This is a genomic window from Pectobacterium atrosepticum (assembly GCA_019056595.1).
GTDB lineage: Bacteria > Pseudomonadota > Gammaproteobacteria > Enterobacterales > Enterobacteriaceae > Pectobacterium > Pectobacterium atrosepticum.
The window spans coordinates 3,114,263-3,229,605 of sequence record CP036163.1; the positions used below are offsets into that span (position 1 = coordinate 3,114,263).

Sequence of the window (115,343 nt, forward strand, 5' to 3'; positions counted from 1 at the left end):
CGACGGCACTGACCACCGTGTATAATCCGCTTCAGGGCAATGCTCTAGTGGTGACTCGCTATACGTTCCAACAGGATAAGCTACGCGAGATACAGCGTAATCAGCTCGGGACGCAAAAAGAAGATATGCGTTTGCGCTTTGCAGAGGATGGAACCGTCAGCTTTATGCAGCGGCAGCTTGCTGAAAGACGTGAGTCAGTTTCCGATGATGATGTCGCGCTCTATCAGTTTGATGCTAAACGTATGCTGGAATTGAGTGATGTTCTGCGTGCAGGAAAGGTGATGCTGAAGCAAGGGAAATGGCTGGAAGGGCAGGTTCAGTCTTGTGACGGTACGGTAGTTCGCCCTGATTTTGACAGAGACTCGCGCGAATGGATTGCGCAGCAAAAATCGCATGCAACGCGTCCCCTAAACGTAGCATGGCTGGAAGCACCTGAAGGAACGCAGCTATTGCTGGTGGTGGAAGATGACGTCTGCCAGTGGCAGCCTAAATAGCCATTAAAAAACCCGGATTTCTCCGGGCTTCAGTATTTATCAGATAATCGTTATCGGACCATCGTTTATCAGGCTTGCTCGCGCTCAATGGCACGGTAGCCGATGTCTTTGCGACAGAAGACCCCTTGCCACTGAATACCTGCTGCTATTTCATAAGCGCGTTGTTGTGCTTCAACCACGGTATTACCCAATGCAGTGACGCACAGTACTCGCCCGCCGTTGGTGACAACATTAATACCATTCAGCTTGGTGCCAGCATGGAAGACTTTGCCATCTTCGGCATCCTGCTGCGGTAAACCAGAAATAACATCACCCGTATTGTAGTCATCTGGGTAACCGCCTGCGGCCAATACCACGCCCAGAGACGGACGTTCATCCCAGACCGAATCTTTCTGATCCAGCGTGCCGTCACAGCCTGCCAGACACAGTTCCACCAGATCGGAGCGCAGGCGCAGCATAATTGGCTGTGTTTCTGGATCGCCAAAGCGACAGTTGAACTCGATCACTTTTGGCTGGCCATCGGCAGAAATCATCAGACCGGCATACAGGAAACCAACGTAGGTATTTCCCTCGGCGGCCATGCCGTTCACGGTCGGCCAAATCACCTGATCCATCACTCGCTGGTGGATTTCATCGGTCACGACTGGCGCTGGCGAATAAGCGCCCATACCACCGGTATTCGGGCCAGTATCTTTATCCCCTACGCGCTTATGATCCTGGCTGGTCGCCATCGGCAGCACGTTCTTGCCGTCCACCATCACGATGAAGCTCGCCTCTTCGCCATCAAGGAACTCTTCCACCACGATACGGTGTCCAGCATCCCCGAATGCATTACCTGCCAGCATATCCTGAATGGCGTTTTCCGCTTCCTGCAACGTCATCGCGACAATCACGCCCTTACCAGCGGCCAATCCGTCCGCCTTGATGACGATAGGCGCACCTTTACTGTGTACATAAGTCAGAGCAGGTTCCACTTCGGTGAAATTCTGGTATTCCGCTGACGGGATGTTATGGCGTGCCAGAAAATCTTTAGTAAAGGCTTTCGAGCCTTCTAGCTGTGCTGCTGCTTGTGACGGGCCAAAGATTTTTAGACCTGCACTCTGAAACGCATCCACAACACCGATAACTAACGGTGTTTCTGGGCCAACGATGGTTAAATCGATGTGGTTTTCCTGAGCAAAGGCGACTAACGCTGGAACATCGGTTGCGGAGATATCGACGTTGGTCAGCGCTGGTTCAAGTGCGGTACCTGCGTTTCCTGGAGCAACATAAACCTGTTTCGCCAACGGTGATTGTGCCGCTTTCCAGGCCAGCGCGTGTTCGCGTCCGCCATTACCAATTACTAAAATGTTCATTTCGGTCAGCTCCAGAATTAATGGCGGAAATGGCGCATGTCGGTAAAGATCATCGCAATGCCGTGTTCGTTGGCGGCAGCAATAACTTCATCATCACGAATAGACCCGCCCGGTTGGATCACGCAGCTAATGCCAACGGCTGCGGCAGCATCAATACCATCACGGAATGGGAAGAATGCATCAGAGGCCATGGCGGAACCTTTAACTTCCAGCCCTTCATCGGCCGCTTTGATTCCGGCGATTTTCGCGGAGTAAACGCGGCTCATCTGACCGGCACCTATTCCGATGGTCATGTTGTCGCGTGCGTACACAATTGCATTGGATTTAACGAATTTAGCCACTTTCCAGCAGAAGAGCGCATCGCGTAATTCCTGTTCGCTCGGCTGGCGTTCGGTCACGACACGCAGTTGAGACGTATCGACCATGCCCAAATCGCGATCCTGTACCAGTAAACCGCCGTTGACACGTTTGAAGTCCAGAGCCGGAACGCGTTGCTGCCAGCTACCACTGGTCAGGACGCGTACGTTTTGTTTGGCAGCAGTAACCTTTAACGCGGCATCACTGGCGGATGGCGCAATAATGACTTCGACAAACTGACGGCTGATGATGGCCTGTGCCGTTTCTTCATCCAGTTCGCGGTTGAAAGCGATAATGCCGCCGAATGCGGATGTTGGGTCGGTTTTATAGGCGCGATCGTAGGCATCAAGAATTGAGCCGCCAATTGCTACGCCGCACGGATTCGCGTGTTTAACGATAACGCAGGCTGGTTCGGCAAATTCCTTCACACATTCCAGCGCAGCATCGGTATCGGCGATGTTGTTATAAGACAGCGCTTTGCCTTGTAGCTGTGTAGAGGTGGCGACAGAGGCTTCGTGAATATTCTCTTCTATATAGAAGGCAGCTTGTTGATGACTGTTCTCGCCGTAGCGCATGTCCTGCTTTTTGATGTAGTTCAGGTTCAGCGTGCGGGGGAAGTGGCCAGATGGTTTATCGGTATCACCGTGGTAAGGCGGAACCAGTGCGCCAAAGTAGTTGGCAATCATGCTGTCGTAAGCGGCAGTATGCTCGAAGGCTTTAATGGCTAAATCGAAACGGGTTTCGTAGGTCAATGAACCTTCGTTAGCGTCGATTTCATTAATGATAGTGGTGTAGTCGCTGCTCTTGACCACGATTGCCACATCTTTATGGTTTTTGGCGGCGGAGCGTACCATCGTCGGGCCGCCGATATCGATGTTCTCAACCGCATCTTCTAATGTGCAGTTCTCACGGGCGACGGTCTGAGCGAACGGATACAGATTCACAACGACGATATCAATCGGTTTGATGTCGTGCTGCGTCATGATCGCATCATCTTGATCGCGTCGTCCCAGAATGCCGCCGTGTACTTTCGGGTGCAGAGTCTTTACACGCCCATCCATCATTTCTGGGAAACCGGTGTAGTCAGAGACTTCCGTCACGGCTAAGCCAGCATCGGCCAGCAAACGGGCGGTTCCACCTGTTGAAAGGAGCTCGACACCACGATGGGACAGAGCTTGAGCAAATTCGACAATACCTGCTTTGTCAGAAACGCTGAGCAGAGCGCGGCGAATTGGACGGCGTTGTTGCATGATGATGTTATCCCCTGGATTTGGGTAGTCAGTAAAGAACGGTATGTGAATATCGTCTTTGTCAGAGTAATAATTGCGGAATAAAGAGAAATATTCAGTTAGCGTTCGCAAAAATACGACGATTTTGAACGGGGTGAATTGTAGCGAAAACGTTTGCGTGATGCTCGTCAATTTTTGAGTAGAATGCTTTCTGTGGATAAGTTTGTGCAAAAATAGGTATAAGGTGGGGTTTTGCTGTGGAATGCAGCAAACAGTCATTTTTCTTTAAAATACCTATTGTCAGCGGGCGAGAAGTCCCTATAATGCGCATCCACTGACACGGCAACAGCGACTTACGAAGTTGGTGTGACAGAAAAGATTCAACGAAGGCAGTCAGTAATGACTTGACTTCACAGCGGAAAAGCATAATATATGCGGCCCGCGCCACGGAAGACGTGGCACTGCTCTTTAACAATATAATCAGACAATCTGTGTGGGCACTCACAAGACCGTATCTTAAACGATATAAAAAGTCTTGAAGAGTGAACAACAGTAAAATTCATTACGAATGAACAGTTACTAATTCTTTGAGCATCGCTGACGAGTTCAGCAAATCAAACAAATCTTAAATTGAAGAGTTTGATCATGGCTCAGATTGAACGCTGGCGGCAGGCCTAACACATGCAAGTCGAGCGGTAGCACAGAAGAGCTTGCTCTTTGGGTGACGAGCGGCGGACGGGTGAGTAATGTCTGGGAAACTGCCTGATGGAGGGGGATAACTACTGGAAACGGTAGCTAATACCGCATAACGTCTTCGGACCAAAGAGGGGGACCTTGTCGTAGTCCGGATTGGAGTCTGCAACTCGACTCCATGAAGTCGGAATCGCTAGTAATCGTAGATCAGAATGCTACGGTGAATACGTTCCCGGGCCTTGTACACACCGCCCGTCACACCATGGGAGTGGGTTGCAAAAGAAGTAGGTAGCTTAACCTTCGGGAGGGCGCTTACCACTTTGTGATTCATGACTGGGGTGAAGTCGTAACAAGGTAACCGTAGGGGAACCTGCGGTTGGATCACCTCCTTACCAATAAAGATGTGTGTTAAGTGAAGTGCTCACACAGATTGTCTGATGAAAATAACGAGCAGAAATACCTTAATAGGCTTGTAGCTCAGGTGGTTAGAGCGCACCCCTGATAAGGGTGAGGTCGGTGGTTCAAGTCCACTCAGGCCTACCAACTCTTCCATGAGTGGTATCTAAGGTAACTGTAAGTAGAGATGGGGCTATAGCTCAGCTGGGAGAGCGCCTGCTTTGCACGCAGGAGGTCTGCGGTTCGATCCCGCATAGCTCCACCATTAAAAAAGACTTCAGAGCGTATTGGAAACAGTATGCTGCGAAGTATTTTGCTCTTTAACAATCTGGAACAAGCTGAAAATTGAAACATGACAGCTGAACATGCATGACTGCCTTCGGGCGGGTCGTGATGAATCAGCATGTCAATGAGTCTCTCAAATAATCGCAGCGCGAGGATGAATCGAAAGAAACATCTTCGGGTTGTGAGGTTAAGCGACTAAGCGTACACGGTGGATGCCTAGGCAGTCAGAGGCGATGAAGGGCGTGCTAATCTGCGATAAGCGTCGGTAAGCTGATATGAAGCGTTATACCCGACGATACCCGAATGGGGAAACCCAATGTGTTTCGACACATTATCATTACGTGAATACATAGCGTAATGAGGCGAACCGGGGGAACTGAAACATCTCAGTACCCCGAGGAAAAGAAATCAACCGAGATTCCCCTAGTAGCGGCGAGCGAACGGGGAGGAGCCCAGAACCTGAATCAGTTTGTGTGTTAGTGGAAGCGTCTGGAAAGTCGCACAGTAAAGGGTGATAGAAACAGGTTAATATTCCTGTACTCGGTGTTACTGCGAAGGGGGAACGGAGAAAGCTAGGTTATCCGGGCGACAGGTAAATCCGGGTCATCGTTAACACTGAGGCGTTATGACGAGTCACTACGGTGATGAAGTAACCGATGCTACGCGAACGCACCACTGGTGTTCGGGTTGTGATGCCAATTGCATTGCCCGGTAGCTAAGTGCGGAAGAGATAACCGCTGAAAGCATCTAAGCGGGAAACTTGCCTCGAGATGAGTCTTCCCTGGGCACTAGATGCCCCTGAAGGGCCGTTGAAGACTACGACGTAGATAGGCTGGGTGTGTAAGCGTAGCGATACGTTGAGCTAACCAGTACTAATGACCCGAGAGGCTTAACCTTACAACACCGAAGGTGTTTTGTGGGTGACTCATATAAAACGATATTCAGCTTGTTCAAAGATTGGTTCTGATGGTTATACGACACAAGAAAAGTGAAGTGTAACGGTTGGAATGAAACAGAATTTGCCTGGCGGCGATAGCGCGGTGGTCCCACCTGACCCCATGCCGAACTCAGAAGTGAAACGCCGTAGCGCCGATGGTAGTGTGGGGTCTCCCCATGTGAGAGTAGGGAACTGCCAGGCATCAAACATGTGGAAAGCCCCTGTCGAAAGACGGGGGCTTTTTGCTGTGGGGCATTTGGGGAGCTGGAATTTGTTTTCTTCCTTATGTCGTCAGGTATGTGATGAGCAGTGCGAACAGTAAGGACCATCATAATGGCGATGCAGGGGAAAGCCTGCGCAGGTACGCAGGCTTATTGTTCTGAATTAGTGCAGGATTTGTGAAAGAAATGACTGCGTGCGCTCTGAACGAGGACTAGAAAAGAAGATATCTGGTGGCGCTTGTTCTACGATCTCACCTTGATCCATAAAGATCACCCGGTCAGCGACGGTTTTCGCGAACCCCATTTCGTGCGTTACGCACAGCATCGTCATCCCATCTTGTGCCAGCCCCAGCATTGTATCTAGCACTTCTTTCACCATTTCAGGATCCAGTGCGGACGTTGGTTCGTCGAACAACATAATCTTGGGCTTCATGCACAGAGAACGCGCGATAGCTACGCGTTGCTGTTGGCCTCCAGATAGTTGTCCCGGGAATTTATGGGCATGTGCGGCGATGCGCACACGTTCCAGATAGTGCATGGCCAACTCTTCTGCTTCTTTTTTCGGTGTGTGACGTACCCAGGATGGTGCCAGCGTGCAGTTTTGTAATACGGTTAAGTGCGGGAAAAGATTGAAATGCTGAAACACCATGCCAACTTCAGTGCGAACTTTTTCGATGTTGCGCAAATCGTTATTCAACTCAATGCCGTCAACAACAATCCGTCCCTGCTGATGTTCTTCGAGATGATTAATACAGCGTATGGTGGTCGATTTACCCGATCCGGAAGGGCCACACAGCACAATGCGTTCCCCTTGCCTGACCTGCAAATTGATGTCTTTAAGCACATGAAATTGTCCGTACCACTTATTCACATTTTCTAAGGTAATCATGTGATCGGTTGATTGAGTTAATGCAGTCTGATTCATCGATGGCCTCAGTGTGAATTGTGTCCGGTGTTAAAACGATTTTCCAGATGTTGGCTATAGCGCGACATGCTGAAACAGAAAATCCAGTAGACCATTGCGGCAAAAACGTAACCTTCTGTCGACATACCCAGCCAAGTGGGGTCGACGGTTGCCTGCTGGATACTGCTGAAGAGATCGAAAAGGCCGATGATGATGACTAGGCTCGTGTCTTTAAAGAGAGAAATGATGGTGTTCACCAGACCTGGGATAACCATTTTCAGCGCTTGGGGAAGGATGACCAGCCCCTGCATACGCCAATAGCCTAAGCCCAGAGATTCAGCCGCTTCATACTGTCCTTTAGGAAGCGCCTGCAAGCCACCGCGAACCACCTCGGCGACATAAGCGGATTGGAATAAAATCACGCCAACTAATGCCCTTAGCAGTTTGTCGATAGTGGTGCCTTCCGTTAAAAACAGCGGCAGCATCACGGACGACATAAAAAGCACGGTGATTAACGGTACACCACGCCAGAATTCGATGAACACGACGGAAAGCATACGGACAATCGGTAGCGTGGAACGGCGGCCTAATGCGAGCAAGATGCCTAATGGTAGTGCGCCGGCGATACCTACAGCAGCGATAATCAGCGTTAACGTTAACCCGCCCCACTGATACGTTTCCACTCTACTGAGCCCGCCAAACCCACCGTAAAGTAGCCACCAGGCGATGAGTGGGTAAGCCACTGTCCAGACGGCAATGTAACGTCCGCGATAGGGAATGGTTTTCAGAAACATCGGTAGGATACTGAGCAGACCGATAGCGAGTGCAAAGTTGATGCGCCAGACTTCCGTTGCCGGATACAGCCCATACATGAAATGACCAAATCTGGCATGAATGAAGACCCAGCAGGCACCATCACGCGTACAGTCATTACGAGTGGTGCCAATCCAATTAGCCTGAAAGATTGCCCAGTTGAGCAGCGGCGGTATGGCAATCCACAATAGCCAGAGGCAAAACAGTGTTAACAGGCTATTGGCAATACTTGAGAAGAGATTACGTCGTGCCCACTGCATTGCTCTGAGCAGAGGCGGCTGACGGTTTTGCGTATACTGGTTCATCGTCATGGCGTCCTCTTAGCGTTCGACTAACGCAATTCTTCGGTTATACAGGTTCATCAGCAGCGAGATCAGCAGGCTGATAATGAGATAGACCGACATGGTAATGGCGATGGTTTCGATAGCTTGACCGGTCTGATTCAACACGGTTCCCGCGAATAGCGACACCATATCGGGATAGCCAATTGCCGCCGCCAATGATGAATTTTTCACGATGTTGAGATACTGGCTGGTCAGCGGTGGAATGATGACGCGTAATGCCTGTGGGAGGATGACTTTACGCAGCGTAACGGGATTAGGTAAGCCGAGAGAACGCGCTGCCTCATGTTGGCCGTGAGAAACCGATTGGATACCAGAGCGAATAATCTCGGCGATAAACGATGAGGTGTAGACTGAGAGCGCGACAGTCAATGCCGCTAGTTCAGGGATCAACACCATACCGCCACGGAAATTGAACCCTTTTAATTCCGGTACATTCCAGTGAAAAGCAGGGCCGAAAACCAGATGGCTGAGTGCGCACAGGATAAGCAACAAACCCAACGTCAGCGGCCAGGTTCTACGCACCTGACCGGTTAAAGCGTGATAGCGCTGATTACGCCGAAAGACGCTCCATGTCACTACTAGCGTGATCAGTAGAGAAAGAAAAAATGCAGCGGTGCCCGGCCCCATCTCAGGGGATGGCAGATAAAAGCCTCGGTTGCTGAGGAACGCGATATCAAACGCACTGATGGACTGACGCGGGCCCGGCAGATTTCGTAATACGGCAAAATACCAGAAAAAAATCTGCAATAACGGCGGAATATTACGGAATATCTCGATGTAAATGTTGGATATTTTCCGTAATAGCCAGTTGTCGGATAGCCGAGCAAGACCGATGGTAAAGCCGAGAATAGAAGCAAACACGATGCACAATGCTGAAACCAAAAGCGTGTTGAATAGCCCAACAAGAAAAACGCGGGCGTAGGTATCGCCTTGTTGATAGTCAATCAGGTGCTGGACGATGCCAAAGCCGGCGCTTTTATTCAGAAAATCGAAGCCAGAGGTAATGCCTCTTTGCGACAGATTGGTCACAGTGTTGTGCAACAGGTAGGCTGCGACAGACAATACAGCGATAACAACGACAATTTGATACAGCCAGGCGCGCACCGCTGGATTCGTCAGTGATAAATCACCTTTTACGGTTGGGCGTTGTAGCATGCTTGAACCTCGATACGGGGCGCAGCAATACACTGCGCCCAGGTTGTTCTGATAATTAACGTACCGCTGGCGCGTACTGAATCCCGCCTTTGTTCCACAGTTCGTTCAGGCCGCGCTTAATTTTCAGCTCGCTGCCCATACCGACATTACGTTCAAAGATTTCGCCGTAGTTACCGACCTGTTTGATGATTTTGAATGCCCAATCATTCGGTAATTTGAGATCTTTACCGTAGCTGCCTTCATGACCAAGCAGGTGAGACATATCTGGTGTAGTGGGTTTTGCTGCCAGTTGATCGACGTTTTTCGAGGTCACACCCATCTCTTCGGCATTCAGCATGGCGAATAGCGTCCAGCGTACGATAGAGAACCACTCTTCATCACCACGGCGTACAACCGGGCCCAGAGGTTCTTTGGAAATCACTTCTGGCAGAACGATGAATTCAGCAGGTTTGCTCAGCTTGATGCGCAGTGCATACAGCTGTGACTGGTCTGATGCCAGCGTATCGCAACGGCCCGACTCCAGCGCTTTGGCACTTTCATCAGAGCGGTCGAACGTGACAGGGGTGTACTGCATTTTATGGGTTTTGAAGTAGTCAGCGACGTTCAGTTCTGTATCGGTTCCGGCCTGAATACAAACGGTTGCGCCATCCAGCTCTTTTGCACTGGTTAAGCCCGCTTTGTTATGCGTCAGGAAACCAATACCGTCGTAGTAGGTTACGCCAGTAAAGAGCATACCCATTCCGCCGTCACGAGAGGAAGTCCAAGTGGTGTTGCGCGACAGTACGTCAACTTCGCCGGATTGCAGCGCAGTGAAGCGCTCTTTTGCCGTCAGCGGCGTGTATTTGACTTTATTGGCATCCCCGAATACGGCAGCGGCAAGACCGCGGCACACGTCAACGTCAATACCGGAGTATTTGCCACTGGCGTCTGCATAGGAAAAGCCGGGTAAGCCATCACTGATACCACATTGCACAAATCCTTTCTTCTGAATGGCGTCCAGCGTTGCACCAGCATGGGCTTGGTTGATGGCGGCAAAGAGTGACGCGCCAGCAACCAGAGTAGAAATCACTATTCTTTTCATAATCATCCTAGCGTCTAGAGTTATCTGCTGTTGTTGCAGTACACAGTTGTGTTGCGGCGCACAATAAGGTGCACCATACCTGTCTGTCGGTATGCCGACGTAAGCAGAGCAAAGCAAATAAAATGCCAGTTTTCTATTTGCTTGATAATGAAGACGAAATGGAATGGTTATTGATCTAAGTGGGTGCTTCTAATTAGGTATGCGCGCACCGTGACAAATGCAAAGCGGGCAGTGCGCCCTATTTTGGTGCGTAAAAATAGAAAGGGCGGGGCATCTTCAGCCTATTTGCGTATTTTCAGGCGTGGGATTACCTGCTAGGCAGGGGGGGAACGTGGTAACGTCATCAGCCCAGCGGATGGCGTGGGCTGAGGTAGAAACGTTAGTGTGTGATGTGGCGCTGATAATACTTTTCGAGCTTAGCCTGTAATTGGCTTAGCACCGTGCTGAACATCAGATAAATCAGCGCAGCCTCGACATACAGAATCAGAGGTTCATAGGTAACGGAAACGATCCGTTGAGCGGATAAAAACATCTCTGGTACGGTGATGACGGCGGCCAGCGACGTATCCTTGATTAAGGAAATAAACGTATTGGAGAGCGGCGGTAACGAAACGAAAACGGATTGGGGGAAGATGACCCAACGAATCGCCTGCCTGCCATTCATGCCGAGAGAATAGGCGGCACTCCATTGGCCTTTCGGGACAGATAAGATTGCCCCACGGACGATCTCAGAGCTGTAGGCCCCCACACTGACGGTGAAACCAATAAGTGCCGCCGGAAAGGCATCAAGAGTAATACCTGCGCTGGGCAGCCCATAAAAAATCAGGAAAAGCTGCACCAGCAACGGCGTTCCACGAATGACCCAAACGTAGAAATCACCCAGCCATTTCAGCGGCTTTGGGCCATAGAGGCGAACCAGCGCGATGAGAATGCCGAGAGCTAGGCCAAAGATGAAAGACAGGATAGCCAGAGGGACAGTAAATTTCAGTCCCGCAGACAGCAGACTCCAGAAAGAGTCTGCCATGAGTTGTAGCCAAGGCGGCATGAAAACGAGCTCCGATAACGATAGGCGCTAATCACAGCGCGCGCTGATAACAATGACATTGCTAACAACGCGCTCTGGTAACAGTGCGATTATTGAGAAACATCCTCCCCGAAGTATCGCACAGATATCGTTTTATAGGTGCCGTCAGCTTTGATTTCATCCAGAGCTTTATTCAATGCTTCCACCAGTGGAGCCTGATCTTTACGTACCAGAATAGCGGAAGGTTCACCGTCCTTTGAGGTCGCGGCAATCTTCACGTTGGCATCTGGCTTATGCTTTTTGAAATCCAGGAATGACAGATTATCGTTTAACGTAGCGTCGGCACGGCCGCTGAGGACCAGATCCAGCGACTGATTAAAGCCATCCGTTGGTACAATTTCCGCACCGTAGCTGGTGGCTTGCTTCGAATAATTACTGGTCAGGCTTTGGGCCGATTTTTTGCCTTTCAGATCGCTGAAATCCTTGATGGCGGCGTTATCACCACGGACAACCAGCACGGCTTTGGAGTCAATATAAGGCTTGGAGAAATCATACTTGACCTGACGTTCTTTGGTTACGCCAACCTGATTGATGACCGCATCGTAGCGCTTGGCATCAATACCGGCGATTAAACCGTCCCAACGTCCTTCAATGAACTGGGCTTTCACACCGAGTTTTTCTGCTACCGCGCGACCAACGTCCACATCGAAGCCAACCAGTTGCCCTGATTTATCATGATAGGTGTAAGGCGCGTAGGTGCCTTCTGTACCGAACTTGATAACCCCTGCGGACTTGATGGCGCTAAGGTCATCTGCATGAGCGAATACGCTGGTAGCAAGCAGGGCGCTGGTCAGTAAAGCAAAACGTATTTTTTTCATTATGAATTCCTGTGAGTGGTATGCAGCGATGTGCTTATAACTTTTGTTAATAATGAATCTACGCGACAACACATCTGTTTATAAATCACGTTGTGTGATGATTTATATCAGAAGTGAATATAGTGGCTTTGCGTCGTTTTGGCGATGTTGCTCACCTTACTGCGTGAACAGACTATCCGCCTCATTTGAGGTGTTTTGGGCATGTAAAATGGAGGGGAGGTTGTCCTCTATCCATACGGCCAGCCCCTCGACAAGTTTGCTGACTTCTCTGCCCATTGGCGTTAACGAGTAATCGACATGCGGCGGGATAACGGGGTGTGATACGCGCAAAACAAAACCGTCATGCTCCAGCGTTTGCAGTGTTTGCGCCAGCATCTTTTCGCTAACGCCGCCCACTGTTCGCCGTAGTTCACTGAATCGATAGGTGCGCTCACGTAGTGCCAACAGCACTAATACCCCCCAGCGGCTCGTCACATCGCGCAGAATTGTTCGTGATGGGCACGCTTTCGCCATAACGTCAGCGCAGGTAAAACATGGTGAGGATTCTGTCGTCATGCGTCTCTCCTGATTCAGTCATATCACACTAACTTTTTTGTGCGTACTTGTAAAAAAGTTAACTACACCGTAATTATCCCCAATGTTATTTCCTGACACCATCGATTCCCTACCACTAAATAGCAAGGTGATTTTTATGATAAAGACGCTGTTCCTGACGGCAACACTGGGATTAAGCCTAACGATCGGCTCCGTATACGCTCAAATACCGGCGTCCGTTTCCCGTAACCCTGAGGCGTTGTTTACCAGCCCAAATCCAGCACTAAACGCAAACAAGCAGGTGGTTTACCGTATCCTCCGCGAGTTGCTTGACGCAGGTCATTGGGAGAAAGCCGATGAGCTCCTGTCTGCTGAATACTTACAACATAATCCGAATGCACAGAGCGGCCGTGATGCGGTTGTTGATTACTTTACCAAGGTGCTCAAGGTTAAGCCTCAACCGCTCCCTGAACGGCTAAATATGAAAATCATTGCCGTGGTAGCGGAAAGCGATCTGGTTACGGTGCTTTATCCGCGCACCGTTCGTGACCCGAAAGTCGCAGGTGGTTCCTATACCACAACATGGTATGACACGTGGCGTATTAAAGACGGTAAAGCGGTAGAGCATTGGGATCCGGCGTTACTGGGGGAGGTACCCGATTTACGTTGAATGAAAAGGCGGTCTTACGCAGCTTTTCTGTCGTGGGTATCACGCAATCAATAATTAATAGGCATCGACGAAGAGGTATTCAGTATGGAACGTAGAAATTTTCTGAAGCTGGCTGCTGGAAGTGCCGCACTTGTGGCAACAGGGCGCGCGTTTGCTCAAACGGATAATGCGAATGGGGTTATTTCGGCTTTTCAACCTCTGACGGTGCAGGGATCGGTGTTGCCGACTCGTGGCAGGGTTACGGGTACGGCATTACCACTCAATGCCCCTGCAACGAAGGATATCCGTTATCGGACACCTTTCCGCTTCGGTATGGGGGGCACACAGATTGGCAATATTTTTGCCCCTATCAGTGATGAGCTAGCACACTCTACGCTACAAGCTGCGTGGGACGGCGGTGTTCGCTACTATGATACTTCACCTTTCTACGGTCACGGCCTTTCCGAACATCGGCTAGGGAGGTTCCTGCGTGACAAGCCGCGCGATCAATACCTTGTTTCTACAAAAGTGGGGCGTATTTTTCATCCCAGCAGAACGCCGTTGCCTGACTCGCTATGGGCGGACAAACTCAACTTTTCTTATGAGTATGATTATACCGCGGCAGGTGCCCGACGCTCTGTTGAGGACAGTCTGCAGCGGTTAGGATTGTCCAGTATTGATATCGTCTACATCCACGATCTCAGCCCGGATAATACAGAATTGCCTACGCCGTGGACGACATCATTTGAGATTGCGCGTAACGGTGCGATGGCTGAACTGGAACGGATGCGTTCGGAAGGTCTCATCAAAGCTTGGGGGTTCGGTATCAACCGCGCTGACGCTGCCGTGATGGCGACTGCGTTGGACAAGGGGCCAACACCGGATATTGTTTTACTTGCCTGCCAGTACAGTATTATCGACCATCAGGAAACACTGACAAAAACGTTTCCGGCTTTGGCGAAAAAAGGCATTACGGTGACGGTAGGTACGCCGCTTAACGACGGTTTTCTGGGGGGGAGAAATCGTTACCACTTTAGCAATGATCTTCCTCCCGGCGTAGTTGAGAAGCGGGCTCGTTTAGCCACTATCGCGGATCGACACGGTATTGACATTCGTACTGCGGCGCTTCAATTTGCTGCTGCACCGCCAATCGTATCGGCCATTATTCCTGGTGCTCGTGCTCCTGGGCAGGTCGAAGCCAATATCCAGTCGATGAAGGTGAGTATTCCAAAGGGCTTTTGGGACGAGCTTAGGGAGCAAAAACTGATTGCTGCCGATGCGCCGATACCCACCTGATACAGTAGGCATAAAACCTTATCGCTTACTGGCCCGCGTGAGGCGGCAGATGAACCGATTTACATCATGAAAACGGTGATAGTGAAATAAAAGCGTAAAGCGTAAAGCGTTTCCGGCTGGTTTTTTCATGGCGCCTTATACTTTATTCATTATCACGTTATTCCCGTTATTCGTATTGTCATCAAGCCTTTCCGCATTTTTACTTTCTATGCAGCGTGGTTGTCACAATAGAAGCCTACTCTTAAAGAGGACTATTGCTTCTGTCGTTATCCGTCAAGGAGACAACAATGAAGATCCGTATCGCCAGCTATAACGTTGAGAACCTATTTCATCGCACTGCGATTCTTAACCTCCCCGACTCCCAGCAGATCGATGCCTTATTGGAACAGGTCAGGCAACTTCAGCAACTTCTCGAACAGCCCCAATACGATGATGCCCTGAAGGATAAGGTATTCCGCCTTTCTATCGCACTCCGTCCTTATATTGATATCCGTACCGACGCGGGCACGTTGGGGAGATGGAGAAAGGAAGAGGCAGGTACGGGATTCAGGATCAATAAAAGCTGCCGTGGTCGTGGAGATTGGATTGGTGAAATCGTGTTCAAATCGCAGGAATTCAGCAGCCAGCAGCGTAAGAATACCGGCAAGATTATCACCCTGCTTAACGCCGACATCCTGTGCGCCGTTGAAGTCGAAAACATGGATGTATTACGGGATTTCAACAGTCAGGTACTCGGGAAAAAGAAATTTAGTCAGTTCGTTATGATCGACAGCCCGAATGACCCACGCGGCATTGATGTTGCCTGCTTGACGCGTTATCGGATCGTTCAGCTACGCACCCATATTTTTGATGCGGGAAAGCAGTTTGACCCCGTATTTAGCCGTGATTGCCTTGAAGTCACGCTGGATGCTGGCCTCAAACAGCCAATTTATATTCTGTGCAACCATTTCAAAAGCCAAAGCGGTCAAACAGAACAAGAACGACAGCGTGGGGCGCAGAAGCGCCGTGACCAATCCGAACGTGTCGCAGAGATTGTCCAACAGACTTACGATCTCAAGAAGGATTACGTGGTGATTCTCGGCGATTTGAACGAGGATTCGTCAAATCCTTGGCAGAGTTTGGCTCCGCTGTTTTCCCTGTCGGATTTACATCCGGTTATTGACCCAGAGCGCCCGGAAAAAGAGCGTTATACCTATTATTTCTCTGGCGGCAAGAAAGGCGCTCGGTTAAATCAGCTGGACTACATTTTCTTGTCTGCACCGTTGCATCAGGCGGTGGTGGAGTGGGGTGTTGAGCGTCGAGGCATTTATAACATCGACAAGATTGCCGCCAAAGAGGGCGCTGAACCCGTTACGCCGCTACCCGAAGTAACATCATGGGACACGGCTGCGTCCGACCATGCGGCGCTCTGGGTGGAAGTGGATATTACCTGATGGCCTCTTTACGGCTATGATGGCGTGAGAGAAGAAAGCAATCATAGCCGTATAAACAGAGGAAGATGATGAGCCATAAACAAGGATTGGAAAAGTACCCAGACGCGCTGCGCTGGGCGTTTGGCGACAGCTCCGAGCTGGCGGATGAGCTGCTGCAACTGGTGCGGGAAGGGCATAAAACGGCGAGCTGTGGCTCGTATCATGCGTTCAAAAGTGAACCCTCGCCGCAGGTCGGCGATTACAACATCATTCTGGACGGTGCAGGACAACCCTCCTGCGTGATTCGAACTCGCTCGTTAACGCTGGTGCGCTACTGCGACGTGACCGCTGAGATGGCAGCCAAAGAAGGCGAAGGAGACAAAAGCCTGGCTTTCTGGCAGCAAGCACATCAGGAGTTTTTCGAACGAGAAGGCTCGTTCGCCCCAGATATGCTGCTGGTGTTTGAAGAGTTTGAGCTGGTTGAGGTGCTTTGATTCTGGGTTAGCGACTGCTCAATCCGACGGTGTTTTGTAGCTGGAGCGGCTAAATGTGGCTGTTGGGTAGAGGCTGTGATGGCGGATGTCCTGTTTTCGGCTGAAATGGTATAGATGCATCCGGACTACCCGTGGCAAGCGACATATTAGGAGAGGTTCAGGCGTTTAGTGGGCTAGCCAGATAACAAATGAATGCCAACATTGTATCAATCAAACGAAGCGTCTTTATACGCTTCGTTGCAACGCTCAAACAGAGAAGCGCGCCTACTTAATAAACCGCCTAGGGTTATTTGAGTCGGTGTGCTTCCCGAATTACTGCATGACACTATTCTTCAGATAGTGAAGACTGTAAAGGAAGAAGGTAGTCAGAATCATAATCATCCATGAGGTCATTTCTGTAGGACGATAATAATCGTAATGCAAAACTGGTCTGTTCAAGGTTTGCTTCATCCATCGCAGCAAATACCGTGAGTTTTACCAGTTCATAAGACTGGTTCAGATCATACGATCTGGCTTCAGGATCATCAGCAATTTCAGGATCTATGTTCATCAGCAAAAAAATAGCTGCGGCCTGAAATGCGGTCCTTTTATTCGCATCATTAAAAGCATGAGCTTTAGCAATGGCTATTAGGTAAAGAGCCGCAAGTTTAAAAATATCATTGCATGACTCGTAGAAATGTAAATTCTCAACTCTTGAAAGCGCTCCACCCAATCTGTTTCTGTCAGGAGGGCCGCTACTGGCTAATGTATCTTGTTGAATTTCAATTACTTGATCCATATTGAGAAATTCAAACATTATTTATCTCCGAGTATTTTTATGACACCCGCATGCCGTTTTTGTGTTCTCGTTTTTGCTTCGACAAAACTTAATTTTTTGGGCTGCGATACTGTTTGTCTTTTTTCATAATGCTCAGAGCTGCTATCTCGGCGAATACTTCCACTTTTAGATACAAAGACAGTTCCGTGTGCACTGGGAGTTGAGAACACTGACACCTCTTCACCAGTCTTAACCCGGATACCTCCTCTGGGAGTCGAAGAATACACACCTGCGTTTGCCTCTGGGAAGCTGGCGCTCTGGTTCCCCTGCAATTTGAGATCGGGTTTACCTCGCTGAGTAACAATAAAATCTACACCATTACGAAGTTCATCAAGCACTTCGGTCAGATGTTCGCGCATGTAGGTATAGGTTATCGATTTCATAAAAATTCCGACGCTGCAAACTTGTACATGTACAGATTAGCAAAAGGGATGCTCTTGCGTAAGCGCGTGCCACCAAAAATGCAAATTCACTACATTAAAATGAACCTTCTCGGTAGGCAAATCTGCCCTATAGTTTGGAGTCACTCCATTGGGTTATTGCCGCTCTGTTCTATGAACGTCCGATATTGGCATGAGTTGGCTACCAGATTAAGCATTAACCAGTAAAGTTTACGCTACCCGCAAAATTAGTCAGTCTTTGGATTACTTGCGCTGGCGGCGTTTGATCTCGCCTTTCACTGCGGTGATGATGAATTGCGCTTTTATCTCACCAGCTTCAAGGCTACTTTCCATTTCAGCAACAACATCGTGCGGGAACCTCGCATTCAACTGCTGTAACTTTAGCCATTAAAAACGCTCGCAGACGCAATGCTCAAACTGTCCACGCTAAGGCTGTTGCAGCCTAAATAGAAGGCAAAGAAAAAGGCGCTTAACCAAAAGAGGTAAAGCGCCTTTTTTCAAATGCTTAACTGATTAGTATCAGTTCATGCCGTATTTTTTCAATTTCTTACGCAGAGTACCACGGTTGATGCCCATCATCAGGGCTGCGCGGGTTTGGTTACCGCGGGTGTATTGCATCACCATGTCCAACAGTGGCTGTTCAACTTCAGCCAGTACCAGCTCATACAGGTCACTTACATCCTGACCGTTCAATTGAGCAAAATAGTTCTTCAGTGCCTGTTTAACCGAGTCGCGCAGGGGTTTTTGGGTTACCTGAGCCTGAGAGTTTACAGTGGAAACGGTCAGTACGTCAGAATTCACGCGTTGTTCGAACATAGTTCTGTCAGCTCTTTTTCTGTTTACGCAAGATTTTCAAAATATGCCTTCAACGCCTCCAGCTGCTCGCTGGCATCCTCAATGGCGTTGAATGTGCGCCTAAACTGGTCGTTTGGGGCGTGCTCCTGGATATACCAGGATACGTGCTTACGAGCGATACGAAATCCCTTGCCTGGACCATAAAAGTCGTGCAATTCCCGTATGTGCTCGATCAACAAGCGCTTGACCTCTACCAAAGGCAGTGGTGCCAGCAACTCCCCTGTGTCCAGATAATGCTGGATTTCCCGAAAGATCCAGGGTCTTCCCTGAGCGGCTCGTCCTATCATCAGGGCGTCAGCCCCAGTGTAGTCAAGAACCGCTCTGGCTTTATGCGGGTCTGTAATGTCGCCATTCGCAATAATAGGAATGGAAACGGCCTGCTTAACTGCCCGAATGCTGTCGTATTCGGCGAAACCATTGAACAGGCACGCACGAGTGCGTCCGTGAATAGTTAACGCCTGGATGCCACAGTCTTCAGCCAATTTGGCAATTTCTACACAGTTGCGGTGCTCTGGTGCCCAACCGGTACGGATCTTCAGTGTTACCGGTACGTCTACCGCTTTCACTACCGTAGAGAGGATCTGTTTGACCAAATCCGGATACTGCAATAACGCAGATCCTGCCATCTTGCGGTTCACCTTCTTCGCTGGGCAGCCCATATTGATGTCGATGATCTGCGCGCCGGAATCAGCGTTGATTCTCGCTGCCGCCGCCATCTCATCGGGGTCACAACCGGCAATCTGCACGGCCCTGATACCCGGTTCATCACTATGTACCATTCGCAAACGCGACTTGTCTGAACGCCAGACTTCCGGATTGGAAGACAGCATTTCAGACACGGTCATTCCAGCGCCCATCGCATGACAGAGTGCTCTAAATGGGCGATCGCTAATACCAGCCATTGGGGCTGCTATCAAACGATTGGTTAGCTGAAATTGTCCAATGTGCATAGACAAAAATTGACCATACTGTGCCTGCAAGGGCGCGTATATTACGCATTTTTTACGTCAGATGAAAGGCCAAACTTTGACCAATTTACGGCTATCGATCAATGAAAATGCAGTTCGTAGAGGCATATGAAAATATTATTCATATTTAACAGTGTGTTATATTTTTGTGTTGGTTTTTTGCTCTGTAAAATATTCATCTTCTTACAGAATTTTATCTGTAAGCGTGGTCGTTTTTACTGAAGATACAACAGGCTAGCAATGCTTTATCAGTGAAATGCTTTGGTTAATGTGGCAAAAAAGGGCACCAATTTACCTGAGGCTGGTCGGCAAATGCTCTGACCAGCCTCACGGAGTGGCTTAATGTATGATGATTCGGCCATTAAGCGGTTGTATAGGGCGATTATTGGCGTGATGCATGACCGAGCTGAACTGGTTTATTTGTTCAGCAGAGGCGGTGACGGGATGATCCAGCACCAGCCAGCGAATGCCTTCTGAGCAAGGTGGCGTGGTCAGTGACCCACTGAATCGATAGTAGTTTAATGACGTCGGTAACAAGGCCTGAATCGCAATCGGCGTACGCACGTCCTCCGCCTGATCGACATGAGCCGGAATCTGCTGCCATGCAGTGGCTAGTTGTGGATTGGCTGCTCCCTCCTGAAACATCAGCGCAATAACGGTGAGCGCGCCATCCGCGTTTTTATAGACAAAGTGGCCTTCCAACGGAAATTGTTTACCATCAATTTCATTTTCACTCGGTGCGTGAAAGTGGAATTGCTGCAAGGCGAATGTCTCGTTATCCAGCAACAGCGTATTCCCCGAACTGACGTTAACCTGAACAGTATGCCCGTTGTTGATGATTTGCTGTGTTCCAGACTGGAAAGCCAACTGTAAGGGATCGTGCTGGGCGTTTAGTGCCTGCTGGATATTGACTGGAGATTGATTTTTCCCCGTTTCACACAGCGAGAAGTCCGGGGAGAGTTTTCCCCAGTGCGCCGGATCGCCGCTGCCTTCGTAGCCCCAGTGAACCGAGTCTGATGCCGATGCGGAAAAGCAGGCCGACAGCATAAGTGCGATAGAGAATTTACCTTTCATTTTTCATCCCTTAAAAATAATGATACGGCATCGTTGAGCGCCGGGCGCAGGTGATGCGCTCGATCACTTGCCGGCCAGCATAATACGCCAGCTTATCGGGACAAATCATGAGGTATAACAAGAAGGCGCTCGCCCACCGTTGCGTACACGGCGGGCGGAGCAGGAGGGATAACGTGATTAGGACGTGTGGCGTTGGCCGGTAATACGACACCATTCTTCGCGTTCAGCGACGGGATCGAGCGTGAATTTGTCTGCGTAGGCTTCTGCGACGCCATCGGCCTGCGTGGACAGTACGCCGGACAGGCCGAGGTGACCCCCAGCTTTTGGCAGATCGCTAATCAGCGGTGCCAGTTCGCGCAGTGGGCCAGCAAGGATGTTGGCGACGACGACATCGGCAGACAGGTCGGCAGGTTGGTCTTTCGGCAGGTAAAGCTCAAGACGCTCAGAAACGCCGTTGCGCTGCGCGTTGTCGCGGCTGGCCTGAATCGCCTGCGGATCGATATCAATCCCGATAGCGCGTGCTGCACCCAGTTTCAGGGCGGCAATCGCCAGAATGCCGGAGCCGCAGCCGAAATCGATGATGGTTTTCCCTTCGAGATCTAGCCCATCGAGCCATTGCAGGCACAGTGACGTCGTTGGGTGGGTACCGGTGCCGAACGCCAGGCCGGGATCGAGCATCACGTTGACGGCGCTCGGGTCAGGAATTTCACGCCAGCTTGGGCAAATCCACAGACGTTTACCGAACTGCATCGGATGGAAGTTATCCATCCACTCGCGTTCCCAGTCTTTGTCTTCCAACTGTTCGATCTTGTGCTTAAAACCCACGCCCAGCAGCGGCTCTTGTTCCAGCATGGCGATAACCGCGTTCATGTCGGTTTCGGCATCGTACAGCGCAATGGCGTCGGTATCGCCCCACAGACGAGTCTCGCCCGGCAGCGGTTCAAACACTGGAGTATCGTGCGTATCCTGAAACGTAACGGATACCGCACCGCTTTCTATCATGGTGTCACCCAGTTGTTCAGCAACCTTTCCTGAGGTGTTTATTTTCAGTTGAATCCACGGCATAGCAGTCTCTATTACATTTAAAGTGAAGATGAAGCGGCAACCGGCGCTGGTGGATTATGACCAAAACGGTTGCCAATCATAAACGCCATCAGGCTGAGTAACAGCGATGGCACAATAGGGTGGTATCCAGCCAACTGAAGATTGAAGCTAGCCAGTAAGGTATAGCAAATCGCGCCGGTGAACATGGCGCTAAGCGCACCCGCAGCATTCGCGCGTTCCCAATACAGGCCTAGCACTAGCGGCCATAGGAACACTGCTTCCAGCCCGCCAAACGCCAGCAGATTCAGCCAGATGATCATCTCCGGCGGCCGTAAGGAGGCCAGCAGCACCAGCAGCCCCAACAACAGGGTTGTCACGCTGGACAGGATCTTGATACGACGTTCGTTATGGATCTGCTCAGGGCGCACGCTGAGATAGAGATCCTTGATGATCGTGGCAGAGGCCTGAAGCAAATGCGCATTAATGTTGGACATGATAGCGGCCATTGGCGCGGCGAGAAAGATCCCTGCAGCCAGCGGTGGCAGCACGGTGACCATCAGCGCGGGTAAAACCTGATCGGGAATTGTCAGGTTTGGCATAACGGCGCGCCCCAGCGCACCAGCCAGATGCATGCCGAGCATCAGAATGCCGATGACGATTGTGCCGATGATAATTCCACGGTGTAACGCTTTGCTGTCTCGGTAAGAGATACAACGAACGGCGGTGTTCGGCAGGCCAATGACGCCGAAGCAGACCAGCACCCAGAATGAGGCCATAAACGGCATCGACAGAATGCCGCCGCTGCCCTGTGGTGATACCAGCATCGGGTCGATTTGTTGCAGCTTATCCACCGCGCTGTGCAAACCGCCTGCGGCATAAATCACGCCCACCAGCAGGATGACGGTACCGATTAACATCACGATGCCTTGCATCGCATCATTGAGCACGCTGGCACGGAAGCCGCCAAACGTGGTGTATAGCGCGATGGTGACGCCGAAAATCAGCAAACCGATGTCATAAGGAATGTTCGCGGCGGTTTCCAGCAGGCGTGCGCCGCCGATGAACTGCACGGCCATGGCACCGATAAACGCGATCAGCAGGCTGATGCTAGCGAACCACACCAGCAGCGGGCTTTTGTAGCGGGCGTACAGCATGTCATTCAGTGTGATAGCGTTGTAGCGGCGAGCTAAAATAGCGAACTTTTTCCCCAGAATGCCCAGCGACAGCAGCATAGTGGGAAGCTGAATCATCGAAAGCAACACCCAGCCCAGCCCGTATTTGTAAGCGGCACCTGGCCCGCCGATAAAAGAGCTAGCGCTAACGTAGGTGCCGATGAGCGTCATCGCCAGTACAAACCCGCCCATCGAGCGGCCACCGAGGAAATATTCATTAAGAAAGTTACCTGCCTGACGGCGACGGTACGCATAGACCGACAGCCCGAAGACCAGCAGCAGATAGCCAATCAGCGGCAATAAAATTTCAATTTGCATCGTCACTCTCCAATGAGAGATCGCGGAAAATAACGCGCACCATTAGCCAGCACAGCAGCGTAAACACGAGCGGTAGCAGCAGACAGGCCATCTCAAACCAGTGTGGAAGACCCGTTATCCCTTGTGTGTTGTCAGGCAAATAGGCGGCAAGCGCCCAAGCCACTAAATAAACCAGCGTCAGGCCAAAAGCCCAGCGGGCCTCTTTGTGTGCCTGAGGAAAGCGTGTATCCATGTTCTTCTCCACCGTAAATGGGAGCATAGGTATTGTTATGAGCGTCGTGATGACGAAAGCGGGAATTTTACGGCATGTGGGCCAATTGACTAGCCTGAATTCACAGAAAAAGAAAAAGGCCGGTTTTCACCGACCTTTAAGAGAGTCACGACTGAAATCGCGCAGCGTTTACTGCAAGCCGAGTTTCTTCTCCAGATAGTGGATGTTAGTGCCACCTCTCTGGAAGTTTTCGTCGCTCATGATCTTCATCTGAAGTTCGATGTTGGTTTTGATGCCATCGATGATCAGTTCAGCCAGCGCGTTCTTCATACGTGAAATCGCGATTTCGCGGGTTTCGCCGTAGGTGATCAGCTTGCCGATCATGGAATCGTAATACGGCGGTACGGTATAACCGGCGTAAATATGCGATTCCCAACGGACACCAAAGCCGCCCGGCGCGTGGAAACGCGTGATTTTACCCGGGCTTGGCAGGAACGAATTCGGATCTTCCGCGTTGATACGGCATTCCACCGCATGGCCGCGCACCTTGACGTCTTTCTGCTTGATGGACAGCGGCTGACCAGCAGCAATGCGTAACTGCTCTTTAATCAGATCCACGCCGGTAATCATCTCGGTTACCGGATGCTCCACCTGAATACGGGTGTTCATTTCAATGAAGTAGAACTCACCGTTTTCGTACAGGAATTCGAACGTACCCGCACCGCGATAGTTGATATCGATACAGGCTTTGGCGCAGCGCTCACCGATATTGCGACGCAGTTCGTCGGTAATGCCGGGTGCTGGCGCTTCTTCCACCACTTTCTGGTGGCGACGCTGCATAGAGCAGTCGCGCTCGGCCAGATAGACGGCGTTACCCTGACCGTCAGCCATAACCTGAATTTCCACGTGGCGCGGATTTTCCAGGTATTTTTCCATGTAGACCATGTCGTTGTTGAAAGCCGCTTTGGCTTCCGCACGGGTCATGTTGATGGATTGTTCCAGCTCTTTGTCGCTACGTACCACGCGCATACCACGACCACCGCCGCCGCCAGAGGCTTTGATGATGACCGGATAGCCGATACGTTTGCCAAAGGCGCGGTTTTTGTCCATGTCGCCGTCTAATGGGCCATCAGAACCCGGTACGCACGGCACACCCGCTTTTTTCATCGCGCTGATCGCAGAGACTTTATCGCCCATCAGGCGAATGGTATCTGCACGTGGGCCGATGAAGATAAAGCCGGAACGTTCAACTTGTTCGGCAAAATCTGCGTTTTCGGACAGGAAACCGTAGCCAGGGTGAATAGCTACAGCACCCGTGATTTCCGCTGCGGAAATAATCGCTGGGATATTCAGATAGCTTTTTGTTGACGGCGCCGGGCCAATACACACGGTTTCGTCCGCCAGCAATACGTGTTTCAAATCGCGATCCGCACTGGAGTGAACGGCGACGGTTTTGATGCCCAGTTCTTTACAGGCACGCAAAATACGCAGCGCGATTTCTCCGCGGTTAGCGATAACGATTTTATCTAGCATGATAAGCCTCGTTATTCGATGACAACCAGTGGCTCGTCAAATTCGACCGGCTGACCGTTTTCGACCAGGATGGCTTTAACCACGCCCGCTTTGTCGGCTTCGATCTGGTTCATCATTTTCATGGCTTCGACGATGCACAGGGTATCGCCGACGTTGACGCGCTGACCCACTTCCACGAAAGACTTAGCATCCGGGCTTGGGGTGCGATAGAAGGTTCCAACCATTGGAGAACGAACAATGTGTCCACTGATGGCAGCCGGTGCTGCAACTGCTTCCACTGGCGCTGGTGCAACGGCGGCTGCCAGAGCAGGCTGTGGCTGCATCATCGGCGTAGCGTAGGCCTGTTGCATCATCGGGTAGTTAACCGCTGCTGGGGCACGACTGATACGTACTGATTCTTCACCTTCAGAAATTTCCAGTTCGGCGATGCCGGACTCTTCAACCAGTTCGATCAGTTTTTTGATTTTACGAATATCCATGGATGTGGTTCCGTACTCTTTTGTTTAATTGGAAGTTGACAGGCGTTTTACCGCCGTCTGTAAAGCATACTGATAACCATCTGCCCCCAAGCCACATATCACGCCGACCGCAACATCAGAAAGATAAGAGTGGTGACGAAAAGGCTCACGTGCGTGCACGTTGGACAGATGAATTTCGATAAACGGAATTGCGACCGCCAGCAGGGCATCACGCAGCGCAACGCTGGTGTGGGTAAATGCCGCCGGGTTAATCAGAATGAAGTCTGTGTTTCCTCTGGCCTGATGGATGGTATCGATCAGGACATGTTCCGCATTGGATTGCAGATGGGAAAACTTCACGTTCAATGCCTGCGCCTGTGTTTCCAGCTCGCTGACAATGTCTGCTAATGTCGTGTTACCGTATTTGTCGGGCTCTCGGGTACCTAGCAGGTTCAGGTTTGGACCATTCAAGAGCAAAATGTGAAAATTTTCTGCCATTGTGCTGCTATCTCCCGCGATTGACCAAGATTGCAAAAACAGTGTCGCACAAAATAGCGCGAAGCTATTCGTTTGTCACCTTTCGTGACGCAAATTGTCCGGCCCGAGAAATTAAAGTCGTGCATTATAACCATATCGTGGCAATTCGCAGCTAAATACTGGTCTTATCTGCGGAGATATTCTTGCTCCGGGTGATGAGAAAGCGTCAATCTCACTGTGGCTAGGAACCGGTTTTTCCTGTGTTAACGCCGCGTTTAGCGCCACCATTGACGAAATTTCTTATAACGTAGCAACAGCAATATCAGCGCCGCGAGTGCATACAAAATAGGCTGCGGGGACAGCGTTTTAACTGACCAAAGATAGTGGATAGGCGTAAGGATGGCGACTAAATAGACGAAATTATGCAGTTTTTGCCATTGCGATCCCAACTTGCGCATCATTATCTGTGGCGAAGTCACCGCTAGCGCCAGCAAAATCAGCCAGCTTATGATACCCAGCGTTAAATACGGCCGGGATATCAGTTCTTTGCCCAGCAGCGCCAGATGATCCAAACCCAACTCCAGCAGTGCATAGCTCACCAGATGTAACGTCGCCCAGAAAAAGCACCACAGCCCGAGGAGGCGTCGGCATCGTATTAATAGCGGCTGCTTGCCGTAGCGCGCCAGTGGCGTAACCAACAGCGTCGCCAGCAGCAATTTCAGCGCCATTCGGCCGGTAAAATGCTGGATATCTTTGGCTGGGTCAGCGCTAAACCACCCTTGGTCGACTGACAATATCAGCCACAGCAGCGGCAGAAAACCAGCCAGGTGGAGTAGCACTTTTAGCCGATTAATGTGTTGTAACGTCAGTCTCATGCTGATGTGGATTCCTATCCTGACAGGATGCTATTGCTAGAAGTTGTCACGCAGATTCAGACCGCGATACAGCGAGGCGACCTGTTCTGCATAGCCGTTGAACAGCAGCGTAGGTTGACGCTCAACATTAAGCAGGCCCCCTGAGCCGATGACGCGCTCTGTTGCCTGCGACCAGCGGGGGTGATCCACATGCGGGTTAACGTTGGCATAGAAGCCATACTCGTCCGGTGCTGCCAGATTCCACGTGCAGGGCGGCCGCTCACGGGTGAGCCGGATATGTACGATGGATTTGATGTTCTTGAATCCGTATTTCCACGGTGTGACTAACCGGATGGGCGCACCGTTCTGCGGCGGCAGTGTCTTGCCATAAACACCGACAGCCAGCAGCGCCAAGGGGTTCATGGCTTCATCCATCCGTAGGCCTTCTACATAGGGATAGTCCAACCCGCCGCCCATAAAGCGATCTTTTTGTCCTGGCATTTGTTCTGGATCGTGAAGCGTCTGAAACGCCACGTAGCGCGCGTTGCTGGTGGGTTCGGCGAATTTAATCAGCTTGGCCAATTCAAACCCGACCCACGGAATCACCATCGACCATGCCTCGACGCAGCGAAAACGGTAGATTCGTTCTTCCAGCGGAAAGCGTTTTAGCAAATCGTCGATATCCAACGTGAGAGGTTTGGCGACATCACCGTCTATTTTGATAGTCCAGCCGTCGGTTTTTAATCCACCCGCATTGGCCGCCGGATCGGCTTTGTCCAACCCAAATTCATAGAAATTGTTATAGCCCGTGACCTTGTCTTCCGGCGTGAGCGGCAGATCGAGTTTCCAGTCGGTAGGTTGGCTAAACGTGAGCGGTTTACCCGGTGGGGCTTTGGGTTTATCGCTGCCTTTAAACCAGGCAAGCAGATCGGCCTGTGCGGAAAGCGGTAATGAGAGCGCCGCAGCGGAAATGCCCAGCGCTTTTAATACGCGCCGACGCTGATAAAAGAGGGATTCTGGGGTAACGTCGGCTTCAGTGGGCTTACGATGTTTGTGCATGTGAACTCCCGCCAGTCATTATTATTGTTGACGCAAGGTGGCGTTTTTAATGGTTACCGTTCACTTAGTTACATACTCTAAATAATTCGAGTTGCAGGAAGGCGGCAAGCGAGGGAATCCCGATGAGCTTACTTAAGTAAGTGATTCGGGTGAGTGAACGCAGCCAACGCACATGCAGCTTGAAGTATGACGAGTATAGATGAATTGCGGTAGAAACCGCGGTAGGAGAGATGAAATACTTTTTTGCAGGGTGTAACAGCCACCCGCAGGTACCCTATGTTACTGATAGTGCGCCGAGCGATGATAATGGATAGATCGTAAAGACGCTGTGAATACATCCTTGTATGCTCGAGCCGCGCAGATATGAATCTCATCCCTGAGATTCACCCTTTCAGGGCCGTCGCAAGCGACGTTCAAAGGCGTTCCTGACACCTTTGTCCCTGTCGCGGACGCTTTACTCTTCTATTCCATTATCATCGTTTTCGTTCTGTAAATTGGTGCATCAACGAAATACGTTAGCTGATTTTCACCAGCGTGCGGCCTGTGACTTTGTTGTCCAGCAGTGCAGCGGCGACGGCGGGCACGTCTTCCAACCCGATTTCCTGTGTCACCTGCTGGTAGAACGACTCAGGCAAAATGGCGGCCAGACGATCCCACGCTTGCTGACGGCGAGCCAGCGGTGCCATGACGGAATCTACGCCTTGCAGGCGAACATTACGTAAAATAAATGGCATCACGGTTGTTGGCAGCGCGATACCGCCCGCCAGACCGCACGCAGCAACTGTTGCGTTGTAATCCATCTGTGCCAGCAGCGTCGCCAGTACGTTGTCGCCGACGGTATCAACCGCGCCAGCCCAACGTTGTTTTTCCAACGGGCGAGGGCTCTCGGTGAATTCGCTGCGATCCAGCACCTGTTTGGCGCCCAGTTTTTTCAGATACTCGGTGTTGTCAGCACGGCCGCTGACGGCGGTAACCTGATAGCCTAGCTCTGCAAGCAGGGCGACTGCCGTGCTGCCGACTCCACCGCTGGCACCCGTCACAATAATGTCACCGCTTTCCGGAGTGATGCCACCGTCTTCCAGCGCCATCACGCACAGCATCGCAGTAAAGCCTGCCGTGCCAAGAATCATGGCGTTACGTGCGTCCAGCGAAGCGGGGAGCGGCACCAGCCAATCGCTCTTCACGCGCGCCTGTTGTGCCAGGCCGCCCCAATGGTTTTCACCCACGCCCCAACCGGTCAGGATGACGGGCTGACCGACAGTAAACCGATCGCTGTCACTGTGGCGCACGGTCCCGACAAAATCGATCCCTGGAACCATCGGGAAATTACGAATAATTTTGCCTTTGCCTGTAATGGCAAGCGCATCTTTATAATTAATACCAGACCAACTGATATCAACAGTCACATCCCCGGCGGGAAGCTGCTCTGCGTCAATCTCGCGAATCTGAGCGTGGGTCAGTCCGTCTGACTGTTCAAGAACTAAAGCCTGCATGGGCTATCTCCTGTAGCAGGATTAAAATGGGGAAGTCATTAACGACTATATACCCGTCATACTGCAAGTTGCATGTGTGTTGGCTGCGATACTCGGCACACTTGCGTGTGCCTCGCCCCGCTGGGGCCGCTGCAAGCAGCGTTCAAATCTGCCTTTGGCAGATTTGTCACTCACCCGAATCACTTACTTGTGTAAGCTCATCGGGATTCCCTCTCTTGCCGCCTTCCTGCAACTCGAATTATTTAGGGTATAGTTATTACAGATACTATTTGTTAATACAGTTACCTTCGCTAGTGTTGGTACTATGCGTTGTAGCTGACTTATGCGAACTGATAAAAAACAACAAACTCGCAGAAATGACAATTATTTGGAATAGGACGCAGGGATGGGATTTACGACCAGATTCTCGATACTCATAGTATTGCTGACGCTTCTCGCAATTTTTCTTATGTTTTTCAGTAGTATATTTAGCCTCTGTTATTATAGCCAGTTGCGGACCGAGCAACAGTTGCGTGAGGTCACGGCCAGTATCGATCAGGCATTATTAGTGCAATCGCCCGAAAACATCCAATATTGGCTACCGGGAATGATGAAAACGGCAGGCATTGTCGCGCTGGAGATTCAGGATAACGATTCGCCCCTCTACTCAATACAGCTGCCCGAGGCTGGCTGGGAACGCACGCACCTCTACCATGAGGTCGAATTCCCGCTGATGCACCATACGAATATGGAGATTGCCTTAAAATATGTCGATCCGCTGATTGGTTTACCGCGCTTCGTGGTGTCGACGCTGTCGGTGTTGCTGGCTGCTGGTCTGATGCTCCTGATGCTGTATTTCTCCATCCGCTGGTTACGCCATCAGGCAGCCGGACAGGAAGAGTTGGAAAAGCGCGCACAGCGTATTCTCAAAGGCGAGCGTGAATCGGTTATGCAGGGGTCGGTACGTGAATGGCCGGTCAATACCAGCGGGGCGCTCGATCAACTGTTGTCAGATTTAGTGGAAGCGCGGGAGGAGCGTGGGCGGGTTGATACCTTAATCCGTGCTTTCGCCGCGCAGGATGCCGAAACCGGGCTGAGCAATCGTCTGTTTTTTGATAACCAACTGACCACACAGTTGGAAGATGGTGAAGAGGTGGGGACGCACGGCATCGTCATGATGATCCGTGTGCCAGATTTTGAAACGTTGCAGGAAACGCACGGCTATAGCAATGTGCTTCAGGAGTATCGTTTTACGCTGGTAAACCTGCTGTCGACATTTGTCATGCGTTATCCCTCTGCGCTGCTGGCGCGTTATTTCAGCAGCGATTTCACTGTATTACTCCCTCACCGTACGCTAAAAGAAGCCAATGCGATTGCCACGCAACTGGTGAAAGCCATCGATATTCTTCCTGCCTGCCCGTTGATCGACCGGGAGGAGGTTCTTCACATTGGTATCTGTGCCTACCGTGGTGGGCAAAGCGCCGAGCAGGTGATGGAAAGTGTGGAAGATGCAACGCGCAATGCGGTATTGCAGGGCGGTAACAGCTGGTGCGTGTTTGACAGGCAAGTGCCAGACAAGAGTCGCGGCAGCGTAAAATGGCGAACTTTGTTGGAACAGACGTTGGCGCGCGGCGGCCCGCGACTGTATCAAAAGCCTGCGGTCACAAAAGAGGGCGTTGTGCATCATCGTGAAATGATGAGCCGGATTTATGACGGAGAACAGGAACTGCTCGCAGCCGAGTATATGCCTCTGGTGCAACAACTGGGACTAGCGACCAGTTATGATCGGCAGCTAGTTGCACGAATTGTTGATTTGTCAGCGAACTGGCCCGGAGAAACACTGGGTCTACCGGTAAGTGTAGACTCACTTTTGCAAAAACCTTTTTTGCGTTGGCTGAAAGAAATATTGCTGCAATGTCCTAAAACGCAGCGGCAGTGCATTTTATTTGAACTTGCAGAGGCAGATGTTTGTCAATATATCGGCCGTCTGCGTCCGGTTCTCAATTTGATCCTGGGATTAGGCTGTCGTCTGGCAGTTACGCAGGCGGGGTTGACGCTGGTCAGCACGACGTATATCAAGTCACTTCCCGTGGAGATCATCAAGCTTCATCCCGGGTTGGTGCGCAGCCTTGAACGTCGTCCAGAAAATCAGCTTTTTGTACAAAGCCTGACCGAGGCGTGTAAAGGAACGCAAACGCGGGTGTTTGCCGCGGGTGTGCGTACCAAAGAGGAGTGGCGGATGCTGTTGGGCAAGGGAGTTTATGGTGGGCAAGGCGATTTTTTTGCCACATCAGTCCTTGTAACAGATGAGCTGAAAAAATATTCACCGCAGCATCGTGTTTAGTATAAACGTCCTGTTCAAATTGACGTAGAATGAGGCGGTTGTTAAATCGGTTAGTGTGTGCTTACGTTAGCGCCAATCCGATTAAATGTTAGATTTTATGTCCTGTGTTAGCGCAATTCTGTCGGGTGGACAGTGGTAAGATGCCTTGCCGCCTGAGGAGAAGGCATTCTGTGCCTTCTCCCTGACGCCGACGTGCGCAACACAGACTTATTTTTCACCGAAGCAGAGCCTTTTCGTGCCTTGTCGCTGCTTCGTGTGGTTGGTAAAGTAGGCGGATTTATTTTTCGCCCCCAGCTTGCAGGATTATCCTTTAGTTATGTTTAAGAAATTTCGTGGCATGTTTTCCAACGACTTGTCCATCGACCTGGGTACCGCCAATACCCTGATTTATGTTAAAGGGCAGGGCATCATACTGAATGAACCCTCTGTGGTTGCGATCCGTCAGGATCGTGCCGGTTCCCAAAAAAGCGTTGCGGCGGTAGGTCATGACGCTAAGCAAATGCTGGGCAGAACGCCTGGGAATATTGTGGCGATTCGCCCGATGAAAGATGGTGTGATTGCAGATTTCCAGGTGACGGAAAAAATGCTGCAGCACTTCATCAAGCAAGTGCATAGCGACAGCTTTATGCGTCCTAGCCCGCGCGTGCTGGTGTGTGTTCCTGTAGGAGCCACGCAGGTTGAGCGTCGTGCCATTCGCGAATCTGCGCTAGGTGCAGGTGCCCGTGAAGTGTTCCTGATCGAAGAGCCAATGGCGGCAGCGATCGGTGCTGGCATGCCCGTATCCGAAGCAACCGGTTCTATGGTTGTGGATATCGGTGGTGGTACCACGGAAGTTGCGGTGATCTCGCTGAACGGCGTGGTGTACTCCTCTTCTGTACGTATTGGCGGTGACCGCTTCGACGAAGCGATCATTAACTACGTTCGTCGTAACTATGGTTCACTGATCGGTGAAGCGACGGCAGAACGTATCAAGCATGAAATCGGTTCTGCTTATCCGGGCGACGAAGTGCTTGAGATTGAAGTGCGCGGCCGTAACCTTGCTGAAGGTGTACCGCGTGGGTTCACACTGAACTCCAACGAAATTCTGGAAGCGCTGCAAGAGCCGTTGACGGGTATCGTCAGCGCGGTGATGGCAGCGTTGGAACAGTGCCCACCGGAACTGGCCTCCGATATTTCCGAGCGCGGTATGGTGTTAACTGGCGGCGGTGCGCTGCTGCGTAACCTGGATCGTTTGCTGATGGAAGAAACCGGTATTCCGGTTGTGGTAGCTGAAGATCCGCTGACCTGTGTTGCCCGTGGTGGTGGCAAGGCGCTGGAAATGATCGACATGCACGGTGGCGATTTGTTCAGCGAGGAGTAATCCTGTCTGGAAAAGGGGGGACCGGATGGATGAACGCCTGCGTTTTTCATCTCTCGTGGTTACCCCTTTTTTATTTGCCTGCTCAATGAAACTCACCCTACGGGGTGCTGCTTTGTGACGTTAAAAATCGCCAAAGGCGATTTGAGGTTGCTGTCGAGGAATACGCAAATTCTATGAAGCCGCTTTTTAGCAGGGGGCCTTCCCTGCAATTACGACTTTTTCTTGCTGTCGTTACCGCGATTGTCGTGATTGTTGCGGACAGTCGGCTCGGTTCGTTCGTCAAAATCAGAACGTACATGGATACCACTGTCAGCCCATTCTATTTTCTGGCGAATGGGCCCCGTCAGGCTCTGGACAATATGTCTGCATCACTGGCAACCCGTGAGCAATTAGGTCTTGAAAACACCGCACTGCGTCAGGAACTGTTGATGAAAAACAGTGACCTTTTGCTGCTGGGCCAGCTTAAGCAGGAAAATGCGCGGTTACGTGAACTACTGGGCTCGCCGCTGCGTCAGGATGAGCAGAAGATGGTGACACAGGTGATGTCCGCCGGAACTGACCCTTATAGCGATCAGGTTGTGATTGATAAAGGCCAGGCGAACGGCGTGTATGAAGGGCAGCCGGTCATCAGCGATAAAGGCGTGGTCGGTCAGGTTGTGGCGGTTGGCCAGTTTACCAGCCGAGTTTTGTTGATTTGTGATGTTTCCCACGCGTTGCCGATTCAGGTGCTACGCAATGATATCCGCGTGATTGCCGCCGGTAATGGCTGCACCGACGATCTGCAACTAGAGCACCTTCCTAACAATACAGACATCCGAGTGGGTGACGTGCTAGTCACATCGGGTCTCGGTGGACGTTTCCCCGAAGGGTATCCGGTCGGTGTAGTGTCATCGGTCAAAGCAGATACGCAGCGTGCCTATACGATTATTCAGGCACGCCCGACGGCAGGACTACAGCGCCTACGCTATCTATTGTTGCTGTGGGGCGTGGAAAATAACGCCAATACGTCGCTGCCGCCAGCGGAAGTGCATCGGGTTGCCAATGAGCGCCTGATGCAGATGATGCCGCAGGTGTTACCTTCACCTGACGAAATGGGGCCGCCGCTTCCACCTGATGTCGCTACGCCCGCCGTTGAGCCGCAGAGAGGCCGCCAATGAACCGTTATCGCAGGCATGGCAACTGGATTATCTGGCTTTCTTTTCTGATCGCCATGGTCTTACAGATTATGCCGTGGCCGGATGAAATCTACATGTTCCGCCCCTCCTGGCTGACGCTGTTTCTGATTTACTGGGTGATGGCCTTGCCACATCGAGTGAATGTCGGTACCGGATTTGTGTTGGGCCTGATTATGGACCTGATTCTTGGGTCTACACTGGGAGTACGGGCGCTGGCACTTAGCATTGTTGCTTATCTGGTCGCCTTTAAATTCCAGCTGTTCCGGAATATGGCGTTATGGCAGCAGGCATTAATCGTCATGCTCTTGTCGCTGCTGATGGATCTCACGGTGTTCTGGGCAGAATTTTTAGTTATTAATGTCTCTTTCCGGCCGGAAACATTCTGGAATAGCGTCGTTGATGGCGTACTCTGGCCGTGGTTGTTCCTGCTGATGCGTAAAATTCGTCGTCAGTTTACTGTGCAATAAGGTAATTCATGACCCAGCTTTATCTGGCCTCCGCTTCTCCCCGCCGTCGCGAACTGCTCACGCAGCTCGATATTCCTTTTTCTGTGCTGAATGTCGCGGTGGAAGAACAACGTTTACCAGAGGAAGCTGCGGAGGTTTACGTCCGGCGTCTGGCGCATGAAAAAGCGACCGCGGGTGTCGCGGCTGCACCGTCCGATTTACCGGTTCTGGGTGCGGATACCATCGTGGTGCTGAACGGTCAGGTATTGGAAAAACCGCAGGACGAAACTCATGCGGCAGAGATGCTGGGCCAGTTATCAGGAAAACAACATCAGGTGATGACCGCCGTCGCGCTGGCAGATAAAGACGATATATTGAGCTGTCTGGTAATAACCGATGTCGTCTTTCGCCCGCTTTCGCAGCAGGATATCGAACGGTATATCGCCAGCGGTGAACCGATGGATAAAGCGGGCGCTTACGGTATTCAGGGCAAAGGTGGATGCTTTGTCCGGTCACTTAACGGGAGCTATTACGCGGTCGTTGGGCTGCCTCTGGTAGAAACCGATGAGCTATTCAGTAATTTTGCTGCATTGCGGAGTGCAAGAGGAAAACATGACTGCTGAGTTACTGGTAAACGTTACACCGTCAGAAACGCGCGTTGCCTATATCGACGGCGGGATTCTGCAAGAAATTCACATTGAGCGTGATGCGAAACGCGGTATTGTCGGCAACATTTATAAAGGCCGCGTGAGCCGCGTCCTGCCGGGCATGCAGGCGGCGTTTGTGGATATCGGCTTAGATAAAGCCGCGTTCCTGCACGCATCCGATATTATGCCGCACACCGAATGCGTTGCCGGTGACGAACAAAAGAATTTTCACGTCCGTGATATCGCCGAGCTGGTGCGTCAGGGACAGGACCTTATGGTTCAGGTGGTCAAAGATCCGCTGGGAACCAAAGGCGCGCGTCTGACTACCGACATCACACTGCCGTCGCGCTATCTGGTGTTCATGCCTGGAGCATCGCACGTTGGTGTTTCACAGCGCATTGAGAGTGAAGTGGAACGCGATCGCTTAAAGAAAACGGTCGCTGACTATTGCGATGATGACGGTGGTTTTATCATTCGTACCGCAGCGGAAGGGATCGGTGAAGAAGAACTCTCGCAGGATGCGGCCTTCCTGAAGCGCCTGTGGGGCAAGGTGATGGAGCGCAAAAAGCGTAACCAGAGCAAATGTAAGCTCTACGGTGAAGTGGCGCTCGCACAGCGAATCTTACGTGATTTTGCCGGCGCTGCGCTGGATCGTATTCGGATTGACTCCCGCCTGACGTATGAAGCGCTGCTGGAATTTACCTCCGAATATATCCCAGAGATGACGCGCAAACTCGAACACTATGCGGGTAAGCAGCCGATTTTTGACCTGTTTGATGTGGAAAATGAGATCCAGCGTTCACTGGACAGAAAGGTTGAACTGAAGTCCGGTGGCTATTTGATCATCGATCAGACAGAAGCCATGACGACCGTTGACATCAACACGGGAGCATTTGTCGGCCACCGCAATCTGGATGAAACCATTTTCAATACCAATACGGAAGCGACGCAGGCTATTGCGCGACAGCTGCGTCTGCGTAACCTCGGTGGCATCATCATTATCGATTTCATCGATATGAATAACGAAGATCACCGTCGGCGGGTGCTGCATTCACTGGAGCAGGCGCTGAGTAAAGATCGAGTCAAAACCAGTATTAACGGCTTCTCTCAACTAGGATTAGTCGAGATGACGCGCAAACGCACGCGTGAGAGTATCGAACACGTGTTGTGTCATGAATGCCCGACATGTCATGGTCGTGGCACTGTGAAGACGGTAGAAAGCGTCTGCTATGAAATCATGCGTGAAATCGTGCGCGTCCACCACGCTTATGACACCGACCGTTTCCTAGTCTATGCCTCACCGGCTGTCGGGGAAGCGCTGAGAAGTGAAGAGTCGCACGCGTTAGCTGAGGTTGAAATTTTCGTCGGCAAGCAGGTCAAAGTACAAATCGAACCCCTGTATAGCCAGGAGCAGTTTGACGTCGTAATGATGTAAATTCGTGCGCTCGTCGTCGGCGACGAAAGAAGGAGAAATTAGTGAGGCGACTGCCCGGAATATTAGTCATCACGGGTGCCACTCTTGTCGTGATGGTTGCGCTGTTAGTCAGCGGCTTAAGACTGGTGCTGCCACAGCTCGATCATTTCCGGCCACAGTTGGTGGCCTGGGCGCAGTCTGCTGCCGGTGTTCCGTTAGAAATCGGCTCAATGACAGGGCGCTGGGAGTCCTTTGGCCCCACGCTGGAAATTGAAAAATTTCGCACGTCTCTGCCGGAATCTGACTGGCAGGTTGATCGCATTACGCTGGCGCTGGATGTGTGGCAGTCGCTGCTGCACGGGCGCTGGCAGTTTCGCGATCTTACATTTCATCAGTTAAAGCTTGATCTTAATAGCCAATTTACTGGGCAGCAGCAGGATAGCAAACTGATGGAGTCAGGAAAGGTCAGCGATCTTTTCCTGCGCCAGTTTGACCACTTTGATCTGCGTGATAGCCAGATTACCTTTCTTACCCCTTCCGGTTCCCGAGCGGAGCTGAGTATTCCTCAACTGACCTGGCTGAACTCCGACAAACGTCACCGCGCAGAAGGGTTGATCAGCCTGTCGAGTTTTAACGGCCAGCACGGTGTGGTGCAGATGCGCATGGATTTGCGCGATGAGCAGGGGTTGCTTGGCAACGGTACGTTCTACCTGCAAGCTGACAATATTGATATGAAGCCGTGGCTCAGCCGCTGGATGAAAAACAACACTGGGCTGGAAAGCGCAGATTTTAGTCTGGCGGCGTGGCTCAATGTCCGTGATGGTGGCATCCACAGTGGTGATGTACGCCTTAATCAGGGGACGGCAAGCTGGGGTGAGGGAAGTGACGCGCATCGCCTGAACGTGGATGATATGACGTTACATGTCAGCCGTCAGGAAAATGGCTGGCAGGTGGATGTTCCCACGTTGAATCTGGCAACGGATGGCGTCGCTTGGCCGAAAGGTCGGCTTTCCGCCCTGTGGTTGCCGAAAAATGAACACATGCTGGGGCCCGATCGGCAGGAAGAGCTGCGCATTCGAGCTAGTAATCTGGCGCTGGAGCGTGTGAGCACGCTGCTTCCTTTGTTGTCCGGCACAACGCCAGCCTTGAAAGCGCGCTGGGATGAGCTGCAACCGATGGGTACATTGAATTCCGTTGCCGTCGATATCCCTCTGCAACAGCCAGAGAGAAGCCGTTTTCATGCCAATTGGCAGGATGTGAGCTGGAAGCAGTGGAAATTGCTGCCGGGAGTCGATCACTTCTCCGGTTCTGCTCGCGGTAGCGTCGAGCGTGGTCAGGTCAGCGTAGCGTTAAAGCAGAGTACGCTGCCCTATGTGGATATGTTCCGCGCACCGCTGGAAATCAAGCAGGCCAGCGGTACGATAGACTGGCGTAATGATGCGCAAGGCCTGTCGCTCTGGAGCCATGGGCTGGATGTACAGGCGAAATCACTATGGGCTAACGGTGATTTCCGTTACGAACAGCCAGTAAAACAGGAACCGAAACTGGATATTCTGGCGGGGATCCGGCTGACCGATGCGGCGGATGCCTGGCGCTACTATCCTGAACTGTTTATGGGCACTGATTTGGTGGACTATCTGAGCGGTGCGCTGAAAGGTGGCCGCGTCGATAATGCGACGCTGATCTTTGCCGGTAATCCGCAGCATTTCCCGTATACCCACAACGAAGGCCAGTTTGAAGTCTGGGTGCCGGTTAAGGATGCCACCTTTGAGTTCCAGCCGGGCTGGCCTGCGCTAACGCCGCTGGATATCAATCTGGATTTTGCCAATAACGGTCTGTGGATGTTTGCGCCGCAAACCTGGCTGGGTAAGGTGGAAGGCAAAAATATTAGCGCGGTCATTCCTGATTATGAAAAAGAGATGCTGCTTATTGATGGCGAACTGGACGGTCCAGGGCCTGAAGTGGGCAACTATTTTCATCAGACACCGCTGAAATCCTCGCTGGGCACCGCGCTGGATGAGCTGAAAATTGGCGGGCCGGTGAAAGGCACGCTGCATCTGGATATTCCGCTCGTCGGTGACGATGTCCGCGCTAGCGGCGATATCGCGCTGAATAATAACAGCCTGTACATCAAACCGCTGGATACCACGATTAATAATCTCACGGGTAAGTTCCGCTATGAAAACGGTAATTTACGCAGTGAAACGCTACAGGCGAATTGGCTGAATCAGCCGATGGCGGTCAATTTTACGACGGAAGAGCAAGCGAAGGCTTTTCTGGTGAATGTGGGCTTGCAGGGAGACTGGCAGCCAGCGCTATTGCCCGGTTTACCGGCGTCGGCAAGCAAAGCGTTGTCCGGCGCGGCTAACTGGAAAAGTACGGTTGCTGTCAACCTGTCGCACTCGGGTAAAACAACCTACGATGTTGATGTACAAGCTGATTTAAATAAAGTAAGTAGTCACTTACCTAACCCGCTAAATAAGCCTGCTGGCGAGAACCTGCCGCTGGAAGTTAAAGCCAGCGGTGACCTGAATGGTTTTACTATGCAGGGTCGAGTGGGCAAAGATAACCGTTTCAATAGCCAATGGTTGCTGAAAGGCGACACCGTGATGCTGTCGCGAGCAAGCTGGCAGAATGCGGCAGCAACGGCACCGGCATTACCAGAAGATTCCGCTTTGGTGCTCGATCTCCCGCCGCTGGATGCAGAAAGTTGGCTGGGGCTTCTGCCATCGCTGCGAGCCTCGACGTCGTCGGAAGGGAAAAAAGCACATAGTTATCTTCGTTTTCCTGAAGCGATAACGCTGCGAACGCCTGAGCTACAACTGTTAGGACAGCAGTGGCACGATCTGGAAATTACGCGAAAAAATACGCTTGGCGGCAGCGAAGTACAGGCGAAAGGACGTGAAATTGACGGAAAGGTTGAGATACCCAATCGCGGCATGTGGCGCAGCGACATCAATTATCTCTACTACAATCCTCAGTGGAAAGGCAACGAAGCGACCAACCCGGTGGCGCTGGCGGAGAAAAAGTCGCCGCTGAATGACCCGAGTATCAGTTTTGAGGACTGGCCGTCGCTGGCGGTTAACTGTCGCCAGTGCTGGATTATCGGGCAGAATATGGGACGTATTCAGGGAACGATGTTGCCAGAAAAGGAAAAGTTAACGCTGACGGACGGTATCATTGATACAGGCAAGGCTCGTCTGACGGTAAACGGGTCCTGGCAGGAAAACGCAGAAGGCGTGCGGACTGCGCTAAAAGGCCGCCTGACGGGAGATAGTCTGGAACAGAATGCTAACTGGTTTGGTGTAGATTCACCGCTGAAGGCCGGTTCTTTCGATGTAGATTACGATCTGTATTGGCGCGGGACGCCTTGGGCACCGGATATTGCCAGCCTGAGTGGAATATTGCACACGCGCATTGGCAAAGGTGAAATTGCCGAAGTCGGTGCCGGTCAAGCGGGTCAATTACTGCGTTTATTGAGCTTCGATGCGCTGATGCGTAAGCTGCGGTTCGATTTTAGTGATACGTTTGGTCGTGGATTCTATTTCGACTCGATTAGCAGTACCGCATGGATTAAAGATGGCGTGCTGCATACTGATGATATGCTGATCGACGGGTTGGAGGCGGACATCGCGATGAAAGGCGATCTCGACCTCGCTAAGCGACAGGTCAATATGGAAGCGGTTATCGCCCCGGAAATTTCTGCGACAGTGGGCGTGGCGACTGCATTTGCCGTCAATCCGGTTGTGGGTGCCGCGGTGTTTGCTGCCAGTAAAGTACTGGCACCGCTATGGAACAAGATTTCGCTGATTCGCTACCAGATTTCCGGTAGCCTCGATCAGCCAAAGATTCAGGAAGTGCTGCGTGAGCCGAACAAGAAGAAAGGCGAATAATGCCGTTAGGGCAGCGCAGCGTACTCAGCCGATTATTTGATAAAGAGTGAAAAACTATGAGCCTTTCGTTTGTCAGTGAGCAGTTACTCACCGCCAACAAATTGAATCTTGACGATCTCGCCGCTGTGCTGGGGTCGCTTAATGAGCGTCGACTGGATTATGCCGACCTCTATTTCCAATCCAGCTACCATGAATCCTGGGTGCTGGAAGATCGCATCATCAAAGACGGTTCCTATAACATCGATCAAGGTGTTGGTATCCGTGCGATTGACGGTGAAAAAACCGGATTTGCGTATGCCGATCAGATCACGCTGAATGCATTGCACCAGAGTGCGCAGGCAGCACGCAGCATTGTGCGGGAACAGGGCACCGGTACGGTTCGCACGCTGGGTGAAGTATCGCATCGTGCGCTCTATCCAACGTTGAATCCACTCGATAGCCTGACGCGTGAAGATAAGATTGCGCTGTTGCAACGTGCTGATACGGTCGCACGTGCTGCCGATACGCGGGTGCAGGAAGTGTCAGCTAGCTTGACCGGCGTGTATGAGCTGGTGTTGGTGGCTGCGACGGACGGCACGCTAGCGGCAGATGTGCGTCCTCTGGTTCGTCTGTCGATCAGCGTGCTGGTCGAAGAGGAAGGTAAACGTGAGCGCGGCGGTAGCGGCGGCGGCACACGTGGCGGCTATGAGTATTTCTGGGAAGTGACGGACGGCGAACCTCGCGTTGATGCGTGGGCGAAAGAAGCGGTACGTATGGCACTGGTTAACCTGTCTGCTGTGGCTGCTCCCGCAGGGCCGATGCCTGTGGTGCTGGGCGCAGGCTGGCCGGGCGTGCTGCTGCATGAAGCGGTCGGTCACGGTCTGGAAGGTGATTTTAACCGTCGCGGTACGTCAGTGTTCAGCGGACAGATGGGCAAACTTGTCGCGTCAGAACTGTGTACGGTGGTGGATGACGGTACGCTGACCGGACGTCGTGGTTCTCTCTCTATGGATGACGAAGGTGTCCCGGGACAATACAATATCCTGATCGAAAACGGCATTCTGAAAGGGTATATGCAGGACAAGCTGAACGCTCGTCTGATGGGCGTAGCGCCGACCGGCAACGGTCGCCGCGAGTCTTATGCGCATCTGCCGATGCCGCGTATGACAAACACCTACATGTTGGCTGGGAAATCCACGCCGGAAGAGATTATCTCCAGCGTTGAATACGGTCTGTATGCGCCAAACTTTGGTGGCGGTCAGGTTGATATCACCTCTGGCAAGTTCGTCTTCTCGACATCCGAAGCGTACCTGATCGAAAAGGGTCGTATCACCACGCCAGTCAAAGGCGCGACGCTGATTGGTTCCGGCATTGAAGCGATGCAGCAGATCTCTATGGTCGGAAACGATCTGGCGCTGGATAAAGGCGTTGGCGTGTGTGGCAAAGAAGGCCAAAGCCTGCCAGTCGGCGTTGGTCAGCCTACGCTGAAGCTGGAAAGCCTGACCGTCGGCGGCACCGCATAATTCGTTCTGATACCCAGAGTCCCCTTTGAAACCGCGCTTTTATCAGCGCGGTTTTTTCTAGGGAGCTGTTATGTTGTGGATCGCAATGTAGCAGATCACAAAATCAGGACACGGCAGCAATAATCGATTTGAGCTGCTTGATGTGTATCTCATCCCTCTGTACCAAAACATCTTCCTTAATTTTGAGAACAATGCCTTTTAACAGGTCTGTTGTGCTGGAGATGTTTGTCGTGGTTTTTAGTACGTCAATGTCTGTCGCAACATGTCTGCCTTTAAGAGAAAGGCGCTTCTCGGATTTTCCTTTTGCCAAATCACTTTGTAGAAAACGCGGGATATCTTTTGCCGCTGCGTGGTCAGCCGCCAGAGTGTGAAGATAGTATTTCATCAGGGTGGGAATAAAATCGGGTTCCCCACCTAATTCGCAGCTTGCCAGATTTAGGATGTCTATCATGTGCGCGGGGACTCGACTTTCCAGTGCTTTACGCTGCACATCTAGTGCTTTCTTAATCATGGGGGTGGACTGATGAGGGATGATGGCAACATTCCCGCAGCGATCGCAAACGCCCACTAGAACCTGTCTCACCACGCCACTGTTATCACTGAATGGGACGTCTTTAAGTTGAAACGTCGCTGTTTCATATGATTGGCAGGTATTACAGAGCGTTGCCTGTGTATCGCCGACTTTGAAAATTTTCATGTCATCGCCTCAATGGTGGACGCTAATAAAGACACAATCCGGCTCGGTAAAGTACCACTTGATATACCACGGCACTCCTCGATAGCGGCAACGGATGATATGAACATCAACATGTGCTGCAAAATGATGGGGTGAAGAAGAGTAGGATGTCCCCGTTGATTTATAAATAATATCAATGAGTTATGTTATTGATATTTGTCCGATTGCCAGCAAATTCTTCGTGCTGATATTCCCTCTGGCTTCATGCAGCACATTACCTGACTGCAAACAGACGATAAGCTGCTTTTTGGCATTCTTGAACCCCATCCCCTCACCCGTATTGTACGAATTTATTCGTACGTTATCCATGTGATTTTACTCTCCTGAACGAAGAGAGAGGTATAACGCACAGATGCTGGGATGGGGATGCGTTTTATATGAAAGAGGAAAACGCTTCGCATTTTCTCTTTGCAAAACCTACTTTTTGTCCTCGCCATGATCCTGCCGATAGCTTTGATATGTAAGGGCGACGTTCTTGAAGTATTCCGTCATATAGTTAATGCAGACCTGTACTTTTAGCGGCAGGTTGTCTTTGCGGGTGTAAAGCGCGTAGACCGGGCGCGGATCGGAGTGGTAGCGGTTGAATAGAATCTCGATTTCGCCACGATTGATTTCGTCCACAATCCACATGAGCGGAATATACGCGATACCCGCTCCGATCTTGAGCCAGCGTACCAGCGTTTGCGGATCGTTGGTGACAAAGCGCCCCTGTGGTGTGACGCGGGTCGAAATGCCTTCCGGTGCAATCAGTTCGAATTCACTGTCGGGCCGCACGCTGTATTCCAGCCAGGAAAAATTCACCATATCTGCTGGCTTATCCGGCGTGCCGTGCTGCGCCAGATAGCTTTTCGCGGCACAGACCACCATCGGCATCGAGCCTAAACGTTTCGAAAACAGGGTGGAATCCTGTAGTGCACCGACGCGGATAACGATATCCAGTCCGTCGGCGATCAGGTCGGGAGCCGGAATGCCGGTGACCAGATTGACGGACAAACCAGGATATTCCTTCAGCATCGCGGCAGTCATGGTGGATAACACATTCTGCGCCATGGTAGACGAACTACCAATGCGTAGCGTGCCGATCGGCGTGTTGTTGAAGGCATAAAGCTGTTCGTGTACCTCATGAGCTTCATGTAGCATTCTACGGCAGCCGTGATAGTAAATTTTTCCCGCTTCCGTCAGACCAATACTGCGCGTACTGCGGTTCAGCAGCTTAATCTGTAGTTCATCTTCAAGCTTGGAGACGGTCTGGCTGACGGCGGATACGCTCATCTGCAACTGGCGTGCGGCGGCGGTAAAAGAACCACATTCCACCACGCGGGCAAACACCGACATACTCTTTAGTCTTTCCATTATTCACTCTGGCTTAAAAGTGATTTAGATCACACTATGTAGATAAGGTGATAATAAGCATCCATAATATAGCCTATCCGGTGATACCGAGTGGAACATTGTCCGCTCAAGGCTCCCCAATAATTATTTATCCAATATATAGCCTAAATAATTCGAGTTGCAGGACAAAAACGGCAAGGTGTTTTTGAACAGAGCTTGCGCTGACCCCGAAGGGGTGAGGCCATCAGGCCGAATAACGCGGCAAGCGAGGGACAAATTCGTCTGGAACGAATTTGACCAGCCAACGGCTGGCCTTCGGTGAGAGACAGGATGTCTCTCATTTCATCCCGATGAGCTTACACAGGTAAGTGATTCGGGTGAGTGAACGCAGCTAACGCACATGCAGCTTGAAGTATGACGGGTATAGAGTAATACGCTGATTCCCCATCGTTAGTCAGTCCCTGCTGACATCGCTACTCATCAGTTTAACGCTATCCAATCCGTTGGCCGTCAGCCTGCGGGATGAAGCGCTTTTGTCGATGCTGAACGTCAGCACTACGCTGCGTTATTGCACCACATAATTGACCATCCGGTAGCACACTTGCTCGCTACCGCTATCTACTAGAAAAAAGGAAAAGAGGATGAGTTCACTCCCGGTTATGGTGCTGTTCGGGCTGTCATTTCCCCCCGTATTTTTTGTCTTGATGGTGTCGCTGACCCTATTTTTTGTTGTGAACCGTCTGCTGCAACCGACGGGTATCTATGACTTCGTTTGGCATCCTGCGCTGTTTAACAGCGCGCTGTTCTGCTGCTTGTTCTATTTACTGTTCCGTTACGGTCTGTGAGGCGTCTGTGAAAAGTTTCTTTTTAACCTTGTTTAGGCAGCAGGCCGCGCTGACCAAAAAACTGAGTCGTGTGGTCATCACGCTGGTGATTGTGCTGTGTGCGATTGTGGCCATTTTTCGTGTCTGGGCGTTTTATACCGAATCGCCCTGGACGCGAGATGCCAAATTTACGGCGGATGTGGTGGCGATCGCGCCGGACGTCAGCGGGTTGCTGACCGACGTTCGTGTCACGGACAATCAGTTGGTGAACAAAGGCGATGTGCTGTTTGTCATCGACCAGCCGCGTTACCACCAGGCCGTGGCGCAGGCGGAAGCCGATGTTGCTTACTATCAGGCGCTGGTGACGGAAAAACGCCGGGAATCAGGACGTCGTGCGCGGCTGGGCGTCAGTGCGATGTCACAGGAAAATATCGATCAGTCCAACAATGCGCTAGAAACCGCAACGCACCAGCTTGCTAAAGCGCAGGCGGTAATGTCTCTGGCGAAATTGGAGTTGGATCGTACCGTGGTACGCGCGCCTGCTGACGGCTGGGTCACCAACCTGCATGTGCAAAGCGGCGAGTTCATTGAACGCGGTAATACGGCGGTCGCGCTGGTGAAGAAGGATTCGTTTTACCTGCTGGCGTACATGGAAGAGACCAAGCTCGAAGGCGTTCGCCGTGGCTATCGTGCGGAAATCACCCCGCTGGGTAGCGAAAAGATATTTTACGGCACCGTTGATAGCGTGGCGGCTGGGATAAATAACAGCAGCAACAGTGCGAATACTAAAGGCCTGGCTAACGTAGATTCTAATCTGGAGTGGGTGCGTTTAGCGCAGCGCGTGCCGGTAAAAATTCGCCTCGATCGGCAAATGGGCGACCTCTACCCAGCTGGCACGACGGCGACTGTGGTGGTTACTGGCGAGCAGGTCAACAATGACAAAAAGCCTTCGCCACTTATCCGCCTTCTTTATCGCCTGCGTGAGTTTGGCTAAGTGAGGCGATGATGAAAACCTCGTCATTAACAGGATCCTTGTTCTTTACAACACCGAAGTTTGCGCGCCTTCGCTTCGCTTTCAAACTGAGCTTTGCGATTGTGCTGTCCCTGTTTCTGGGTTTCCACCTACAGCTGGAAACCCCGCGCTGGTCGGTTCTCACCGCGGCGATTGTCGCTGCTGGCCCCGCATTTGCTGCAGGTGGCGAGCCGTTTTCCGGTGCAATTCGCCATCGTGGTATGTTACGTATTATTGGGACTTTTATTGGCTGTATTGGTGCACTTGTCATCATTATCGCTACCGTTCGTGCGCCTGTGGTAATGCTGATGCTGTGCTGTATTTGGGCCGGCCTCTGTACCTGGGTTTCCTCGCTGGTTAAAGTCGAAAACGCCTATATATTTGGGCTGGCGGGTTATACCGCGCTGATTATCATTGTCTCTACGCAGGGAACGCCGCTGCTGACGCCGCAGTTCGCTGTGGAGCGCTGTAGCGAGATTGTGCTGGGCATCGTCTGCGCCATTCTGGCGGATTTGCTGTTCTCACCACGATCGATCAAGCAGGATGTTGACCGTAGCATCGGTGAACTGCTGGTGGATCAGTATCGGTTACTGCAACTCAGCATGAGCGGGACGGAGAAAGAAGCGATAGATGCGGCATGGCATGCGTTGGTGCGCAAAACGACCGCGCTCAGCGGTATGCGCAGTAGCCTGATGCTGGAGTCCTCGCGCTGGCAGAACAGCAATCGCCGCTTAACGTCGTTGCATACGCAATCGCTCATGATGATCACTCAGGTGTGTGAAACTTACCTGATTTTGCAGGATGTTCCGACCCCTGTAAAAAGTAGCCTGAAGATGGTGTTGGATCAGCCTGTTGAGTCATTGCGGGATGTGCATTGCCGTGTGAAAGCATTGCGTCACCTGATCGCTGCTGACAGCCGTGACGTGCCGCCTACGTTGATCGATTGGGTTGGCGCGGCGACGCGCTATCTGCTGCTGGCGAAGGGTGTGCAGGCCAACGGACGCCTCAACACGATAGAAGCTGACGTGCTGAACAGTGATGTAGAAATTAAAGCGCCCTCGGCGGAAACTCATCACGCCATGATTAACGGTTTACGCACCGGTGTGGCGACGGCGCTAGGCTGCCTGTTCTGGCTCAGCACTGGCTGGACGTCTGGCAGCGTGTGTATGGTGATGATTGCGGTGGTGACGTCGCTTGCCATGCGTTTGCCAAATCCACAGATGATGGCGAAGGATTTTCTTTTTGGAACGATCTATGCGCTGCCACTGGGTGCGCTGATGTTCATGTTTATCATGCCGTCAACGCAGCAAAGTATGCTGCTGCTGTGTCTGAGTCTGGGGGGGATGGCTTTCTTTCTCGGGCTTGAAGTACAAAAGCGTCGGCTAGGCTCGCTGGGTGCATTGGCCAGTACGATCAATATCCTGGTGCTGGATAACCCGATGACATTCAACGTTAGCCAGTTTTTGGACAGCGCGATCGGCCAGATCATCGGCTGCTTTCTGGCGCTGATGGTGATCATGCTGATCCGGGATAACACCAAGGCGCATACGGGGAGAACGTTGTTGAATCGCTTTGTGTATGGTGCGGTTTCGGCACTGACCACCAACAGAGCGCGGCGCAAGGAAAATCACTTGCCTGCGCTGTATCAACAGCTTTTCCTGCTGCTGAACCGCTTTCCTGACGACATTGCCAAGTATCGCCTTGCCCTGTGGCTGATCATCATGCACCAACGTCTGAGAACGCTGGATATTCCGCAAAACGCTGCGCTGTCTGCTTTTCATCGCCAGATTCGTGCAACGGCGGAGCAGGTGATTTCAGCCCGACGCGATGCTACGCGCAGCCGCTATTTTGCGCAGCTGTTGGATGAACTTGAACGTTATCAGCAGATGCTGACAGAACAGCAGCTTCCCCCGAGCGTGACTGCGCCCGTGGGTCGATTGACTGGGATCCTGCGTGATTATCAGCATGCGCTGAGCAACTAATGTTAATGGACGAGACAGCGCGACCAGTCGAACGATTAATCCGAGAGTGGCGCAGGCCGTGTTCATCACTTCTATACTGAATTATCCATAGCTTCCCTCAGAACGTAAGGGAATATGACCATTTTCAGGAGGTAACACGATGTCAGGAAACCATTTACAGGATCATGAACTGTTTAAAACGGGCTACTTCGTTGCGGGGAAGTGGCAGCAGGGCGCAGCCACTTTCGAGGTGGTGAATCCGGCGACGGGTGAGTCTATTGCCCGTGTAGCGAAAGCGGGAAAGAAAGAGACGCAGGCGGCGATTGACGCTGCCCATGCCGCATTCCCCGCCTGGAAGCGTAAAACCGCGAAGGAACGTTCTGAAATTCTGTATCGCTGGTACGAGCTGATTCTGGAGAATAAACGCTATCTGGCGGAGTTGATGACCGCCGAGCAGGGCAAACCGGTGCAGGAAGCCGAAGGCGAAGTCGTTTATGCGGCGAATTTCATTCAGTGGTTTGCTGAGCAGGGAAAACGCGTCAACGGCGAAATTATTCCCCCCGCCAAGCCCGGTTCGAAGATTTATGCCACGCGTGAACCCGTTGGCGTCGTTGTTGCGATTACGCCGTGGAATTTCCCGCTGGCGATGTTGACGCGTAAGTTAGGACCGGCGCTGGCGGCGGGGTGTACCGGCGTGATAAAACCCGCGAACAACACGCCGCTGTCTGCATTTGCACTGTTGGCGCTGGCACAACAGGCGGGCGTACCGGATGGTGTACTCAACGGTGTCGCGGGCGATACGCAGGCGATTAGCGATACCGTCATGGCGAGCGATAAAGTACGCAAAATCTCCTTTACTGGCTCAACGGCAGTAGGGAAAACGCTGGTGCGCAACGCCGCCGACACCATGAAGAAAGTGTCGATGGAACTGGGTGGTAACGCGCCTTATATCGTGTTTGATGATGCGGATATTCAGGCCGCGGTGAAAGGCGCGATCGCTAACCGCTTTCGTAATGCAGGTCAGGTTTGCGTCAGCGCCAATCGGTTTTATATTCAGGACGGCGTCTATGATGAGTTTGTTTCCCTGCTTGCGGAAGAAGTGAAAAAGCTGAAGGTCGGCAACGGTATGGATGACGGTGTCGTGCTCGGCCCACTGATTGACGAGGCTGCTGTCGAGAAGGTGGAAAAACACGTCAATGATGCGGTGGAGAAAGGCGGCAAGGCGCTTGTTGGCGGTAAACGACACAAGCTGGGCCACAGCTTTTTTGAACCGACAGTGATTGTTGACGCTAACGAAGCGATGCTGCTTGCGCAGGAAGAAACCTTTGGCCCGGTTGCCCCGTGTTTTCGTTTCAAAACGGAAGAAGAGGTGATTCAACGCGCCAACAATACGCCGTTTGGTCTGGCGGCTTATTTCTACAGCCAGAATTTGCAGCGTGTGTTCCGCGTGGCAGAAGCGTTGGAGAGCGGCATGATTGGCATTAACGAATGTGCCGTTTCGACTGAGCTTGCGCCATTTGGCGGCGTGAAAGAATCGGGGCTAGGCCGCGAAGGCTCTGTACTGGGGCTAGACGAGTTTCTGGAAGTGAAAACCTGGCACGTGGGCGGGTTGTGATCTGAATGGATGTCGCGATCTGAATTGATCGTGAACGCAATGAGATACAGGTAATACACGGGATGAGTGAATTATTACTCCTCATCCCGTTATCGCCGTTAGTTTGTGGTTTCAGCCAGCTCACGCAGATATTGGAAGATCTGACGTGCGGCTTTCGGCGGTTTGTTAGCCGCTTTTTCTTTCTGCGCGTTGCGCACCAGAGAACGCAGCTGCTGACGGTCGGCATGTGAATACAGTGCCAGAATCTCTGGAATCACATCGTCTCCCTCGGTAATCAGGCGGTCGCGCAGTTGTTCCAGTTTGTGGAATAATGCCACCTGCTGATTATGACGGTTGTTCAGCTTATCCAGCGCGATTTGGATTGGTTCTGGATCGCGGGCGCGCAACAACTTACCAATCAGCTGTAGCTGACGGCGGCGGCCTTCTCTCGTGATCCGCTGCGCTAGCTCCACTGCCGCACGCAGATCGTCGTCCAGTGGGATCTTTTCCAGGGCATTTTTGCCCAGATCAACCAGTTCCGCACCGAGATCTTTCAGCGCTTCGGCATCGCGCTTTATTTCGCTTTTACTGACCCAGATAATTTCATCATCTTCGTCGTCTTCTTGATTATCCGGGACGTCATTCAGCCAGTCTTCGGGTTTTTGTTTCATGGTTGGCTCCTAAAAAGTGTCCAGGAGCAATTCTTAACGCTACGCGTAGCGGCTCCGGGATGGTGAACAGCGTGCCCACCAGAAAAAAGAGGCTGATACTAACAGGTTTGGGCTTTGTGCGAAATTGTCCGTAGATCCTGTTAGACTAGAAAGCATTATGCTACACCATTTTTATGCTCGTCATACTTCAAGTTGCCTATGCGTTGGCTACGCGAAGTATTTAAAGTATACCTCCCCTTTGTGCTTGTTGCGGGGATGATGATGGTGAGCTTTCTTCCACTCATTATGGCAGAACAATGACGATAACTACTCAGGTTGCAGAGCAGCGTAAAGCGCTGGAACTCGCGGTTGCTCAGGCGCTGGAACTGGCGAGTGCCGGTTCTGATGCGGCAGAAGTCGCGGTGTCAAAAACGACGGGGATTAGCGTCAGTACCCGTTATGGTGACGTTGAAAATGTCGAATTCAACAGCGATGGTGCCTTGGGCATCACGGTTTATCATCAACAGCGTAAAGGCAGTGCATCGTCTACCGATCTCAGCCCAGATGCGATAGCGCGTACCGTTCAGGCCGCGCTGGATATTGCGCGCTATACCTCTGTCGATCCTTTTGCTGGCCCGGCGGATCGCGATCTTCTGGCGTTTGACGCGCCGGATCTGGATCTGTTCCATCCAACCGAACTGGATGCGGATCGTGGCATTGAGTTAGCGGCTCGCGCAGAGCAGGCTGCATTACAGGCTGACAAGCGTATCACCAACACCGAAGGCGGCAGCTTTAACAGTCACTACGGCGTTAAGGTGTTCGGCAATAGCCACGGCCTGCTGAAAAGCTACTGCTCCAGCCGTCATTCCATGTCCAGCTGCGTGATTGCCGAAGTTAATGGCAATATGGAACGGGATTATGCTTACACCATCGGCCGTGCGCTGGAGGATTTGCGTAGCCCTGAATGGGTGGGCGAAGAGTGTGCGCGCCGGACGTTATCCCGGCTGTCACCGCGTAAACTGCCAACCATGCAGGCACCGGTGATGTTTTCTGCGGAAGTGGCAACGGGCCTGTTTGGTCATTTGGTTGGTGCCATCAGCGGCGGCAGCGTTTATCGTAAATCCACTTTCCTGCTGGATAAACTGGGCCAGCAGATTCTGCCAGAGTGGCTGACGATTGAGGAACATCCGCACCTGTTGAAAGGGCTGGCTTCTACGCCGTTCGATAGCGAAGGTGTGCGGACGCAGGCGCGTGACATTGTGAAGGCTGGCGTGTTGCAGACTTGGCTGATGACGAGTTATTCCGCGCGTAAACTGGGGATGCAGAGCACCGGCCACGCTGGTGGTATCCACAACTGGCGGATTGCCGGACAAGGTTTGGATTTCAACGGTATGTTGAAGCAGATGGGCAAAGGCCTGTTGGTGACCGAACTGATGGGACAAGGTGTTAGCGGTGTAACGGGGGATTATTCCCGTGGGGCATCCGGTTTCTGGGTCGAAAACGGCGAAATTCAGTATCCGGTCAGCGAGATTACGATCGCGGGTAACCTGAAAGACATGCTGCGTAATATTGTGACGGTGGGGAACGATATCGAAACCCGAAGCAATATCCAGTGTGGTTCCGTGTTGCTACCAGAGATGAAAATCGCAGGGGAATAAACCTGGCTTGCATGAGTAACCGTCGCCGTCGGCAGTGTCCGACGGCTGTTACTCTATAGCATTTCTCCGGCTTAGCGGTGGTACTCGCCTGCGGCTTCTGGCTGATAGAGTAGTTCTAGCACTTCAATTCGCGTTTCTTCACCGTTTGGCAGTTGCCAGGTGATAGCGCTTCCCACATGCATTCCCAATAGTGCTGCGCCCAGCGGAGCCATCACCGACAGCGGTTCTTTACTGTCCTTCACAGCGGCTGGATAAACCAGCGTGCGAATATGCTCTTCATTGGTATTCAGATCGCGGAAACGCACCCGACTATTCATGGTGACGACATGTGAGGGAATCGATGCTGAAGGCAGAATTTCTGCCCGATCCAGTTCGTCATTCAACGCCTGTGCGATATCGCTGTCCGCAAAGGCGGGCTGCTCCAATAACTTATCCAGACGTTCTGCATCCAATTCACTGATTGTCAGGTTAGGTTTCGTCATACTCCTCTCCAGTTGATGTTTTCAGATGATATAAAAATAACCCCCCGCGCCCAGAGGAGCAGGGGGTATAAGAAAATATGATATTAGGGATAGTAGGAGGTTCGGGGGGGAAAGTGAAGCGATCCTTGTCACGAAGGCCTGTTGATAGCCTGCTAAGGAAATGGCTAGTCTTCGTCGAACCCCGCTTCGAACAGCCCGATGACGGCAGCAAGCGCCTGTTCTTCGTCTTGGCCAGTGGCTTCTACTTCGATGAGTCGGCCTTTGGCCGAGTCCAGCATCAGCATGGCAATCACGCTACTGGCTTCCGCTTCGGTGCCGCTGTCATTGCGCAGTATCACTTCCGCATCAAAGCTCTGCACCAGCTCGAACAGCTTCATCGCTGGGCGAGCATGCATACCCAGCTTGTTTTTAATTTCAACCGTTTGCCGGACTGTCATTGGTTACCTTGTTGTACTGGTTTGCCGACTATCACGAAGGTTTCCGTTTTTCCAGCGTACGGTGGCGTGACTGTACGTTCTTACCGCGTGAGCGGAAGTAGTCTGCCAACTGCTCAGCGACGTACACTGAACGGTGTTTACCGCCAGTACAGCCAATGGCGACGGTCAGATAGCTACGGTTATTGGTTTCCAGCATCGGCAGCCACAGTTCTAGATAGCTGCGAGTCTGGTAGATGAAATTGTGAACTTCGGTATGTCGGTCGAGGAAGGACGCAACGGGCTTATCCAGACCAGTCATCGGGCGCAGTTTCGGATCCCAGTGCGGGTTTGGCAGGAAGCGCACGTCAAAGACGTAATCGGCATCGATAGGAATACCATGCTTGAAGCCGAACGATTCGAACACCATCGTGAGCTCGCGTTCTCGCTTGCCGAGCAGCCGTGTGCGCAGCATCTCGGCCAGTTCGTGCACGGACATCTCTGAGGTGTCAATAATCAGATCGGCGCGTGAACGCAGCGGTTCCAGCAGATCACTTTCTTCATCAATCGCGCTTTCCAGTGACAGGTTCTTACTGGACAGCGGGTGCAGGCGACGGGTATCGCTGTAGCGACGAATCAGCGTATTGCGATCGGCATCCAGAAACAGTAGTTGAGGCGAGAAACTTGGTGGCAGTTGCTCCATGGCATGCTCAAAGATTTCCGGCGATTCCGGCATATTGCGCACGTCAATGCTGACAGCCGCGGAAATGTTACGTGCCGCAAGCGTATTAGCCAGTTCTGGCAATAGCACCACTGGTAGATTATCTACGCAGTAGAACCCCATATCTTCTAATGCGCGCAGGGCGACAGATTTCCCTGAACCTGAGCGACCACTGACAATCATCAGCACCATCTGACGAGTCCCCTCTGGCAATGTGATGGCGAATTTTCATTGCCGCTATTTTATATAAAGTGATGTAGAGCTAAAAAAATGACGGCTTAGCGCAAGGATTGCAAGCATTCTCTGACTCTACAGCGAATTGCCCGTCATCGTGAGTATGGCGATTATCCGGTTTAATCCGCTTCCGTCATAATCTGGTACAGCTCTTCATCGCTTTGCGCCGCACGCAGGCGTCGGCAAACCGTTTTATCCGCCAGTCGCTTGGCAACAAGCGACAGGGTGTGCAAATGGGTTTTACATTGTTCCGCTGGAACCAGCAAGGCAAAAAGCAGATCAACGGCCTGATTATCAATGGCATCGAAAGCGATTGGTTGCTCTAACTGAATGAAAACACCGATGGCGCCCAGCGCATTATCGTCTTCCAGCTTACCGTGAGGAATTGCAATGCCGCCGCCGATTCCCGTACTGCCCATACGTTCCCGCGTGAGAATGGCATCAAAGATAATCTGCGAAGGAATATTAAGCTGCTTAGCGGCCAGCTCACTGATAATTTCCAGTGCCCGTTTCTTACTCTGGCAGTGGACGGTGCTTCTGGTGCACTCAGGACGTAATACAGTGCTGAGTTGCAATACGGAATCGTGGCTCATTTTATTTTCACTTAACGACGCTTTCACTTCTGGTGATCCCGACCCACCTGTTAGATGGGCCGAGTTTGTTCCTTTGCTAAACGGCAAAGGAGAAAATTAGTGCTGCTTGAGTTTATCTTTATGCTTATTGAGCTGTCTCGCCAGCTTATCAATCAATAAATCTATCGCGGCGTACATATCTTCCGCTTCAGAGGTTGCATGCAGCTCTCCACCATTAACATGGAGCGTAGCCTCGGCAATTTGCTGAACTTTTTCCACTCTCAATACCACATTGACCTGATTAATCCGGTCAAAATACTGCTCTAATTTGGCAAATTTGCCATTCACAAAATCACGCAGTGGTTCAGTGATCTCGATGTGGTGTCCGGTAATGTTGAGCTGCATAGTGTCTTCCTTCTCTGTTGAGATCAAATCAGTTGTTTACGCTGATTTGATGGTGGGATAGATAAAGACTCTCGGTATTTTGCAACGGTACGGCGCGCCACGATGATGCCCTGATCGGAGAGCAGTGCCGTAAGCTTGCTATCGCTTAGTGGCTTCACGGGGTTTTCCGCTGCAATAAGCTTCTTCACCAACGCGCGAATTGCCGTTGACGAGGCTTCTCCACCGCTATCGGTATTTACGTGGCTGGAGAAGAAATATTTTAGCTCAAAAATGCCGCGCGGACTGTGCAGGAACTTCTGTGTCGTCACGCGTGAAATAGTGGATTCATGCATATCCACCGCCTGCGCGATGTCTGCCAGTACCATGGGCTTCATGAATTCTTCACCCTGATCGAAGAAATCCTTCTGTTGCTCGACGATACAGCGGGTCACTTTCAGCAACGTGTCATTGCGGCTTTCTAGGCTCTTGATGAGCCAGCGCGCTTCTTGCAGGTTGCTGCGGATAAATTGCCCGTCGCTGTCGTTACGTACGCTGTTGCCCAGAGCAGCATATTGCTGGTTAATCTGCAATCGGGGAACGCTATCGGTATTCAGTTCAACGGCCCAGATTCCCTGAACTTTGCGCACCAGCACGTCAGGAATCACGTATTCGGATTCACCGGTGTTGATCGACTGCCCAGGACGTGGATCGAGCGATTGGATCAGCGCTAGCGCTTCTTTCAGCACCTCTTCTTTCAGACGGGTAACGCGGATCAGGCTGCGGAAATCATGGTTGGCTAATAGATCGAGATGATCGCTGACGATCAGGCGAGCTTCGGCCAGACGCGGTGTGCTGTCGTCAAATTGGGAAAGCTGTACCAGCAGACAATCACGCAGATCGCGGGCGGCGACGCCAACGGGATCGAAGCGTTGCACGCGTTTAAGTACGGCTTCGACTTCTTCCAGCGTCACGTCGTCGTCACCGATGCTGTCGAGGATGTCCCCCAGCGGCACGGTCAGGTAGCCTGTATTGTCTACCGCATCGACGATAGAAGTCGCAATGGCCGCGTCGGTGTCTGAAAATGGCGTCAGCTCAACCTGCCACATCAGGTAATCCTGAAGCGTTTGCGTGGTTTCGCCTTGATAAATAGGGAGTTCTTCATCGCGATAGTCAGAGCCAGTGCCCGACGGCGTGCCTGCGGAGTAGATCTCATCCCAGGTGGCATCGAGCGGCAATTCTTCCGGCATGTCCCTTTGCTCAAGGGCTTCACCGGTATCCAGTGAATCGCTATCTGCCTTTTCAAATGACTCGATTTCGTCGTGCTGATCCGTTTGTTCGAGCAACGGATTGCTTTCTAGCGCCAGTTGAATCTCCTGTTGCAATTCAAGCGTGGACAGTTGCAACAGGCGGATGGCCTGTTGGAGCTGTGGGGTCATGGCCAGTTGCTGGCTAAGCCTGAGTTGCAAACCTTGCTTCATAAATCGCGCTAACGTCCCATAAGTACTGCAAAGAGAAAATATTACCCTATCAGAGTCGGAAGCCTTCGCCCAGATAGACGCGTTTCACCTGTTCATCGGCCAAAATTTCGGTCGGTGAACCGTGGGCGATTAGGTTGCCCTGACTCACGATATAGGCTCGTTCACAGACATCAAGCGTTTCGCGGACGTTATGATCGGTAATCAACACGCCAAGTCCGCTGTCACGCAGATGCTCAATGATTTTTTTAATATCCAGTACGGAGATCGGGTCTACGCCCGCAAACGGTTCATCCAGCAGGATGAATTTGGGATTCGCTGCCAGCGCCCGCGCAATCTCTACGCGGCGTCTTTCCCCACCGGACAGCGATTGTCCCAGACTATCGCGCAAATGAATAATATGGAATTCTTCCATTAGTTCATTAGCACGATCTTCCTGTTGCTCGGTCGTCAAATCTTTACGGATCTGTAACACCGCCATCAGGTTGTCATAGACGCTTAAGCGACGGAAAATAGAGGCTTCCTGCGGCAGATAGCCAATGCCGCGTAGGGCGCGTTCGTGCAGGGGGAGCAGGCTGATGTCATCGTCATCAATGACGATGCGCCCTTCATCACGTGGGACGATGCCGACGACCATGTAGAACGTGGTCGTTTTACCGGCCCCGTTCGGCCCAAGCAGGCCGACGATTTCACCGGAATTGACGGTGAGGCTGACGTTTTCCACGACCTTACGGCCTTTGTACGCCTTGGCCAAATTTTCTGCGGTTAATGTTGCCATAACTTATTCAGTGACCCGTGGTTGCGGTTGTTGAGAACGAGAAGGCTGACTCTTGTTCTCTTTATCCTGAAGCTGAGAAGGGACTAACACCGTCGTCACGCGTTTTCCTTTGTCGCTGGTCGCTTCCATCTGCTGTTGTTTCACCAGATAGGTGATGCGATCGCCTTTTACATTGCTGTCCTGTTGTTCCAGATAGGCATTGCCTGTCAGCACCAGAAAGTCGGTGGCCAGCTCGTAGCGGATTTTCTGTGCGTGACCTTTTACCGGTTTGCCGTTGTCCTGCATCTGATAGAACGTCACAGGGTTACCGTAACCTTCTACCACTTCACTGCCTTGCCCGCCCTGTGGGCGCGTCACGACGACCTTGTCGGCTTTCACTTCAATCGTCCCTTGCTTAACGACAACATTGCCGGTGAACGTCACCGTGTTGCCCTGCATGTCCAGAGATTGCTGTGCTGAATCAATGTGAATAGGTTGGTTGCTATCGCCCGTGACGGCAAAGGTGGAAATGCTGACGGCGAACAGCGAGCTGGCGATCAGGGTGTTACGCATCAGGTTATTGGTTTTGGATTTCATAAGAGGTTTTTACCTTTTCGATCAACTCGGCCGTTTTGTTACGCAGATTTCCGCGCATTTTCATTCCGCTTGAGGTAAAGCTGGTGCCGTACAGGGTGACTTCATCATCGGAAGAGACGTCCTGCGTGACCAGATTCACCTGGGCATTATTCGTTGTGATACGCTGAAGCTGCGCGTCTTTCGTTAGGCTATTCACCTCGACGTGACCGTACAGATAGAGCATCTTGTCTTTTGTCAGCTTGGCGCGATCGGCGCGTACTGACCAGGTTGCCGTGCCCTGTTCGTTGAACAGCGTGGCAACAGGGGTCGTAAACCAACTCAACTGCTCGTCGTTGAAATACTCTGCTTTTTCTGAAATCAGCCTGTAGCTCAGCTTACCCGCAGGGCTATATACCTGTGTGTTAGTCTTTTCACTGGTATAGACCGGCACGGCGGGATCGTTTGCATCTGGAGCCACTACCGTGTCGTCATCAGCAATATTCCAGCCGATGAGGATAAGCACCAATAGTGCCAGAAAAGCGGTCAGCCAACGCTTGGTTTTACTCATATTGACAACCCTTTGGCATGCTCCAGCTTGTCCTGCGAGAACAGAATCAAATCACATAGCTCACGTACTGCGCCACGTCCTCCCGCAATGCGGGTGACATAATCTGCGCGCGGTAACAGCAGCGGGTGTGCATCTGTCACAGCAACGCTCAGTCCGACCTGTGCCATCACAGGCCAGTCGATCATGTCGTCGCCGATATACGCGACCTGATTTGCTGTTACTGACAGTTTATCTAACAGATCGTTGAAGGCCAAAACCTTATCCGATTGCCCCTGATAAAGATGGTTAATGCCCAGCGTTTTACAGCGATCTTCCAGCAATTTCGCGGAACGCCCAGTAATAATGGCAACCTCAATGCCAGATGTCAGCAAGCAGCGAATGCCATAGCCGTCACGGACGTTAAAGGCTTTCAGCTCTTCGCCGTGGTTACCCATGTAAATCAGACCATCGGACATCACGCCGTCAACGTCGCAGATTAACAGGCGAACTTCACGGGCTTTATCCAGTACCTGCTGATCGACAGGTCCATAACAGGTATCGGTTTGCGCCCTGGTTTCACTCATTCACAATTATCCTTTCTTTTTAAACCACGCCAGCCCGCAACATATCGTGCATGTGGACAATACCGACCAGACGATCGTTTTCTGCCACCAGCACCGAGGTGATGTGGCGCGACTGCATTAGGTTGAGTGCATCCACCGCCAGCGTTTGCGGTGCGACCCGGATGCCGCCTGCGGTCATCACATCAGCAATGCGCGCGCTGTTCAAGTCTATATTCATGTCGAAGATGCGGCGCAGGTCACCATCAGTGAAGATGCCCTGAATTTTCATATCCGCCTCGCAGATTACCGTCATACCCAGATTTTTGCGCGTAATTTCCACCAGCGCATCACGCAGCGAGGCATCATGTGGGACATGGGGGATCTCGTCGCCCGAATGCATGATATCGCTGACGCGCAGTAAAAGTTTGCGGCCGAGTGCGCCACCGGGGTGAGAAAGGGCGAAATCTTCGGCGGTAAAGCCGCGTGCCTGTAGCAAGGCTACGGCCAGCGCGTCGCCCATGACCAGCGTCGCAGTGGTGCTGGTGGTGGGGGCCAGACCGAGCGGGCAGGCCTCCTGTGGGACGTGAACGCACAGGTGAATATCCGCCGCTTTACCCATCGTACTTTCTGGTGCGCTAGTCATGCAGATCAGGAACACTTTCTGGCGTTTCAGAACGGGAATTAGCGAGAGGATTTCATGCGATTCGCCAGAATTAGAAATGGCGATCACGATATCGTGCGGGGTTACCATGCCGAGGTCGCCGTGGCTGGCTTCGCCCGGATGAACAAAAAAAGCGGGGGTACCGGTGCTGGCGAAGGTTGCGGCAATCTTGCAACCGATATGGCCAGATTTGCCCATCCCCATCACCACCACTTTGCCCTTGCAGTGAAAGATATTTTTGCAGGCGAGGGTAAAATTGTCGTCAATGTACTGATCTAATTGCGCAAGGCCATCGCGTTCGATACTCAGTACCTGCTTGCCCGCCTGCTGGAAATCGAAGTGTGCTGGTAGTTCATGAGTCTTCTGTCGCGTGTGATCGGCTTGCAGTTCGTGATCGGATAGTGCACGGTCAGACTGCTGTTTTAGATGAGCATCTTGTTCAAACTGTGACATACCAATAGTCCTGATTATGATGAAAAACGGAACAACACCGTAAGGTAGGCGATAAACGCGCAGCATAATAATGCGCCTGCGCCCTGTCCTATACGGCGTTTTTTACTGAGGCAGAGTGCGGTTAACAGCACGCTTGCCGCCAGCATGACCCAATAGTCGCGCTGAAAAATCTGAGGATTTAGTGCGCCCGGCGAGAGCAGCGCGGGTACGCCCAGAACAATCGCGATATTAAAAATGTTTGAGCCAATCAGGTTACCCAGCGCGATATCATCTTCTTTCTTCAACGTTCCTACGATAGCGGTAGCGAGCTCAGGCAGACTGGTGCCAATCGCCAATATCGTCAGCCCGATAGTCAATTCGCTGACATCGAAGTAGCGTGCAATAACGGTGGCGTTATCCACCACCATACGGGCCGCCATGGGTAAAATAATCATGCCGAGAATCAGCCACAGCACGGCAACCATCTGATTGCTGTCGTCCTGCGGGAGTTCCGCCAACTGTTCGCGAGTCAGGCTATCACCACCTTCCCGCTGTGCCTGTTGTGCCATGCGAAGTATCAACACCAGACATAGAATGGCGGCAAAGAGCAGCATCATGCCGTCGGCGCGGCTCAGGTAGCTATCATGCAGTAAAACGCCACACAATAAAGTGACGGACAACATGAGCGGCAATTCCCGGCGCAGTATGGCCGAATGTACCGTGAGTGGGCGAATGAGCGCAGCGCAGCCGATAATGAGCAAAATATTGGTGATATTGGAGCCGAGAACATTACCGACGGCCATATCGTTCTGATCGTTTAAGGCGGCGGTAACAGAAACAATCAGTTCAGGTAGTGAGGTGCCGAAGCCGACAATGGTGATACCGATGACGAAAGGAGGTAAGCCGAGAGAACGCGCAAGTACGGCGGCGCCATAGACAAGACGATCGGCACCGTAGACCAGTAATAGCAAGCCAACGAACAAGAGTAGTGTTGCAAAAAGCATGCAGCGTCCTTTAATAGGATATATACCCGTCATACTTCAAGCTGCATGTATATTGGCGATACTTGCTCACCCTAGCCACTTACTGGGGTAAGTTTCTGGAGACTCACTGCGCCGCCGCCTTCCTGCAACTCGAATTATTTAGTGTATAATCACCAGCTTGGTGTCGAATAAGTCAGTATTTCTGGACGAATTTCGCACAAAAAGCGTTTTTCTGTGATGAGTGCTAATTCTGACGGTGCTGGGCGAAAAAGTAAAACCTGTCGCGATAAGTAAAACCAGATAACGGTTTATGCCGCCATTTTGGACAAGAACTTGCGGTAAGTTTTTGTAAAACTCTTACTCTGATTAAAGCCAGCCGTTAGGCTGGAATGAAAGACCTCTATAAGCGTACTGATTGGTAAGGAATGGAAATAATGAACCATGAGGCAACTAATCTGGTCGAGATCCGTGGTCTTAGCTTTCGGCGCGGAGAGCGAGAGATTTTTACGGACATCACGCTGAATGTTCCTAAAGGCAAGGTCACTGCGATCATGGGGCCTTCCGGTATCGGTAAAACTACGTTGCTGCGTCTGATCGGCGGGCAACTATCGCCGGATAGCGGTGAAATTTGGTTTGATGGCGAGAATATCCCCGCGCTGTCACGCAGCGAACTGTATAACGCGCGCAAGAAAATGAGCATGTTGTTTCAGTCTGGCGCGTTATTCACCGATTTGAACGTGTTTGATAATGTCGCCTGGCCGCTGCGTGAACATACCCAACTGCCGGAATCGCTGCTGCGTAGCATCGTTATGATGAAGTTGGAAGCTGTGGGGTTACGTGGAGCCGCCGAACTGATGCCGGCAGAACTTTCCGGCGGCATGGCGCGGCGTGCGGCGCTGGCGAGAGCCATTGCGCTCGACCCGCAGCTGATTATGTTTGATGAGCCTTTTGTCGGGCAAGATCCGATCACGCTGGGGACTCTGGTCAAGCTCATTGATGAGTTAAACCATGCATTGGGCGTGACCTGCGTTGTCGTTTCTCACGATGTACCGGAGGTGATGAGCATCGCCGATTACGCCTATATTGTGGCCGACAAACGGGTGATAGCGGAAGGAACAGCGGATCAACTGAGGGCGAACGATGACCCGCAGGTTCGTCAGTTTCTTGATGGTATCGCCGACGGGCCAGTGCCTTTCCGTTTTCCTGCAGGTGACTATAAAACGTCGCTGCTAGGCTCAGGGGGTTAACGCAGTCATGTTATTACGGACGTTGGCGTCGCTAGGACGTCAGGGAATCTCCGCCAGTGCCTCGTTTGGGCGCGCTGGGCTGATGCTGTTTAATGCGCTGGTGGGTAAACCCGAATTTAGAAAACAGTGGCCGCTGTTGGTGAAACAACTTTACAGCGTTGGCGTGCAGTCGTTGCTGATCATCATCGTTTCCGGTCTGTTCATCGGCATGGTGCTGGGGTTACAGGGTTATATCATCCTGACGACTTACAGTGCCGAGGCCAGTTTGGGCATGATGGTGGCGCTGTCGCTGCTACGTGAGCTTGGTCCGGTGGTGACGGCACTGCTGTTCGCTGGGCGTGCCGGTTCCGCGTTGACGGCGGAAATCGGTTTGATGAAGGCAACTGAGCAGCTTTCCAGCATGGAGATGATGGCGGTTGACCCGCTGCGCCGCGTTGTCGCGCCGCGCTTCTGGGCGGGGTTAATCAGCATGCCTCTGCTGGCGGTGATTTTTGTCGCTGTGGGGATCTGGGGAGGTGCGCTGGTCGGTGTGGACTGGAAAGGTATCGACAGCGGGTTCTTCTGGTCTGCCATGCAGGGCGCGGTTGACTGGCGTCAGGATGTGTTGAACTGCGTGATTAAAAGTATCGTATTTGCGATTACCGTGACCTGGATTGCACTGTTTAACGGCTATGACGCGATCCCGACGTCTGAGGGGATTAGCCGTGCAACGACCCGAACCGTCGTGCACTCGTCGTTAGCGGTACTGGGATTGGATTTTGTGCTGACAGCACTGATGTTTGGGAACTGAGTCGATGCAAACAAAGAAAACTGAAGTCTGGGTTGGTGTGTTTATGCTGATCGCGCTGGCTGCCATCCTCTTTTTATGTCTGAAAGTGGCCGATCTCAAGTCGATCGGCAATGAGCCAACGTACCGCCTGTACGCGACATTTGACAACATTGGCGGGTTGAAAGCGCGTTCTCCGATTCGAATTGGCGGCGTGGTCATTGGCCGCGTGGCGGATATCTCGCTGGACGAGAAAACCTACTTACCGCGCGTGGCGATGGATATTCAGCAGCGCTATGATCATATTCCCGATACCAGTTCTCTGGCTATTCGAACCTCTGGCTTGCTGGGAGAACAGTATCTGGCACTGAACATGGGGTTTGAAGATGAGGATATGGGCACGACGATTCTGAAAGACAGTGGTGTGATTCAGGACACCAAGTCAGCCATGGTGCTTGAAGACCTCATCGGTCAATTCCTATATAAGAGCGGTGGCAATAGCGAGGATAATGCGGGTCAATCGGGTACGGAACCTGGTGCCGATCCTGCGGCTATGCCTGAGCACAACAACGAATCTGTTCCTTCACATCCATAAGAGGATATCTGCATGTTTAAACGTTTACTGATGGTGGCTTTACTGGTGGTCGCGCCATTAGCCAACGCGGCGGATCAAACGAACCCCTATCGTTTAATGAATGAAGCGGCGGAAAAAACTTTTAACCGTTTGAAGAGCGAGCAGCCAAAAATCAAGCAAAGCCCTGACTATTTGCGTACCGTCGTACGTGAAGAGTTGCTGCCGTATGTTCAGGTGAGATACGCCGGTGCGCTGGTTCTGGGTCGTTACTACAAAGATTCGACGCCAGCCCAGCGTGATGCCTATTTCAAAGCGTTTGAAGCCTATCTGGAGCAGGCTTACGGCCAGGCTCTGGCGATGTATAACGGGCAGAACTATCAAATCGCGCCTGAACAGCCGCTGGGCAATGCCGATATCGTTTCCATTCGCGTCACTATCGTAGATAACGGCGGCCGTCCTCCGGTTCGTCTGGATTTCCAATGGCGTAAGAACAGTAAAACCGGTAACTGGCAGGCGTACGACATGATTGCCGAAGGCGTCAGTATGATCACCACTAAGCAGAACGAGTGGGCGTCAATATTGCGTCAGAAAGGCGTTGATGGTCTGACTCAACAGCTGGAATCCTCGGCGAAACAGACCATCACGTTGGATCAGAAAAAGTAATTTGGGTACGAACATGGCGAACGCATTGAACTGGCAGGTGCAGGAATCAACGCTGGCATTAACGGGCGATCTCGATCGGGAAACGCTGTTACCGTTCTGGCAGCAGCGTGAATCGTTGCTGGCGGGTAAAACCACGCTGGATGTGTCTGGATTAAACCGTGTTGATTCTGCTGGGTTGGCATTGCTGATGCACGTTTATCAGCAACCGTCTTCAGGCGGTGAGATAGCGATTGTCGGTGCCAGCGATCGGCTAAAAACGCTCATTGCGCTCTATAACCTGAATGAAATCATTCCTGTGTCTTAAACGGCAATGCTGGTTGCCGGATTCGCCCCTTTAGGCATCGTCTGAAGGGGCGCATTCTTTGTTTAAGATAGCGCCATATTCATCTAAGATACCTCCCTGTAAATCATCTCCCCCTGACATAGAAATCGAGAGCGATGGAAAATAACGAAATTAAAGATGTGCTGATGAACACATTAGCACTGGAAGAAGCCCATGTTTCTGGTGATGGCAGCCATTTTCAAGTCATCGCGGTGGGCGGACTTTTTGCTGGAATGAGCCGAGTAAAAAAACAGCAGGCTGTTTATGCGCCGCTGATGGAGTACATCGCGGATAACCGTATTCATGCATTGTCGATCAAGGCTTATACGCCGGAAGAGTGGCAACGCGACCGTAAACTGAACGGCTTCTAAGTATTCCCTGTACGAGTGGGGATAAACTGCCAGTATCAGTGTGACGACATATTGAATTAAGACATCGAGATACAAAGACTATGGATAAATTTCGTGTTCAGGGCCCAACCCGCTTGGCGGGGGAAGTGACTATTTCCGGCGCCAAGAATGCTGCGTTGCCAATCCTGTTTGCTGCGTTACTCGCAGAGGAACCGGTAGAGATTCAGAACGTACCGAAACTGCGTGACATTGATACCACCATGAAGCTGCTTGGTCAGTTGGGTGCGCGCGTTGAGCGTAACGGTTCCGTCCACGTGGATGCCAGCGATGTAAACGTGTTTTGCGCGCCGTACGACTTGGTGAAAACCATGCGTGCCTCCATCTGGGCTTTAGGGCCACTGGTGGCACGGTTTGGGCAAGGACAGGTATCGCTGCCCGGCGGCTGTGCGATTGGCGCGCGCCCGGTAGATTTGCATATTTACGGCCTTGAGCAGCTCGGCGCGCAGATCGTACTGGAAGAAGGATATGTAAAAGCAACGGTTGATGGTCGCCTGAAAGGCGCGCATATCGTGATGGATAAGGTGAGTGTGGGTGCCACGGTAACCATCATGAGTGCGGCAACGCTGGCGGAAGGCACCACGATTATTGAGAACGCCGCGCGTGAGCCGGAGATTGTCGATACGGCAAACTTTCTGAATACGCTGGGTGCGAAAATCAGCGGTGCAGGCAGCGATAAAATCACTATTGAAGGCGTCGCGCGTCTGGGCGGCGGCGTGTATCGCGTTGTGCCTGACCGTATTGAAACCGGGACATTCCTGGTTGCGGCTGCGGTATCACGCGGTCAGATTATCTGCCGCAATACCCGTCCTGATACGCTGGATGCGGTATTAGCTAAGCTGCGCGAAGCGGGCGCGGATATCGAAGTCGGCGAAGACTGGATTAGCCTGGATATGCACGGTAAGCGTCCGAAAGCAGTTACCTTTCGCACGTCGCCGCATCCTGGATTCCCGACCGATATGCAGGCGCAGTTCAGCCTGCTGAATCTGGTCGCGGAAGGTACAGGTGTGATTACCGAAACTATTTTTGAAAACCGCTTCATGCATGTGCCTGAGCTTATCCGTATGGGCGCACAGGCGGAGATTGAGAGCAATACGGTGATTTGCCACGGCGTAGATAAGCTGTCGGGTGCGCAGGTGATGGCGACCGACTTACGTGCGTCGGCCAGTCTGGTGTTAGCCGGTTGTATCGCGGAAGGTGTGACGACAGTGGATCGTATTTATCATATCGATCGTGGCTATGACCGTATCGAAGATAAGCTGCGTGCATTAGGTGCGAACATCGAGCGTGTTAAAGAGCACGAGTAAGCGCTTCGCCTGTTTATCTTCATAATCATGTTTGTCAGCCGGGTGGTTTCCCACCCGGTTTCTTGTTTGCCCGCCGATGTGACTTTTATCAACCGACTTTGCATGCCGCTATTGGGTCGGGAATTCCTGAATCGTCATTTGTAGCGTGATTTGCTTATTAGCCCGCTCAATCGTGACAGGAATGACGGTACCGGGGCGTATTTCCGAAACCTGTTCCATGGTCTCGATAATCGAGCGTGCAGGTTTATTGTTCACGCTAACAATGACGTCTTCGATGTGGATACCCGCTTTATCCGCCGGACCGCCTGGATCGATAGTCTGGACGAGAATACCGGTCAATCTACCCTGTGCATCACGATTGTTGGTTAACGTACTGTTCTCAAAATTTTCGAGCTGTACGCCGTTGATGCCAATATAGCCGCGCACCACGCGACCATCGCGAATCAGTTTGCCCATCACCTTGGTAGCCAGCGCCACAGGAATTGCGAAGCTAATACCTTCCGGCGTTTCGCCATTGCTGCTTTTATCAAAAGAGAGGGTATTAATACCGACCAGTTCACCGAGCGTGTTGACCAGCGCACCGCCGGAGTTCCCGTGGTTAATTGACGCATCGGTTTGCAGTAGATTTTGGCGTCCTACCTGGCTTCTTTGCTGGCCGTAAGCGCTGAGGCTGACGCGGCCGGTGGCGCTGATGACGCCCTGTGTGACGGTTTGCCCCAGATTATAAGGGTTGCCGATCGCCATCACGACATCGCCGACGTGCGGGAGACGGTCTGGATTCATGGGAATGACGGGCAGATTAACGCCATCAATTTGCAGCACAGACAGATCGGTTAGGGAATCGGAACCGATTACGCGGGCTTCGTACAACCTACCATCTGATAGCTCTATCTGGATCTGCTGCACGTTATTAATCACATGCTTATTGGTTAAAATATACCCTTTTTCATTCATGATGACGCCAGAACCCAGAGGATGAATAGCGACTTCACTGGGTTTTTCCGTATTGGCAACCCGATTATAAATGTTAACCACAGCAGGAGTCGCACGGTTGACGCCCTGATGGTAGCTTACGGGCGAACCATCAGTATTTCTGTCATTGCTTTTCAGAAACGACGTGCCAGACCCGACAAACGGGAGTACGGCCAGAATAATACCGGCAACGAGGGCACCAAATAGCGCTGAACGTAATAACTTAGCAAGCATGGCCGTGATTTACTGTGGAAAAAGGGAGGTAGGGTGAGGATATCACGAGAAGTTCGGACACCGCATGGCTCGGTGTCCGATTTTTTAACATCAGCGATTTTCTGGCTGGTTAGGCTGTCGTAAAAAACGACAAGCGATTAACGTAGCAGCAGATAGATCGTTTCTTCGCCACGGACGATGTTCAGTGCCAGAACGGAAGGCTTCGCTTCCAGCAGCTTGCGCAGTTGCGTGATGTTTTCAATGCGCTCGCGGTTTACGCCAATGATGATATCGCCTTTTTGCAGACCAACCTGCGCAGCAGGCGTGTCCTTAGCGACGTTATCAATCTGCACGCCTTTGCTGCCATCTTTCAATTGACCATTGATCAGCGATGCACCCTGCAATGACGGTGAAAGCGTTTCGGCGCTGGTCGATGCCGATGTGCTGTTATCCAACACCACCGAAACCTCCTGTGGTTTACCATCACGCAGCAGGCCGATTTTCACGGTCTTGCCCGGCGCGGTGGTGCCGACTTTGGCTCTCAGTTCTGCAAAGCTGCTGATCGGTTTACCATCCAGAGTAGTCAACACGTCGCCAGCCTTGATACCCGCTTTGGACGCGGCAGATTTCGGTAAGACTTCGCTGACGAAAGCGCCGCGCTGTGCATCGACGTTGAAGGCTTTCGCCATCTCAGACGTCATCTCGCTGCCTTTAATACCCAGCAGCCCGCGTTTAACTTCACCAAATTCAACCAACTGCTGCGCCAGATTCTGAGCCATGTTGCTGGGGATGGCGAAACCGATACCGATGTTTCCTCCGCCCGGAGCCAGAATCGCGGTGTTGATACCGATCAGTTCGCCGTTGAGGTTAACCAGCGCACCGCCGGAGTTACCGCGGTTGATAGAAGCATCGGTCTGGATGAAGTTTTCCAGCCCTTCAAGGTTCAGGCCGCTACGTCCCAGTGCAGAGATAATGCCGGATGTCGCGGTCTGGCCGAGGCCGAATGGGTTACCCACGGCAACGGCAAAATCACCGACGCGCAACTGATCGGAATCCGCCATTTTTACGGATACTAGGTTTTTGGCGTCATTCAGCTGTAGCAGGGCAATATCGGTCTGCTCGTCGCGACCAATCAGTTTCGCATCATATTCACGCCCGTCATTAAGCTGGACGCGAATTTTGTCGGCATTATTGATAACGTGATTGTTGGTGAGCACATACCCTTTTGCTGCATCAATAATCACGCCGGAACCCAGCCCTTCAAACGGACGAGAATTTTGTTTGTCCGTCGGGAAATTTGGCCCAAAGAAGAACTTGAACTCTTCCGGTACGCGCTGGCGCTGTACCTGTGTACCTTCAACATGCACGCTGACGACAGCTGGTAAGACTTTTTCCAGCATTGGGGCCAGGCTTGGCGTTTGTTGCCCTTGAACCACGGAAGGTAGCGCAGCATTCGCTGCGGGAAGCGTGGACAGGGTCAAACCTATACTCATTGCCAGTGCACTAAATAATAATGACGTTTTTTTCATTGTTATTAACTCTCTCACGGCCTACGGATGAATAAAACGATGATATATAAACTTAAAGAAACGGTGAAGAGTCAGACTGGCGATCAATGTGTAAAGTTCACTGCTGTTTCGTCAGCAGATTGTAACTATCGCTTTTTATGGTGCGTGATAGGGTAGATGCGCGTCTTAATAAGCGTAGAACAAGGGAAGGAAAGCGTGAGGCCAGAAAGCCTCACGTCTAGGGTATATTAGTTGATATTATTTACGGAGCGGGCGCTCGCCCCGTAGCAAACCTGACGCACCATCGGAATAATCGCGTGGTGGCATGTTCACCGGTGCCTGATCGTTATCCGCTTCTGACTCGGTCAGACGGTATTTAAACGGATTATCCTGGCCGGGAACGTTAGGTAACAGGTTATTGGAGCTTTTCGCCATGTGCTGATAAAGCTGACGATAGTCATCCGCCATGTTATCCAACAACTCCGCACTGCGGGCGAAGTGTCCGACCAATTCCTGACGATAGTCTTCCAATTCGGTTTTGCTTTTCTCCAACTCATTTTGCAATACCTGCTGTTGCCGCAGCTTACGGTTACCAAAGCGCATGGCTACAGCACCAATAATAATACCGACAACTAAACCTATCAGCGCATACTCCCAAGTCATAATAGCTCCTATTTTGACGTCGTTGTCCCGTAGGGGTTTTTCACTTAATAATAGTCACTATAACCGTTAACCTTGTCCGAGTGGAATCCTGATGCTCGATGACTGAGGGGAATGTTGATTCACCGCAGACATCAAGGTTGTTAACTGCGACGATTACGGCTTAAATCGACGGCAACACACAGCAAAACACGACTAACTTTTTTCTCAGGGATTGCGATGGCTACTCCACAGACAACACGGCAGCAAACAACACCCTTGGCGCTTTACCAACAGGCACTTTCCGCCGGTGAATATCAACCGGACGAGGTGCAGCGGCAAACTGTTGTGCGTCTGGAAGCGATACATCAGGCACTATGCGAACGTGCTGCTGATGACGATGTGGAAGCGTCTGGTCGTGTGGGTAAGTGGCGTAGCTGGCTGGGACTGCGTGATAAACGCGAGTCTGAGCCGGTTCAAGGGCTATATATGTGGGGCGGCGTCGGGCGTGGTAAAACTTGGCTGATGGATATGTTTTTCCATAGCCTGCCTGCCGAACGTAAGATGCGTCTCCATTTCCATCGATTTATGCTGCGGGTACATGAAGAGCTGAACCAGTTTCAGGGGCAGGAAAATCCGCTGGAGAAAGTGGCTGACGGCTTCAAAGCCGAAACTGATGTGTTGTGCTTTGATGAGTTTTTCGTCTCTGACATTACCGATGCGATGCTGTTGGCTGAACTGCTGCGTGCGCTGTTTGCCCGTGGTATTACGCTGGTGGCGACATCGAATATTCCGCCGGACGATCTCTATCGCAATGGATTACAACGCGCGCGCTTTATTCCTGCGATTGAGTTGATTAAACAGCACTGTGAAGTACGTAATGTCGATGCGGGTGTCGATTATCGTCTGCGTACGCTGACACAGGCACACCTTTATCTCTCGCCGCTGAATGAAGAGACGAGTGCCGCGATGCAGCAGATGTTTACTCGTCTGACTGGCAAGAAATTGCAGACGCCGGGACCGGTGCTGGAAGTCAATCATCGTCCGCTAGCGACACTCGGCGTGAGTGACGGCGTGCTAGCAGCCGATTTCCACACGCTGTGTACAGAGGCGCGCAGCCAGAATGATTACATCGCGCTTTCGCGCCTCTACCACACGATGCTGTTGCACAATGTGACGGTGATGGAAACGAAAGAAGAGAACACCGCTCGCCGTTTTCTGGCGCTGGTAGATGAGTGCTACGATCGCCGCATCAAACTGATTATCTCTGCACAGGCATCGATGTTTGATATCTATCAGGGAGAGCACTTGAAATTTGAATATCAGCGCTGTTTATCCCGTTTACAGGAAATGCAAAGCGAAGAGTACCTACGGCAGCCACATTTGGCATAACGCAGGCTGTAGTTTTCGTCATTTACGTGTGAAAAAAGGTCGATTTTTGAGAATGACTTCTCTATAATCTTGCGACCCCACGTTACAACAAAGTTTTTTTCCCAAAAACTTTATAGTGCCGGCATTGGCTATTCGAAGGGGTAGGTTTGCTGGACTGATGGTCGTGTGAGCCTCAACTGTTTTCGAGCGTTAGGGTGTTCACCAACGTGTAACTAATTATTGGGTAAGCTTTTAATGAAAACTTTTACAGCTAAACCAGAGACCGTAAAACGTGACTGGTACGTTGTTGATGCGAACGGTAAAACTTTAGGCCGTCTCGCTACTGAACTGGCTCGTCGTCTGCGCGGCAAGCATAAAGCGGAATACACCCCGCACGTTGATACGGGTGATTACATCATCGTTCTGAACGCTGACAAAGTTGCTGTAACTGGCAACAAGCGTACTGACAAGATTTATTATCATCACACCGGTCACATCGGTGGTATTAAACAAGCGACCTTTGAAGAGATGATTGCCCGCCGTCCTGAGCGTGTGATTGAAATCGCGGTTAAAGGCATGCTGCCGAAGGGCCCGTTGGGTCGTGCTATGTTCCGTAAACTGAAAGTTTACGCGGGCACCGAGCACAATCACGCGGCACAGCAACCGCAAGTTCTGGACATTTAATCGGGATTATAGGCAATGGCTGAAAATCAATACTACGGCACTGGTCGCCGCAAAAGCTCCGCCGCTCGCGTGTTCATCAAACCGGGCAGCGGTAACATCGTTATTAACCAGCGTAGTCTGGAACAGTACTTCGGTCGCGAAACTGCCCGCATGGTAGTTCGTCAGCCGCTTGAACTGGTCGACATGGTTGGTAAATTTGATCTGTACATCACCGTTAAAGGTGGTGGTATCTCTGGTCAGGCTGGTGCGATCCGTCATGGTATCACCCGCGCTCTGATGGAGTATGATGAGTCCCTGCGTGGCGAACTGCGTAAAGCTGGTTTCGTTACTCGTGATGCTCGTCAGGTTGAACGTAAGAAAGTCGGTCTGCGTAAAGCACGTCGTCGTCCTCAGTTCTCCAAGCGTTAATTTCTGGCTGCATTGCAGCGAAATCAATGCAAAAAACCCGGTGCTTGCCACCGGGTTTTTTATGTCTAAAAATAATTTCCTCGAAATATACGTTTTACTTTCCGTATGTTAGCGATGAAGTTGCGCTTATGCCCCCACAAAACGAACAAAATCTGATAAGCTATTAGCCGATTTTATGCCTGTGTGCCAGCTATCGCGTAGCTGTTTAAAACGATGGATTTTATCAGGCGATGTTTACACATTGGCGAGCAGAATTTCGAATAGCGGTTTGCAGGTTATTCACTGCGTGGTTATTCGCCATATTATTCTCAATAAACTTGGAGGTTTTCATGGCTGTCGCTGCCAACAAACGTTCGGTAATGACGCTGTTTTCTGGTCAGTCCGACATTTTTAGCCATCAGGTCCGCATTGTATTGGCGGAAAAAGGTGTGAGTGTCGAGATTGAGCTGGTGGACATGGATAATCTGCCTCAGGATCTTATTGACCTCAATCCTTATGGTTCCGTGCCGACGCTGGTCGATCGCGAACTGACGCTCTATGAATCACGTATTATCATGGAGTATCTGGATGAACGTTTCCCTCATCCGCCGTTAATGCCTGTCTATCCTGTTGCGCGCGGTAACAGCCGCCTGATGATGCATCGCATTGAGAGCGACTGGTATTCTTTGCTTAGGAAAATGACGCATGGCAACGCTCAGGAAGCGGATGCAGCGCGTAAGCAACTGCGTGAAGAACTGCTGGCAATTGCCCCAGTGTTCAATGAAACGCCTTATTTCATGAGCGAAGAGTTCAGCCTGGTGGATTGCTATCTGGCTCCGCTGCTGTGGCGTCTGCCGCAGTTAGGTATTGAACTGAGTGGTTCGGGCGCGAAAGAGCTGAAAGGCTACATGACACGCGTCTTTGAGCGTGATGCGTTCTTGGCTTCCCTGACGGAAGTAGAACGTGAAATGCGTTTGCAAACCCGAGGTTAAACTGTATGGCGTTGTCTCAACTGTCTCCGCGTCGTCCGTATTTATTACGGGCTTTTTATGATTGGTTGCTGGATAACCAATTAACGCCTCATCTGGTAGTCGATATCACTCTGCCGGATGTTATGGTACCGATGGAGTTCGCCCGTGATGGCCAGATCGTGCTGAATATTGCACCGCGCGCTGTTGGTGGCCTTGAGTTAGCTGATGACAGCGTTCGTTTCAATGCTCGTTTTGGCGGCGTACCGCGTCAGGTTCATGTGCCGATGGCGGCCGTAATGGCGATCTACGCACGTGAGAACGGAGCTGGAACGATGTTTGAGTCCGAACCTGCTTATGAGTCTGCAGGTGAATATGAAGGCTTTCAAGAAGGGGCGCCCTCTTCAGGGACGGTCATGTCGATTGTCGATAGCTCACCTGATTCTGAAGCACCTGACGATGGTTCCGGTTCTGATGACGAACCACCACCGCCGCCTAAAGGTGGCAGACCATCGCTACGGGTCGTAAAATAATCCGTTCCTAAGGGCACTTTAACAGTGCCCTTTCTTATTTCGTATCGTTAGCAAAATATGCCGTTAATTGAACACCATTCCGCCATCAATGAGTAACGACTGTCCTGTCATATAATCTGAATCGTGGCTGGCCAGATAGGAGACACAAGCGGCAACATCTTCTGGTTCGGATAAACGACCTAGTGTGATGCGTTTGGCGAATTCTTCCGTTGCATAGCCACGCGGTTTTCCTGCGGACTCAGAGATCTTCCGATCGATTTCATCCCACATTGGCGTTTTTACGATACCTGGACAGTAGCCATTGACCGTGATGCCCAGCGGCGCTAAATCGCGAGCAGCAGTTTGCGTCAAGCCGCGAACCGCAAATTTACTCGAGCTGTAGACGGCGAGCTCAGGATTACCGACATGTCCGGCCTGTGAGCAGGCATTGATGATTTTGCCGCCATGACCCAGAGATTTAAAGGCATCAAGAGCCGCCTGAATTCCCCAGATAACGCCTTTGACGTTGATGTTATAAACACGATCAACAACTTCTGGCGTGATATCTTCAATCAGGGTTGAGGGAGCAACACCGGCGTTATTGACGATGACGTTAAAGTCACCAAAGCGCTTTTTGGCTTCTGCAACGGCGGCGAAAACGGCCTCACGATCCGCGACGTCTGCCTGTAGTGCGATGGCTTGCCCGCCGGATTTTTCAATTTCCTGCGCCACGCTACGCGCTGTTTCTTGGTTATAGTCCACGATGGCGACGGCAAAGCCATCTGCCGCCAGTCTGAGAGCAATAGCACGGCCAATACCTTGACCGCCTCCTGTTACAAGAGCCACTTCGACTGTCATATTTCCTCCTTAATGAAATCCAATCTCAATAAAGACAAGTAAATGCCGGAGATAAGTGTAGGCCTTTCACGTGAAATTGCAGGATTTATTACGAAAAGTTCTTTAGAACGGAGTGGAAAGATGAAGGGTTTATTAGCCCGTTTGGTGTGAAACTCTAAAAAAAGAAACAAGGTGGGTTGCCATCAGTTGCTAATGGACGCTTAAGGTAAAGCCGGAAAAAGAAAAGGGCAGCCAGCCTGCCCTCAGGAGACGTCGTGCGTTTCTACACTTCCAGATAGTTCATGATGCCGTCAGCGGCTTTACGACCTTCTGCGATGGCGGTAACCACCAGATCGGAACCGCGTACAGCATCGCCGCCCGCAAAAATTTTCGGGTTGCTGGTCTGGAAGGCGTTATCGCAGCTTTCCGGTGCGACAATACGACCTTGATCGTCCAGCTTGACGTCATGTTCTGCCAGCCACGCCATTTTGTGCGGACGGAAGCCGAACGCCATGATGACCGCATCGGCTTCCAGTACGTGCTCGGAACCCTCTACGATTTCAGGACGACGACGTCCATTGGCATCAGGTACGCCCAGTGCAGTTCGCGCCATTTTCACACCGCACACTTTGCCTGCGCCATTGACCTCGACGCTCAGCGGTTGCAGGTTGAATTTGAACTCGACGCCTTCTTCACGTGCATTTTTCACTTCGCGCTTGGAGCCAGGCATGTTCTCTTCATCACGACGATAGGCACAGGTAACGTGCGTTGCGGCCTGACGAATTGAGGTGCGCACGCAGTCCATCGCGGTATCACCACCGCCTAGCACGACAACGCGTCTCCCCTGCATGCTGATGTAAGGCTCGTCTGCTGCGGCTTCAAAGCCCATCAACTGCTTGGTATTGGCGATCAGGAACGGCAGAGCATCATAAACGCCCTGAGCATCTTCATTGTCCAATCCGCCACGCATAGACTGATAGGTGCCGACACCGAGGAATACGGCATCGTACTCGTCCAGCAGCGCTTTCATCTGTACGTCTTTGCCGACTTCGGTATTCAGACGGAATTCGATCCCCATCTCGGTGAAGATTTCACGGCGTTTCACCATCACCTCTTTTTCCAGCTTGAAAGAGGGGATGCCGAAGGTCAGCAGGCCACCGATCTCAGGGTGACGATCGAAAACGACGGCCTGTACGCCACTTCGTGCCAGCACATCGGCACAGGCCAGCCCTGCTGGGCCAGCGCCGATAATGGCGACGCGTTTGCCTGTCGGTATGACGTTGGCAACGCTCGGCTTCCAGCCCATCTCTATCGCTTTATCATTGATATAGCGCTCGATGTTGCCGATGGTGACCGCGCCGAACTCGTCATTCAGCGTACAAGATCCTTCACACAGACGATCCTGCGGGCATACGCGGCCGCACACTTCCGGCAGGCTGTTAGTCTGGTGCGATAACTCAGCCGCTTCGATAATGCGGCCTTCGTTCGCCAGTTTCAGCCAGTTCGGGATGTAGTTATGTACTGGACATTTCCATTCACAGTAAGGGTTTCCGCATGACAGGCAGCGATCTGCCTGGGCTTTGGACTGGCTTTCTGAGAACGGCTCGTAGATCTCAACAAATTCAATTTTACGAATCTTCAGCGGTTTCTTGGGCGGATCAACGCGCTGTAAGTCGATAAACTGGTAAACATTCTGACTCATGATGACCTCTTACTGCGCCTGAACCCGCAGCTCGGCTGCGGAACGACTACGGTGACCCAACAATGCCTTCACATCACTTGACTTCGGTTTCACCAGAGCAAACTTCGGTGCCCAGATCGGCCAGTTAGCGAGGATCTCTTCTCCGCGGTGTGAACCGGTATTCTGTACATGCTCGGTGATCAGGCCACGTAAATGCTCTTCATGAATAGCTAACTCTTCCACATCCAGTACTTCTACCAGTTCTGGGTTAACGCGTTTGCGGAATTCACCGTCTTCATCCAGCACGTAGGCGAATCCACCGGTCATGCCTGCACCAAAGTTCACGCCGGTACGACCCAGCACGCAGACGATTCCGCCCGTCATGTATTCACAACCGTTATCGCCGATGCCTTCTACCACGGTGATACAGCCTGAGTTACGCACGGCGAAACGCTCACCTGCGCGGCCTGCTGCAAACAGCTTACCGCCGGTGGCACCATAAAGGCAGGTGTTACCGATGATGCTGGCTTCGTGACTGCGGAAGGCTGAACCCACCGGAGGACGTACGGAGATACTGCCGCCCGCCATACCTTTGCCGACGTAGTCGTTGGCATCGCCGATTAATTTCAGTTCCAGTCCGCCTGCGTTCCATACGCCAAAGCTCTGTCCTGCCGTACCGGAGAAGTGAGCTTTAATCGGATCGCCAGCCAGTCCTTGATCGCCATGTTTTTCGGCAATTGCACCAGACAGCGTCGCGCCGACGGAGCGATCGGTGTTGCGGATATCGAAGTAGAGCGCTTTGCCCTGTTTCGCATCGATGTGCGGCTGTGCCTGTGCCAACAGTTCTTTGTTCAACAAGCCTTTATCGAACGACAGGTTGCTTTCAGTGCAGTACAGCGCTTTGCCCGGCTGAGGCTGTGCGGCGTGCAGCAGCGGCGACAGATCCAGCTTGTTCTGTTTAGCACTGAAACCGTCCAGCTCAACCAGCAAGTCAGTACGACCAATCAGGTCCACCAGACGGCTGACGCCCAACTCTGCCATCAGCACGCGAGTTTCATGTGCGATGAAGTGGAAGTAGTTGGTCACACGCTCAGGCAGGCCGTGGTAGTGATCGCGGCGCAGCTTCTCATCCTGCGTTGCAACGCCCGTTGCACAGTTATTCAGGTGGCAGATACGCAGGTATTTACAGCCCAGCGCGACCATTGGTCCGGTGCCGAAGCCGAAGCTTTCCGCACCCAGAATCGCCGCTTTGACGATATCCAGACCGGTTTTCAAGCCACCATCTACCTGAAGGCGGATTTTGTGACGTAGGCCGTTGGATACCAAAGCCTGTTGTGTTTCAACCAGACCCAGCTCCCACGGGCAGCCCGCGTATTTCACTGAGGACAGCGGACTGGCACCTGTACCGCCGTCGTAACCTGCGATGGTGATAAGGTCGGCATAGGCTTTGGCAACGCCGGTAGCGATAGTACCAACGCCTGGTTCAGACACCAGTTTCACCGAAATCATCGCTTTCGGATTGACCTGCTTCAGATCGAAAATCAACTGCGCCAAATCTTCGATAGAGTAAATATCGTGGTGCGGCGGTGGCGAAATCAGCGTCACACCCGGTACGGAATAGCGCAGACGGGCAATGTACGGCGTGACTTTATCACCCGGTAACTGACCCCCTTCGCCCGGCTTCGCGCCCTGTGCCACTTTAATCTGAATCACATCAGCGTTGACCAGATAGGCTGGCGTCACACCAAAACGACCAGAAGCGACCTGCTTGATGCGGGAAACTTTATTGGTGCCGTAACGCGCAGGATCTTCACCACCCTCACCGGAGTTGGAGAAACCACCCAGTCCGTTCATTGCTTCTGCCAGCGATTCATGGGCTTCGGGGCTGAGTGCGCCGATAGACATGGCTGCGGTATCGAAACGTTTGAACATTTCAGTAGCTGGTTCAACGTTGTCGATAGCGATGGCCGCGCCTTCTTGCGGTTTCAGTGCCAGCAGGTCGCGTAACGTCGCCACTGGGCGCTCGTTAACCAGCTTGGCGTATTGCTCGTAATCGCTGTACTCCCCACTTTTTACCGCGGTTTGCAGCGTAGTGACGACATCCGGGTTGTAGGCATGGTATTCGCCGCCGTGTACAAACTTCAGCAGGCCACCCTGTTCCAGCGTTTTGCGCTTCAGCCAGGCACGTTTGGACAGGTTCAGCAGATCCTGTTCGAAGTCGCTGTAGTTTGCTCCACCGATGCGGCTGACTACGCCCAGGAAACATTGCGTCGACACATCTTTATGCAGACCCACAGCTTCAAACAGCTTGGAACAGCGATAAGACGCAATCGTCGAGATGCCCATCTTGGACATAATCTTGTACAGGCCTTTATTGATGCCATTACGGTAGTTCAGCATCACGGCGCGATAAGGTTTGTCGATGGTATGGTTATCTACCATCCGCGCCAGCGTTTCGTAGGCGAGGTAAGGGTAGATAGCTGTCGCACCAAAGCCTAACAGCACGGCAAAGTGGTGCGGGTCGCGTGCACTGGCGGTTTCAACAATGATGTTGGCATCACAGCGCAGGCTCTTTTCTACCAAACGGCGCTGAACGGCACCCACTGCCATCGGCGCAGGGACGGGCAAGCGTGATTCGCTAATGCCACGGTCGGACAGCACCAGCAGAACGGCGCCGTCTCTGACTTTGCTTTCTGCTTCGTCACACAGTTTTTCGATGGTCTGTTGCAGCGTTTGCTGCAACGGATCAAACGTCAGATCCAGCGTGTCGGCGCGATAGTGCAGCTCATCCTGCGACGTCAGCTGTGTGAAGTCGGAGTAAAGCAGGATTGGTGATTTAAAGCTCAGACGGTGAGCCTGACCTTCCGCTTCACAGAAAACGTTCATCTCGCGGCCAATACTGGTCGCCAGTGACATCACATGTGCTTCGCGCAGCGGATCAATCGGTGGGTTGGTGACCTGTGCGAACTGCTGACGGAAGTAGTCATAAATGATGCGTGGACGGCTGGACAGCACGGCGAACGGCGTGTCGTCGCCCATAGAGCCAGTGGCTTCCTGACCGTTTTCGCCCAGTACGCGGATGACCTGATCCAGTTCTTCACTGCTGTAACCGTACTGTTTCTGGTAGGTTTCCAGCAGCTCATCGTTGAATTCACGACTGCCAACCTGCTCATCTGGCAGCTCTTCAAACGGTACCAGACGCTTAACGTTTTTCTCCATCCACTCTTTGTAAGGATGGCGACTTTTCAGATCGTTATCAGTTTCGGCAGAGTGCAGGATGCGGCCGCTGCGGGTGTCGATCACCATCAGCTCGCCAGGGCCAACGCGGCCTTTTTCAACCACCTCATCCGGCTGATAATCCCAGATACCGACTTCAGACGCGCAGGTGATTAGCTTGTCTTTGGTGATGACATAACGCGCGGGGCGCAGGCCATTACGATCCAGGTTACAAGCAGCATAGCGCCCGTCGGACATGACGATACCGGCTGGGCCATCCCACGGCTCCATGTGCATGGAGTTAAAGTCGAAGAAGGAGCGCAGTTCAGGATCCATATCCGGGTTGTTCTGCCAGGCTGGCGGAACCAGCAGGCGCATGGCGCGGATGATATCCATCCCACCGCTCAGGAACAGCTCCAGCATATTGTCCAACGAACTGGAGTCGGAGCCGGTTTCGTTGACGAACGGCGCAGCGTCCTGCAAATCCGGGATTAGCGGAGTTTTGAATTTATAAGCACGCGCGCGTGCCCATTGGCGGTTACCGGCGATGGTGTTGATCTCGCCGTTGTGCGCCAGATAGCGGAACGGCTGTGCCAGTGGCCAGCGGGGTACTGTGTTGGTTGAGAAGCGCTGATGGAACAGGCAAATTGCCGATTCCAGACGCAGATCGGCCAGATCGAGGTAGAAGCGTGGCAGATCCGCAGGCATGCACAGACCTTTATAGATCGTGACCAGATTGGAGAAGCTACAAACGTAGAACTCTTTGTCTTCGATACGTTTTTCGATACGGCGACGCGCCATGAATAGGCGACGTTCCATATCGCGTTGACGCCAGCCTGCCGGGGCGTTAACGAAAATTTGCTCAATACGCGGCATAGATGACAGGGCAATTTCACCCAGCACATCCGGGTTAGTCGGAACTTCACGCCAGCCCAGCACGGACAGCGTTTCATTCTGCAACTCTTCTTCTACAATCCGACGCGTGGCGCGAGCCAGCTCTTCGTCTTGATTGAGAAACATCATGCCAACAGCGTAGTTTTTGGCTAAACGCCAGCCATGTTCTTCCGCTACCAGACGAAAGAAACGATCGGGCTTCTGAAGTAATAAACCGCAGCCGTCGCCAGTCTTGCCGTCAGCAAGGATTGCGCCACGGTGCTGCATGCGTGCGAGTGCGTGAATGGCGGTACGCACTACTTTATGGCTCGGCTCACCTTCTATGTGGGCGATTAATCCGAAACCACAGTTATCTCTCTCTTGGGATGCATCATACAACATATTAGTGAACCTCCCCAGGCTCTGTGTGACTCTCACAACCTACTGCGAGAAAGCACCGTGGCGTCGAGCGGCTAGTATTGCGCTCTCTTCTTCGGCCTCTCGTGACGGTCTCACAAGTGGTAAATGACTTGTTTTTAGAGGGAGTCTTCATTTACTGCATAAATATGACGAGTCGTGAACCCGTCAGGAAAGCTTCCAGCGGATTCCCAAATTAGCGAGAAACCCTGTTCAGGTCAAATACCAGTGCAAAATGTGCTGATAAGCGATAATTTTTAATTATACCTATGAAACGTAATGATTTTTTTAGAAAAACCATCTCGAAAAGCGAATGTGGTATTTAATTAAAATGTGAGCTGTATCACTATGCGAAAGCGTGATAACCCTTCTCCATGCTACGTTCTTTCTACGTTCTAGAATATTCTGCTGTATATGACTACTTTTAGATTTTATGAAACTATTTTTAAGTATTGCTTCATCTTTTCATTAAGCCAGCATACGGGATAAGAAAAATTAATTAGCACGGACGTGAGTTTATTTTCACTAAAAGCGAATAAAAATGCATTTCATTGGGATGTGTGTGATTGATCGCGGTCATCGCGAAGGGGGCAAGAGAAAGGTAGTCTGCTGTTCCTCAAGGGAGCAGGCTAGAATATGCAATTGCAAAAATTAATCAATATGTTTGGCGGAAATCTTCAACGTCGCTATGGCGAGAAGATCCACAAGCTGACGCTGCACGGTGGCTTTAATTGCCCTAACCGTGATGGCACGCTGGGGCGAGGCGGGTGTACGTTCTGTAATGTCGCTTCGTTTGCCGATGAGCAGATGCAGCAACGCAGTATTGCGCAGCAGTTGAAAGCGCAAGCGGGAAAGGTGAATCGGGCCAAGCGTTATCTGGCTTATTTTCAGGCGTATACCAGCACCTATGCCGAGGTTCAGGTTCTGGAAAGCATGTATCAGGAAGCGCTGAAGCAGGCTGAAATGGTAGGACTTTGTGTGGGGACTCGTCCCGACTGCGTGCCAGATGCGGTGCTGGATTTGCTGTCCCGTTATCACGATCGGGGTTATGAGGTTTGGCTGGAACTCGGGCTGCAAAGTGCCTGTGACAAAACGCTGCATCGTATTAATCGTGGACATGACTTCGCCTGCTATCAGGAAACTACCCGCCGCGCGCGCGAACGCGGCTTGAAGGTGTGTAGCCATCTGATTGTGGGGTTACCGGGAGAAGATGCACAGCGCTGTTTAACGACGCTGGAGCAGGTCGTCGAGACTGGGGTAGAAGGCATTAAGCTTCACCCTCTCCATATTGTGGAAGGCAGTACGATGGCGAAAGCCTGGCGAGCCAGAAGGTTGCCCGAATTGGCGCTGGATCGCTATGTGGAGACGGCGGGAGAGATGATTCGCCATACGCCGCCGGATGTCATCTATCATCGCATTTCCGCCAGCGCTCGACGTCCGACTCTGCTAGCACCGCTTTGGTGTGAAAATCGCTGGACGGGCATGGTGGAACTGGACCGCTATCTGCAAACGCATGGTGTACAGGGTTCCGCGCTCGGCATGCCCTACCGCTATGCTGGTGTGTAATACATCATGTGTAATGCGTCAAAAGGCACGAACGGTAGACCCCGATATTTCGTGTTGTGAATCTACGGAGCCGCACCGTATAAGTCGCTATTTTGCGTTATGATGCGCCGGTCGGTGACTAAGGGAAATCGCTATGAAGCAAATTCGTCTGTTGGCTCAGTACTATGTTGATTTGATGGTAAAACTGGGGCTTGTCCGTTTTTCACTGCTGCTAGCCTCGGTATTGGTGCTGCTGGCGATGGTAGTACAAATGGCGGTCACCCTATTGCTCAGCGGGGAAGTCGAAAATATCGACGTCGTCCGCTCCATTTTCTTCGGGCTGCTAATTACGCCCTGGGCCGTTTATTTTCTCTCCGTGGTGGTGGAACAGCTTGAAGAGTCGCGTCAGCGGCTGTCGAAGCTGGTAGCGAAACTGGAAGAGATGCGTCATCGGGATCTGGAGCTGAATGTGCAGCTTCAGGAGAACATCGCGCAGCTCAATCAGGAAATTGCCGACCGTATCAAAGCGGAAGAGGCCCGTGTGCTGGTGATGAGCCGGCTCAAAGAAGAGATGTCCCGTCGCGAACAGGCGCAGATTGAGCTGGAGCAGCAATCTGCGTTGCTGCGCTCGTTCCTCGATGCCTCGCCGGATCTGGTTTATTACCGTAACGAAGAAAAAGAATTCTCCGGCTGCAACCGCGCGATGGAACTGCTGGTAGGTAAAAGCCAGAAGCAGCTCATCGGCTTGACGCCGCAGGATGTTTACGCCCCCGATATTGCTGAGAAAGTGATGGAGACGGACGAAAAAGTGTTCCGCCACAACGTTTCTCTGACCTATGAGCAGTGGCTGGTTTATCCCGATGGGCGTAAAGCCTGTTTTGAGCTGCGCAAAGTGCCGTTTTATGACCGGATGGGCAAACGTCACGGGCTGATGGGGTTTGGACGCGATATAACGGAGCGTAAGCGTTACCAGGACGCGTTAGAGAACGCCAGTAGGGATAAGACCACTTTTATCTCAACAATCAGCCACGAGCTTCGTACGCCGCTTAATGGCATTGTCGGGTTAAGTCGAATCCTGCTGGATACGCAACTTGACCCTGAACAGCAAAAATACCTGAAAACTATCCACGTCAGCGCGATTACGCTGGGCAATATTTTTAACGACGTGATTGAGATGGATAAACAGGAGCGCCGCAAGGTGCAACTGGATAACCAGCCGATCGATTTCACCGGTTTTCTGGTGGATTTGGAGAACCTCGGTGGCCTGCTGGCGGAACAGAAAGGCCTGAAGCTGATTATGGATCAGCACCAGCCTCTGCCGCAGAAAGTGATTACTGACGGAACACGCCTGCGGCAGATTCTGTGGAACCTGCTCAGTAACGCGGTGAAATTTACGCCGAAGGGTGAGAAAGGCGAAAAGGGCGAAATTGTGGTGCGCGTCTGGCATGAAAAGGGCGATCGCTTGCGCTTCGAGGTTGAAGATTCTGGGATGGGTATCCCGGCGGATGAATTGGAAAAAATCTTCGCCATGTATTATCAGGTCAAAGACCAGCACGGTGGAAAGCCAGCAACGGGTTCGGGAATCGGTCTGGCGGTGTCGAAGCGTCTGGCACAGAACATGGGCGGCGATATCCATGTTTCCAGTTCGCAAGGTAAGGGCTCCTGCTTCACCCTGACGGTGATTGCGCCGAGCGCCGATGAAGCGGGAAGCGGCCTGGAAGACGACGATGATTTGCCGCTACCTGCGTTGCACGTTCTGCTGGTTGAGGACATCGAACTCAACGTGGTGGTTGCGCGCTCGGTGCTTGAAAAGCTGGGTAATAGCGTGGATGTCGCGATGACTGGGCAGGAAGCGCTGGATATGTTCGATCCCGATGAATTCGATCTGGTGTTACTCGATATCCAACTGCCGGATATGACTGGGCTGGACGTGGCGCGTCAGCTACGTTCGCGCTATGGCAAGCGCAGCCTGCCGCCGCTGGTGGCGCTGACGGCGAACGTGCTGAAGGATAAACGCGAATATCTGGATGCGGGTATGGATGACGTGCTTAGTAAACCGCTGTCGGTGCCAGCGTTGACGGCTGTTATCAAACAACACTGGGATACTCACACGGTGTGGACGGAAGAGTCAGTGGTTGAAGAAGGTGATGAAATGGCAAAGGCAAAAGAAGATCTGCTGGATATCCCGATGCTGGAACAGTACCTGGATTTGGTGGGGCCGAAATTGATTCACCAAAGTCTGGAAATGTTTGAACAGATGATGCCGGGTTATCTGGCGATTCTGGATTCCAACATGACGGCGCGTGACCAGAAAGGCATTACGGAAGAAGGGCACAAAATTAAAGGGGCTGCGGGCTCCGTCGGGTTACGGCATCTGCAACAAATCGCCCAGCAGATTCAGACCTCATCGCTACCAGCATGGTGGGATAACGTGCAGGAGTGGATCGATGAGCTTAAGCACGACTGGCGTCATGACGTTCAGGTACTGCGTGATTGGGTAGCAAAAGCAGAGAAAGAGTCCTGATACGGTCTTTGTGCTGATTCTGTCTGCTGTGGCCACAAGGATGTGGTGAGTAAAATGGTTAGAAAAATTTTTTCGTATCACGCGATATCATGCAAAAAATGCAGAACGACGTCAGATTGAGCGGTGTTTACGATTGAAGGAGGATAGGGAATGCGGGGCTTTGCACGTTTTCATACGGTAGAAAAAAATGACCCCGGCCGAAGCCGGGGTGCGCGAATTATGCGCCAACACCAGGGAAAACATGCACCTGCATTTAGATCTCAGGGTTTGTAAACTCGCAAGTGCGGATATTCGTGTCTTAACACTACAACTTACAACAGCAACTAAAACCCAGCTACTGTACATCTTCATCAAGCAACAAAATAGCAAATGTAGAAATCTTTGTTACAAGAATCATTAAAATGTGTGATGTAGATTAGTGTTTGTCAATTAAAAAATCAATTAGTTGATGTAATGAAATGAGGGAAAAGATGATGAAACGAGTCGGCATTGTCCTTAGTGGCTGTGGTGTTTATGACGGTTCCGAGATTCATGAAGCCGTATTGACGTTACTTGCGCTAGATCGCGCAGGTGCGCAAGCAGTTTGCTTTGCGCCAGATAAACCGCAATTACAGGTGGTTAATCACCTGACAGGTGACGTAACTGGTGAGAATCGCAACGTTTTAGCAGAATCAGCACGGATCGTCAGAGGAAAAATCCAGCCGCTTTCTACAGCAAATGCACAAGATTTAGATGCGCTGATTGTGCCTGGTGGTTTTGGCGCTGCGAAGAACTTAAGCGACTTTTCCACGCAGGGATCGGCCTGTCAGATTGATGAAACGCTGCAATTGCTCACACAGGAAATTTATAAGCAAAATAAACCAATTGGTTTTATTTGCATCTCGCCCGCGTTGCTGCCGACGATCTTGGGGATACCCGTTCGCGTAACCATTGGTAACGATATTGATACTGCTGAAGCTGTCGAAGAGATGGGCGGTATCCACGTCGTTTGTCCGGTCGATGATATCGTGGTGGATGAGGAACATAAAATCGTGACGACACCAGCCTATATGCTGGCTAGCTCTATCAGCGAAGCGGCACAAGGCATTGATAAGCTCGTTGCTCGCGTATTGGCTCTCACCGAATGAGGTGGAGCCGAGGGCGTGTTGGAGGCTTACTCACGTGGCTTAAGCGTCTGATTGTTCGGAGTGTGTTGGTTGTCATCGGTGCGTGGCTGGCTGGTATCCTGCTGTTTTCCTTTCTGCCCGTACCGTTCTCAGCGGTAATGGTCGACAGGCAGGTCAGCGCATGGCTGAAAGGCGAATTCTCCTATGTTGCCCATTCAGACTGGGTGGCAATGGACGATATCGCACCAGCAATGGCGCTGGCAGTGATGGCGGCGGAAGACCAAAAATTTCCTCAGCATTGGGGTTTCGATGTTGATGCGATTGGTCAGGCATTGAAACACAACGAACGTAATACACAGCGGGTTCGCGGTGCGTCTACGCTGTCGCAACAGATGGTGAAGAACCTGTTTCTGTGGGATGGGCGTAGCTGGGTGCGTAAGGGGCTTGAGGCGGGCATTACCACCGGGGTTGAGCTGGTCTGGACAAAACGGCGAATTCTTACCGTGTATCTCAACATCGCCGAATTTGGCCCTGGGGTTTTTGGTGTGGAAGCGGCTGCCAGACGTTATTTCAATAAATCTGCCAGCAAGTTGACGGCAAGCGAATCCGCGTTGCTGGCGGCGGTGCTGCCAAACCCTATTCGCTTTCGTGCGAATGCGCCTTCCGGCTACGTTATTCAACGTCAGCAGTGGATTTTACGCCAGATGCGACAGATGGGCGGCGACGCGTTTTTGCGAGATAACAATCTGAATTAAGACGTCTTGTTCGTTTAGTATACCGAGAAGTTTTCGCGTTAACGGTCGTGTTTTCGACATCAGGAGAAAGTATGCGGTTACGTCATTGGTCAGGTTTACTGGTTGTACTGTGTTGTATGGCCTCTGTTGCCCGAGCGGGCACAGAGCTTAAAACGTCATCCTCCGATAATCCCTACGCCTTCTTGCAACAGCCCCAGCTATCCGCAGTAAAGCAGCAGCTACAGCAGAAAACGGAAAAGCCGCAGACGCGAATGGCGTATGAGCAGCTTATTTCGGAAGCCGATCGTGCGTTGAAAATTGATAACCCTAGTGTGACGGAAAAGAAATCCACGCCACCCAGTGGTTCAAAGCATGATTATTTGAGCCTCAGCGCCTACTGGTGGCCCGATCCCGACAAAGCTGATGGTTTGCCTTGGATTCGTCGTGATGGGCAGGTAAACCCTGCCAGCAAGGATGAAGAGACCGATGGTGTCCGTCTGGCGAAATTCACCGCCCAAACGCAGGCGTTGACGCTGGCATGGTATTTCTCTGGCAAACAGGTTTATGCCGATAAGGCAATGTCGATGATCCGTACCTGGTTTATTGACCCCGCTACGCGCATGAACCCTAATCTCGATTTTGCGCAGGGCGTGCCGGGCATTGCGCCGGGCAGGGGATCGGGTGTATTGGACGGACGTTATTTTTCCACCCGTATCGTCGATTCTCTGATTATGTTGCGCCATGCTCCGGGCTGGACAGCGCAGGATGAGCAGCAAATGCAGAAATGGATGAGCGATTATCTGCACTGGCTACAGACTAGCAAGCTGGGGAAAAAAGAGGCGACTGCCAAGAACAATCACGGTAGCTGGTATACCGTACAGGTCGCGGGTATCGCCTGGTATCTGGGGAAAATCGACGTGGTGAAATCCATGGCGCAGTTGCAACGGGAAAAATTGGATCACCAGTTTCAACCAGACGGCGCTCAGCCGGAAGAGCTAGCGCGTACCCGCTCTTTTCATTACAGCTATTTTAACCTTCAGGCGATAACGGATATGGCTATCCTGGCTTCCCGTGTCGGGGAAAATATCTGGCAGTACCAAACGCCGAAAGGAAGCAGTGTGATAAAGGCGCTGGATTTTATGGCACCGTATCTGGATGAAAATAAAGCGTGGCCGCGTAAGACGATGGACAGACAAAGCAACCGTCTTATCCCTTTGTTATTGCAGGCAGATCGGGGTTTGAAAACGCTGCGTTACCAGACGCAAATCAAGCAGGCTGGCTTTGCTGAATTGCTTACTGGCGAGGCGAGTGCGCGGGATAAAGAACCGAGTCATATCAGCGTTGAAACTCGCCGCTCACTCTGGCTGCTTAATCCAGCTAAGTAGTAATTCCGTGGCACGCTGATTCCATCGGGTAAGGATACGCCTCCTCGATCCGGGATAAAAAGAGCAGAAAACAAAAAACCGCTGATTAAGATATCAGCGGTTTTTTGTTTTTAAAGCATCAACAACGTAAAGAGATAACAACGTTACTGCAGGTAGGTAAAGGCCGTTGTCACGTGCTTCACACCGCCGACCTTACTGGCGATTTCTGCGGCGGAGGTGCCTTCACGCTGTGTCACCAAACCTAACAGGAAGACTTCGCCATTTTCCGTGGTGACTTTTACGTTAGAGGATTTAACCGTGTCGCTTGCCAAGATTTGTGAGCGAACTTTGGTGGTGATCCAGGTATCCATGGAGGCGGTTCCCATTGAAACCGGAGTACCCTGACGTATTTCGTTGTAGACTTCGACCGCACCTTCCACGCCGAGGGCAATTTGCTTAGCCCGGCTTGCCATTTCGGTGCTTGGTGTCTGTCCGGTTAACAATACTTTCCCCTGATAAGCCGTCGCAATGATACGGGCATCTTTTTTCAACTGCTCGTCTTTGCTGATTGCATTCGTCACGCGGACTTCCAGTGTGCCATCGTCAACCTGCGTGCCTACCGTACGCGGATCAGTGGCTGTTTTGGTTGCCACAGCACTGCCAACAGCAACAACCCCGACACAGCCTTGTAGCAGCAGGGCGATAGACAGCACGGCAAATGCAGAACTTATCCTCATGTAGTGCTCCTTCAATCGTTCTGGTGTGGAAAAAGTGTGTTATCAATCAAATCGCACAGGCAATTTACTGTCAACATGTGCATTTCCTGAATACGGGCGCTACGGTGTGACGGGATGCGAATTTCCACATCCTGCGGCCCGAGCAACCCGGCCAGTTCTCCGCCATCGTAGCCGGTCAGCGCGACAATCGTCATGTCGCGGGTAACAGCTGACTCTACGGCCTTAACAATATCGCGGCTGTTGCCACGGGTTGAAATTGCCAGTAAGACGTCGCCTGCCTGACCTAACGCTCTGACTTGTTTGGCATAGATCTCTTCATGCAGGCGGTCATTGGCTATCGCAGTTAAGACCACATTATCTGCATTAAGTGCGATTGCCGGTAAGCTGGGGCGCTCGGCTTCAAAGCGATTAATCATGCTAGCGGCAAAATGCTGCGAATTCGCTGCCGATGTTCCGTTACCGCAGCATAGAATCTTGTTGCCGTTCAGCAGAGATTGCACCATCGCAATGGCGCCACGGGAAATGGCGTCAGGCAAGGCTTCTGCCGCTGCAATCTGCGTTTGAATACTCTCGGTAAAACAAACTTTTATTCTATCCAGCACGTTGAGTTAACCTACGTAAATTGAAATTCATCAAGGATGTATTATCCCTGTGCAGCAAAGGCATTGGGGATCCAGTTCAACTGCTCGCCCGTAATGGCCAGCACGTCAAAACGACAATCCACCGTGTCAAAGCTGGCACCTCGTTGTGCCAACCACACGGCCGCTGCATGCAGTAGCCGCTGCTGTTTGCGTCGGGTGATGCTGGCTGCCGCATCACCAAAATGTGCGTTGCGCCGATAGCGAACTTCGACAAACACCCAGATATGGCGATCGCGCATGATCAAATCCAGTTCGCCGCCGCGTAGCGTAACATTCGCGGCGGTGAAGGTCAGGCCCGCGCGTTCAAGATAGCGCCGAGCCTGTTGTTCGTAAACTGCGCCAGCCGCTCGCTGATTCAGAGAACAGGTACCAACTGACCCTGACGGTATTGCTGCCAGGTTAACTGCCGGTTGATGGTGCAATCCGGTCCGGCGCTTAACATTCCTGTTGCGCCAGAAATCTGGTGGCCCGGAATTTGGCGCATTTCACCAAAGTGGCTGGCGAGTGTCCAGGCATCCATCCCCATGGCATACAGGCGGACTAACGAGTAATCGTTTTTAAACTGGCTGCTGACCTGCTGCATCAGTGCCGGGTTCGCGCCTGCGAGCAGCGGGATATCGCTGAACTGTAAACCTTCCATTTCGAGGCGGAAGTCCGGCCCTAATCCAGCTTGGAAGCTACGTGAGCTGGCGTAGAGCGCCGGACGTGCGCGTGAGGTGGTGCGCATGTCGATCATTGGCTTAATCAGCGCGAGCTCGTCTGGTGTTGCGATGATATAGACCGCATCGATATTGCCACTGACGGACGAACTGGACGTCGGTTGAACCTGAGATGGAATGGTCAGGCCGCCGATGGTGGTGCCCGTCTGTGCCTGCTGTTGCGATACGTTAACAGGTTGACCGCTCAGGCTTAGACCCGCGCCGCTATTGATGGCCTGTTTTAACTCTGCCGTATTGCCAAAGCGCTGTTGCAGAGAGCTGGTACCGCTTTGCTGGTTCCATGCCTGAGCGAATGCGTTGACGATACGGTCGCCCAGCGCACCGCGAGGGGCTAAGACCAACGGCTGCTGTTTACCCTGCTGGTGGATAAATTTTGCCGCGTCTCTGGCTTCATCTTCCGGAGAGAGGGCGAAATAGCAGATGTTAGGACTGTTTTCGACGTGTTCCGGCTGATTCAGTGCCAAGATATTCAGCGGCGACTGGCTGTTCGCCAACTGATCCACTTCATTTTTCAGCAGCGGACCGATCACTAGCGATGCGCCATCCTGCTGTGCCTGTGTGAGAATATTGGCCAGCGGTTGTGAAGATGTGTCATACACTTTTACCGGAAGCGAACTGGACAGTCCCGCGCCTGCTGTCTGTGCTTCAGGTGCTGGTGTTGTTGATGCCACCGCCTGATCGCTGTACGGCGCAGGCGATTGAACGCTTTGTCCATCCGGTGATGTCGTTACTTGCCCGTTTTGTGTCGTGTCCGTTGCCGATGCGGCAGGGGCAGATACGGGCGCGGTGGCTATCTGACCATTCTTTGCCGCGTTAAAACCTTGCTGGATAGCATTGGCGAAAACCTGCGCCTGACCGTTAAGTGGCAACAGCAGCGCAATGCTATTTACAGATGACGGCTGATAATTGATGACCTGATTTAGCTGTGTAGGCAGTGTTTTCGCAGCAGGATGATGCGGATAACGGGTTTGCCAGTCTTGAATCGCGCTCTGTAACTGATCGGGAGATTCGCGGTTGTTCTGGTAGTTATTCAGCAAATCTACCCAGCCCTGGAGAACGTTTTCATTCGCGTTAATCAGCAGCGACCCAGACTCTTGCGGTGACATTTGCGTCAATGCCAGCCAGGTCTGATCAAGGTTTATCTGATGTTCGTCGCCTTTCAGCAGCGGCTCCTGAGAGATGTAGGCCCGCAGCAGCTCAATGGAGGGACGCCCTTGTGCCGTTTTGATCTGCGTCTGGTAGTAACGCTGTTTTTGCGGATCGGAAAGCGCGCCGACATCAAGCTGGCTCAGCGCTGCTTTGGCCGCATCCATATTGTTTTGGGTGACGGACAGTTCCGCACTGAGTAACTGCTGCTCTTGCTTCTGCGCCGCGCTCAGTTTTTCTGGCAGGGTGCTGAACTGCTGACTTGCCTGAGGGACTTTCCCTTCCTGTAGCAGGGAACGAATAGCAAGTAATTGCCAGTCAGCCTTGTTATTATCGCTACTTTGCTGCATCTGTTGCAGATAATAATCGGATGATGCGTCGGCTTTTCCCTGAACCTCGGGTGGCGGGCTCTGCGGTGCCTGACTTGGACAGCCTGCGAGAAACAGTGCCGCTAACAAAACAGGGATAGCACGCCCTGCCTGGGTACGGACGAAATGAAAGGGAAGCATACTGTATCCAGTGATTTTTTTTAAAGATGCTCAATATTAAATCGGCAACCCGGATGAAACAATGAATCAAGACCAACAAGCAGATATTTCTGCATCTACCCTCTACATTGTCCCCACGCCAATCGGCAATCTGGGCGACATCACGCAGCGTGCGCTGGCGGTATTGGCGAGCGTTGATCTGATCGCCGCAGAGGATACCCGCCATACCGGTCTGCTGTTACAACATTTTGCGATTAATGCGCGACTGTTCGCATTACATGACCACAACGAACAACAAAAAGCGGATGTGTTACTGGCTAAATTGCAGTCAGGGCAAAGTATCGCGCTGGTTTCAGATGCAGGCACGCCGCTGATTAACGACCCCGGTTACCACTTGGTTCGGCGCTGCCGAGAAGCGGGTATTCGCGTGGTACCGCTGCCTGGCGCTTGCGCGGCGATAACGGCGCTCTCCGCGTCCGGTCTGGCATCTGACCGTTTTTGCTATGAAGGTTTTCTCCCAGCCAAAACCAAAGGTCGTAAAGATAAGTTGCGTGAGCTAGGGGAAGAACCCCGTACGCTGATTTTCTACGAATCGACACATCGTCTTTTGGACAGCTTGCAGGATATCAGTGAGGTGCTGGGGGCTGAACGCTATGTGGTGTTAGCGCGCGAAATTACCAAAACCTGGGAGTCGATTCACGGCGCACCTGTGGGCGAATTGCTTGCCTGGGTGAAAGAAGATCAGAATCGGCGCAAAGGGGAAATGGTGCTGATTGTGGAAGGGCATAAAATTGATGAGAGTGTCTTGTCTTCCGAAGCTCTGCGCACGTTGGCGCTATTGCGCGTCGAGCTGCCGCTGAAGAAAGCAGCGGCGCTGGCGGCTGAAATTCACGGCGTGAAGAAAAACGCACTTTATCGCTATGGGCTGGAGCAAGAAGGTGATAGTGGTGAATCGGGGGATGACAAGTAGGGCAATTTACCCTATTATCCGCGCCGGAGTTGACCAGACAGTCGCCGCTTCACTGCCGTCCCTTTCGGGGGAGACAGGTGGAGGGGAGGAAAGTCCGGGCTCCATAGGGCAGGGTGCCAGGTAACGCCTGGGAGGCGCAAGCCTACGACTAGTGCAACAGAGAGCAAACCGCCGATGGCCCACGCAAGTGGGATCAGGTAAGGGTGAAAGGGTGCGGTAAGAGCGCACCGCGCGACTGGCAACAGTTCGTGGCACGGTAAACTCCACCCGGAGCAAGGCCAAATAGGGGTTCACATGGTACGGCCCGTACTGAACCCGGGTAGGCTGCTTGAGCCAGTGAGTGATTGCTGGCCTAGATGAATGACTGTCCACGACAGAACCCGGCTTAACGGTCAACTCCCTTCATCATAAAACCCCGCTTCGGCGGGGTTTTGCTTTATGGGGACAGGTAGGATGAATGACTGTCCACGACGTTTTTTATGAAAGAGCTGGCATGTAATATTCCTTTCAAATTAATTGATGTTCTCCATCACATAACTCTGACTTTTTCTATGCCATAAAGCGCGTAGAGTAAGGCCATCACGTGCTGTGGCACGTTCGCTAACATCTTTCAGAGGATATGACTATGAACAACACTTCCCGGATGCCTGCACTGTTCCTCGGCCACGGTAGCCCGATGAACGTGTTGGAAAGCAATGCTTATACTCAGGCATGGCAAACGCTAGGCGAGACGCTGCCGCGTCCGAAGGCAATTATTGCTGTTTCCGCCCACTGGTATACCCGTGGTACGGCTGTGACGGCGATGGAGAAACCACGCACAATCCACGATTTTGGCGGTTTCCCACAGGCGCTGTTTGATACTCAATATCCGGCACCCGGTTCGCCTGAGTTAGCGGCGAGAATCCAGCAGGTGCTGGCTCCGTATCCCGTTACTGCCGATCAAAGCCAATGGGGCTTGGATCATGGTTCCTGGGGCGTGCTGATAAAGATGTACCCGAATGCGGATATTCCCGTTGTGCAATTGAGCGTGGACGGCACGCAGCCTGCCGAGTATCACTACGAATTAGGGCGCAAGCTGGCTGCACTGCGTGATGAAGGCTTCATGATAGTGGCCAGTGGTAACGTCGTGCATAACCTGCGGATGGTGAAATGGGACGGTGACGCAGAGCCGTATCCGTGGGCCGTCTCGTTCAATCAATTTGTGCGTGATAACCTGACTTATCAGGGGGACGATCATCCGCTGGTTAATTTTATGCAGCATGATGGTGCCGCGCTATCCAACCCGACGCCCGATCACTATTTCCCGCTGCTTTATGTGCTGGGAAGTTGGGACGGCAAAGAAGCGATCAGTATTCCCGTTGATGGGCTTGAGATGGGATCGCTGAGTATGCTGTCGGTACAGGTAGGATAATCTGCTTTTTGCTTCAGAAATGAGGAGGCACGGTGAAAACCGTGCCTTGTTACTTTCAATTTTGTGACTTAATCCAGAATGGTGTGCGGATAGAAGCGCGAGAGATCCTGAGTGATCAGGGCGCGATCTTCACGTACGCCGATACCGCAAGGCTGATCGTTCACCAGCCAGCTACCAATCAGCGTGTAGCTGTCGCCGAATTTCGGCAATTGATGGTATTGCTGGACGATCATGCCTTCTTCGCCGTAAGGGCCATCGGCTGACGCAATCTCTTTTCCGTTTTCCACGATCTGAATGTTCGCCCCTTCACGTGAAAACAGCGGCTTGATGACGTAGCTGTCCAGTTTGGGGTGTTCATCTTCCGCAAAGTAAGCAGGAAGCAGATTGGGGTGATTCGGGAACATTTCCCACAGCATCGGCAGCAGCGCTTTATTGGAAATGATACTTTTCCAGGCTGGCTCCAGCCAACGCACGCCTGCATCTTCCAGCTTGGTGGAAAACACCTCACGCAGCATGAATTCCCACGGATACAGCTTGAACAGGTTACTAATTACCTGATTTTCAGGATCGGTAAACTGGCCTTTCTCTCCGAGGCCGATTTCCTCGATGTAGAGAAATTCGCTCGGCAGACCCGCTTCCAGCGCGCAATCCTGAAGATATTGCACCGTACCGCGATCTTCTTCCGTATCCTGACAGCAGGCGAAGTGCAGCAAGCCAAAGCCATGATTTAGCTTCAGCTCTTCAAAGCGTTCGATCAGCTTTTCCTGAATACTGTTGTACTGGTCAGCATTCTGCGGCAGATTTCCGGCGTTGGTTTGATCTTCCAGCCACAGCCATTGGAAAAAGGCGGCTTCATACAGCGATGTCGGCGTATCCGCATTGTTTTCTAGCAATTTGGCTGGGGATTTGCCGTCATACGCCAAGTCGAGGCGCGAATACAGCGAAGGCTGATTGGTGCGCCATGAATGTCTGACGAATTCCCAAGTGTGTTTGGGAATACGGAATTTGGTGAGCAGCGCGTCGCTACTGATGACTTTTTCCACCACTTGCAGACACATCTGGTGTAGTTCTGCCGTGGTTTCTTCCAGTTCTTCGATCTGAGCAAGCGTGAACTGGTAGTAAGCCTCTTCGCTCCAGTAGGGCTCGCCGTACATGGTGTGGAAACGAAAACCAAATTCGGTGGCTTTTTCCTGCCAGTCAGGACGCGCTGTAATATCTATCCGCTTCATTCGATACGTCCTCAGCCGCCCATGCTACGGGAAGAGCTGGAATTTGAGCTGGCGCTGCTACGTTGCATGCTGTTTTGCTTCGCTACGGTTTCACCAAAGCCACCACGCGTGATGGTGGATGTGGTTGCAGGCTTCGGTGCCAGTGCGGTTTTAGGCACGGTCACCGTGCGGCCCGTCGCCGCGTTGCCGTAGTTTTTACCGGCTGCATCAACGAATTGGCCATTGGCCGGGCTGGCTGGCGTTTTTGGACTGAATAGTGGCTGCTGTGCGAAACCGGCACCGCCACCCATCATTCGACCCATCATGTAACCGGCCATCAATGGCATCCAGGACATACCACCACTTTGTTGTGGTTCTGCTGCCATACCGGCCTGTGCAGGTGCGGGAGTTTGGGTACATTGCGCTTCGCCAAATTCTGCTACGCAGTCTTCTTTCGTTGCGTATTTTGGTGCCGTTTTTTCCGCTTCTTTTAACGCATTATTGTACGCGGTGGTGCATTGGGCAGACATTGACGGGTTGGCTGATGAACAGTCATCCGCATTCTGGTAGAGGGAGACGGTTTCATCTGTTTGTTCGCAGCCCGCGAGGAAGAATACGGCACTGACGGCCAAAGCAACAGGTGCCAGACGGTGCGTTCGCCATTCCTTGCGGAACGTTTCCTGATTAATATTTTTTGTGCGTTTCATCGTGTTTATCCCAGAGCAAAGCATCACGGCCAATAACAAATAAGTGTGCCTAAGAATAGGGGAACGTTGCTTGAATTTAAAGCGGCAATAGGTGTAACGGCAGGGGTCTTTACGTTGCTATACATTAAGTCGTGCAGCGTTTCTCCTTATGAAGAAGGAAGACGGCTCCAGCGTTCTGATGCCGTTGCGTTATTTTGTGGAAAAGAGACAGGTATAAAAAAGGGGAACCGTGGTTCCCCTGTATCGGATACTTGTCAACGCGTCTACAGATTAACGCTGCGCCGAGGCGGCCGTTGCCTGCGGGGCGGTATTGTCCGTTACGGTCGGCGTAGTGGAAACCGGCTGACCCAATGACGCATTCAGCGCTTGCAGATCGGTTTCGCTCAGCGTGCCCTGTGCGGACTTGATGTTTAACTGATTGATCAGGTAATCATAACGTGCGCTGGAGAGCTGCTGTTTGGCGTTATACAGCGTGGTGGTGGCATCCAGTACGTCAACGATGGTGCGCGTTCCTACCTGATAGCCCGCTTCCATTGCATCCAGAGAGCTTTGTGCAGACACTTCAGCCTGTTTGTAAGCGTTGATGCTGCTGATGGAGGCAGAAATATTGTTAAACGATGAACGTACCGTCTGGATAACAGAACGGTGTGCGCTTTCCAGCAGTTCACTAGAGCTAACATAGCTGTGCTGCGCCTGCTTCACCTGAGAATTGGTCGCGCCACCGCTGTAAAGCGGCAAAGTGAAGTTGATGCCTACTCTGTGTTGCCCTGCGTCGGTGTCGTTAAACGAGTTACTGTTCTGTGTTCTTGAACCCGAGTAGCGTGTATCGCTGACGCCCGTCGATGCGGTGAGATCCAGCGTCGGCATATAGCCTGTTTCGGCGGAGCGAATCTGCTCACGTGCCAAATCCTGGCTCAAACGTGCGGACAACAGGTTCAAGTTGCGGTTTTCGGCTTCTTTCAGCAGGTTGTTAACGGCTTCAGGTTTCTGGGTAGAGAAACGCTCGATGTTCAGACCAGCCAATTGCGGGTAGAAATTGCCCGTAATCTGGCGCAGTGATTCCAGCGCATTATCCAGCGTATTACGCGTCAACACTTCATTGGCTAGCACGCTGTCATATTGTGCGCGAGCATTCTGAACGTCGGTAATGGCAACCAGACCTACGTTGAAACGCTGTGTCGTTTGATCCAACTGGCGATAAATCGCCTGTTTCTGCGCATTGATGTAGGACAGTGAGTCAATAGCACGCAGCACGTTGAAATAAGCGGTCGCCGTGTTCAGCATCAGGTTCTGTTGAGCGGTCTGATAGGTTACGTCTTCAATACCGGCTTGTTTTTCCTGCAATGTCAGCGCACGCCATTTGGACATGTCGAACAGCGTCTGGGTCAATTGCAGTGAAGCACCCTTGACGTCGCTGTTGACGCCTTTGCTGTCACGGTAGCCTCTGTTGTAGGTATAGTCAGCGCCTAAACCCAACTGTGGCAACAGCGGGCTGCGTGATTCATTGATTTTTTCAAACGCGGCGTCGCGGGTTGCCGCAGAGCTGCGTAAATCAGGGTTGGTGCTTTTTGCCTGCTGGTAAACCTGTAATAGGTTTTCCGCCTGACTCATGGCGCTAAAGCCACCCAGGCTCAGACCAATAAGAAGAGGGAGCAATTTCTTCATTTGCATTCCTTGTTGTGCAGCAATCTCGCTATGGTAGCGCTGTCTATAGACGAATAATTGTCGATTCTATCAGAATCTGCCAATAGGATAAGGTAGCTGAACGTGCCATCTTTCAGCGGAATATGTCCAAATGGTCAGGTAAATTGACCTGTTGGATGATTCAGGGCGACGTTTTGCGGTTCAGTAAGGCACCGAAAAGTGATGCGATGGGCGGATATAGCCCCACGTCGCTGACGTCATGCCGAATAAACGTTCAAAAACAATGATGAGTATAATGACAGCGAATTCCGCCATACAATACCGAATTCCATTAATACTTGTTACAGGAGTATAGCCATGGCGTCTTCCGTATCCGGCCCCGTTACTTTCACCAAAGATGATGTAGAAATTATTGCACGCGAAACGCTGTACGACGGTTTTTTTTCGTTGGAGCGTTACCGCTTCCGTCATCGTCTGTTTAATGGCGGCATGAGTGGTGAAGTTAGCCGTGAAATTTTAGAGCGCGGTCACGCTGTGGTGCTTCTGCCTTACGATCCGGTACGTGATGAAGTGGTATTAATAGAACAGATTCGTATCGCCGCCTATGACACCAGCGCGTCTCCCTGGCTGTTTGAGCTGGTGGCTGGCATGATTGAGCCAGGAGAAAGCCACGAAGGCGTGGCGCGGCGTGAAGCAGAGGAAGAAGCTGGGTTAAGGGTTGGCCGCTGTAGACCGATAATCAACTATCTTGCCAGCCCCGGTGGCACTAGCGAACGTTTGGCGGTGATGGTGGGTGAAGTGGATACCCGCATGGCGAAAGGGATTCACGGTTTGGCGGAAGAAAATGAAGATATCCGCGTACATGTGGTGAGCCGTGAACAGAGCTATCAATGGGTTGAGGCGGGGATTGTTGATAACGCGGCGTCTGTCATTGCCTTGCAATGGTTGGCGTTGCACCATGAAGAACTGAAGCGCGAGTGGGTGGGTTGAATTGATGAAACGTTATACACCGGATTTCCCTGCCATGATGAGGCTATGTGAAACCAATTTCATGCAATTACGGCGTTTGCTGCCAAAAGTTGATGAAGTCGGTGAAATCGCGGTTTATCACGTCGATAATGCGGTCTACCAACTGACGATTCTTGAATCTACTCGCTATACCTCATTGGTCGAGATTAAGCAGACGGCACCCGCTGTCAGCTATTGGAGCCTGCCAATGATGAGCGTTAGGTTGTATCATGATGCGTTGGTTGCGGAAGTGTGTGCCAGCCAGCAGATCTTTCGTTTCAAAGCACGTTATGATTATCCTAATAAGAAGTTACACCAACGTGACGAAAAGCATCAAATTAATCAGTTTCTTGCTGATTGGCTAAAATATTGTTTGGCGTATGGTTCGATGTCGATACCGGTTTTTGATACCCAATAGATTTCAACGTGCAGGAAAGTGGCCGTTGAGCCATAAGGGAAACCAACGTATACCCTAAATAATTCGAGTTGCAGGAAGGCGGCGACACAGTGAATCCCCGGGAGCTTACATCAGTAAGTGACTGGGGTGAGCGAGGAAAGCCAACGCACATGCAGCTTGAAGTATGATGGGTATATTCTGCAATTTGAAAGATGACGGGTAGAGACAGATTTACGTAACCAAGGACACCATTTGGAAAGCCTGTTGACACTGCCTGTGGCGAGTGGCGCCAGAGTCAGGATTTTACAAATAACAGATACCCATCTTTTTGCGGGCGAGCATGAAACCTTGCTGGGTATCAACACCTATCGTAGCTATCACGCTGTGCTGGATGCCATCAAGGCTCGGCAGGATGCGTTTGATTTGATCGTAGCGACGGGCGATTTGGCGCAGGATCATACGCTGCAAGCCTATCATCATTTCTCGCGTGCGATTGCGCAGATTCCTGCACCTTGCGTATGGCTTCCAGGTAACCACGATTTCCAACCGGCGATGGTAGACGCGCTGGCTGACGCCGGTATTGCGCCGTCCAAACATGTGCTGCTGGGCGACAAATGGCAGATTATTCTATTGGACAGCCAAGTGTTCGGCGTCCCGCATGGTGAACTGAGTGAATACCAGCTTGAATGGTTAGAGCGTAGCCTGAAAAGCCAGCCTGAGCGCTTTACGCTGCTGCTGCTGCATCATCATCCACACCCTTCTGGCTGTACCTGGCTCGATCAACACAGCTTGCGTAACGCGCATAATTTGTCTGCGGTACTGGATCGCTATCCACAGGTGAACACCGTGCTATGTGGGCATATTCATCAAGAGATGGATTTTGACTGGCATGGCCGCCGGCTGCTGGCAACGCCATCGACCTGCGTGCAGTTCAAACCGCACTGTACCAATTTCACGATTGATAACATGGCACCGGGATGGCGCTATTTGGACCTGCTGCCAGATGGCCGTCTGGAAACTGAGGTCTACCGCCTGTCGGGCAGCGAATTCCTGCCTGACATGGATTCGGACGGTTACTAATGCCAACACTTCTTTATCTGCACGGTTTTAACAGTACCCCCCAGTCATCGAAAGCGACGGCGCTGAAAACGTGGCTGGCAGAACAGCATCCTGAAATTGACATGGTGATTCCACAGCTTCCGCCTTATCCGACGGAGGCCGCCGAGATGATGGAGTCGTTGATTATGGAACGAGCGGGTCGTCCGGTCGGTATTGTTGGCTCTTCCCTCGGTGGTTATTATGCCACCTGGCTATCCCAGTGTTTTATGCTGCCTGCCGTGGTTGTGAATCCCGCAGTGAAGCCGTTTGAACTGTTGCTGGACCATCTGGGCGAATATCAGAACCCCTACACCGGCGAACAATATGTGCTAGAGTCTCGGCACGTGTACGATCTGAAGGTCATGCAGGTTGACCGACTGGAATCGCCGGATTTGCTCTGGCTGCTATTGCAGACTGGGGATGAGGTTCTGGACTATCGTCAGGCAGTCGCGTATTACACGGCCTGCCGTCAAACTGTGGAATCAGGGGGCAATCATGCCTTTGTTGGATTTGAGCACTTTTTCACACCCATTGTGAATTTTTTAGGGCTCACGACAGACTGAACGCCGCACATGCATTGAAAAACGAATCGCCGAAAGCGGTTCGTTAAACACCATTCACTGAACTCAAAGAATTAACGCAAACTATGGCTCAATCAAGTTATAACGCTGATGCGATTGAAGTACTCAGCGGACTGGAACCGGTGCGCCGTCGTCCGGGAATGTACACCGATACCACGCGTCCTAACCATCTGGGACAAGAGGTCATAGATAACAGCGTTGATGAAGCGCTGGCGGGTCATGCACGCCGTATTGATGTGATTTTGCACGCCGATCAGTCACTCGAAGTGATTGATGATGGCCGTGGGATGCCGGTTGATATTCACCCTGAAGAGGGTGTACCCGCCGTTGAACTGATCCTGTGTCGTCTGCACGCGGGCGGCAAATTTTCCGGTAAGAACTACCAGTTTTCGGGCGGTTTGCACGGCGTAGGGATTTCCGTGGTAAACGCCCTGTCTACCCGTGTTGAAGTCACCGTCAAGCGCGATGGTCAGGTCTATGACATCGCCTTTGAAAACGGTGATAAGGTGCAGGAACTTACGGTAACAGGCACCTGCGGGCGTCGTAACACCGGTACGCGCGTGCACTTCTGGCCGGATGAGAAATTCTTCGACAGCGCACGCTTTTCGGTATCTCGTTTGACGCACTTGCTGAAGGCCAAAGCGGTCTTGTGCCCCGGTGTGGAAATCATCTTCAAAGATAAAGTGAATAACACCGAGCAGCGCTGGTGCTATTTGGATGGTCTGAACGACTACCTGTGTGAAGCGATAAATGGCCTGATCACGCTGCCGGAAAAACCGTTTCTGGGCTCGATTAGCGGTGATACGGAAGCCGTAGACTGGGCGCTGCTCTGGCTGCCAGAAGGCGGTGAACTGCTGACGGAAAGTTACGTTAACCTTATTCCTACGCCAATGGGCGGGACGCATGTTAACGGCCTGCGTCAAGGCCTGCTGGATGCGATGCGTGAATTCTGCGAATTCCGTAATATTCTGCCACGTGGCGTGAAGCTGAGCGCAGATGATATCTGGGAACGCTGCGCTTATGTGCTGTCGGTAAAAATGCAGGAACCGCAGTTTGCCGGGCAGACCAAAGAACGTCTCTCTTCCCGCCAGTGTGCTGCGTTTGTGTCCGGCGTCGTGAAAGATGCTTTCAGCCTGTGGTTGAACCAGAACGTACAGGCCGCGGAGCAACTGGCTGAGCTGGCTATTTCTAGCGCTCAACGCCGCATGCGTGCTGCCAAAAAAGTGGTGCGAAAGAAGCTGACCAGCGGACCAGCGTTACCTGGCAAGCTGGCGGATTGCACCTCGCAGGATCTCAACCGGACGGAACTGTTTCTGGTAGAAGGGGATTCGGCGGGTGGATCGGCGAAACAGGCGCGTGAACGTGAATTTCAGGCGATCATGCCGTTGAAAGGTAAGATCCTGAATACCTGGGAAGTCTCCTCCGATGAAGTGCTGGCTTCGCAGGAAGTACACGATATTTCAGTCGCTATCGGTATCGATCCCGATAGCACCGATCTCAGCCAACTGCGTTACGGCAAGATCTGTATTCTGGCGGATGCGGACTCCGATGGCTTGCACATCGCAACGCTGCTGTGTGCGCTGTTTGTCCGCCATTTCCGAGCGCTGGTTCTAGGCGGGCACGTTTATGTTGCGATGCCGCCATTGTACCGTATCGATCTGGGCAAAGAGGTTTACTACGCGCTGGATGAAGAGGAAAAAGCGGGCGTGTTGGAACAGCTTAAGCGCAAAAGAGGCAAACCTAACGTACAGCGCTTTAAAGGTCTGGGTGAAATGAACCCACCGCAGCTGCGTGAAACCACGCTGGATCCGAATACTCGCCGTCTGGTGCAGTTGACCATCAACGACGAGGAGATGGATCAAACGATGGCGATGATGGATATGCTGTTGGCGAAGAAACGCTCGGAAGATCGTCGCAACTGGCTGCAAGAGAAAGGCGATAGGGCGGAGATCGAAGTATAACGCTTTGATCAGATACCTCATCGACGGCAGGTATATTCGCTTATGAAAGTCACGCTTGAGGAACTTCAGGCTTTTGTGGTGGTGATCGACACCGGTTCGATCACGGCGGCAGCGGAACAGCTTGGGCAAACTACGTCCGGCATCAGCCGGGCGCTGCGGCGTCTGGAGGACAAGCTGGGTACGACCTTGCTGCATCGTACTACCCGGCGCCTCTCGCTTTCCGAAGAGGGCACGATGTTCCTTGAGCACGCCCGTGGTGTGATTCACGCCGTGGAGCATGCAGAAGAGCAAGTGTTGCTGCGTCACGAGCAACCGAGCGGACGGCTGCGGATCAATTCGGCTTCAGCGTTTATACAGCATGTGATTGTGCCTCTGGTGCCGGAGTTTCGTCGCCGCTATCCAAAAATCATTCTTGAACTCAACACGGATGATTTCATTATCGACTTACTGGAACAGCATATCGATATTGCCATTCGTATTGGCACACTCAAAGACTCCACCATTCATGCTCGACCGCTCGGTGCAAGCAAGCTGCGTATTGTCGCCAGCCCTGATTATCTACAACAGCATGGTACACCAGAGACGGTTGAGTCATTGGCCGATCATATTTGTCTGGGGTTTACTCAGGTGGAGTCGCTGAATCATTGGCCGCTGCGGCACGGGCTTCAGGATTTTTACCCCATCACGCCAGCGCTGTTGGCATCAAACGGTGAAATATTGCGTCAGCTTGCGTTACGAGGCGAAGGGATTGTGCGTATGTCTACCTTCCTGATTCGTGACGATTTAGCGGCGGGGCGACTGGTGCCGATCCTGACCGAGGAGACGGTAGAAGCCAGCCTGCCGGTTTACGCGGTGTATTATCGCAATAGCCAACTGGCGGCGCGTATTACCTGCTTTCTGGATTTTATGAGCGAGAAGCTAACGGAAAATCCGCTGTGAGGCGTGACTCACAGCGCTGGAGAGGTGTGTAAACTGCCGATCAGGCAAAGAGTTGATCCAGATGCTGGCGGTAGTTTGCAAGATAAGCGGGGACGTCCGGTGCCTTGATCACATCGTTGCAGATGAAGGTCGGCAGTGGAGATAACCCGATAAACTGGTTTGCTTTGTGGAATGGCAGATAAACCCCGTCGACCCCTACACCGTGGAAGAACTGATCAGGATCGTCGAAAGCTTCCAGCGGCGCATTCCACGTCAGAGACAGCATGTATTTCCGGCCTTGCAACAACCCACCAGAACCGTATTTCTTGCTGGCATCTGAACGGCTGCGGCCATCGCTGGCGTAAAGCGAACCGTGGCCGGCGGTAAACACGTCATCGATGTATTTCTTCAGTATCCACGGTGTATCCATCCACCAACCCGGCATCTGGTAAATGATGGTATCCGCCCACAGGTAGTTCTGAATTTCCTTTTCAATATCATAGCCGTTGTCCACGACAGTCACGCGAATGTCGTGACCTTTATCGCGTAGAAAACTGGCGGCGACGTCGGTAAGGGTGTCGTTCAACTCACCTTTGGAGTGGGCGAATGATTTGCCCGCGTTAATCAGCAAAATCTTCTGCATAGGTCTGTTCTCGAATCGGTTATCACGAAGAGGTTGGGCGTAGTCTAGGGGAGCGAGCGATGAAGAAAAATGGGCGGTAGCGCATAACACTGTTGACTGAATATCAACAATAAGAGGCGGAATGCCGCTATGTTGAAATAATGCGTAGAGGGCAAAAGGCAAGAGAATCCTTCCCTTGCCCTGTTCAGATCGTGTGGCGTATCTATCGATATAAAGCGGCTTTTCCTATTGAGCCGAAGAGCGCCATTTTATAGCGAATCACCTCTTTTGCCGCGTTGATCGGTTCCGGGTAGATGGCATTAGGGTCCCACCAGGTTTCACGGCTGAGGATTTCCCGCGCTTTTTGGAAATAGGCGAATTTCATATCGCTGGAAATATTGATTTTGCCTACGCCCAGCGTCACCGCTTCGGCAATTTCGGCGTCTGGGTTTGCTGAGCCGCCGTGCAGGACGAGTGGGATCGATACCCGCTGCGAGATATCTCGCAGGATATGCATTTGTAGCTCTGGCTTCAGGTCTTTGGGGTAGATACCGTGCGCCGTGCCAATGGCAACGGCTAACGTATCAACGCCCGTCCGGTTAACGAAATCTTCCGCCTGCTCGGGGTCGGTATAGATCACTTTGCTGACGCCGCCTTCTATCGTGGTGCCAGTATCACCAATCGTGCCTAATTCCCCCTCGACGGAAACGCCAACGGCATGCGCCAGTTTTACCACCTCGGTGGTGAGTGCGACGTTCTCCTCATAAGGCAGGAGCGAGCCGTCGATCATCACGGAGGTAAACCCGCATTGGATGGCGCGCAGAACGTGCGCGATCGAGGCGCCGTGATCGAGGTGGATGACAAACGGAACCGGGCTGCGCAGCGTTCTTTCTCGCACATAAGCGAAGAACTCATCGGTAACGAAAGCCAATTCGCTCGGGTGGATAGAGATGATGGCGGGGGTATTCGTTGCTTCGGCTTCTTCCACCACGGCGCGGATAAAGCAGCTATCGGCCACGTTAAACGCTCCGATAGCGAAGCGATGCTCACGTGTGGGCTTAAGCATATCGGTCATAGAAATCAACATGATGTGTCTCTCCTGTGTCGGATAAAGGGCAAAGCGTTCCTGTATCAGTGGATAACCACTGATGGCGAAGGTCGGTAAAGCGCGAACGGTCAGGCTTTGTTGGTTGAACCGGACCAACTGAGATAATCGGCGACCACGTCGCGGCACGCGGATTCCATCGTCGCTAGCAGGTCGGATAGCTCCATCGTTGGGTACTGATGTAGCGCCTGCTGCAACGCCGTTTTCCCTGCCTCAAAAACAGCTGCGCCGACGTTGATTTTGGCGACACCGTGACGGCTGACGCGGCGAATGTCGTCGGCCTTGGTGCCGCTGCCGCCGTGGAGTGCCAGCGGCACCGTTGATGCCTGATGCAACGCTTCCAGTCGCTCAAAATCAATCCGTGGCGTCACTCCGGCAGGGTAAATACCGTGGGCGGTGCCGACCGACACAGCAAGCAGGTCGATACCGGTTTGGCGGATAAAGGGAATGACATCCTCTACTTGCGTCATTTTCACCGTGGCATCCTCAAGGTCGTAGACGGGGGCATCGGCGATATGCCCAAGCTCACCTTCCACACAGACGCCAGCGGTCGCAGCGATGGTCACTACCTGCTGTGTGCGCTGGATGTTTTCCGCCAGCGGATAGCTGGAAGCATCGATCATCAGTCCGGTAAACCCCGCACGGAACGCCTGCCCGATCAGGTTGAATGCCGTGCCGTGATCCAGGCTAAGCGCAACAGGGACGGTTGCCCGTTCGGCCAGCGCCTTGACCAGTGGCACCGCGAGATGCGGCGGAAAGTGTGCACTGTGTCCTTGGTAAACGTTAAGGATCAGTGGCGCACGCTGTTGCTCGGCGGCAGCAATGGCCGCACGAGCAGTCTCCAGATTGAAACAGTTGATGGCGAGCACGGCATACTGCTGTTGATACGCGTCATCAATGAGGGCTTTCATTGCGGCATACATGGCGGCTCCTGTTATTCGAGAGTGAACTTAATGTCTTCGTCACGAACGCGGCTGTCATCAACGTCGTCGAACTCTTCATCAGCCTGTGTGACGCGTTTCTTAATCAGCGACAGCATCACGCCGCAGATTACTGTGCCGATACCGAGCGCCAGACAGAACATCAGCGGCTTGGTAAACAGCGGGACCACAAACATGCCGCCGTGCGGCACGGGTGCCTCCACACCCCAGACCATGATCAGTCCGCCCGCAATGGCGGAGGCGACAACGCAACTGGCAACGACCCTAAATAAATCGCGTGCGGCAATCGGGATGACCCCCTCAGTAATCATGCAGATCCCCATCGGGAAGGCCGCTTTCAGCGCCTCTTTTTCTGCGCGGGTGTACTTGTAGCGAGTCAAAAAGAAAGAAAGCGTGATGCCGAAAGGCGGAATCATTGAACCGACAAACTTGACGGCTTCCGGCCCGTAAATGCCATCGACCAACATGCCGTCTGCGAAGAGCGACATCGTTTTGTTTACCGGTCCGCCGAAGTCGAAGGTTGCCATTGCCCCCAAAATTGCGCCCATCAGGAATTTTGAACCGCCTTGCATGGATTCCAGCAGATGAATCAGCGATTTTTGCAGCCAGATGATGGGTTGACCGATAAACGTCATCATCAGCAGTCCCGCGATAATGGTACTAAGCAGCGGCAGGATCATGACGGGCATCAGCCCCTGCATCGACGTGGGTAGCTTGATGTAGCGGCGCAGCAGCAACACCGTGTAGCCGACTAAAAATCCGCCGAGAATACCGCCGATAAACCCAGTTTGAATCTGCCCGCAGATAAAGCCCACAATCAGGCCGGGTGCAAAGCCGGGGCGGTCGGCAATCGAGTAAGCGATCGCGGCGCTGATTAGCGGCACAATCAGCCCCATTCCCCAGCCGCCGATCTGATTGAGCATCCATGCGATGCTGCCGGTTTGCTTGCCGACATCCGGACCACCGATGACCTGACCGAGAGCAATGCAGATCCCGGCGGCGACAATCAGCGGGATCATCCAAGAAATACCGGTAAGAAGATGCTGTTTTATTTCCTGTCCAACGGTTATTTTTCTGGTGTTCATAATGATTACCCCGAAATGGATATATTCAGGCACCCGCTAAAGAGCTAGCGACTTTTTCCAGAAACTTGATTGGAGATTTAATAACGACCTCCGTTTTTACCCGAACGATAGGTTTACCTTTAAATCGTTCCTCTCCTGTTATTTTGATATCGATAGCCAGAATAACGACGTCGGCGGCGGCTATCTCATCGTGTGTTAATTCATTCTCGGTGCCAATCGTGCCTTGGGTTTCCACTTTGATCGCATAATTTAACGCGTTGGCACCTTTAATAAGTTTCTCGCGTGCGATATAGGTATGCGCGATACCTGCCGTGCAGGCGGCAACACAAACAATATTCATTTTGAGCCTCGTCTTATATCGGAGTGACAGGCGCTGTTTCTGCATACTGACTAAACAGCCGAATAATTTTATGGGGATCGGATTCGTCCAACAGTTGAGCAATCACCTCATCATCGGCCAGTGCACTGGCAACCTGAGACAGCAGGCGAATGTGTGTCGTGTTCTGATCTTCCAGACGCACGGCAAAGAGAATAATGCAGCGAACCTGGCTGCCGTCGAGCGTTTCCCAGGGGATATCCTGACGGGTTCGGCCAATCGCGAGCGTGGTTTGTTTTACGGCAGATGATTTCCCATGAGGGATCGCAATATGGTTTTCAAAGCCGGTTGAACCTTCGGCTTCACGTAACCAGACATCATGAATAAAATCCTGTTTATTGGTAATAGCGCCATCGGCATACAACAGGTCGGTTAATTCATTAATGACTTCATCTTTATTCGTCGCGAACATGTCTAACTTTACGCGGTTGGCATTCAGTATTTTATTGATATCCATTTATCACACCTCATCTATAAATTTAAAAAATTAACGTTCGGCCAATAATCAGTGAGGAACGGCCTGATGCAGTTGATTCGCGATAACTTTCTCGGTCACGCGTTTAATGTCATCGTCATTAAAAAAGGCGGATACATAAACCACCGGAATCAGTTGCTCTTCCAGATGAATCGTAGAAATAATTAGCTCAATATCTTCCTGCTGACAGAATATCTGCATATTACTGGCCGAAATAACGCCAACAATAATCCAGTCAGGAAACGCGCGCAGAATACGGTTTTTTAGCAGGTGCGATGTTCCCACACCGCTGGAGCACACCACCAAAATTCGTTTGTGAGCAATTTGGCGTTCCAGCGCGGCTTGAAAATGAATGGTCAGATAGCCGACTTCATCTTCAGCGACCGGTTTTAATTGAAATCGCAGACAGACTTCATTCATGGCTTGCTGAGTCATTTCATAAATATCGATAAATTCGCTTTTGATATCGTCTAATAATGGATTGCGAATGTGTATTTGATACTTTAATCGGTTAAGCAACGGCTTGATATGAATAAGCAATCCTTCATGTAATAACTTATCCGTACGCAAGTCGATATTGATTAAATCAGAAAATACCTGCGTTAATGCACGCGTAATTCTACGCGATTCACCGTTAGAAAATTGGTAGCGAAGCAGTTGGTTATCTGCACGCTCTTCCATCACAATGCCTGAAGAGATAATATATTGGTAAATAAACCAGACTTCATCAGAAGGTAGCGTACTCTCGACGCGTTGCTCTATTTGGGTCACCATATTTTTAGCGATGGAGAATATGCGATTATCAACCTGCTGATGAATAGAGTCTTCCGCCATGATGAGCGCTTTTCCCTGCGCAATGCGGTGCATCATAATTAAGGTATGGGTGAAAATATTGATGTAATAAGGCTCGCCGAGCGGATAAGAAAGCGCTTTCTCCATGTCTTGTAACAGCGCTTCGACGAAGGAAACGTCTTTTTCACCGAAATAGTTAATCAGCGCCCTATAGCTGCCGGGGTCGAGACGAGAGTGGCTAAGCGGGCCGGGCTCTTTATGGTGCATAACGTCATTAATCAGCGAGGCCATCGCCTGACGCACCTGATTTTCACTGCCCTCAATGTGCGTGCCGCTCTGGCTGCGAACCAACGATAATCCCAGTGGATGTAGCCAGCTTTCGATAATTTTCAGATCGTTAACGATAGAGGCACTGCTGATAAAGTAGCGTTCTGACAGTTTACTTATGGAAGTTTCGTGAGGTGTGTCGCTTAATAACTGTGAGGCGATTTTGACGCGGCGAGCATTATTGATCAGGGCATCGGTATCGCCATCATCCACGACAAGCTGCTGTTCCAGCAACGTGAGGTGTCGATCGTCATCCGTTGTTAACATGATGCCCGCACCGACCTTTTTGTCTGGATAAATATTCCAGACAAAAAGGAAGGCTTCAACAAATTGCATATCGCGATAGACGGTTTTTTCCGACACATCCAGGTAATGTGCAATATCTTTAACCGTTACATATCCCTGGTGTTGTAACAGATATTTCAATAAACGGTTCTGGCGGGAGGTGAGTGGCTGCATCATATTACCCTCTGTGATTCGTTAGATTTTCTGATGCTTATCGGATTGATGATTTTTTCTAAATAGTTTCCTGTTTTATTTTCTCTTTCGATTTATTTAAATAGGGTGCTGTAGTGATTAATTTAGTCGTGATAGTCGATAGGGACAATACTAAATACTGTCCGCTGAGTAGGACAAAATTAAAACATGATGCTGAGTGAATATTAATTGGGATCGCGATCACGTTATCATGGGTAATAATTGTGATCTCATCTGCATATTAATTATTTCGCATAAATAATGCAGTGAAAATAAGAATAGGAGCAAGCCAGGACAGGGGTGAAATAAAAAGGTAAGAACGCCGTGCTGTGCGTTCTTACCCTATTGTGGTGGCGATGTCTGAACTGAACATCGCCTTATGTTAATCATTATCGTTTGCGCCGACAATGATGATGAATAATTCTTAATGAAACGGTATGTTTGCTATCAAACTGCTAAAGCAGACTGCGTCTGTGCGATGTATCAATGAGGTGTAATGAAATTACCGACTTACGAAATCGATCACTACGAGCTGGACGATGGCGAAGCGATTAACCGCGAGTACCCAGATTCATTCTGGATTCCGGCCAAAGCGGTACGTGAATCACTTGCGTCTGGCGATTTTGTTAAGTTGATCTTCCGTATGGAGGAAACGGCGGGCTCTGATGACCTTTCGGTAGAAAGAATGTGGGTCAACGTGACAAAAAAGCACGATGCGTTTTACGAAGGGGTTTTAGATAATGAGCCTACGGGAAGCGACTGTGTGCAATGCGGCCAGGTTGTTACGTTTCATTCTTGCCACGTGATTGGTATCTATGGAAAGAATGAATAGCCGCATTGCTAATCTGGCTGTGCTGTATAAACGATAAGATCGTCGGTTTCCGTGTGGGGTGAAACGATTACCGTCTATCACCCGAGCGTCAACTTCTACCGCTAGCCACCTTCTCTGGGAACCGTCGGATTCACACCAGCAATCACCTGTGGGGCCGCGACGTTGTTCCCTGTGACATCGCCTCATCAGATAAGGTACTATTCCCGCCAAACATACCGCCGCTATGGCGTGTCGGAAAGCGTAACAATCGCGCCGCGATGTGAGGAAAGTGAGATAAATGAGTGAGATGACTCATGACGGCGCAGAAAGCCTTGCGCTGCGCACGTTTACCGAAAATGCATACCTGAATTATTCCATGTACGTCATCATGGACAGGGCATTGCCGTTCATTGGCGATGGTCTGAAACCTGTGCAGCGTCGCATTGTGTATGCGATGTCCGAGCTGGGACTGAATTCCAGCGCCAAATTTAAAAAATCCGCCCGCACCGTGGGTGACGTGCTGGGTAAATACCATCCACACGGTGACAGCGCCTGCTATGAAGCGATGGTGCTGATGGCGCAGCCGTTCTCTTACCGCTACCCGCTGGTGGATGGTCAGGGGAACTGGGGGGCGCCGGACGATCCGAAATCGTTCGCTGCCATGCGTTATACCGAATCGCGGTTGTCCAAATACGCGGAAGTGCTGCTGTCAGAATTAGGGCAGGGCACGGTCGATTACACCCCGAATTTTGATGGCACGATGCAAGAGCCGAAGATGCTGCCTGCGCGTCTGCCTAATATTCTGATGAACGGTACCACTGGGATCGCCGTCGGCATGGCAACGGATATTCCGCCACACAATGTGCGTGAAGTCGCTGCGGCAACAGTCATGCTGCTGGAAAATCCAAATGCCTCGTTGGACGATTTGTTACAGCATGTGCAGGGGCCGGATTTCCCGACGGAAGCTGAAATCATCACGCCGCGCGATGAAGTGCGCAAACTTTACCAGAACGGCCGTGGCTCGGTACGCATGCGCGCGGTTTGGAAGAAAGAAGACGGTGATGTGGTGATTACCGCGCTGCCACATCAGGTTTCTGGTGCCAAAGTGCTGGAGCAAATTGCCAGCCAGATGCGTGCGAAGAAGCTGCCGATGGTGGAAGATCTGCGTGATGAATCCGATCACGAAAATCCAACCCGTCTGGTGCTGGTGCCGCGCACGAACCGTATCGATATGGATCAGGTGATGAATCATCTGTTCGCCACTACCGATCTGGAAAAGAGCTACCGCGTTAACATGAACATGATCGGTCTGGATGGTCGCCCAAGCGTGAAAGGGCTGGTCGAGATCCTGAGCGAGTGGCTGGTATTCCGTCGCGACACCGTGTGCCGCCGACTGAACTACCGTCTGGAAAAAGTGCTCAAACGCCTGCATATCCTCGAAGGTTTGCTGATTGCGTTCCTGAACATTGATGAAGTGATTCATATCATCCGCACGGAAGATGAGCCGAAGCCCGTTCTGATGCGCCAGTTCAGCCTGAGTGAAACACAGGCTGAAGCGATCCTGGAGCTGAAATTACGCCACTTGGCCAAGCTGGAAGAAGTGAAAATCCGCGGTGAGCAGGGCGATCTGGCAAAAGAGCGCGATCAGCTTCAAGCGCTACTGGCGTCGGATCGTAAGCTAAGCAATCTGATTAAGAAAGAGATTCAGTCGGATGCGCAGACCTATGGTGACGATCGTCGTTCGCCGCTGCATGAGCGCAGTGAATCAAAAGCGATGAGCGAGCATGACTTTGTGCCGTCTGAACCCGTTACCATTGTGTTGTCGGAAATGGGCTGGGTACGCAGCGCCAAAGGGCATGACATCGATCCTACCGGGCTGAGCTATAAAGCGGGCGATAGCTTCCGCGCCGCGGCTAAAGGCAAGAGCAATCAGCCCGTGGTGTTTATTGACTCCACCGGCCGCAGTTATGCGCTGGATCCGATCACCATGCCTTCTGCGCGCGGTCAGGGCGAGCCACTGACAGGCAAACTCACGCCGCCTCCGGGTGCGACGATTGAACAGGTGCTGATGGCCGCAGACGATCAGCCATTGCTGATGGCATCGGATGCGGGCTATGGATTTGTTTGTACCTTCAACGATCTGGTGGCGCGTAACCGCGCAGGTAAAGCGATTATTACGCTACCGGATAACGCGAAGGCGCTGACTCCTATCGAGATTAAAGGCCAAGATAACCTGCTGATGGCGATCACCGCCGCAGGCAGAATGCTGCTGTTCCCTGTCTCCGATCTGCCACAGCTGTCGAAAGGCAAGGGCAATAAGATTGTGTCCATCTCTTCGGCCGATTTTGCGGAAGGCAAAGATCGTCTGACCTGGCTGTATCTGCTGCCACCACAGGCTTCCGTCACGCTGTATTTCGGTAAGCGTAAGCTGGTGCTGCGTCCGAACGAGCTTCAGAAGTATCAGGGCGAGCGCGGACGGAAAGGTACGTTACTGCGTGGGCTGCAACGCATCGATCGGATTGAGGTGGATGCGCCGCAGCAGATTGATACTGGCAGCAGCGAAGAATAACTCCTCCATATTGTCATTGTGCATGTTGAGAAAGGCGGTGTTTACCGCCTTTCTTTGGTTTCCGGTTGCCATCCGCAGCAAATTGAATCACCGTGTGTTTTAGCGCGAAATCGCTATACTAGCGGCGGCTGTCGGCTAATGAGGTTGCTATGTTATCCATTTTGCGTTTTTTTGTTGTTGTTATATTTTCGATTTTGATCTGTATTTTTGGCTTATTTTACTGCCTGTTTAGCCCTCGAAATCCCCGTCATGTAGCGACCTTCGGCCGTCTTTTTGGTCGCTTGTCCGTGGTGTTTGGCCTGAAAGTAGAAATGCGGATACCGGAAGAAGCGGCGCATTATGGCAACTGCATCTATATCGCGAATCATCAGAATAATTACGATATGGTCACGGTATCCAGCGCGGTTCAGCCACGTACCGTTACCGTGGGTAAAAAAAGCCTGCTGTGGATCCCGTTCTTTGGGCCACTCTACTGGTTGACGGGTAACTTGCTGATTGACCGTGAAAATCGTGCCAAAGCGCATGGCACCATCGCTCAGGTAGTGAAGCATATTAAAGAGCGTAATACGTCTATCTGGATGTTCCCTGAAGGCACTCGCAGCCGTGGGCGCGGCCTGATGCCATTCAAAACCGGCGCTTTCCATGCTGCGATTAGCGCAGACGTGCCGATTGTGCCGATTTGTGTTTCTACCACCAGCAATAAGGTGAAATTAAACCGCTGGAATAACGGCCTCGTTATCGTAGAAATGCTGCCACCGATTGATACCCGAGCATATACCAAAGATCAGGTCCGAGAACTGGCTACACATTGCCATGATGTGATGGCGGCCAAGATTGCGGAGTTGGATGCGGAAGTTGCGGCGCGCGAAGCGGCAGGCAAAAAATAAACTTACCCCATCGATTCTTGGATTATTTCTTAGTTAAACTTTGCTTACGGTTAACAGATTTACGGAGTCATTATGTCACTCAGCCGACGTCAGTTTATTCAGGCATCGGGCCTTGCGTTATGTGCGGGTATGACGCCACTGGCGGTGAAAGCCAGTGGGAATCCCATCGCATTGCCGATACCGCCATTACTGGAGTCGCGCCGAGGCCAGCCTCTTTTTCTGACGATGCAGCGTACCCATTGGGCATTCTCCGGTGATCGTAAGACATCCATTTGGGGAATCAACGGCCGTTATTTAGGGCCGACGGTGCGGGTATATGACGGCGATGACGTTAAGCTGATTTACAGCAACCGCCTGAACGAGCCTATTGCGATGACGATTGGTGGGTTGCAGGTACCTGGGCCGCTGATGGGGGGGGCCGCCCGCATTATTTCTCCAGGCGGTGATTGGTCACCGGTGTTGCCTATTCGTCAGCCGTCGGCGACCTGCTGGTATCATGCGAATACGCCGAACCGCATGGCTCCCCATATCTATAACGGGTTGGCTGGGCTATGGCTGGTGGAAGACCGCGTTAGTAAATCCCTTCCGCTTCCCAATCACTACGGTGTTGATGATTTCCCATTGATTATTCAGGATAAACGACTGGATAACTTTGGTGTCCCTCTCTATAACCCGTCTTCTAGCGGTGGATTCGTGGGGGACTCGTTGTTAGTTAACGGTGTCCAAAGCCCCTTTGTTGAGGTTTCTCGTGGTTGGGTTCGACTGAGATTGCTGAATGCATCTAACTCTCGTCGTTACCTCATGCGATTAAGCGATGGTCGAGCGATGCATGTGATCGCCAGCGATCAAGGGTTGCTACCTGCACCGATGGCAGTGAGCCAGCTTTCTCTCGCGCCCGGCGAACGACGTGAAATTCTGATCGACATGTCGCAAGGCGAGGAAGTCACGCTGACGGCAGGTGAGTCCGCTGGGATTATGGATCGCCTGCGCGGGCTGTTTGAGCCTTCCAGCATCCTGATTTCCACCCAGATACTGACGCTTAAACCGACGGGGCTGTTGCCATTGGTAACGGACAACCTGCCGATGCGTTTGCTAGCCGATAACATCATTGAAGGTAGCATCAGCCGCACGCGAGAATTCCGTCTGGGTGATAGTTTGCCCGGCATCAACGGCGCGATGTGGGACATGACGCGTGCTGATGTACAAACCCAGCTTGGCCGCTGTGAACGCTGGATTATCCACGCCGATACGCCGCAGGCTTTCCACATTCAAGGCGTCAAATTCTTGGTGCGCAGCGCGAATGGTCGCCCACCGGCGGTGGAAGACAGCGGTTGGAAAGATACGGTATGGGTGGATAACGATGTCGAACTGCTGGTTTATTTCATGCAGCCTTCCTCAATGGCGTTTCCCTTCCTGTATTACAGCCAGACGCTAGAACTGGCCGATCGCGGCTCGACAGGGCAGCTAATCGTACAGTCTGCGATGTAAACCTATAGCCCGCCAGTCTCCTTCCACCGTATCCCTCTGCCGTGACCCATGTTACGGCAACCTCGTCTGACAGCGATGTTTCCGATGCCCACTTGCTTCTTAATGTGATCTACCTCTATTCAGACAAACCAAAATTAAAGATACGGGGCCGTGCGGACGATACCTTATATATTGATGTTACTATGAATTATGGGTGAAGTATCGTTTGGCGTACGTGCTGTTCTGTGGCTGATGAGTGCTAAAAATCATTTTTTATTACAACAATTTCGGAGTCAGAACGTTTCGTTTCGCCATGAAATCAGGTT

The 115,343-nt window shown here is 51.9% G+C and carries 107 protein-coding genes, 2 tRNA genes, 1 rRNA gene, 1 other RNA gene, 1 pseudogene and 2 other annotated features (1 of these 114 cut by a window edge); of the genes and pseudogenes, 53 read left to right on the forward strand and 59 right to left on the reverse strand.

Annotated elements, in window-relative coordinates:
• Positions 1-494, forward strand: partial view of a DUF1481 domain-containing protein gene (locus DCX48_14815; GenBank protein ID QXE15680.1) — the 3' portion only. 193 nt of this gene lie to the left of the window's left edge; 494 of the gene's 687 nt are visible here — the last part of the coding sequence; its start codon lies off the left edge, out of view; it ends in the stop codon at positions 492-494.
• A 68-nt stretch (positions 495-562) separates the two neighbouring features.
• Here the strand turns inward: DCX48_14815 and purD are convergent, their stop codons facing one another.
• Positions 563-1,849 carry a phosphoribosylamine--glycine ligase gene (gene purD / locus DCX48_14820; GenBank protein ID QXE15681.1) on the reverse strand — a complete coding sequence of 429 codons (1,287 nt, stop codon included), beginning with the start codon at positions 1,847-1,849 and terminating at the stop codon, positions 563-565.
• Between the two features lie 17 nt (positions 1,850-1,866).
• The gene (gene purH / locus DCX48_14825; GenBank protein QXE15682.1) at positions 1,867-3,456 is read right to left on the reverse strand and encodes a bifunctional phosphoribosylaminoimidazolecarboxamide formyltransferase/IMP cyclohydrolase; all 1,590 of its coding nucleotides are present in this window, start codon (positions 3,454-3,456) and stop codon (positions 1,867-1,869) included.
• A 606-nt stretch (positions 3,457-4,062) separates the two neighbouring features.
• Positions 4,063-4,530 (forward strand) — a sequence feature (possible 16S ribosomal RNA but 16S or 23S rRNA prediction is too short).
• A 64-nt stretch (positions 4,531-4,594) separates the two neighbouring features.
• On the opposite strand from purH, the gene DCX48_14830 reads away from it, so the two are divergent.
• The 3 genes from DCX48_14830 (at position 4,595) to rrf (ending at position 5,947) form a co-directional block, all read left to right on the forward strand.
• A tRNA-Ile gene (locus tag DCX48_14830) sits at positions 4,595-4,671 on the forward strand.
• Positions 4,672-4,713: 42 nt separating this feature from the next.
• Positions 4,714-4,789, forward strand: a tRNA-Ala gene (locus tag DCX48_14835).
• A 196-nt stretch (positions 4,790-4,985) separates the two neighbouring features.
• Positions 4,986-5,724 (forward strand) — a sequence feature (possible 23S ribosomal RNA but 16S or 23S rRNA prediction is too short).
• 107 nt (positions 5,725-5,831) lie between these two features.
• Positions 5,832-5,947 (forward strand): 5S ribosomal RNA (gene rrf, locus DCX48_14840).
• A 183-nt stretch (positions 5,948-6,130) separates the two neighbouring features.
• Here rrf and DCX48_14845 read toward each other — a convergent pair.
• From DCX48_14845 to DCX48_14875, 7 genes are all read right to left on the reverse strand, one after another.
• Positions 6,131-6,892, reverse strand: coding sequence for an amino acid ABC transporter ATP-binding protein (locus DCX48_14845; protein QXE15683.1), 762 nt, complete (start codon positions 6,890-6,892; stop codon positions 6,131-6,133).
• Between the two features lie 8 nt (positions 6,893-6,900).
• Positions 6,901-7,995, reverse strand: a complete 1,095-nt coding sequence (locus DCX48_14850; protein ID QXE15684.1) for an amino acid ABC transporter permease — start codon at positions 7,993-7,995, stop codon at positions 6,901-6,903.
• 9 nt (positions 7,996-8,004) lie between these two features.
• Positions 8,005-9,183 (reverse strand): amino acid ABC transporter permease, encoded by a 1,179-nt coding sequence (locus DCX48_14855; protein QXE15685.1) that lies wholly within the window; start codon positions 9,181-9,183, stop codon positions 8,005-8,007.
• Between the two features lie 55 nt (positions 9,184-9,238).
• Positions 9,239-10,264 carry an amino acid ABC transporter substrate-binding protein gene (locus DCX48_14860; GenBank protein QXE15686.1) on the reverse strand — a complete coding sequence of 342 codons (1,026 nt, stop codon included), beginning with the start codon at positions 10,262-10,264 and terminating at the stop codon, positions 9,239-9,241.
• 379 nt (positions 10,265-10,643) lie between these two features.
• Positions 10,644-11,309 carry an amino acid ABC transporter permease gene (locus tag DCX48_14865; protein ID QXE15687.1) on the reverse strand — a complete coding sequence of 222 codons (666 nt, stop codon included), beginning with the start codon at positions 11,307-11,309 and terminating at the stop codon, positions 10,644-10,646.
• Positions 11,310-11,398: 89 nt separating this feature from the next.
• Positions 11,399-12,166: an amino acid ABC transporter substrate-binding protein gene (locus tag DCX48_14870; protein QXE15688.1), complete on the reverse strand. Its 768-nt coding sequence runs from the start codon at positions 12,164-12,166 to the stop codon at positions 11,399-11,401.
• 156 nt (positions 12,167-12,322) lie between these two features.
• A complete protein-coding gene (locus DCX48_14875) occupies positions 12,323-12,721 on the reverse strand; it encodes a transcriptional regulator (protein ID QXE15689.1) in 399 nt (132 codons plus the stop codon).
• Between the two features lie 136 nt (positions 12,722-12,857).
• On the opposite strand from DCX48_14875, the gene DCX48_14880 reads away from it, so the two are divergent.
• The 4 genes from DCX48_14880 to DCX48_14895 all read left to right on the forward strand — a co-directional run bounded on the left by DCX48_14880 (position 12,858) and on the right by DCX48_14895 (position 16,551).
• Positions 12,858-13,370, forward strand: coding sequence for a hypothetical protein (locus tag DCX48_14880; GenBank protein QXE15690.1), 513 nt, complete (start codon positions 12,858-12,860; stop codon positions 13,368-13,370).
• A gap of 84 nt (positions 13,371-13,454) precedes the next feature.
• Positions 13,455-14,645: an aldo/keto reductase gene (locus DCX48_14885; protein ID QXE15691.1), complete on the forward strand. Its 1,191-nt coding sequence runs from the start codon at positions 13,455-13,457 to the stop codon at positions 14,643-14,645.
• A 287-nt stretch (positions 14,646-14,932) separates the two neighbouring features.
• A complete protein-coding gene (locus DCX48_14890) occupies positions 14,933-16,078 on the forward strand; it encodes an endonuclease (protein QXE15692.1) in 1,146 nt (381 codons plus the stop codon).
• 68 nt (positions 16,079-16,146) lie between these two features.
• Positions 16,147-16,551, forward strand: coding sequence for an ASCH domain-containing protein (locus tag DCX48_14895; GenBank protein ID QXE15693.1), 405 nt, complete (start codon positions 16,147-16,149; stop codon positions 16,549-16,551).
• A gap of 325 nt (positions 16,552-16,876) precedes the next feature.
• Here the strand turns inward: DCX48_14895 and DCX48_14900 are convergent, their stop codons facing one another.
• Positions 16,877-17,347, reverse strand: coding sequence for a type II toxin-antitoxin system death-on-curing family toxin (locus DCX48_14900; protein ID QXE15694.1), 471 nt, complete (start codon positions 17,345-17,347; stop codon positions 16,877-16,879).
• Positions 17,347-17,751 carry a type II toxin-antitoxin system Phd/YefM family antitoxin gene (locus DCX48_14905; GenBank protein ID QXE15695.1) on the reverse strand — a complete coding sequence of 135 codons (405 nt, stop codon included), beginning with the start codon at positions 17,749-17,751 and terminating at the stop codon, positions 17,347-17,349. Before DCX48_14905 ends, DCX48_14900 begins: the two co-directional genes overlap by 1 nt.
• A 244-nt stretch (positions 17,752-17,995) precedes the next feature.
• Here DCX48_14905 and DCX48_14910 point away from each other — a divergent pair, with 244 nt between their 5' ends.
• Positions 17,996-18,160, forward strand: coding sequence for a hypothetical protein (locus DCX48_14910; GenBank protein QXE17261.1), 165 nt, complete (start codon positions 17,996-17,998; stop codon positions 18,158-18,160).
• A 128-nt stretch (positions 18,161-18,288) separates the two neighbouring features.
• Here the strand turns inward: DCX48_14910 and fis are convergent, their stop codons facing one another.
• The 6 genes from fis to DCX48_14940 all read right to left on the reverse strand — a co-directional run bounded on the left by fis (position 18,289) and on the right by DCX48_14940 (position 23,432).
• Complete coding sequence (fis, locus tag DCX48_14915) at positions 18,289-18,585, reverse strand: DNA-binding transcriptional regulator Fis (protein ID QXE15696.1); 297 nt, start codon at positions 18,583-18,585, stop codon at positions 18,289-18,291.
• Positions 18,586-18,608: 23 nt separating this feature from the next.
• Entirely contained in the window at positions 18,609-19,574 is a 966-nt protein-coding gene (gene dusB, locus DCX48_14920; protein ID QXE15697.1) for a tRNA dihydrouridine synthase DusB, read from the reverse strand.
• 357 nt (positions 19,575-19,931) lie between these two features.
• Positions 19,932-20,666: a carbonic anhydrase gene (locus DCX48_14925; GenBank protein ID QXE15698.1), complete on the reverse strand. Its 735-nt coding sequence runs from the start codon at positions 20,664-20,666 to the stop codon at positions 19,932-19,934.
• A gap of 177 nt (positions 20,667-20,843) precedes the next feature.
• Positions 20,844-21,731: a 50S ribosomal protein L11 methyltransferase gene (locus DCX48_14930; protein ID QXE15699.1), complete on the reverse strand. Its 888-nt coding sequence runs from the start codon at positions 21,729-21,731 to the stop codon at positions 20,844-20,846.
• Between the two features lie 17 nt (positions 21,732-21,748).
• Positions 21,749-23,200 (reverse strand): sodium/pantothenate symporter, encoded by a 1,452-nt coding sequence (locus tag DCX48_14935; GenBank protein QXE15700.1) that lies wholly within the window; start codon positions 23,198-23,200, stop codon positions 21,749-21,751.
• Entirely contained in the window at positions 23,190-23,432 is a 243-nt protein-coding gene (locus tag DCX48_14940; GenBank protein ID QXE15701.1) for a DUF997 family protein, read from the reverse strand. Before DCX48_14940 ends, DCX48_14935 begins: the two co-directional genes overlap by 11 nt.
• Here DCX48_14940 and DCX48_14945 point away from each other — a divergent pair.
• Positions 23,431-23,631: a hypothetical protein gene (locus DCX48_14945; GenBank protein ID QXE15702.1), complete on the forward strand. Its 201-nt coding sequence runs from the start codon at positions 23,431-23,433 to the stop codon at positions 23,629-23,631. The genes DCX48_14940 and DCX48_14945 overlap by 2 nt on opposite strands.
• On the opposite strand, the gene accC is transcribed toward DCX48_14945, so the two are convergent.
• From accC to DCX48_14975, 6 genes are all read right to left on the reverse strand, one after another.
• Complete coding sequence (accC, locus tag DCX48_14950) at positions 23,601-24,944, reverse strand: acetyl-CoA carboxylase biotin carboxylase subunit (GenBank protein QXE15703.1); 1,344 nt, start codon at positions 24,942-24,944, stop codon at positions 23,601-23,603. The genes DCX48_14945 and accC overlap by 31 nt on opposite strands.
• Before the next feature lie 11 nt (positions 24,945-24,955).
• Positions 24,956-25,423: an acetyl-CoA carboxylase biotin carboxyl carrier protein gene (gene accB, locus DCX48_14955; GenBank protein ID QXE15704.1), complete on the reverse strand. Its 468-nt coding sequence runs from the start codon at positions 25,421-25,423 to the stop codon at positions 24,956-24,958.
• Positions 25,424-25,447: 24 nt separating this feature from the next.
• Positions 25,448-25,900 carry a type II 3-dehydroquinate dehydratase gene (aroQ, locus tag DCX48_14960; protein QXE15705.1) on the reverse strand — a complete coding sequence of 151 codons (453 nt, stop codon included), beginning with the start codon at positions 25,898-25,900 and terminating at the stop codon, positions 25,448-25,450.
• 254 nt (positions 25,901-26,154) lie between these two features.
• On the reverse strand, positions 26,155-26,754 hold the full coding sequence (gene msrQ, locus DCX48_14965; GenBank protein ID QXE15706.1) for a protein-methionine-sulfoxide reductase heme-binding subunit MsrQ: 600 nt from the start codon (positions 26,752-26,754) through the stop codon (positions 26,155-26,157).
• Between the two features lie 36 nt (positions 26,755-26,790).
• Positions 26,791-27,792, reverse strand: coding sequence for a protein-methionine-sulfoxide reductase catalytic subunit MsrP (gene msrP, locus DCX48_14970; protein QXE15707.1), 1,002 nt, complete (start codon positions 27,790-27,792; stop codon positions 26,791-26,793).
• 515 nt (positions 27,793-28,307) lie between these two features.
• Positions 28,308-29,285, reverse strand: a complete 978-nt coding sequence (locus DCX48_14975; protein QXE15708.1) for an oxidoreductase — start codon at positions 29,283-29,285, stop codon at positions 28,308-28,310.
• A gap of 385 nt (positions 29,286-29,670) precedes the next feature.
• Between DCX48_14975 and csrD the strand changes: the two genes are divergently transcribed.
• The 8 genes from csrD to tldD all read left to right on the forward strand — a co-directional run bounded on the left by csrD (position 29,671) and on the right by tldD (position 42,045).
• Complete coding sequence (csrD, locus tag DCX48_14980) at positions 29,671-31,608, forward strand: RNase E specificity factor CsrD (protein ID QXE15709.1); 1,938 nt, start codon at positions 29,671-29,673, stop codon at positions 31,606-31,608.
• A gap of 316 nt (positions 31,609-31,924) precedes the next feature.
• Positions 31,925-32,968, forward strand: coding sequence for a rod shape-determining protein (locus tag DCX48_14985; GenBank protein ID QXE15710.1), 1,044 nt, complete (start codon positions 31,925-31,927; stop codon positions 32,966-32,968).
• A 173-nt stretch (positions 32,969-33,141) separates the two neighbouring features.
• Entirely contained in the window at positions 33,142-34,125 is a 984-nt protein-coding gene (gene mreC, locus DCX48_14990) for a rod shape-determining protein MreC (protein QXE15711.1), read from the forward strand.
• Positions 34,122-34,610 carry a rod shape-determining protein MreD gene (gene mreD, locus DCX48_14995; GenBank protein ID QXE15712.1) on the forward strand — a complete coding sequence of 163 codons (489 nt, stop codon included), beginning with the start codon at positions 34,122-34,124 and terminating at the stop codon, positions 34,608-34,610. The genes mreC and mreD overlap by 4 nt, the downstream gene beginning before the upstream one ends.
• 8 nt (positions 34,611-34,618) lie before the next feature.
• On the forward strand, positions 34,619-35,212 hold the full coding sequence (locus DCX48_15000) for a septum formation inhibitor Maf (protein ID QXE15713.1): 594 nt from the start codon (positions 34,619-34,621) through the stop codon (positions 35,210-35,212).
• Complete coding sequence (locus tag DCX48_15005) at positions 35,202-36,671, forward strand: ribonuclease G (protein ID QXE15714.1); 1,470 nt, start codon at positions 35,202-35,204, stop codon at positions 36,669-36,671. The genes DCX48_15000 and DCX48_15005 overlap by 11 nt, the downstream gene beginning before the upstream one ends.
• A gap of 41 nt (positions 36,672-36,712) precedes the next feature.
• Positions 36,713-40,543, forward strand: a complete 3,831-nt coding sequence (locus tag DCX48_15010) for an AsmA2 domain-containing protein (GenBank protein QXE15715.1) — start codon at positions 36,713-36,715, stop codon at positions 40,541-40,543.
• A 56-nt stretch (positions 40,544-40,599) separates the two neighbouring features.
• On the forward strand, positions 40,600-42,045 hold the full coding sequence (tldD, locus tag DCX48_15015; protein ID QXE15716.1) for a metalloprotease TldD: 1,446 nt from the start codon (positions 40,600-40,602) through the stop codon (positions 42,043-42,045).
• Positions 42,046-42,148: 103 nt separating this feature from the next.
• Here the strand turns inward: tldD and DCX48_15020 are convergent, their stop codons facing one another.
• The 3 genes and pseudogenes from DCX48_15020 to aaeR form a co-directional block, all read right to left on the reverse strand.
• Complete coding sequence (locus DCX48_15020; protein ID QXE15717.1) at positions 42,149-42,742, reverse strand: hypothetical protein; 594 nt, start codon at positions 42,740-42,742, stop codon at positions 42,149-42,151.
• Positions 42,743-42,751: 9 nt separating this feature from the next.
• Positions 42,752-43,090, reverse strand: a pseudogene (locus DCX48_15025) (hypothetical protein).
• A 108-nt stretch (positions 43,091-43,198) separates the two neighbouring features.
• Positions 43,199-44,134, reverse strand: a complete 936-nt coding sequence (aaeR, locus tag DCX48_15030) for an HTH-type transcriptional activator AaeR (GenBank protein ID QXE15718.1) — start codon at positions 44,132-44,134, stop codon at positions 43,199-43,201.
• Positions 44,135-44,754: 620 nt separating this feature from the next.
• On the opposite strand from aaeR, the gene DCX48_15035 reads away from it, so the two are divergent.
• From DCX48_15035 to DCX48_15050, 4 genes are all read left to right on the forward strand, one after another.
• Positions 44,755-44,958 carry a DUF1656 domain-containing protein gene (locus DCX48_15035; GenBank protein QXE15719.1) on the forward strand — a complete coding sequence of 68 codons (204 nt, stop codon included), beginning with the start codon at positions 44,755-44,757 and terminating at the stop codon, positions 44,956-44,958.
• Between the two features lie 7 nt (positions 44,959-44,965).
• Positions 44,966-45,931, forward strand: a complete 966-nt coding sequence (gene aaeA / locus DCX48_15040) for a p-hydroxybenzoic acid efflux pump subunit AaeA (protein ID QXE15720.1) — start codon at positions 44,966-44,968, stop codon at positions 45,929-45,931.
• Between the two features lie 11 nt (positions 45,932-45,942).
• A complete protein-coding gene (aaeB, locus tag DCX48_15045; protein ID QXE17262.1) occupies positions 45,943-47,931 on the forward strand; it encodes a p-hydroxybenzoic acid efflux pump subunit AaeB in 1,989 nt (662 codons plus the stop codon).
• Positions 47,932-48,070: 139 nt separating this feature from the next.
• Positions 48,071-49,525, forward strand: a complete 1,455-nt coding sequence (locus DCX48_15050) for an NAD-dependent succinate-semialdehyde dehydrogenase (GenBank protein QXE15721.1) — start codon at positions 48,071-48,073, stop codon at positions 49,523-49,525.
• A gap of 98 nt (positions 49,526-49,623) precedes the next feature.
• Here the strand turns inward: DCX48_15050 and DCX48_15055 are convergent, their stop codons facing one another.
• Positions 49,624-50,175, reverse strand: coding sequence for a ribosome-associated protein (locus DCX48_15055; protein QXE15722.1), 552 nt, complete (start codon positions 50,173-50,175; stop codon positions 49,624-49,626).
• A gap of 296 nt (positions 50,176-50,471) precedes the next feature.
• Here DCX48_15055 and pmbA point away from each other — a divergent pair, with 296 nt between their 5' ends.
• Positions 50,472-51,812 carry a metalloprotease PmbA gene (gene pmbA / locus DCX48_15060; protein ID QXE15723.1) on the forward strand — a complete coding sequence of 447 codons (1,341 nt, stop codon included), beginning with the start codon at positions 50,472-50,474 and terminating at the stop codon, positions 51,810-51,812.
• Positions 51,813-51,883: 71 nt separating this feature from the next.
• Here the strand turns inward: pmbA and DCX48_15065 are convergent, their stop codons facing one another.
• From DCX48_15065 to DCX48_15120, 12 genes are all read right to left on the reverse strand, one after another.
• Entirely contained in the window at positions 51,884-52,294 is a 411-nt protein-coding gene (locus tag DCX48_15065) for a nucleoside diphosphate kinase regulator (GenBank protein ID QXE15724.1), read from the reverse strand.
• A 164-nt stretch (positions 52,295-52,458) separates the two neighbouring features.
• Positions 52,459-52,731, reverse strand: a complete 273-nt coding sequence (locus DCX48_15070; protein ID QXE15725.1) for a PTS phosphocarrier protein NPr — start codon at positions 52,729-52,731, stop codon at positions 52,459-52,461.
• A gap of 31 nt (positions 52,732-52,762) precedes the next feature.
• Positions 52,763-53,620, reverse strand: coding sequence for an RNase adapter RapZ (gene rapZ, locus DCX48_15075; protein QXE15726.1), 858 nt, complete (start codon positions 53,618-53,620; stop codon positions 52,763-52,765).
• A gap of 161 nt (positions 53,621-53,781) precedes the next feature.
• Positions 53,782-54,255 carry a PTS IIA-like nitrogen regulatory protein PtsN gene (ptsN, locus tag DCX48_15080; GenBank protein QXE15727.1) on the reverse strand — a complete coding sequence of 158 codons (474 nt, stop codon included), beginning with the start codon at positions 54,253-54,255 and terminating at the stop codon, positions 53,782-53,784.
• 96 nt (positions 54,256-54,351) lie between these two features.
• Complete coding sequence (locus DCX48_15085) at positions 54,352-54,639, reverse strand: ribosome hibernation promoting factor (GenBank protein ID QXE15728.1); 288 nt, start codon at positions 54,637-54,639, stop codon at positions 54,352-54,354.
• Positions 54,640-54,662: 23 nt separating this feature from the next.
• Positions 54,663-56,096 (reverse strand): RNA polymerase factor sigma-54, encoded by a 1,434-nt coding sequence (locus tag DCX48_15090; GenBank protein QXE15729.1) that lies wholly within the window; start codon positions 56,094-56,096, stop codon positions 54,663-54,665.
• 49 nt (positions 56,097-56,145) lie between these two features.
• Positions 56,146-56,871, reverse strand: coding sequence for a lipopolysaccharide ABC transporter ATP-binding protein (locus DCX48_15095; GenBank protein ID QXE15730.1), 726 nt, complete (start codon positions 56,869-56,871; stop codon positions 56,146-56,148).
• Positions 56,872-56,874: 3 nt separating this feature from the next.
• Positions 56,875-57,447 carry a lipopolysaccharide ABC transporter substrate-binding protein LptA gene (lptA, locus tag DCX48_15100; protein QXE15731.1) on the reverse strand — a complete coding sequence of 191 codons (573 nt, stop codon included), beginning with the start codon at positions 57,445-57,447 and terminating at the stop codon, positions 56,875-56,877.
• Entirely contained in the window at positions 57,428-57,994 is a 567-nt protein-coding gene (lptC, locus tag DCX48_15105) for an LPS export ABC transporter periplasmic protein LptC (protein QXE15732.1), read from the reverse strand. The genes lptA and lptC overlap by 20 nt, the downstream gene beginning before the upstream one ends.
• On the reverse strand, positions 57,991-58,557 hold the full coding sequence (gene kdsC, locus DCX48_15110) for a 3-deoxy-manno-octulosonate-8-phosphatase KdsC (protein QXE15733.1): 567 nt from the start codon (positions 58,555-58,557) through the stop codon (positions 57,991-57,993). Before kdsC ends, lptC begins: the two co-directional genes overlap by 4 nt.
• 19 nt (positions 58,558-58,576) lie before the next feature.
• Positions 58,577-59,584, reverse strand: a complete 1,008-nt coding sequence (gene kdsD / locus DCX48_15115; protein ID QXE17263.1) for an arabinose-5-phosphate isomerase KdsD — start codon at positions 59,582-59,584, stop codon at positions 58,577-58,579.
• Positions 59,585-59,664: 80 nt separating this feature from the next.
• On the reverse strand, positions 59,665-60,633 hold the full coding sequence (locus DCX48_15120; protein QXE15734.1) for a calcium/sodium antiporter: 969 nt from the start codon (positions 60,631-60,633) through the stop codon (positions 59,665-59,667).
• A 413-nt stretch (positions 60,634-61,046) separates the two neighbouring features.
• Between DCX48_15120 and mlaF the strand changes: the two genes are divergently transcribed.
• From mlaF to murA, 7 genes are all read left to right on the forward strand, one after another.
• Entirely contained in the window at positions 61,047-61,859 is an 813-nt protein-coding gene (mlaF, locus tag DCX48_15125) for a phospholipid ABC transporter ATP-binding protein MlaF (protein QXE15735.1), read from the forward strand.
• A gap of 7 nt (positions 61,860-61,866) precedes the next feature.
• The gene (gene mlaE / locus DCX48_15130) at positions 61,867-62,649 is read left to right on the forward strand and encodes a lipid asymmetry maintenance ABC transporter permease subunit MlaE (protein ID QXE15736.1); all 783 of its coding nucleotides are present in this window, start codon (positions 61,867-61,869) and stop codon (positions 62,647-62,649) included.
• A 4-nt stretch (positions 62,650-62,653) separates the two neighbouring features.
• Positions 62,654-63,220, forward strand: coding sequence for an outer membrane lipid asymmetry maintenance protein MlaD (gene mlaD / locus DCX48_15135; GenBank protein ID QXE15737.1), 567 nt, complete (start codon positions 62,654-62,656; stop codon positions 63,218-63,220).
• A 12-nt stretch (positions 63,221-63,232) separates the two neighbouring features.
• Positions 63,233-63,862: a phospholipid-binding protein MlaC gene (gene mlaC, locus DCX48_15140; protein ID QXE15738.1), complete on the forward strand. Its 630-nt coding sequence runs from the start codon at positions 63,233-63,235 to the stop codon at positions 63,860-63,862.
• A gap of 13 nt (positions 63,863-63,875) precedes the next feature.
• Positions 63,876-64,166, forward strand: a complete 291-nt coding sequence (mlaB, locus tag DCX48_15145) for a lipid asymmetry maintenance protein MlaB (protein QXE15739.1) — start codon at positions 63,876-63,878, stop codon at positions 64,164-64,166.
• A gap of 134 nt (positions 64,167-64,300) precedes the next feature.
• Complete coding sequence (gene ibaG, locus DCX48_15150; GenBank protein ID QXE15740.1) at positions 64,301-64,555, forward strand: BolA family iron metabolism protein IbaG; 255 nt, start codon at positions 64,301-64,303, stop codon at positions 64,553-64,555.
• An 80-nt stretch (positions 64,556-64,635) separates the two neighbouring features.
• Complete coding sequence (gene murA / locus DCX48_15155) at positions 64,636-65,898, forward strand: UDP-N-acetylglucosamine 1-carboxyvinyltransferase (GenBank protein QXE15741.1); 1,263 nt, start codon at positions 64,636-64,638, stop codon at positions 65,896-65,898.
• A 108-nt stretch (positions 65,899-66,006) separates the two neighbouring features.
• Here the strand turns inward: murA and degS are convergent, their stop codons facing one another.
• From degS to DCX48_15170, 3 genes are all read right to left on the reverse strand, one after another.
• Positions 66,007-67,104 carry a serine endoprotease DegS gene (degS, locus tag DCX48_15160; protein QXE15742.1) on the reverse strand — a complete coding sequence of 366 codons (1,098 nt, stop codon included), beginning with the start codon at positions 67,102-67,104 and terminating at the stop codon, positions 66,007-66,009.
• Positions 67,105-67,241: 137 nt separating this feature from the next.
• Complete coding sequence (gene degQ / locus DCX48_15165; protein QXE15743.1) at positions 67,242-68,612, reverse strand: serine endoprotease DegQ; 1,371 nt, start codon at positions 68,610-68,612, stop codon at positions 67,242-67,244.
• Positions 68,613-68,849: 237 nt separating this feature from the next.
• A complete protein-coding gene (locus tag DCX48_15170; protein QXE15744.1) occupies positions 68,850-69,254 on the reverse strand; it encodes a DUF1043 family protein in 405 nt (134 codons plus the stop codon).
• 216 nt (positions 69,255-69,470) lie between these two features.
• On the opposite strand from DCX48_15170, the gene DCX48_15175 reads away from it, so the two are divergent.
• From DCX48_15175 to sspB, 5 genes are all read left to right on the forward strand, one after another.
• Positions 69,471-70,622 carry a cell division protein ZapE gene (locus DCX48_15175; GenBank protein ID QXE15745.1) on the forward strand — a complete coding sequence of 384 codons (1,152 nt, stop codon included), beginning with the start codon at positions 69,471-69,473 and terminating at the stop codon, positions 70,620-70,622.
• 234 nt (positions 70,623-70,856) lie between these two features.
• A complete protein-coding gene (locus tag DCX48_15180; GenBank protein ID QXE15746.1) occupies positions 70,857-71,285 on the forward strand; it encodes a 50S ribosomal protein L13 in 429 nt (142 codons plus the stop codon).
• Positions 71,286-71,300: 15 nt separating this feature from the next.
• Positions 71,301-71,693 carry a 30S ribosomal protein S9 gene (locus tag DCX48_15185; GenBank protein ID QXE15747.1) on the forward strand — a complete coding sequence of 131 codons (393 nt, stop codon included), beginning with the start codon at positions 71,301-71,303 and terminating at the stop codon, positions 71,691-71,693.
• 329 nt (positions 71,694-72,022) lie between these two features.
• Positions 72,023-72,664, forward strand: a complete 642-nt coding sequence (locus DCX48_15190) for a stringent starvation protein A (GenBank protein QXE15748.1) — start codon at positions 72,023-72,025, stop codon at positions 72,662-72,664.
• A gap of 5 nt (positions 72,665-72,669) precedes the next feature.
• Positions 72,670-73,173, forward strand: coding sequence for a ClpXP protease specificity-enhancing factor (sspB, locus tag DCX48_15195; protein QXE15749.1), 504 nt, complete (start codon positions 72,670-72,672; stop codon positions 73,171-73,173).
• Between the two features lie 63 nt (positions 73,174-73,236).
• Here sspB and DCX48_15200 read toward each other — a convergent pair whose 3' ends face one another.
• From DCX48_15200 to gltB, 3 genes are all read right to left on the reverse strand, one after another.
• A complete protein-coding gene (locus DCX48_15200) occupies positions 73,237-74,010 on the reverse strand; it encodes a (S)-acetoin forming diacetyl reductase (GenBank protein QXE15750.1) in 774 nt (257 codons plus the stop codon).
• A gap of 262 nt (positions 74,011-74,272) precedes the next feature.
• The gene (locus DCX48_15205) at positions 74,273-75,691 is read right to left on the reverse strand and encodes a glutamate synthase small subunit (GenBank protein ID QXE15751.1); all 1,419 of its coding nucleotides are present in this window, start codon (positions 75,689-75,691) and stop codon (positions 74,273-74,275) included.
• 9 nt (positions 75,692-75,700) lie between these two features.
• The gene (gene gltB, locus DCX48_15210; protein QXE15752.1) at positions 75,701-80,161 is read right to left on the reverse strand and encodes a glutamate synthase large subunit; all 4,461 of its coding nucleotides are present in this window, start codon (positions 80,159-80,161) and stop codon (positions 75,701-75,703) included.
• Between the two features lie 651 nt (positions 80,162-80,812).
• On the opposite strand from gltB, the gene DCX48_15215 reads away from it, so the two are divergent.
• From DCX48_15215 to DCX48_15235, 5 genes are all read left to right on the forward strand, one after another.
• On the forward strand, positions 80,813-81,742 hold the full coding sequence (locus tag DCX48_15215) for a TIGR01212 family radical SAM protein (protein QXE15753.1): 930 nt from the start codon (positions 80,813-80,815) through the stop codon (positions 81,740-81,742).
• 133 nt (positions 81,743-81,875) lie between these two features.
• Complete coding sequence (gene arcB / locus DCX48_15220) at positions 81,876-84,245, forward strand: aerobic respiration two-component sensor histidine kinase ArcB (protein ID QXE15754.1); 2,370 nt, start codon at positions 81,876-81,878, stop codon at positions 84,243-84,245.
• A 473-nt stretch (positions 84,246-84,718) separates the two neighbouring features.
• On the forward strand, positions 84,719-85,372 hold the full coding sequence (elbB, locus tag DCX48_15225; protein ID QXE17264.1) for an isoprenoid biosynthesis glyoxalase ElbB: 654 nt from the start codon (positions 84,719-84,721) through the stop codon (positions 85,370-85,372).
• Positions 85,369-86,106: a monofunctional biosynthetic peptidoglycan transglycosylase gene (locus DCX48_15230; protein QXE15755.1), complete on the forward strand. Its 738-nt coding sequence runs from the start codon at positions 85,369-85,371 to the stop codon at positions 86,104-86,106. Before elbB ends, DCX48_15230 begins: the two co-directional genes overlap by 4 nt.
• 71 nt (positions 86,107-86,177) lie before the next feature.
• The gene (locus DCX48_15235; GenBank protein QXE15756.1) at positions 86,178-87,470 is read left to right on the forward strand and encodes an alginate lyase; all 1,293 of its coding nucleotides are present in this window, start codon (positions 86,178-86,180) and stop codon (positions 87,468-87,470) included.
• A 143-nt stretch (positions 87,471-87,613) separates the two neighbouring features.
• On the opposite strand, the gene yraP is transcribed toward DCX48_15235, so the two are convergent.
• The 4 genes from yraP to DCX48_15255 are packed head-to-tail and all read right to left on the reverse strand — an operon-like array spanning position 87,614 to position 91,201.
• Positions 87,614-88,186 (reverse strand): divisome-associated lipoprotein YraP, encoded by a 573-nt coding sequence (gene yraP, locus DCX48_15240; protein ID QXE15757.1) that lies wholly within the window; start codon positions 88,184-88,186, stop codon positions 87,614-87,616.
• 11 nt (positions 88,187-88,197) lie between these two features.
• Positions 88,198-88,788, reverse strand: a complete 591-nt coding sequence (diaA, locus tag DCX48_15245) for a DnaA initiator-associating protein DiaA (GenBank protein ID QXE15758.1) — start codon at positions 88,786-88,788, stop codon at positions 88,198-88,200.
• 41 nt (positions 88,789-88,829) lie between these two features.
• Positions 88,830-89,225, reverse strand: coding sequence for a YraN family protein (locus tag DCX48_15250; GenBank protein QXE17265.1), 396 nt, complete (start codon positions 89,223-89,225; stop codon positions 88,830-88,832).
• On the reverse strand, positions 89,183-91,201 hold the full coding sequence (locus tag DCX48_15255; protein QXE15759.1) for a penicillin-binding protein activator: 2,019 nt from the start codon (positions 91,199-91,201) through the stop codon (positions 89,183-89,185). The genes DCX48_15250 and DCX48_15255 overlap by 43 nt, the downstream gene beginning before the upstream one ends.
• 61 nt (positions 91,202-91,262) lie before the next feature.
• Here DCX48_15255 and rsmI point away from each other — a divergent pair, with 61 nt between their 5' ends.
• From rsmI to ygiD, 3 genes are all read left to right on the forward strand, one after another.
• Positions 91,263-92,150, forward strand: a complete 888-nt coding sequence (rsmI, locus tag DCX48_15260; GenBank protein QXE15760.1) for a 16S rRNA (cytidine(1402)-2'-O)-methyltransferase — start codon at positions 91,263-91,265, stop codon at positions 92,148-92,150.
• A gap of 25 nt (positions 92,151-92,175) precedes the next feature.
• Positions 92,176-92,554, forward strand: an RNA gene (rnpB, locus tag DCX48_15265) — RNase P RNA component class A.
• A gap of 221 nt (positions 92,555-92,775) precedes the next feature.
• Positions 92,776-93,561, forward strand: coding sequence for a 4,5-DOPA dioxygenase extradiol (ygiD, locus tag DCX48_15270; GenBank protein ID QXE15761.1), 786 nt, complete (start codon positions 92,776-92,778; stop codon positions 93,559-93,561).
• A 68-nt stretch (positions 93,562-93,629) separates the two neighbouring features.
• Here the strand turns inward: ygiD and DCX48_15275 are convergent, their stop codons facing one another.
• From DCX48_15275 to tolC, 3 genes are all read right to left on the reverse strand, one after another.
• Positions 93,630-94,790 (reverse strand): glutathionylspermidine synthase family protein, encoded by a 1,161-nt coding sequence (locus DCX48_15275; GenBank protein ID QXE15762.1) that lies wholly within the window; start codon positions 94,788-94,790, stop codon positions 93,630-93,632.
• A gap of 11 nt (positions 94,791-94,801) precedes the next feature.
• Complete coding sequence (locus tag DCX48_15280; GenBank protein ID QXE15763.1) at positions 94,802-95,476, reverse strand: DUF1190 family protein; 675 nt, start codon at positions 95,474-95,476, stop codon at positions 94,802-94,804.
• Positions 95,477-95,746: 270 nt separating this feature from the next.
• Entirely contained in the window at positions 95,747-97,141 is a 1,395-nt protein-coding gene (gene tolC / locus DCX48_15285; protein ID QXE15764.1) for an outer membrane channel protein TolC, read from the reverse strand.
• Positions 97,142-97,477: 336 nt separating this feature from the next.
• Here tolC and DCX48_15290 point away from each other — a divergent pair, with 336 nt between their 5' ends.
• From DCX48_15290 to DCX48_15315, 6 genes are all read left to right on the forward strand, one after another.
• The gene (locus tag DCX48_15290; GenBank protein ID QXE15765.1) at positions 97,478-98,110 is read left to right on the forward strand and encodes an ADP-ribose diphosphatase; all 633 of its coding nucleotides are present in this window, start codon (positions 97,478-97,480) and stop codon (positions 98,108-98,110) included.
• Between the two features lie 4 nt (positions 98,111-98,114).
• Entirely contained in the window at positions 98,115-98,546 is a 432-nt protein-coding gene (locus DCX48_15295; GenBank protein ID QXE15766.1) for a DUF1249 family protein, read from the forward strand.
• Between the two features lie 231 nt (positions 98,547-98,777).
• Positions 98,778-99,605 carry a 3',5'-cyclic-AMP phosphodiesterase gene (gene cpdA / locus DCX48_15300; GenBank protein QXE15767.1) on the forward strand — a complete coding sequence of 276 codons (828 nt, stop codon included), beginning with the start codon at positions 98,778-98,780 and terminating at the stop codon, positions 99,603-99,605.
• Complete coding sequence (yqiA, locus tag DCX48_15305) at positions 99,605-100,186, forward strand: esterase YqiA (protein QXE15768.1); 582 nt, start codon at positions 99,605-99,607, stop codon at positions 100,184-100,186. Before cpdA ends, yqiA begins: the two co-directional genes overlap by 1 nt.
• A gap of 83 nt (positions 100,187-100,269) precedes the next feature.
• The gene (gene parE / locus DCX48_15310; protein QXE15769.1) at positions 100,270-102,165 is read left to right on the forward strand and encodes a DNA topoisomerase IV subunit B; all 1,896 of its coding nucleotides are present in this window, start codon (positions 100,270-100,272) and stop codon (positions 102,163-102,165) included.
• Between the two features lie 42 nt (positions 102,166-102,207).
• Complete coding sequence (locus DCX48_15315; protein QXE15770.1) at positions 102,208-103,104, forward strand: LysR family transcriptional regulator; 897 nt, start codon at positions 102,208-102,210, stop codon at positions 103,102-103,104.
• Positions 103,105-103,144: 40 nt separating this feature from the next.
• Here DCX48_15315 and DCX48_15320 read toward each other — a convergent pair whose 3' ends face one another.
• The 7 genes from DCX48_15320 to DCX48_15350 all read right to left on the reverse strand — a co-directional run bounded on the left by DCX48_15320 (position 103,145) and on the right by DCX48_15350 (position 109,268).
• Positions 103,145-103,726, reverse strand: a complete 582-nt coding sequence (locus DCX48_15320) for a flavodoxin family protein (protein QXE15771.1) — start codon at positions 103,724-103,726, stop codon at positions 103,145-103,147.
• Positions 103,727-103,928: 202 nt separating this feature from the next.
• On the reverse strand, positions 103,929-104,792 hold the full coding sequence (locus tag DCX48_15325) for a ketose-bisphosphate aldolase (protein QXE15772.1): 864 nt from the start codon (positions 104,790-104,792) through the stop codon (positions 103,929-103,931).
• 89 nt (positions 104,793-104,881) lie between these two features.
• Positions 104,882-105,733: an aldolase gene (locus DCX48_15330; GenBank protein QXE15773.1), complete on the reverse strand. Its 852-nt coding sequence runs from the start codon at positions 105,731-105,733 to the stop codon at positions 104,882-104,884.
• Between the two features lie 11 nt (positions 105,734-105,744).
• Positions 105,745-106,836, reverse strand: coding sequence for a PTS fructose transporter subunit IIC (locus DCX48_15335; protein ID QXE15774.1), 1,092 nt, complete (start codon positions 106,834-106,836; stop codon positions 105,745-105,747).
• A 25-nt stretch (positions 106,837-106,861) separates the two neighbouring features.
• Positions 106,862-107,176, reverse strand: a complete 315-nt coding sequence (locus tag DCX48_15340) for a PTS fructose transporter subunit IIB (protein QXE15775.1) — start codon at positions 107,174-107,176, stop codon at positions 106,862-106,864.
• Positions 107,177-107,189: 13 nt separating this feature from the next.
• On the reverse strand, positions 107,190-107,669 hold the full coding sequence (locus DCX48_15345) for a PTS sugar transporter subunit IIA (protein QXE15776.1): 480 nt from the start codon (positions 107,667-107,669) through the stop codon (positions 107,190-107,192).
• 48 nt (positions 107,670-107,717) lie between these two features.
• Positions 107,718-109,268: a transcription antiterminator gene (locus DCX48_15350; protein QXE15777.1), complete on the reverse strand. Its 1,551-nt coding sequence runs from the start codon at positions 109,266-109,268 to the stop codon at positions 107,718-107,720.
• A 511-nt stretch (positions 109,269-109,779) separates the two neighbouring features.
• On the opposite strand from DCX48_15350, the gene DCX48_15355 reads away from it, so the two are divergent.
• From DCX48_15355 to ftsP, 4 genes are all read left to right on the forward strand, one after another.
• Positions 109,780-110,115 carry a DUF2314 domain-containing protein gene (locus DCX48_15355; GenBank protein QXE15778.1) on the forward strand — a complete coding sequence of 112 codons (336 nt, stop codon included), beginning with the start codon at positions 109,780-109,782 and terminating at the stop codon, positions 110,113-110,115.
• Positions 110,116-110,392: 277 nt separating this feature from the next.
• On the forward strand, positions 110,393-112,663 hold the full coding sequence (gene parC, locus DCX48_15360) for a DNA topoisomerase IV subunit A (protein ID QXE15779.1): 2,271 nt from the start codon (positions 110,393-110,395) through the stop codon (positions 112,661-112,663).
• A 149-nt stretch (positions 112,664-112,812) separates the two neighbouring features.
• A complete protein-coding gene (locus tag DCX48_15365) occupies positions 112,813-113,550 on the forward strand; it encodes a 1-acylglycerol-3-phosphate O-acyltransferase (GenBank protein ID QXE15780.1) in 738 nt (245 codons plus the stop codon).
• 72 nt (positions 113,551-113,622) lie between these two features.
• On the forward strand, positions 113,623-115,038 hold the full coding sequence (gene ftsP / locus DCX48_15370) for a cell division protein FtsP (protein ID QXE15781.1): 1,416 nt from the start codon (positions 113,623-113,625) through the stop codon (positions 115,036-115,038).
• The last annotated feature ends 305 nt before the right edge of the window (positions 115,039-115,343 follow it).

Excerpts from the sequence above, each read along its gene's own strand:
- DCX48_14860 (QXE15686.1), bottom strand. The coding sequence starts at position 10,264 with ATGAAAAGAATAGTGATTTCTACTCTGGTTGCTGGCGCGTCACTCTTT.
- parC (QXE15779.1), top strand. The coding sequence starts at position 110,393 with ATGAGTGAGATGACTCATGACGGCGCAGAAAGCCTTGCGCTGCGCACG.
- DCX48_14850 (QXE15684.1), bottom strand. The coding sequence starts at position 7,995 with ATGACGATGAACCAGTATACGCAAAACCGTCAGCCGCCTCTGCTCAGA.
- DCX48_15350 (QXE15777.1), bottom strand. The coding sequence starts at position 109,268 with ATGATGCAGCCACTCACCTCCCGCCAGAACCGTTTATTGAAATATCTG.
- DCX48_15355 (QXE15778.1), top strand. The coding sequence starts at position 109,780 with ATGAAATTACCGACTTACGAAATCGATCACTACGAGCTGGACGATGGC.
- DCX48_15000 (QXE15713.1), top strand. The coding sequence starts at position 34,619 with ATGACCCAGCTTTATCTGGCCTCCGCTTCTCCCCGCCGTCGCGAACTG.
- DCX48_15235 (QXE15756.1), top strand. The coding sequence starts at position 86,178 with ATGCGGTTACGTCATTGGTCAGGTTTACTGGTTGTACTGTGTTGTATG.
- DCX48_15230 (QXE15755.1), top strand. The coding sequence starts at position 85,369 with ATGAGGTGGAGCCGAGGGCGTGTTGGAGGCTTACTCACGTGGCTTAAG.
- DCX48_15200 (QXE15750.1), bottom strand. The coding sequence starts at position 74,010 with ATGACAGTCGAAGTGGCTCTTGTAACAGGAGGCGGTCAAGGTATTGGC.
- mlaC (QXE15738.1), top strand. The coding sequence starts at position 63,233 with ATGTTTAAACGTTTACTGATGGTGGCTTTACTGGTGGTCGCGCCATTA.
- rapZ (QXE15726.1), bottom strand. The coding sequence starts at position 53,620 with ATGGTGCTGATGATTGTCAGTGGTCGCTCAGGTTCAGGGAAATCTGTC.
- lptC (QXE15732.1), bottom strand. The coding sequence starts at position 57,994 with ATGAGTAAAACCAAGCGTTGGCTGACCGCTTTTCTGGCACTATTGGTG.
- DCX48_15120 (QXE15734.1), bottom strand. The coding sequence starts at position 60,633 with ATGCTTTTTGCAACACTACTCTTGTTCGTTGGCTTGCTATTACTGGTC.
- DCX48_15330 (QXE15773.1), bottom strand. The coding sequence starts at position 105,733 with ATGTATGCCGCAATGAAAGCCCTCATTGATGACGCGTATCAACAGCAG.
- csrD (QXE15709.1), top strand. The coding sequence starts at position 29,671 with ATGGGATTTACGACCAGATTCTCGATACTCATAGTATTGCTGACGCTT.
- rsmI (QXE15760.1), top strand. The coding sequence starts at position 91,263 with ATGAATCAAGACCAACAAGCAGATATTTCTGCATCTACCCTCTACATT.
- mreD (QXE15712.1), top strand. The coding sequence starts at position 34,122 with ATGAACCGTTATCGCAGGCATGGCAACTGGATTATCTGGCTTTCTTTT.
- DCX48_15035 (QXE15719.1), top strand. The coding sequence starts at position 44,755 with ATGAGTTCACTCCCGGTTATGGTGCTGTTCGGGCTGTCATTTCCCCCC.
- DCX48_15005 (QXE15714.1), top strand. The coding sequence starts at position 35,202 with ATGACTGCTGAGTTACTGGTAAACGTTACACCGTCAGAAACGCGCGTT.
- DCX48_15255 (QXE15759.1), bottom strand. The coding sequence starts at position 91,201 with ATGCTTCCCTTTCATTTCGTCCGTACCCAGGCAGGGCGTGCTATCCCT.
- DCX48_15340 (QXE15775.1), bottom strand. The coding sequence starts at position 107,176 with ATGAATATTGTTTGTGTTGCCGCCTGCACGGCAGGTATCGCGCATACC.
- DCX48_15095 (QXE15730.1), bottom strand. The coding sequence starts at position 56,871 with ATGGCAACATTAACCGCAGAAAATTTGGCCAAGGCGTACAAAGGCCGT.
- DCX48_15175 (QXE15745.1), top strand. The coding sequence starts at position 69,471 with ATGGCTACTCCACAGACAACACGGCAGCAAACAACACCCTTGGCGCTT.
- DCX48_15345 (QXE15776.1), bottom strand. The coding sequence starts at position 107,669 with ATGGATATCAATAAAATACTGAATGCCAACCGCGTAAAGTTAGACATG.
- DCX48_14935 (QXE15700.1), bottom strand. The coding sequence starts at position 23,200 with ATGCAAATTGAAATTTTATTGCCGCTGATTGGCTATCTGCTGCTGGTC.
- DCX48_15090 (QXE15729.1), bottom strand. The coding sequence starts at position 56,096 with ATGAAGCAAGGTTTGCAACTCAGGCTTAGCCAGCAACTGGCCATGACC.
- ibaG (QXE15740.1), top strand. The coding sequence starts at position 64,301 with ATGGAAAATAACGAAATTAAAGATGTGCTGATGAACACATTAGCACTG.
- msrP (QXE15707.1), bottom strand. The coding sequence starts at position 27,792 with ATGCACAAACATCGTAAGCCCACTGAAGCCGACGTTACCCCAGAATCC.
- ftsP (QXE15781.1), top strand. The coding sequence starts at position 113,623 with ATGTCACTCAGCCGACGTCAGTTTATTCAGGCATCGGGCCTTGCGTTA.
- DCX48_14985 (QXE15710.1), top strand. The coding sequence starts at position 31,925 with ATGTTTAAGAAATTTCGTGGCATGTTTTCCAACGACTTGTCCATCGAC.
- mlaB (QXE15739.1), top strand. The coding sequence starts at position 63,876 with ATGGCGAACGCATTGAACTGGCAGGTGCAGGAATCAACGCTGGCATTA.
- DCX48_14975 (QXE15708.1), bottom strand. The coding sequence starts at position 29,285 with ATGCAGGCTTTAGTTCTTGAACAGTCAGACGGACTGACCCACGCTCAG.
- DCX48_14930 (QXE15699.1), bottom strand. The coding sequence starts at position 21,731 with ATGCCGTGGATTCAACTGAAAATAAACACCTCAGGAAAGGTTGCTGAA.
- DCX48_14880 (QXE15690.1), top strand. The coding sequence starts at position 12,858 with ATGATAAAGACGCTGTTCCTGACGGCAACACTGGGATTAAGCCTAACG.
- DCX48_15365 (QXE15780.1), top strand. The coding sequence starts at position 112,813 with ATGTTATCCATTTTGCGTTTTTTTGTTGTTGTTATATTTTCGATTTTG.
- DCX48_15070 (QXE15725.1), bottom strand. The coding sequence starts at position 52,731 with ATGACAGTCCGGCAAACGGTTGAAATTAAAAACAAGCTGGGTATGCAT.
- tldD (QXE15716.1), top strand. The coding sequence starts at position 40,600 with ATGAGCCTTTCGTTTGTCAGTGAGCAGTTACTCACCGCCAACAAATTG.
- DCX48_15320 (QXE15771.1), bottom strand. The coding sequence starts at position 103,726 with ATGCAGAAGATTTTGCTGATTAACGCGGGCAAATCATTCGCCCACTCC.
- degS (QXE15742.1), bottom strand. The coding sequence starts at position 67,104 with ATGCTTGCTAAGTTATTACGTTCAGCGCTATTTGGTGCCCTCGTTGCC.
- msrQ (QXE15706.1), bottom strand. The coding sequence starts at position 26,754 with ATGAGACTGACGTTACAACACATTAATCGGCTAAAAGTGCTACTCCAC.
- DCX48_14890 (QXE15692.1), top strand. The coding sequence starts at position 14,933 with ATGAAGATCCGTATCGCCAGCTATAACGTTGAGAACCTATTTCATCGC.
- murA (QXE15741.1), top strand. The coding sequence starts at position 64,636 with ATGGATAAATTTCGTGTTCAGGGCCCAACCCGCTTGGCGGGGGAAGTG.
- pmbA (QXE15723.1), top strand. The coding sequence starts at position 50,472 with ATGACGATAACTACTCAGGTTGCAGAGCAGCGTAAAGCGCTGGAACTC.
- DCX48_14855 (QXE15685.1), bottom strand. The coding sequence starts at position 9,183 with ATGCTACAACGCCCAACCGTAAAAGGTGATTTATCACTGACGAATCCA.
- tolC (QXE15764.1), bottom strand. The coding sequence starts at position 97,141 with ATGAAGAAATTGCTCCCTCTTCTTATTGGTCTGAGCCTGGGTGGCTTT.
- DCX48_15065 (QXE15724.1), bottom strand. The coding sequence starts at position 52,294 with ATGACGAAACCTAACCTGACAATCAGTGAATTGGATGCAGAACGTCTG.
- aroQ (QXE15705.1), bottom strand. The coding sequence starts at position 25,900 with ATGGCAGAAAATTTTCACATTTTGCTCTTGAATGGTCCAAACCTGAAC.
- DCX48_15185 (QXE15747.1), top strand. The coding sequence starts at position 71,301 with ATGGCTGAAAATCAATACTACGGCACTGGTCGCCGCAAAAGCTCCGCC.
- accB (QXE15704.1), bottom strand. The coding sequence starts at position 25,423 with ATGGATATTCGTAAAATCAAAAAACTGATCGAACTGGTTGAAGAGTCC.
- DCX48_15050 (QXE15721.1), top strand. The coding sequence starts at position 48,071 with ATGTCAGGAAACCATTTACAGGATCATGAACTGTTTAAAACGGGCTAC.
- DCX48_14845 (QXE15683.1), bottom strand. The coding sequence starts at position 6,892 with ATGAATCAGACTGCATTAACTCAATCAACCGATCACATGATTACCTTA.
- DCX48_15190 (QXE15748.1), top strand. The coding sequence starts at position 72,023 with ATGGCTGTCGCTGCCAACAAACGTTCGGTAATGACGCTGTTTTCTGGT.
- aaeR (QXE15718.1), bottom strand. The coding sequence starts at position 44,134 with ATGGAAAGACTAAAGAGTATGTCGGTGTTTGCCCGCGTGGTGGAATGT.
- DCX48_14865 (QXE15687.1), bottom strand. The coding sequence starts at position 11,309 with ATGCCGCCTTGGCTACAACTCATGGCAGACTCTTTCTGGAGTCTGCTG.
- mlaE (QXE15736.1), top strand. The coding sequence starts at position 61,867 with ATGTTATTACGGACGTTGGCGTCGCTAGGACGTCAGGGAATCTCCGCC.
- ptsN (QXE15727.1), bottom strand. The coding sequence starts at position 54,255 with ATGAGCCACGATTCCGTATTGCAACTCAGCACTGTATTACGTCCTGAG.
- lptA (QXE15731.1), bottom strand. The coding sequence starts at position 57,447 with ATGAAATCCAAAACCAATAACCTGATGCGTAACACCCTGATCGCCAGC.
- mreC (QXE15711.1), top strand. The coding sequence starts at position 33,142 with ATGAAGCCGCTTTTTAGCAGGGGGCCTTCCCTGCAATTACGACTTTTT.
- DCX48_15055 (QXE15722.1), bottom strand. The coding sequence starts at position 50,175 with ATGAAACAAAAACCCGAAGACTGGCTGAATGACGTCCCGGATAATCAA.
- DCX48_14940 (QXE15701.1), bottom strand. The coding sequence starts at position 23,432 with ATGGATACACGCTTTCCTCAGGCACACAAAGAGGCCCGCTGGGCTTTT.
- DCX48_14885 (QXE15691.1), top strand. The coding sequence starts at position 13,455 with ATGGAACGTAGAAATTTTCTGAAGCTGGCTGCTGGAAGTGCCGCACTT.
- DCX48_15325 (QXE15772.1), bottom strand. The coding sequence starts at position 104,792 with ATGTTGATTTCTATGACCGATATGCTTAAGCCCACACGTGAGCATCGC.
- DCX48_14895 (QXE15693.1), top strand. The coding sequence starts at position 16,147 with ATGAGCCATAAACAAGGATTGGAAAAGTACCCAGACGCGCTGCGCTGG.
- DCX48_14945 (QXE15702.1), top strand. The coding sequence starts at position 23,431 with ATGTTCTTCTCCACCGTAAATGGGAGCATAGGTATTGTTATGAGCGTC.
- mlaD (QXE15737.1), top strand. The coding sequence starts at position 62,654 with ATGCAAACAAAGAAAACTGAAGTCTGGGTTGGTGTGTTTATGCTGATC.
- arcB (QXE15754.1), top strand. The coding sequence starts at position 81,876 with ATGAAGCAAATTCGTCTGTTGGCTCAGTACTATGTTGATTTGATGGTA.
- DCX48_15215 (QXE15753.1), top strand. The coding sequence starts at position 80,813 with ATGCAATTGCAAAAATTAATCAATATGTTTGGCGGAAATCTTCAACGT.
- DCX48_15170 (QXE15744.1), bottom strand. The coding sequence starts at position 69,254 with ATGACTTGGGAGTATGCGCTGATAGGTTTAGTTGTCGGTATTATTATT.
- DCX48_14875 (QXE15689.1), bottom strand. The coding sequence starts at position 12,721 with ATGACGACAGAATCCTCACCATGTTTTACCTGCGCTGACGTTATGGCG.
- DCX48_15315 (QXE15770.1), top strand. The coding sequence starts at position 102,208 with ATGAAAGTCACGCTTGAGGAACTTCAGGCTTTTGTGGTGGTGATCGAC.
- DCX48_15290 (QXE15765.1), top strand. The coding sequence starts at position 97,478 with ATGGCGTCTTCCGTATCCGGCCCCGTTACTTTCACCAAAGATGATGTA.
- parE (QXE15769.1), top strand. The coding sequence starts at position 100,270 with ATGGCTCAATCAAGTTATAACGCTGATGCGATTGAAGTACTCAGCGGA.
- DCX48_15205 (QXE15751.1), bottom strand. The coding sequence starts at position 75,691 with ATGAGTCAGAATGTTTACCAGTTTATCGACTTACAGCGCGTTGATCCG.
- gltB (QXE15752.1), bottom strand. The coding sequence starts at position 80,161 with ATGTTGTATGATGCATCCCAAGAGAGAGATAACTGTGGTTTCGGATTA.
- degQ (QXE15743.1), bottom strand. The coding sequence starts at position 68,612 with ATGAAAAAAACGTCATTATTATTTAGTGCACTGGCAATGAGTATAGGT.
- elbB (QXE17264.1), top strand. The coding sequence starts at position 84,719 with ATGAAACGAGTCGGCATTGTCCTTAGTGGCTGTGGTGTTTATGACGGT.
- mlaF (QXE15735.1), top strand. The coding sequence starts at position 61,047 with ATGAACCATGAGGCAACTAATCTGGTCGAGATCCGTGGTCTTAGCTTT.
- yraP (QXE15757.1), bottom strand. The coding sequence starts at position 88,186 with ATGAGGATAAGTTCTGCATTTGCCGTGCTGTCTATCGCCCTGCTGCTA.
- DCX48_14900 (QXE15694.1), bottom strand. The coding sequence starts at position 17,347 with ATGTTTGAATTTCTCAATATGGATCAAGTAATTGAAATTCAACAAGAT.
- DCX48_15295 (QXE15766.1), top strand. The coding sequence starts at position 98,115 with ATGAAACGTTATACACCGGATTTCCCTGCCATGATGAGGCTATGTGAA.
- sspB (QXE15749.1), top strand. The coding sequence starts at position 72,670 with ATGGCGTTGTCTCAACTGTCTCCGCGTCGTCCGTATTTATTACGGGCT.
- DCX48_15280 (QXE15763.1), bottom strand. The coding sequence starts at position 95,476 with ATGAAACGCACAAAAAATATTAATCAGGAAACGTTCCGCAAGGAATGG.
- DCX48_15180 (QXE15746.1), top strand. The coding sequence starts at position 70,857 with ATGAAAACTTTTACAGCTAAACCAGAGACCGTAAAACGTGACTGGTAC.
- aaeB (QXE17262.1), top strand. The coding sequence starts at position 45,943 with ATGAAAACCTCGTCATTAACAGGATCCTTGTTCTTTACAACACCGAAG.
- yqiA (QXE15768.1), top strand. The coding sequence starts at position 99,605 with ATGCCAACACTTCTTTATCTGCACGGTTTTAACAGTACCCCCCAGTCA.
- DCX48_15085 (QXE15728.1), bottom strand. The coding sequence starts at position 54,639 with ATGCAGCTCAACATTACCGGACACCACATCGAGATCACTGAACCACTG.
- DCX48_15020 (QXE15717.1), bottom strand. The coding sequence starts at position 42,742 with ATGAAAATTTTCAAAGTCGGCGATACACAGGCAACGCTCTGTAATACC.
- dusB (QXE15697.1), bottom strand. The coding sequence starts at position 19,574 with ATGCACATTGGACAATTTCAGCTAACCAATCGTTTGATAGCAGCCCCA.
- DCX48_15335 (QXE15774.1), bottom strand. The coding sequence starts at position 106,836 with ATGAACACCAGAAAAATAACCGTTGGACAGGAAATAAAACAGCATCTT.
- purH (QXE15682.1), bottom strand. The coding sequence starts at position 3,456 with ATGCAACAACGCCGTCCAATTCGCCGCGCTCTGCTCAGCGTTTCTGAC.
- DCX48_14905 (QXE15695.1), bottom strand. The coding sequence starts at position 17,751 with ATGAAATCGATAACCTATACCTACATGCGCGAACATCTGACCGAAGTG.
- DCX48_14870 (QXE15688.1), bottom strand. The coding sequence starts at position 12,166 with ATGAAAAAAATACGTTTTGCTTTACTGACCAGCGCCCTGCTTGCTACC.
- ygiD (QXE15761.1), top strand. The coding sequence starts at position 92,776 with ATGAACAACACTTCCCGGATGCCTGCACTGTTCCTCGGCCACGGTAGC.
- DCX48_14925 (QXE15698.1), bottom strand. The coding sequence starts at position 20,666 with ATGAAAGGTAAATTCTCTATCGCACTTATGCTGTCGGCCTGCTTTTCC.
- DCX48_15275 (QXE15762.1), bottom strand. The coding sequence starts at position 94,790 with ATGAAGCGGATAGATATTACAGCGCGTCCTGACTGGCAGGAAAAAGCC.
- accC (QXE15703.1), bottom strand. The coding sequence starts at position 24,944 with ATGCTAGATAAAATCGTTATCGCTAACCGCGGAGAAATCGCGCTGCGT.
- kdsC (QXE15733.1), bottom strand. The coding sequence starts at position 58,557 with ATGAGTGAAACCAGGGCGCAAACCGATACCTGTTATGGACCTGTCGAT.
- purD (QXE15681.1), bottom strand. The coding sequence starts at position 1,849 with ATGAACATTTTAGTAATTGGTAATGGCGGACGCGAACACGCGCTGGCC.
- fis (QXE15696.1), bottom strand. The coding sequence starts at position 18,585 with ATGTTCGAACAACGCGTGAATTCTGACGTACTGACCGTTTCCACTGTA.